Origin of the sequence: Sphingobium sp. WTD-1, assembly GCF_030128825.1 — a bacterium.
Taxonomy (GTDB): Bacteria; Pseudomonadota; Alphaproteobacteria; order Sphingomonadales; family Sphingomonadaceae; genus Sphingobium.
Map to the genome: position 1 here is coordinate 3,814,533 of NZ_CP119127.1, position 110,890 is coordinate 3,925,422.

At 62.9% G+C, this 110,890-nt stretch carries 117 protein-coding genes and 5 pseudogenes (2 of these 122 only partly in view); 50 read left to right on the top strand and 72 right to left on the bottom strand.

Annotated elements, in window-relative coordinates; translation table 11 throughout:
- The 3 genes from N6H05_RS18835 to N6H05_RS18845 all read left to right on the top strand — a co-directional run.
- A protein-coding gene (locus N6H05_RS18835; protein ID WP_284111117.1) for a carbohydrate binding domain-containing protein crosses the window boundary here: on the top strand, nt 1-2,775 show its 3' portion. It extends 963 nt beyond the left edge of the window; 2,775 of the gene's 3,738 nt are visible here — the last part of the coding sequence; its start codon lies off the left edge, out of view; it ends in the stop codon at nt 2,773-2,775.
- Nucleotides 2,776-2,806: 31 nt separating this feature from the next.
- Nucleotides 2,807-3,058, top strand: coding sequence for a hypothetical protein (locus tag N6H05_RS18840; RefSeq protein WP_284111118.1), 252 nt, complete (start codon nt 2,807-2,809; stop codon nt 3,056-3,058).
- 93 nt (nt 3,059-3,151) lie between these two features.
- Nucleotides 3,152-3,331, top strand: coding sequence for a hypothetical protein (locus N6H05_RS18845; RefSeq protein ID WP_284111119.1), 180 nt, complete (start codon nt 3,152-3,154; stop codon nt 3,329-3,331).
- Between the two features lie 246 nt (nt 3,332-3,577).
- Here N6H05_RS18845 and N6H05_RS18850 read toward each other — a convergent pair whose 3' ends face one another.
- The 6 genes from N6H05_RS18850 to N6H05_RS18875 form a co-directional block, all read right to left on the bottom strand.
- Complete coding sequence (locus N6H05_RS18850) at nt 3,578-3,925, bottom strand: hypothetical protein (RefSeq protein WP_284111120.1); 348 nt, start codon at nt 3,923-3,925, stop codon at nt 3,578-3,580.
- Nucleotides 3,926-3,991: 66 nt separating this feature from the next.
- The gene (locus N6H05_RS18855; protein WP_284111121.1) at nt 3,992-4,582 is read right to left on the bottom strand and encodes a hypothetical protein; all 591 of its coding nucleotides are present in this window, start codon (nt 4,580-4,582) and stop codon (nt 3,992-3,994) included.
- Entirely contained in the window at nt 4,579-4,881 is a 303-nt protein-coding gene (locus N6H05_RS18860) for a hypothetical protein (RefSeq protein ID WP_284111122.1), read from the bottom strand. Before N6H05_RS18860 ends, N6H05_RS18855 begins: the two co-directional genes overlap by 4 nt.
- Nucleotides 4,882-5,629: 748 nt before the next feature.
- Nucleotides 5,630-5,776 (bottom strand): hypothetical protein, encoded by a 147-nt coding sequence (locus N6H05_RS18865; protein ID WP_284111123.1) that lies wholly within the window; start codon nt 5,774-5,776, stop codon nt 5,630-5,632.
- Complete coding sequence (locus N6H05_RS18870) at nt 5,773-6,564, bottom strand: hypothetical protein (RefSeq protein WP_284111124.1); 792 nt, start codon at nt 6,562-6,564, stop codon at nt 5,773-5,775. Before N6H05_RS18870 ends, N6H05_RS18865 begins: the two co-directional genes overlap by 4 nt.
- A 47-nt stretch (nt 6,565-6,611) precedes the next feature.
- Entirely contained in the window at nt 6,612-7,550 is a 939-nt protein-coding gene (locus tag N6H05_RS18875) for a hypothetical protein (RefSeq protein ID WP_284111125.1), read from the bottom strand.
- A 100-nt stretch (nt 7,551-7,650) separates the two neighbouring features.
- On the opposite strand from N6H05_RS18875, the gene N6H05_RS18880 reads away from it, so the two are divergent.
- Nucleotides 7,651-8,523, top strand: a complete 873-nt coding sequence (locus N6H05_RS18880; protein WP_284111126.1) for a hypothetical protein — start codon at nt 7,651-7,653, stop codon at nt 8,521-8,523.
- 45 nt (nt 8,524-8,568) lie between these two features.
- Here the strand turns inward: N6H05_RS18880 and N6H05_RS28310 are convergent.
- Nucleotides 8,569-9,359, bottom strand: a pseudogene (locus N6H05_RS28310) (IS5 family transposase).
- Nucleotides 9,360-9,603: 244 nt separating this feature from the next.
- On the opposite strand from N6H05_RS28310, the gene N6H05_RS18895 reads away from it, so the two are divergent.
- Nucleotides 9,604-10,953: an IS1380 family transposase gene (locus N6H05_RS18895; protein WP_502958942.1), complete on the top strand. Its 1,350-nt coding sequence runs from the start codon at nt 9,604-9,606 to the stop codon at nt 10,951-10,953.
- Nucleotides 10,954-11,106: 153 nt separating this feature from the next.
- Here the strand turns inward: N6H05_RS18895 and N6H05_RS18900 are convergent, their stop codons facing one another.
- Nucleotides 11,107-11,457, bottom strand: a complete 351-nt coding sequence (locus N6H05_RS18900; protein ID WP_284111129.1) for a hypothetical protein — start codon at nt 11,455-11,457, stop codon at nt 11,107-11,109.
- Nucleotides 11,457-11,816: a lysozyme gene (locus N6H05_RS18905; protein WP_284111131.1), complete on the bottom strand. Its 360-nt coding sequence runs from the start codon at nt 11,814-11,816 to the stop codon at nt 11,457-11,459. The genes N6H05_RS18900 and N6H05_RS18905 overlap by 1 nt, the downstream gene beginning before the upstream one ends.
- Before the next feature lie 113 nt (nt 11,817-11,929).
- On the opposite strand from N6H05_RS18905, the pseudogene N6H05_RS18910 reads away from it, so the two are divergent.
- From N6H05_RS18910 to N6H05_RS18925, 4 genes and pseudogenes are all read left to right on the top strand, one after another.
- Nucleotides 11,930-12,720, top strand: a pseudogene (locus tag N6H05_RS18910) (IS5 family transposase).
- A 150-nt stretch (nt 12,721-12,870) separates the two neighbouring features.
- The gene (locus N6H05_RS18915; RefSeq protein WP_284111133.1) at nt 12,871-13,542 is read left to right on the top strand and encodes a hypothetical protein; all 672 of its coding nucleotides are present in this window, start codon (nt 12,871-12,873) and stop codon (nt 13,540-13,542) included.
- Nucleotides 13,543-13,553: 11 nt separating this feature from the next.
- Nucleotides 13,554-13,721 carry a hypothetical protein gene (locus N6H05_RS18920; RefSeq protein WP_159366032.1) on the top strand — a complete coding sequence of 56 codons (168 nt, stop codon included), beginning with the start codon at nt 13,554-13,556 and terminating at the stop codon, nt 13,719-13,721.
- 21 nt (nt 13,722-13,742) lie between these two features.
- The gene (locus N6H05_RS18925; protein ID WP_284111135.1) at nt 13,743-14,087 is read left to right on the top strand and encodes a hypothetical protein; all 345 of its coding nucleotides are present in this window, start codon (nt 13,743-13,745) and stop codon (nt 14,085-14,087) included.
- Here N6H05_RS18925 and N6H05_RS18930 read toward each other — a convergent pair.
- The 3 genes and pseudogenes from N6H05_RS18930 to N6H05_RS18945 all read right to left on the bottom strand — a co-directional run bounded on the left by N6H05_RS18930 (nt 14,074) and on the right by N6H05_RS18945 (nt 15,768).
- A pseudogene (locus N6H05_RS18930) lies at nt 14,074-14,855 on the bottom strand (IS5 family transposase). The gene N6H05_RS18925 and the pseudogene N6H05_RS18930 overlap by 14 nt on opposite strands.
- A 205-nt stretch (nt 14,856-15,060) precedes the next feature.
- Nucleotides 15,061-15,507, bottom strand: a complete 447-nt coding sequence (locus N6H05_RS18940; RefSeq protein ID WP_284111137.1) for a hypothetical protein — start codon at nt 15,505-15,507, stop codon at nt 15,061-15,063.
- 75 nt (nt 15,508-15,582) lie between these two features.
- Nucleotides 15,583-15,768: a hypothetical protein gene (locus N6H05_RS18945; RefSeq protein WP_284111139.1), complete on the bottom strand. Its 186-nt coding sequence runs from the start codon at nt 15,766-15,768 to the stop codon at nt 15,583-15,585.
- 140 nt (nt 15,769-15,908) lie between these two features.
- Here N6H05_RS18945 and N6H05_RS18950 point away from each other — a divergent pair, with 140 nt between their 5' ends.
- From N6H05_RS18950 to N6H05_RS18960, 3 genes and pseudogenes are all read left to right on the top strand, one after another.
- A complete protein-coding gene (locus N6H05_RS18950; protein WP_284111141.1) occupies nt 15,909-16,247 on the top strand; it encodes a hypothetical protein in 339 nt (112 codons plus the stop codon).
- A 9-nt stretch (nt 16,248-16,256) separates the two neighbouring features.
- Nucleotides 16,257-16,526: a hypothetical protein gene (locus tag N6H05_RS18955; RefSeq protein ID WP_284111143.1), complete on the top strand. Its 270-nt coding sequence runs from the start codon at nt 16,257-16,259 to the stop codon at nt 16,524-16,526.
- Nucleotides 16,527-16,556: 30 nt separating this feature from the next.
- A pseudogene (locus N6H05_RS18960) lies at nt 16,557-16,781 on the top strand (low affinity iron permease family protein); the annotation flags it as partial.
- Between the two features lie 24 nt (nt 16,782-16,805).
- Here the strand turns inward: N6H05_RS18960 and N6H05_RS18965 are convergent.
- Nucleotides 16,806-16,988 carry a hypothetical protein gene (locus N6H05_RS18965; RefSeq protein ID WP_284111144.1) on the bottom strand — a complete coding sequence of 61 codons (183 nt, stop codon included), beginning with the start codon at nt 16,986-16,988 and terminating at the stop codon, nt 16,806-16,808.
- A 113-nt stretch (nt 16,989-17,101) separates the two neighbouring features.
- Nucleotides 17,102-18,316, bottom strand: coding sequence for a Na+/H+ antiporter NhaA (gene nhaA / locus N6H05_RS18970; RefSeq protein WP_284111146.1), 1,215 nt, complete (start codon nt 18,314-18,316; stop codon nt 17,102-17,104).
- Nucleotides 18,317-18,511: 195 nt separating this feature from the next.
- Between nhaA and N6H05_RS18975 the strand changes: the two genes are divergently transcribed.
- The 9 genes from N6H05_RS18975 (at nt 18,512) to N6H05_RS19015 (ending at nt 28,677) form a co-directional block, all read left to right on the top strand.
- Nucleotides 18,512-19,897 (top strand): glycosyl transferase family protein, encoded by a 1,386-nt coding sequence (locus N6H05_RS18975; protein WP_284114272.1) that lies wholly within the window; start codon nt 18,512-18,514, stop codon nt 19,895-19,897.
- The gene (locus N6H05_RS18980; protein ID WP_284111147.1) at nt 19,894-20,934 is read left to right on the top strand and encodes a hypothetical protein; all 1,041 of its coding nucleotides are present in this window, start codon (nt 19,894-19,896) and stop codon (nt 20,932-20,934) included. The genes N6H05_RS18975 and N6H05_RS18980 overlap by 4 nt, the downstream gene beginning before the upstream one ends.
- A 57-nt stretch (nt 20,935-20,991) precedes the next feature.
- Nucleotides 20,992-21,906, top strand: coding sequence for a sulfite exporter TauE/SafE family protein (locus N6H05_RS18985; RefSeq protein ID WP_004207740.1), 915 nt, complete (start codon nt 20,992-20,994; stop codon nt 21,904-21,906).
- Entirely contained in the window at nt 21,903-22,661 is a 759-nt protein-coding gene (locus N6H05_RS18990) for a TIGR02186 family protein (RefSeq protein ID WP_284111150.1), read from the top strand. The genes N6H05_RS18985 and N6H05_RS18990 overlap by 4 nt, the downstream gene beginning before the upstream one ends.
- A gap of 224 nt (nt 22,662-22,885) precedes the next feature.
- Nucleotides 22,886-23,623, top strand: coding sequence for an AcvB/VirJ family lysyl-phosphatidylglycerol hydrolase (locus tag N6H05_RS18995; RefSeq protein ID WP_284111151.1), 738 nt, complete (start codon nt 22,886-22,888; stop codon nt 23,621-23,623).
- Nucleotides 23,624-23,626: 3 nt separating this feature from the next.
- Nucleotides 23,627-24,037: a DUF2147 domain-containing protein gene (locus N6H05_RS19000; RefSeq protein ID WP_284111153.1), complete on the top strand. Its 411-nt coding sequence runs from the start codon at nt 23,627-23,629 to the stop codon at nt 24,035-24,037.
- 6 nt (nt 24,038-24,043) lie between these two features.
- Nucleotides 24,044-26,587 (top strand): bifunctional lysylphosphatidylglycerol flippase/synthetase MprF, encoded by a 2,544-nt coding sequence (mprF, locus tag N6H05_RS19005; protein ID WP_284111155.1) that lies wholly within the window; start codon nt 24,044-24,046, stop codon nt 26,585-26,587.
- A gap of 39 nt (nt 26,588-26,626) precedes the next feature.
- Nucleotides 26,627-27,019 (top strand): VOC family protein, encoded by a 393-nt coding sequence (locus tag N6H05_RS19010; protein ID WP_284111157.1) that lies wholly within the window; start codon nt 26,627-26,629, stop codon nt 27,017-27,019.
- A 53-nt stretch (nt 27,020-27,072) separates the two neighbouring features.
- Nucleotides 27,073-28,677: a family 43 glycosylhydrolase gene (locus tag N6H05_RS19015; protein WP_284111159.1), complete on the top strand. Its 1,605-nt coding sequence runs from the start codon at nt 27,073-27,075 to the stop codon at nt 28,675-28,677.
- Nucleotides 28,678-29,053: 376 nt separating this feature from the next.
- On the opposite strand, the gene N6H05_RS19020 is transcribed toward N6H05_RS19015, so the two are convergent.
- The 4 genes from N6H05_RS19020 to N6H05_RS19035 all read right to left on the bottom strand — a co-directional run bounded on the left by N6H05_RS19020 (nt 29,054) and on the right by N6H05_RS19035 (nt 36,473).
- Nucleotides 29,054-30,547, bottom strand: coding sequence for a PepSY-associated TM helix domain-containing protein (locus N6H05_RS19020; protein WP_284111160.1), 1,494 nt, complete (start codon nt 30,545-30,547; stop codon nt 29,054-29,056).
- On the bottom strand, nt 30,544-31,110 hold the full coding sequence (locus N6H05_RS19025; protein WP_349666199.1) for a hypothetical protein: 567 nt from the start codon (nt 31,108-31,110) through the stop codon (nt 30,544-30,546). The genes N6H05_RS19020 and N6H05_RS19025 overlap by 4 nt, the downstream gene beginning before the upstream one ends.
- Entirely contained in the window at nt 31,104-33,401 is a 2,298-nt protein-coding gene (locus N6H05_RS19030; RefSeq protein ID WP_284111162.1) for a TonB-dependent receptor, read from the bottom strand. Before N6H05_RS19030 ends, N6H05_RS19025 begins: the two co-directional genes overlap by 7 nt.
- Before the next feature lie 189 nt (nt 33,402-33,590).
- A complete protein-coding gene (locus N6H05_RS19035; protein ID WP_284111163.1) occupies nt 33,591-36,473 on the bottom strand; it encodes a TonB-dependent receptor in 2,883 nt (960 codons plus the stop codon).
- 368 nt (nt 36,474-36,841) lie between these two features.
- Here N6H05_RS19035 and N6H05_RS19040 point away from each other — a divergent pair, with 368 nt between their 5' ends.
- Both N6H05_RS19040 and N6H05_RS19045 read left to right on the top strand, forming a co-directional pair.
- Nucleotides 36,842-38,242 carry a pectate lyase family protein gene (locus tag N6H05_RS19040; RefSeq protein ID WP_284111165.1) on the top strand — a complete coding sequence of 467 codons (1,401 nt, stop codon included), beginning with the start codon at nt 36,842-36,844 and terminating at the stop codon, nt 38,240-38,242.
- Nucleotides 38,242-38,628, top strand: a complete 387-nt coding sequence (locus tag N6H05_RS19045; protein ID WP_284114274.1) for a cupin domain-containing protein — start codon at nt 38,242-38,244, stop codon at nt 38,626-38,628. Before N6H05_RS19040 ends, N6H05_RS19045 begins: the two co-directional genes overlap by 1 nt.
- Nucleotides 38,629-38,637: 9 nt before the next feature.
- On the opposite strand, the gene N6H05_RS19050 is transcribed toward N6H05_RS19045, so the two are convergent.
- The 5 genes from N6H05_RS19050 to N6H05_RS19070 all read right to left on the bottom strand — a co-directional run bounded on the left by N6H05_RS19050 (nt 38,638) and on the right by N6H05_RS19070 (nt 43,315).
- Complete coding sequence (locus tag N6H05_RS19050; RefSeq protein WP_164488846.1) at nt 38,638-38,814, bottom strand: hypothetical protein; 177 nt, start codon at nt 38,812-38,814, stop codon at nt 38,638-38,640.
- Nucleotides 38,815-38,888: 74 nt separating this feature from the next.
- Nucleotides 38,889-40,457, bottom strand: a complete 1,569-nt coding sequence (locus tag N6H05_RS19055; protein ID WP_284111168.1) for a carboxylesterase/lipase family protein — start codon at nt 40,455-40,457, stop codon at nt 38,889-38,891.
- Nucleotides 40,458-40,547: 90 nt separating this feature from the next.
- Entirely contained in the window at nt 40,548-41,303 is a 756-nt protein-coding gene (gene kduD / locus N6H05_RS19060) for a 2-dehydro-3-deoxy-D-gluconate 5-dehydrogenase KduD (protein ID WP_284111170.1), read from the bottom strand.
- Between the two features lie 49 nt (nt 41,304-41,352).
- The gene (gene kduI / locus N6H05_RS19065; protein ID WP_017500956.1) at nt 41,353-42,192 is read right to left on the bottom strand and encodes a 5-dehydro-4-deoxy-D-glucuronate isomerase; all 840 of its coding nucleotides are present in this window, start codon (nt 42,190-42,192) and stop codon (nt 41,353-41,355) included.
- A 73-nt stretch (nt 42,193-42,265) separates the two neighbouring features.
- Entirely contained in the window at nt 42,266-43,315 is a 1,050-nt protein-coding gene (locus N6H05_RS19070) for a LacI family DNA-binding transcriptional regulator (protein WP_284111172.1), read from the bottom strand.
- A 120-nt stretch (nt 43,316-43,435) separates the two neighbouring features.
- Between N6H05_RS19070 and N6H05_RS19075 the strand changes: the two genes are divergently transcribed.
- Together N6H05_RS19075 and N6H05_RS19080 are read left to right on the top strand one after the other, a co-directional pair.
- Nucleotides 43,436-44,233 carry a 2-keto-4-pentenoate hydratase gene (locus N6H05_RS19075; protein ID WP_284111174.1) on the top strand — a complete coding sequence of 266 codons (798 nt, stop codon included), beginning with the start codon at nt 43,436-43,438 and terminating at the stop codon, nt 44,231-44,233.
- Between the two features lie 31 nt (nt 44,234-44,264).
- On the top strand, nt 44,265-45,542 hold the full coding sequence (locus N6H05_RS19080; protein WP_004207760.1) for an MFS transporter: 1,278 nt from the start codon (nt 44,265-44,267) through the stop codon (nt 45,540-45,542).
- A 66-nt stretch (nt 45,543-45,608) separates the two neighbouring features.
- Here N6H05_RS19080 and N6H05_RS19085 read toward each other — a convergent pair whose 3' ends face one another.
- Complete coding sequence (locus tag N6H05_RS19085) at nt 45,609-46,475, bottom strand: SDR family NAD(P)-dependent oxidoreductase (protein WP_284111176.1); 867 nt, start codon at nt 46,473-46,475, stop codon at nt 45,609-45,611.
- Nucleotides 46,476-46,757: 282 nt separating this feature from the next.
- Here N6H05_RS19085 and N6H05_RS19090 point away from each other — a divergent pair, with 282 nt between their 5' ends.
- Complete coding sequence (locus tag N6H05_RS19090) at nt 46,758-47,534, top strand: sulfite exporter TauE/SafE family protein (protein WP_161733853.1); 777 nt, start codon at nt 46,758-46,760, stop codon at nt 47,532-47,534.
- Nucleotides 47,535-47,544: 10 nt separating this feature from the next.
- Here the strand turns inward: N6H05_RS19090 and N6H05_RS19095 are convergent, their stop codons facing one another.
- From N6H05_RS19095 to N6H05_RS19120, 6 genes are all read right to left on the bottom strand, one after another.
- Nucleotides 47,545-48,351 carry a LytTR family DNA-binding domain-containing protein gene (locus tag N6H05_RS19095; protein WP_284111178.1) on the bottom strand — a complete coding sequence of 269 codons (807 nt, stop codon included), beginning with the start codon at nt 48,349-48,351 and terminating at the stop codon, nt 47,545-47,547.
- 319 nt (nt 48,352-48,670) lie between these two features.
- Entirely contained in the window at nt 48,671-50,248 is a 1,578-nt protein-coding gene (locus tag N6H05_RS19100; protein ID WP_284111179.1) for a glycosyl hydrolase family 79 N-terminal domain-containing protein, read from the bottom strand.
- 465 nt (nt 50,249-50,713) lie between these two features.
- Entirely contained in the window at nt 50,714-51,409 is a 696-nt protein-coding gene (locus N6H05_RS19105) for a carboxymuconolactone decarboxylase family protein (RefSeq protein ID WP_284111181.1), read from the bottom strand.
- 83 nt (nt 51,410-51,492) lie between these two features.
- Nucleotides 51,493-51,594 (bottom strand): cytochrome bd-I oxidase subunit CydX, encoded by a 102-nt coding sequence (gene cydX, locus N6H05_RS19110; protein WP_188084327.1) that lies wholly within the window; start codon nt 51,592-51,594, stop codon nt 51,493-51,495.
- Between the two features lie 11 nt (nt 51,595-51,605).
- Nucleotides 51,606-52,751 carry a cytochrome d ubiquinol oxidase subunit II gene (gene cydB / locus N6H05_RS19115; protein WP_284111182.1) on the bottom strand — a complete coding sequence of 382 codons (1,146 nt, stop codon included), beginning with the start codon at nt 52,749-52,751 and terminating at the stop codon, nt 51,606-51,608.
- 24 nt (nt 52,752-52,775) lie between these two features.
- Nucleotides 52,776-54,356 carry a cytochrome ubiquinol oxidase subunit I gene (locus tag N6H05_RS19120; RefSeq protein WP_037512324.1) on the bottom strand — a complete coding sequence of 527 codons (1,581 nt, stop codon included), beginning with the start codon at nt 54,354-54,356 and terminating at the stop codon, nt 52,776-52,778.
- 143 nt (nt 54,357-54,499) lie between these two features.
- On the opposite strand from N6H05_RS19120, the gene N6H05_RS19125 reads away from it, so the two are divergent.
- The 3 genes from N6H05_RS19125 to N6H05_RS19135 are packed head-to-tail and all read left to right on the top strand — an operon-like array spanning nt 54,500 to nt 58,512.
- On the top strand, nt 54,500-56,014 hold the full coding sequence (locus N6H05_RS19125) for an ATP-binding cassette domain-containing protein (RefSeq protein WP_284111184.1): 1,515 nt from the start codon (nt 54,500-54,502) through the stop codon (nt 56,012-56,014).
- Entirely contained in the window at nt 56,011-57,636 is a 1,626-nt protein-coding gene (locus N6H05_RS19130; RefSeq protein ID WP_284111185.1) for an ATP-binding cassette domain-containing protein, read from the top strand. Before N6H05_RS19125 ends, N6H05_RS19130 begins: the two co-directional genes overlap by 4 nt.
- 54 nt (nt 57,637-57,690) lie before the next feature.
- The gene (locus N6H05_RS19135) at nt 57,691-58,512 is read left to right on the top strand and encodes a universal stress protein (protein ID WP_284111187.1); all 822 of its coding nucleotides are present in this window, start codon (nt 57,691-57,693) and stop codon (nt 58,510-58,512) included.
- On the opposite strand, the gene N6H05_RS19140 is transcribed toward N6H05_RS19135, so the two are convergent.
- The 4 genes from N6H05_RS19140 to N6H05_RS19155 all read right to left on the bottom strand — a co-directional run bounded on the left by N6H05_RS19140 (nt 58,509) and on the right by N6H05_RS19155 (nt 62,200).
- Nucleotides 58,509-60,245, bottom strand: coding sequence for an acyl-CoA dehydrogenase C-terminal domain-containing protein (locus tag N6H05_RS19140; protein WP_284111188.1), 1,737 nt, complete (start codon nt 60,243-60,245; stop codon nt 58,509-58,511). The two genes, N6H05_RS19135 and N6H05_RS19140, sit on opposite strands and share 4 nt — an antisense overlap.
- Before the next feature lie 103 nt (nt 60,246-60,348).
- Entirely contained in the window at nt 60,349-60,942 is a 594-nt protein-coding gene (locus N6H05_RS19145) for a TetR/AcrR family transcriptional regulator (RefSeq protein ID WP_284111189.1), read from the bottom strand.
- Nucleotides 60,943-61,004: 62 nt separating this feature from the next.
- Nucleotides 61,005-61,277 carry a hypothetical protein gene (locus tag N6H05_RS19150; protein ID WP_284111190.1) on the bottom strand — a complete coding sequence of 91 codons (273 nt, stop codon included), beginning with the start codon at nt 61,275-61,277 and terminating at the stop codon, nt 61,005-61,007.
- Nucleotides 61,274-62,200, bottom strand: coding sequence for a sugar kinase (locus N6H05_RS19155; RefSeq protein WP_284111192.1), 927 nt, complete (start codon nt 62,198-62,200; stop codon nt 61,274-61,276). The genes N6H05_RS19150 and N6H05_RS19155 overlap by 4 nt, the downstream gene beginning before the upstream one ends.
- A gap of 147 nt (nt 62,201-62,347) precedes the next feature.
- On the opposite strand from N6H05_RS19155, the gene N6H05_RS19160 reads away from it, so the two are divergent.
- Both N6H05_RS19160 and N6H05_RS19165 read left to right on the top strand, forming a co-directional pair.
- Complete coding sequence (locus N6H05_RS19160; RefSeq protein WP_284111193.1) at nt 62,348-64,309, top strand: hybrid sensor histidine kinase/response regulator; 1,962 nt, start codon at nt 62,348-62,350, stop codon at nt 64,307-64,309.
- Nucleotides 64,310-64,429: 120 nt separating this feature from the next.
- Nucleotides 64,430-65,314: an alpha/beta fold hydrolase gene (locus tag N6H05_RS19165; protein WP_284111195.1), complete on the top strand. Its 885-nt coding sequence runs from the start codon at nt 64,430-64,432 to the stop codon at nt 65,312-65,314.
- A 165-nt stretch (nt 65,315-65,479) separates the two neighbouring features.
- Here the strand turns inward: N6H05_RS19165 and N6H05_RS19170 are convergent, their stop codons facing one another.
- Complete coding sequence (locus N6H05_RS19170) at nt 65,480-66,409, bottom strand: NAD(P)H-dependent flavin oxidoreductase (protein ID WP_284111196.1); 930 nt, start codon at nt 66,407-66,409, stop codon at nt 65,480-65,482.
- A 138-nt stretch (nt 66,410-66,547) separates the two neighbouring features.
- On the opposite strand from N6H05_RS19170, the gene N6H05_RS19175 reads away from it, so the two are divergent.
- Nucleotides 66,548-67,603 carry a hypothetical protein gene (locus N6H05_RS19175; RefSeq protein ID WP_284111198.1) on the top strand — a complete coding sequence of 352 codons (1,056 nt, stop codon included), beginning with the start codon at nt 66,548-66,550 and terminating at the stop codon, nt 67,601-67,603.
- A 183-nt stretch (nt 67,604-67,786) separates the two neighbouring features.
- Here N6H05_RS19175 and N6H05_RS19180 read toward each other — a convergent pair whose 3' ends face one another.
- Entirely contained in the window at nt 67,787-69,010 is a 1,224-nt protein-coding gene (locus N6H05_RS19180) for a polyhydroxyalkanoate depolymerase (RefSeq protein ID WP_038292992.1), read from the bottom strand.
- Between the two features lie 183 nt (nt 69,011-69,193).
- On the opposite strand from N6H05_RS19180, the gene N6H05_RS19185 reads away from it, so the two are divergent.
- Complete coding sequence (locus tag N6H05_RS19185) at nt 69,194-69,850, top strand: glutathione S-transferase (RefSeq protein ID WP_004207782.1); 657 nt, start codon at nt 69,194-69,196, stop codon at nt 69,848-69,850.
- Between the two features lie 43 nt (nt 69,851-69,893).
- Nucleotides 69,894-71,561: a M28 family metallopeptidase gene (locus N6H05_RS19190; protein WP_284111201.1), complete on the top strand. Its 1,668-nt coding sequence runs from the start codon at nt 69,894-69,896 to the stop codon at nt 71,559-71,561.
- A 116-nt stretch (nt 71,562-71,677) separates the two neighbouring features.
- Here the strand turns inward: N6H05_RS19190 and N6H05_RS19195 are convergent, their stop codons facing one another.
- Nucleotides 71,678-73,036, bottom strand: a complete 1,359-nt coding sequence (locus tag N6H05_RS19195; RefSeq protein ID WP_284111202.1) for a glycoside hydrolase family 27 protein — start codon at nt 73,034-73,036, stop codon at nt 71,678-71,680.
- A gap of 877 nt (nt 73,037-73,913) precedes the next feature.
- A complete protein-coding gene (locus tag N6H05_RS19200; RefSeq protein ID WP_284111203.1) occupies nt 73,914-74,939 on the bottom strand; it encodes an OmpA family protein in 1,026 nt (341 codons plus the stop codon).
- Nucleotides 74,940-75,191: 252 nt separating this feature from the next.
- Between N6H05_RS19200 and N6H05_RS19205 the strand changes: the two genes are divergently transcribed.
- The gene (locus tag N6H05_RS19205) at nt 75,192-76,541 is read left to right on the top strand and encodes an IS1380 family transposase (protein ID WP_502958942.1); all 1,350 of its coding nucleotides are present in this window, start codon (nt 75,192-75,194) and stop codon (nt 76,539-76,541) included.
- Between the two features lie 231 nt (nt 76,542-76,772).
- Here the strand turns inward: N6H05_RS19205 and N6H05_RS19210 are convergent, their stop codons facing one another.
- Genes N6H05_RS19210 through N6H05_RS19250 form a run of 9 tightly spaced genes read right to left on the bottom strand, consistent with a single transcriptional unit; the run spans nt 76,773 to nt 84,533 of the window.
- Nucleotides 76,773-77,276 carry a DUF2793 domain-containing protein gene (locus tag N6H05_RS19210; RefSeq protein ID WP_284111204.1) on the bottom strand — a complete coding sequence of 168 codons (504 nt, stop codon included), beginning with the start codon at nt 77,274-77,276 and terminating at the stop codon, nt 76,773-76,775.
- Nucleotides 77,277-77,286: 10 nt separating this feature from the next.
- Nucleotides 77,287-79,479: a phage tail protein gene (locus N6H05_RS19215; protein ID WP_284111205.1), complete on the bottom strand. Its 2,193-nt coding sequence runs from the start codon at nt 79,477-79,479 to the stop codon at nt 77,287-77,289.
- 15 nt (nt 79,480-79,494) lie between these two features.
- Nucleotides 79,495-79,896, bottom strand: a complete 402-nt coding sequence (locus N6H05_RS19220; RefSeq protein ID WP_284111207.1) for an NlpC/P60 family protein — start codon at nt 79,894-79,896, stop codon at nt 79,495-79,497.
- Nucleotides 79,893-80,705 carry a phage/gene transfer agent baseplate hub protein gene (locus tag N6H05_RS19225; RefSeq protein ID WP_284111208.1) on the bottom strand — a complete coding sequence of 271 codons (813 nt, stop codon included), beginning with the start codon at nt 80,703-80,705 and terminating at the stop codon, nt 79,893-79,895. Before N6H05_RS19225 ends, N6H05_RS19220 begins: the two co-directional genes overlap by 4 nt.
- Entirely contained in the window at nt 80,702-83,044 is a 2,343-nt protein-coding gene (locus N6H05_RS19230; protein ID WP_284111209.1) for a DUF2460 domain-containing protein, read from the bottom strand. The genes N6H05_RS19225 and N6H05_RS19230 overlap by 4 nt, the downstream gene beginning before the upstream one ends.
- Nucleotides 83,041-83,595 (bottom strand): tail tape measure protein, encoded by a 555-nt coding sequence (locus tag N6H05_RS19235; protein WP_284111210.1) that lies wholly within the window; start codon nt 83,593-83,595, stop codon nt 83,041-83,043. Before N6H05_RS19235 ends, N6H05_RS19230 begins: the two co-directional genes overlap by 4 nt.
- 25 nt (nt 83,596-83,620) lie before the next feature.
- A complete protein-coding gene (locus tag N6H05_RS19240; protein ID WP_284111211.1) occupies nt 83,621-83,818 on the bottom strand; it encodes a phage tail assembly chaperone in 198 nt (65 codons plus the stop codon).
- The gene (locus tag N6H05_RS19245; RefSeq protein ID WP_284111212.1) at nt 83,815-84,129 is read right to left on the bottom strand and encodes a GTA-gp10 family protein; all 315 of its coding nucleotides are present in this window, start codon (nt 84,127-84,129) and stop codon (nt 83,815-83,817) included. The genes N6H05_RS19240 and N6H05_RS19245 overlap by 4 nt, the downstream gene beginning before the upstream one ends.
- Nucleotides 84,126-84,533 carry a phage tail tube protein gene (locus N6H05_RS19250; RefSeq protein ID WP_284111213.1) on the bottom strand — a complete coding sequence of 136 codons (408 nt, stop codon included), beginning with the start codon at nt 84,531-84,533 and terminating at the stop codon, nt 84,126-84,128. Before N6H05_RS19250 ends, N6H05_RS19245 begins: the two co-directional genes overlap by 4 nt.
- Nucleotides 84,534-84,589: 56 nt before the next feature.
- Here N6H05_RS19250 and N6H05_RS19255 point away from each other — a divergent pair, with 56 nt between their 5' ends.
- On the top strand, nt 84,590-84,916 hold the full coding sequence (locus N6H05_RS19255; RefSeq protein WP_284111214.1) for a hypothetical protein: 327 nt from the start codon (nt 84,590-84,592) through the stop codon (nt 84,914-84,916).
- On the opposite strand, the gene gp17 is transcribed toward N6H05_RS19255, so the two are convergent.
- The 7 genes from gp17 to N6H05_RS19290 all read right to left on the bottom strand — a co-directional run bounded on the left by gp17 (nt 84,917) and on the right by N6H05_RS19290 (nt 89,888).
- Nucleotides 84,917-85,312 carry a tail completion protein gp17 gene (gene gp17, locus N6H05_RS19260; protein ID WP_284111215.1) on the bottom strand — a complete coding sequence of 132 codons (396 nt, stop codon included), beginning with the start codon at nt 85,310-85,312 and terminating at the stop codon, nt 84,917-84,919.
- Nucleotides 85,309-85,515 carry a hypothetical protein gene (locus tag N6H05_RS19265; protein ID WP_284111216.1) on the bottom strand — a complete coding sequence of 69 codons (207 nt, stop codon included), beginning with the start codon at nt 85,513-85,515 and terminating at the stop codon, nt 85,309-85,311. Before N6H05_RS19265 ends, gp17 begins: the two co-directional genes overlap by 4 nt.
- Nucleotides 85,512-86,045, bottom strand: a complete 534-nt coding sequence (locus tag N6H05_RS19270; RefSeq protein WP_284111218.1) for a head-tail connector protein — start codon at nt 86,043-86,045, stop codon at nt 85,512-85,514. Before N6H05_RS19270 ends, N6H05_RS19265 begins: the two co-directional genes overlap by 4 nt.
- Nucleotides 86,045-86,323: a phage fiber-tail adaptor protein gene (locus N6H05_RS19275; RefSeq protein WP_188084430.1), complete on the bottom strand. Its 279-nt coding sequence runs from the start codon at nt 86,321-86,323 to the stop codon at nt 86,045-86,047. The genes N6H05_RS19270 and N6H05_RS19275 overlap by 1 nt, the downstream gene beginning before the upstream one ends.
- The gene (locus N6H05_RS19280) at nt 86,320-86,493 is read right to left on the bottom strand and encodes a hypothetical protein (RefSeq protein ID WP_284111219.1); all 174 of its coding nucleotides are present in this window, start codon (nt 86,491-86,493) and stop codon (nt 86,320-86,322) included. Before N6H05_RS19280 ends, N6H05_RS19275 begins: the two co-directional genes overlap by 4 nt.
- Nucleotides 86,480-88,645, bottom strand: coding sequence for a tail fiber domain-containing protein (locus tag N6H05_RS19285; RefSeq protein WP_284111220.1), 2,166 nt, complete (start codon nt 88,643-88,645; stop codon nt 86,480-86,482). The genes N6H05_RS19280 and N6H05_RS19285 overlap by 14 nt, the downstream gene beginning before the upstream one ends.
- A 124-nt stretch (nt 88,646-88,769) precedes the next feature.
- The gene (locus N6H05_RS19290; RefSeq protein WP_284114276.1) at nt 88,770-89,888 is read right to left on the bottom strand and encodes a phage major capsid protein; all 1,119 of its coding nucleotides are present in this window, start codon (nt 89,886-89,888) and stop codon (nt 88,770-88,772) included.
- 196 nt (nt 89,889-90,084) lie between these two features.
- Between N6H05_RS19290 and N6H05_RS19295 the strand changes: the two genes are divergently transcribed.
- Together N6H05_RS19295 and N6H05_RS19300 are read left to right on the top strand one after the other, a co-directional pair.
- Complete coding sequence (locus N6H05_RS19295; RefSeq protein ID WP_284111222.1) at nt 90,085-90,558, top strand: DUF805 domain-containing protein; 474 nt, start codon at nt 90,085-90,087, stop codon at nt 90,556-90,558.
- Nucleotides 90,559-90,575: 17 nt separating this feature from the next.
- Complete coding sequence (locus N6H05_RS19300; protein ID WP_284111223.1) at nt 90,576-91,244, top strand: phytanoyl-CoA dioxygenase family protein; 669 nt, start codon at nt 90,576-90,578, stop codon at nt 91,242-91,244.
- Here the strand turns inward: N6H05_RS19300 and N6H05_RS19305 are convergent.
- Both N6H05_RS19305 and N6H05_RS19310 read right to left on the bottom strand, forming a co-directional pair.
- Complete coding sequence (locus tag N6H05_RS19305; RefSeq protein WP_284111224.1) at nt 91,241-91,660, bottom strand: HK97 family phage prohead protease; 420 nt, start codon at nt 91,658-91,660, stop codon at nt 91,241-91,243. The two genes, N6H05_RS19300 and N6H05_RS19305, sit on opposite strands and share 4 nt — an antisense overlap.
- Complete coding sequence (locus tag N6H05_RS19310; RefSeq protein WP_284111225.1) at nt 91,657-91,977, bottom strand: DUF6127 family protein; 321 nt, start codon at nt 91,975-91,977, stop codon at nt 91,657-91,659. The genes N6H05_RS19305 and N6H05_RS19310 overlap by 4 nt, the downstream gene beginning before the upstream one ends.
- Nucleotides 91,978-92,022: 45 nt before the next feature.
- Here N6H05_RS19310 and N6H05_RS19315 point away from each other — a divergent pair, with 45 nt between their 5' ends.
- On the top strand, nt 92,023-92,190 hold the full coding sequence (locus N6H05_RS19315; protein ID WP_007715198.1) for a hypothetical protein: 168 nt from the start codon (nt 92,023-92,025) through the stop codon (nt 92,188-92,190).
- Nucleotides 92,191-92,331: 141 nt separating this feature from the next.
- Here N6H05_RS19315 and N6H05_RS19320 read toward each other — a convergent pair.
- A pseudogene (locus N6H05_RS19320) lies at nt 92,332-92,886 on the bottom strand (phage portal protein); the annotation flags it as partial.
- Nucleotides 92,887-92,941: 55 nt separating this feature from the next.
- On the opposite strand from N6H05_RS19320, the gene N6H05_RS19325 reads away from it, so the two are divergent.
- Entirely contained in the window at nt 92,942-94,651 is a 1,710-nt protein-coding gene (locus N6H05_RS19325) for a recombinase family protein (RefSeq protein ID WP_284111226.1), read from the top strand.
- A 64-nt stretch (nt 94,652-94,715) separates the two neighbouring features.
- Here the strand turns inward: N6H05_RS19325 and tnpC (N6H05_RS19330) are convergent, their stop codons facing one another.
- The 4 genes from tnpC (N6H05_RS19330) to N6H05_RS19345 all read right to left on the bottom strand — a co-directional run bounded on the left by tnpC (N6H05_RS19330) (nt 94,716) and on the right by N6H05_RS19345 (nt 98,219).
- Nucleotides 94,716-96,296: an IS66 family transposase gene (tnpC, locus tag N6H05_RS19330; RefSeq protein WP_284114259.1), complete on the bottom strand. Its 1,581-nt coding sequence runs from the start codon at nt 96,294-96,296 to the stop codon at nt 94,716-94,718.
- Nucleotides 96,297-96,515: 219 nt separating this feature from the next.
- Nucleotides 96,516-96,863 (bottom strand): IS66 family insertion sequence element accessory protein TnpB, encoded by a 348-nt coding sequence (tnpB, locus tag N6H05_RS19335; RefSeq protein WP_284110880.1) that lies wholly within the window; start codon nt 96,861-96,863, stop codon nt 96,516-96,518.
- Nucleotides 96,860-97,225: an IS66-like element accessory protein TnpA gene (gene tnpA / locus N6H05_RS19340; protein WP_284110879.1), complete on the bottom strand. Its 366-nt coding sequence runs from the start codon at nt 97,223-97,225 to the stop codon at nt 96,860-96,862. Before tnpA (N6H05_RS19340) ends, tnpB (N6H05_RS19335) begins: the two co-directional genes overlap by 4 nt.
- Nucleotides 97,226-97,361: 136 nt before the next feature.
- Entirely contained in the window at nt 97,362-98,219 is an 858-nt protein-coding gene (locus N6H05_RS19345) for a hypothetical protein (RefSeq protein WP_284111227.1), read from the bottom strand.
- Between the two features lie 110 nt (nt 98,220-98,329).
- Between N6H05_RS19345 and N6H05_RS19350 the strand changes: the two genes are divergently transcribed.
- From N6H05_RS19350 to N6H05_RS19360, 3 genes are all read left to right on the top strand, one after another.
- Nucleotides 98,330-98,752 carry a hypothetical protein gene (locus N6H05_RS19350; protein ID WP_284111228.1) on the top strand — a complete coding sequence of 141 codons (423 nt, stop codon included), beginning with the start codon at nt 98,330-98,332 and terminating at the stop codon, nt 98,750-98,752.
- Nucleotides 98,753-98,845: 93 nt separating this feature from the next.
- Entirely contained in the window at nt 98,846-99,139 is a 294-nt protein-coding gene (locus N6H05_RS19355; protein WP_284111229.1) for a hypothetical protein, read from the top strand.
- A gap of 154 nt (nt 99,140-99,293) precedes the next feature.
- Nucleotides 99,294-100,940 (top strand): IS1634 family transposase, encoded by a 1,647-nt coding sequence (locus tag N6H05_RS19360; RefSeq protein ID WP_099234654.1) that lies wholly within the window; start codon nt 99,294-99,296, stop codon nt 100,938-100,940.
- 409 nt (nt 100,941-101,349) lie between these two features.
- On the opposite strand, the gene N6H05_RS19365 is transcribed toward N6H05_RS19360, so the two are convergent.
- On the bottom strand, nt 101,350-101,748 hold the full coding sequence (locus N6H05_RS19365) for a hypothetical protein (RefSeq protein ID WP_284111230.1): 399 nt from the start codon (nt 101,746-101,748) through the stop codon (nt 101,350-101,352).
- A gap of 159 nt (nt 101,749-101,907) precedes the next feature.
- Between N6H05_RS19365 and N6H05_RS19370 the strand changes: the two genes are divergently transcribed.
- The gene (locus tag N6H05_RS19370; RefSeq protein ID WP_284111231.1) at nt 101,908-102,492 is read left to right on the top strand and encodes an NUMOD3 domain-containing DNA-binding protein; all 585 of its coding nucleotides are present in this window, start codon (nt 101,908-101,910) and stop codon (nt 102,490-102,492) included.
- Here N6H05_RS19370 and N6H05_RS19375 read toward each other — a convergent pair.
- Nucleotides 102,489-103,028: a tyrosine-type recombinase/integrase gene (locus tag N6H05_RS19375; RefSeq protein WP_284111232.1), complete on the bottom strand. Its 540-nt coding sequence runs from the start codon at nt 103,026-103,028 to the stop codon at nt 102,489-102,491. The two genes, N6H05_RS19370 and N6H05_RS19375, sit on opposite strands and share 4 nt — an antisense overlap.
- Before the next feature lie 128 nt (nt 103,029-103,156).
- Between N6H05_RS19375 and N6H05_RS19380 the strand changes: the two genes are divergently transcribed.
- The 4 genes from N6H05_RS19380 to N6H05_RS19395 all read left to right on the top strand — a co-directional run bounded on the left by N6H05_RS19380 (nt 103,157) and on the right by N6H05_RS19395 (nt 104,475).
- Nucleotides 103,157-103,408: a hypothetical protein gene (locus N6H05_RS19380; RefSeq protein ID WP_284111233.1), complete on the top strand. Its 252-nt coding sequence runs from the start codon at nt 103,157-103,159 to the stop codon at nt 103,406-103,408.
- Nucleotides 103,405-103,578: a hypothetical protein gene (locus N6H05_RS19385; RefSeq protein ID WP_284111234.1), complete on the top strand. Its 174-nt coding sequence runs from the start codon at nt 103,405-103,407 to the stop codon at nt 103,576-103,578. The genes N6H05_RS19380 and N6H05_RS19385 overlap by 4 nt, the downstream gene beginning before the upstream one ends.
- Complete coding sequence (locus N6H05_RS19390) at nt 103,575-103,994, top strand: helix-turn-helix domain-containing protein (protein ID WP_284111235.1); 420 nt, start codon at nt 103,575-103,577, stop codon at nt 103,992-103,994. The genes N6H05_RS19385 and N6H05_RS19390 overlap by 4 nt, the downstream gene beginning before the upstream one ends.
- Nucleotides 103,995-104,187: 193 nt before the next feature.
- Nucleotides 104,188-104,475, top strand: a complete 288-nt coding sequence (locus tag N6H05_RS19395) for a hypothetical protein (RefSeq protein WP_284111236.1) — start codon at nt 104,188-104,190, stop codon at nt 104,473-104,475.
- Here N6H05_RS19395 and tnpC (N6H05_RS19400) read toward each other — a convergent pair.
- From tnpC (N6H05_RS19400) to tnpA (N6H05_RS19410), 3 genes are read right to left on the bottom strand one after another with little or no spacing between them, the layout of a single operon-like run.
- The gene (gene tnpC, locus N6H05_RS19400; protein WP_004209593.1) at nt 104,450-105,973 is read right to left on the bottom strand and encodes an IS66 family transposase; all 1,524 of its coding nucleotides are present in this window, start codon (nt 105,971-105,973) and stop codon (nt 104,450-104,452) included. The genes N6H05_RS19395 and tnpC (N6H05_RS19400) overlap by 26 nt on opposite strands.
- Nucleotides 105,974-106,005: 32 nt before the next feature.
- Nucleotides 106,006-106,332 carry an IS66 family insertion sequence element accessory protein TnpB gene (gene tnpB, locus N6H05_RS19405; protein ID WP_206434212.1) on the bottom strand — a complete coding sequence of 109 codons (327 nt, stop codon included), beginning with the start codon at nt 106,330-106,332 and terminating at the stop codon, nt 106,006-106,008.
- A 26-nt stretch (nt 106,333-106,358) separates the two neighbouring features.
- A complete protein-coding gene (gene tnpA / locus N6H05_RS19410; RefSeq protein WP_284110925.1) occupies nt 106,359-106,808 on the bottom strand; it encodes an IS66-like element accessory protein TnpA in 450 nt (149 codons plus the stop codon).
- 96 nt (nt 106,809-106,904) lie between these two features.
- Between tnpA (N6H05_RS19410) and N6H05_RS19415 the strand changes: the two genes are divergently transcribed.
- Nucleotides 106,905-107,099, top strand: a complete 195-nt coding sequence (locus N6H05_RS19415; protein WP_284111237.1) for a hypothetical protein — start codon at nt 106,905-106,907, stop codon at nt 107,097-107,099.
- 5 nt (nt 107,100-107,104) lie between these two features.
- Here N6H05_RS19415 and N6H05_RS19420 read toward each other — a convergent pair whose 3' ends face one another.
- The 4 genes from N6H05_RS19420 to N6H05_RS19435 all read right to left on the bottom strand — a co-directional run bounded on the left by N6H05_RS19420 (nt 107,105) and on the right by N6H05_RS19435 (nt 109,088).
- A complete protein-coding gene (locus tag N6H05_RS19420) occupies nt 107,105-107,569 on the bottom strand; it encodes a hypothetical protein (protein WP_284111238.1) in 465 nt (154 codons plus the stop codon).
- Between the two features lie 153 nt (nt 107,570-107,722).
- Nucleotides 107,723-108,421, bottom strand: coding sequence for a hypothetical protein (locus tag N6H05_RS19425; protein ID WP_284111239.1), 699 nt, complete (start codon nt 108,419-108,421; stop codon nt 107,723-107,725).
- On the bottom strand, nt 108,418-108,798 hold the full coding sequence (locus N6H05_RS19430; RefSeq protein ID WP_284111240.1) for a hypothetical protein: 381 nt from the start codon (nt 108,796-108,798) through the stop codon (nt 108,418-108,420). Before N6H05_RS19430 ends, N6H05_RS19425 begins: the two co-directional genes overlap by 4 nt.
- A gap of 5 nt (nt 108,799-108,803) precedes the next feature.
- Nucleotides 108,804-109,088, bottom strand: coding sequence for a hypothetical protein (locus tag N6H05_RS19435; RefSeq protein WP_284111241.1), 285 nt, complete (start codon nt 109,086-109,088; stop codon nt 108,804-108,806).
- A 284-nt stretch (nt 109,089-109,372) separates the two neighbouring features.
- Between N6H05_RS19435 and N6H05_RS19440 the strand changes: the two genes are divergently transcribed.
- Nucleotides 109,373-109,672, top strand: coding sequence for a hypothetical protein (locus N6H05_RS19440; protein WP_284111243.1), 300 nt, complete (start codon nt 109,373-109,375; stop codon nt 109,670-109,672).
- Between the two features lie 532 nt (nt 109,673-110,204).
- Here the strand turns inward: N6H05_RS19440 and N6H05_RS19445 are convergent.
- On the bottom strand, nt 110,205-110,732 hold the full coding sequence (locus N6H05_RS19445) for a hypothetical protein (protein WP_284111244.1): 528 nt from the start codon (nt 110,730-110,732) through the stop codon (nt 110,205-110,207).
- Nucleotides 110,733-110,735: 3 nt separating this feature from the next.
- On the bottom strand, nt 110,736-110,890 hold the end of the coding sequence (locus N6H05_RS19450; protein ID WP_284111245.1) for a hypothetical protein. Its footprint extends 595 nt past the window's final position; only the last 155 of its 750 coding nucleotides appear in the window; its start codon lies off the right edge, out of view; it ends in the stop codon at nt 110,736-110,738.

Sequence of the window (110,890 nt, forward strand, 5' to 3'; positions counted from 1 at the left end):
CTTCAGCTTTACCGCATTGGCGTGAATACGACCGGCAGCACGATGGGCAATGGCACAGTTCAGTCGACTTATACTTTTACCGCGCTGAACCAGTGGGTCGAACTGACCGGCACTGTTCCGGCATCCACGACCAACGCAATGATTGCGGCTGGCGCGTCCAGCATTCGCTGCTTGCTGCGCCTCTTGGCTGCGTCATCCACGGTCACGGTCGATTATGCATTCATCCGTATTGAGGATATCACCGAAAGCACGGGTGCGGCCGGATCAGCAAGCGCAGCAGCCAATAGCGCTTCTCAGGCATCCGCAAGTCAGTCCGCTGCTGGATCGTCCGCTTCATCGGCCCAGACCAGCGCAACCAACGCGGCGACATCAGCGGGTCAGGCATCGACCAGTGCAAACAATGCGTCGACATCGGCCAACAATGCCGCTGGCAGCGCCAACACTGCATCGACACAGGCGACGAACGCCAGCAACTCCGCAAATGCCGCATCTGGCAGCGCGACGAGCGCCAGCAACAGCGCATCAGCGGCTAGCACGTCGGCATCGAACGCGGGCAACAGCGCATCGACCTCAGCGGCGCAGGCTCTTTATGCTGGCAGCTATGCGACCGGCAATTTCGTCGCAAAGCCGACATTTGAAGACGGTAGCACGGGCATGTGGAATGGCTCGGTGTCCGTCACCAGTTATTCCAACGGCTCGATAGGCACGACCAAGGAACTGCGTAGTCAGGCGCGTGACGCCACCGAAGGTGCAGAGTTCATTCCGCTACCCCAGACCAATGATCGCGTTTTTCGCATTTCGGGTTATGCGCGCTGCGGCTCATCATCTGCATATCCGGTTAACGTCGGCATTCAGGGACAATTGGCCAACGGATCATATTCGTTCCCATATAGCCGTGCGGCTAATGCCGGTGTCACGACCTGGAGCTATTTCGAGTTTAATCTCGGCATTCCGGCAAACATCCTTCGCTTCAAGCCTTTCGTCCAATCTCAGAACGACGCCGGTCAAGCCGGGTCCGTGCATGATGCGCGTGTCGTCGGACTTCGCATTGAGGACATTACCGAAAGCAACAGCGCAGCCGGATCAGCGAGCGCAGCGGCGACCAGTGCGTCTAACGCCCAGACCAGCGCCACAAATGCAGGCAATTCAGCCTCGTCGGCTAGTGGCTCGGCCAACACGGCAGCGACACAAGCGAATAATGCCTCAAATAGCGCCAGCGCGGCTGCTGGTAGCGCATCGAGTGCCGCGACCCATTCGTCTAACGCTGGATCATCCGCAACATCGGCAAGCAATTCCGCAAACACGGCATCGACCAAAGCCAATGAAGCATCATCCAGTGCAAGCGCGGCATCTGGTTCGGCCGCGACGGCATCCAGCGCAGCATCGACGGCTACCACCCAAGCAAATCTGACCGCTCAGTATAGCACTGGCGGCGGCAATCTCCTGACCAACACGGAATTTGCGGTGGACACTTCCGGCTGGTGGACCGGCATCAACAGTCAGTCGAATGTCGTGTTTCCCATCAACGGCGGTGGCAACGACTGGCATCCGCAATATGTGAACGCGATAAGCATTTATCAGCAGAACAGCAGCAGTTCGGGAAGTTCCGACTGGATGCAGGACATCACGATCCAGCCAAGCAAATGGTACGATGTTTCGGTCCAAGTCGCAGCGCATCGCTGTCAGGTGCAAGTCTATCTTCAGTTCCAGAATGCGTCTGGCGGTGCAGTTTCAACTCCATCGTCTGGCGCCCTAACTCCGCTTAGCGGCGGCATTAGCATGGGCAACTGGACGCAGGTCGGCTTCAAGGGGCAAGCCCCTTCCGATGCTGTGAAGGCCCGTTTGTATCTTCGCAAATTCGGAACGCTCAGCAATCAATCTGATAGCTGGGCATGGTTCATGCGCCCGCAAGTGCGCGAGACATTCGCAAATGCTCCGACGCCTTGCAGCTACTCGCCCGGCAACGGCAGCGCAGTGGCGACCACTCAGCAGGCATCCATCAATAGCGCACAGACTGCAATCGCCACCGCAAACTCGTCCATCGCGAGCCTGAACAATAGCGTCTCGACGCTGAATTCCTCCGTGAGCGTCCAGCAGACCGCAATCAACAATCTGAACGGCAAAACCGCTGCCTATTGGCAGGTCAATGCCGTGTCGGGTGGTCGCGCACAGTTGACGGTCTTCGCTGATAGCAACGGCGGTGGAGGCGTCGATATTGTGGGCGATCTTCGCATTTCCGGTAACGCGATGATCGGTGGCACGATCAACCCGGAAGCGCTGGCTCTACAGCGTTTCGTGAAGCGTATTGGCCCTGTGACAGTGGCGGGCAATCCTGGTGCTACGATGTATTCCGGCAGCCTTGGTCAAACCACTGGCTACGGCAGCTACCTGCTGGAAGGCAATCTCTCGTTCACTTATCTGACCGGCAGACAGACGAGCACGCAGAGCGGAAAGCCATATTACATCGACTATCTCCAAGACGGCGGCCTGACTATCTACATCAAGAAGAATGGCGTTCTTCTCGCAAGTGCTTCGTGGACCGGCGCGGCTCAGAGCACCTACGCTTCGCGTTCGTTCTCTGCTGCGCTCACAACGAACTTCGACGGCCCTGACCCGGACACGTTCACCGGTGACGTGACTATCGAAGTTGTCCCGTTCAAGGGCAACACCGATACCGGAATGGTCAATCAGGGCGACTACTACACGCGTCAGATCAGCGGCAATTACTTGAACTTCTCGATCAACAATCTGCGGCTGAAATGGACGTTCATCTAATCCGATAATTACAAGAAAGAGAGGAATATCTATGAACCAATACGCAAATCCAAACCTAACACAGCGCCAGCAGGTTGAAGCCAGCCTTGAAGCAATCGAACTAAGGATGACCGCTGTCGATGAAATGATGGAAGACGCTACTGCGGCTACCGACACGGCACTCGACTATGTGACTGCTCAAGTAATTGCTCAGCATGTGAGCATTCTCAACGGCAGCAAAATCCAGCTTGAACAAGAGCGCCAGCGCCTAGCTAACATCATTGCAGTCTGGGACGCAGCCTAACTAAGTTGCCGGGGGTTCATTCTCCCGGCACTACCATGAGTATCTGACGACCATTCCTCTAAATACGGAATACCATTTGGAGGTCGCCAGACTATGAAGATCAAACTCACTTCCGTTATCGACAAGGTAGCTACCGTTGTCGCCAAGAACAAGGTAGTCGCTGCTGCCGCCGTATCCCTCTTCGCCATCATGGGCGTTGTATCTCAAGAAGACGCCAGCACATGGACTAACGTCGTAACAGCGATTGCTACCGTAGTCAGTCAGGTGCTGTAATGATCCATCATCTGGAAGATGCCCGTAACATCGGAGACATTCTGTCTGGGCTACTGGCCGTTGGCACTCTAGCCCAACTCCTGCCTCAGATCGCTGCCGTCCTATCAATCGGCTGGACACTCATTCGCATCGCTGAATGGATCAGGTCGAAGATCAGGAAGCGACGTATCGATCCCCTCGATCTCTAATGGAAAAGCCCCGGAATTTCTTCCGGGGCTTCTTTGAATCAACATGCCGAAAGTGCGTTCAGTGACCGCCGTGGGCGAGCTTGAACAGCATTGCGTCTGACTTTTTGCGAAACATAATCCGATAATTGTATTGAGAAACATCTGGATTAAGTAGACTGCTTCTGCATGACCTAGTGACACCATATTCGAAGTAGTCTTCCGAAGCTGCATCCAAATCAGATACAAACTCGCTCAGAAATATCGTCTGCAATGTCATTTCACTCACATATTGAGCGTTTGGGACAACCCCAATGACCTTGAGCGCCGCTACAGCTTCACGATATGCTGCACGCTCCTTTTCATAACTGACTAAAGCGCGAGCGTTGAACTCGATGAAATGATGACCATCTTTCTCTTCATATATCATTGCATTCTCTCCCCTTATGTTTTTCTTATTATTGATTATAATCAATAGAATAGGTATATAAGGGCTTTAGCTGTCCGACTGGTCGCCACCGCTCTTCATGGCCTCCAATTGCGCCCATGCCGCATCTTCGGCAGATTTTCTTACAACATCAGCAGCAGCCTTCTTATCCGCGATCAGCTTGCGGCGTTCAGCTTTGCGTTCTTCGGACCAACCGGCTTTCTTGCTACCCTGCTGGGCCTTGCTCATGTTCGCACGATGCTCTTCGGTTTTTGCAACGCCAGTCAGCTTCTTCGCGATAGCTTCCTTGTGATCCTCACGAAGAGTGTCGCCTTTCTGGGGCAGATTGATTTGCCTGCTCTTCATGCGCGAACAGATGGTCGCGGTGGTCTTATCCATCACGTTGAGCGACTTCGCCGCATAGGACTTCCACGAAAGAACCAGTGCGTATGGGTTTTTAACGTCCATGAGATAGCGTATGCGATTAGCCGCGATGGCTTCTTCCAGAGTTTTCAACTGACGGGCTGTGAATAGATCGAAAAAGTCCTGAAATGGGAGATTGACCACCGATCCAGCTGCACGCTGCTTAGTGGTCGAAGTCTCATGCCACGATACTAGATACGCATATAGCCTTGGACTGACATTCAGCTTGGAGTTCATGCCACACCTCCGAAGGTCAGCTTGAACAGCATGGCTTCTGACTTGCTATGAAACTCTAGATTTGCACTCAGCGGAGTAGTGTCGAACGCACAATAAGTGACTGTCATCCAACTACCACGCATTTCCTCCCAACCATCTGCGGTGTTGTCATCGAACCACTGTCCCAGTTTATGGGTAAGGTAGTTCTCTGCGATAAATGATGACGTCATCGTCAGCTTGAGTGGGGTAAGGATCGCGATTTGCGCCAGTTCCCAAGCAGCAAGGTCGGCTGGGTCGATGTGATATGTGATTTGCGTCATGTTGTAGAACTCCTTAAAACGAAAGACCCGCTTGTGCGGGTCCAATGCACAAGCGGGTCAAGTCTTTCGCTAAGGATAAAAACAGGATACCGCTGTCATAGACGACAGCATTTGGACCCTGCGTCTACATATGTATTTATCTGAGTAGCGTCAAAACCGGCTTCAAACAGGTTTCAGCGAACTGCTCTTCATGTCCTGACTATACTGACCCTGACTCCGTGCTGTCATTATTCATTTGAATAGAATAGGTATCTATATATAAAATAGGTTGTCGGAAGCGCAGCTAGAGAACAAGGCAATAGAATAGGTATATTACTCTCGTAGAGTAACATCCCCTAATCCCATTCCCTCATTCCCTAACTACACATCCAACAAGTAGCGATTGGCACTTCGCGCCAATTCCGTTCCTCGCGGAACACTTCGCTTATCCGCTCCGGTACTCATTGGCCTCAGAAGCCATCGCGATTTGAGATCAATTGGTTTCCTGGATCCGTTTCACGGAGTTATTGTCTGCGACGCTCAGGGGTCTGCGACGCTCCAGAAGTCCTGCGGACAGCCAACGCTTCGCTTGTGGGGTCACAGGAACTCGCCGTTCGGGCGCAGATAAAATGGGTGACTGAGGGAGACGGGCAGACGCGACCAGCCTTCGACCGCACCGCGTCATTGCGCCCCATCCTGATATGTCCATGCGCTGGGGGCAACATGGACACACCGGAAAGATAATGGCGCTTAGAGCGCTTCCTAGCAGTTAAGTTAGATCTTTCTCCTCCTCTTCTGCGACAGTTGATAGTGCGCTATGAATCATGTCGATAAGATAATCCGCTTCGGAACTACATGCCCCATGGAGTCGGAAGTATTTTTCGGCCAGTTCACCGATTTGTTGTTCAATGGTCATTGTTCGCTACGCCCCTCATTATGATCTTTCATCGCATTTTGCGATGAACCTGACCCCTTCCGCATTTTTGCCGCTTCTCTCTCGGCTCTTTTTTGGGCCTTCTTGAAATCGGCTGCGACTTTTTTGACTCTACTGGCCACAGTAGCGGCTTCGCGCTCCTGTCTTTTGATAACTTCAAGCTGCTTCAGTCCTTCGTTTGCCCTGAAAAGCCGGAACATCTCGAGCGTAGCAGCGGCCTGCTTCGCCCTCTCTTCCTGCGTAGGTTCAGGCTGGGCGATTGCTGCCAACACTATTCCCTGAGCATAATTGCGGACATTGGGAACGATGTATGAATTGCAGAAATCATCCCTTAGAAGCGGAGGATCAAAATCCAGATAGGACCATCGGGGGTCATATGTTTCCGCTGCCCGCTGGGCATCATAGGTCTTGAACTTGTACCTCTCCGCTCCCGAAACCAGTTCATCAAAGCGCTCGACTTGCCGTTCGCATTCTTTGAAAAGAATGCGTTCAGCCTCACGATCACTCTTAGCCTGTACCGCCTTTCCGCGCTCAATGAGCGTTAGCACCTCAGACCAGTATGTCGCAGCTTCTGGAGTGAGATCAGGACCATCGTGGCTTTGTGCAATGGCGTTTGCTTCCTTCACAGCCGCGACTTCTTCCTCGATGTGCTTCACAACATCGGCCCCAAAAGTCCTTTTCAGGGATGCCTTGTCGTGCGTGAAATTGCTGTCGGAATTGAGTGCGCGCAGAGCCACCCGTGCAGCAGCGCGTTGCAACAAATTAGTCATTTTATTAAACTCCTATGAACGGCGGGCCGAAGCCCGCCGTGAATGCATCAGCCTTCGTACTCGCCAGTCTTGGCTTTAGCCTCGACACTTGCTTGAAAGTCAGCGAGTGCCTTAGGCGTGACGCGCAAAGGAGACGGGCTTTTCACAGCCTTCTTCTGCTCTTTGAGTGCCTTCGCGATGCCTTCATTGATTGCTGCTTGCTTCTCGCGCTCGGCCTTCAAAGCAGGATATGCTTCCTTCGCCAGCTTTTGCAGAACGCTGTCGGCTTTTGTGCTGGCCACCCCCCGGAAGAATGTGTTTCCAAGCTCATCACGTTCGAGCAGCACGGTGAAGTAGCCATTGGTGTCTTTCGGGAGAGCCAGCGCAGCGGGTTCAATGTCGATGCGCACAGCAGGGCCATCCTGGAGATACATTTCCCGCTCGACCTTTTCGGTGGGTTCGCGATCCTTCTTGGCTTCCTCCGCCTTGGCGGACTTCCGCTTGTTGGCGACGACCGATGCGCCTCCGTTGGCAACGAAATAGGCCACCACCTCATCTACAGAGCTCTTATGAGAATAACCGGCGTCGGCCGCTGCTTCGCAAGCGTGGAAATAAAATGCCATGCTCTTTTCAGCATTCCATTTGGAGTAAAGCTGCCCGTCGATTGCCTTGACCTTATCAGCCAAAGGGTCTTCTTCGCCCCACGCGGTCATGAGCCAAGGGGTGAAACGAGAAGTCCCGGCCCGACCAAAGTCCATCTGGTGCTGCGAAAGCACGATGGCTTGGACTTCCTCATCGACGTTATTGAGGATGAAATCTGCGGTGACGAACGCCTGAGCGACCATTCGCGCCAACGCGGCCTTGCCACGAGCCGCCTTCCAAGCCGCCTGCTGTCCCCCGATATCCGATCGGACAGAGGCCAGCTCCTTGTCGATACGAGCCTGTTCAGCAGCATCGCGACCCTCACGGCTTTCGATGTTGGCGACGTTAGTAACTTCTTCAACCATACCTATCTAACTCCTTATTTTCCAACGACACTCACTGCGTCTTGGTGAGGAATTGATAGGCTGGGACGGGCTAGATGATCGATTATCTAGATGCGTCCAGATGGAACTTGATAACCCGATGCTGATGAAATTGCGCCAATATCTCCGTAAGGGCGACCGATGGGTCAAACCGAACGAAGCCATCTTTTGCAGCCTCTGGACGCAGTTCCTGACCTACAGCCCAAGCTACGAATTAGCTCGCAGGGATCGTGCGGGTGAATTGACAGATGCAGACCGGGCGCGCCTTCCAGCGGACTTCGATACCGTTCTGGCGGTCTATGATGATTTTGGAGATATGCGTCGGCTCGATTACGATGCGTGGTGGCTAGAGACTGGCCTGCGCCTGTTCGGACACCACGGCGAACAGCCTCGTATCGGACTGGTAGACGTCCTGACTGAACATGGCTCGACGCCGTTAGAAACGCTGATGGAGCGGGGCCATGACTACATTACCGGACGATGGGAGCGGCAAGGGAAGCAACCATCTGCGATACTGGCTATTCCGCTTGGCCTGAGCAAAACAGAGCTGGTCAAGCAGTTTGAATATGTTTTGACGATGTATGAAGATGACCTGAAATACATCAATCCAGTGCCGAAAAAATATAGCCTTTATGGAACAAAATACAGCGACTCCAGCCTGATTAGTCAAATCAAGTGCATGACGATTAAAGCCCACATACCAGAGATGCCGCTTTTTCAGATAGGCGCAGTGGCAGAATTAAGTTCGACGTACAGTTCCCGCGTCCTCGACGATAATTACAACTCAGATGATCGCGAGGCACTAAAAATCCTGACAAGTCGCGCACTTTCATATGGAATGGCGACTGCCGAGAATGCTGCACGGGGTATTTTCCCCTCAAACGATAAATGCGAACATGCCGTCGCACCCATCTGGGAAGAGATACGAGAAACGTCCGACCGTTGCGATGAGTAGCTTCGACAAAGAAAACCCCAGCCGAAGTTCCGACTGGGGTCTAATTTAGGTTTCGTGGACAAAGGGTATCCATTGCAGGGCTGAGACGAGATTGACGAAGCCGAGGTAGGACTCTTTGGTTTTGTCGTATCGAGTTGCGATACGCCGCCAGTTCTTGAGTTTGTTGAAGAGGCGTTCGACAAGATTGCGCCAACGGTATTTTTCGCGATCGTGTGGGATTGGATCGCGCCGATTGCTTTTGGCGGGAATGACAGCCTCAACGTCAGCATTGGCCAATTCCTCGCGGATGGCATCTGCATCGTAGCCCTTGTCCGCCAACAATGCCTCGATCTTATGAGCAATCAAACGGAACAGCGGGCCAAAGCCTTGGATATCGTGGCTCTGGCCCGGCGTCAGGACAAAGCCGAGCGGTCGGCCTTTGGCATCGCAGCGGGCGTGGAGCTTTGTGCTGAATCCGCCTCGCGATCGGCCAAGCGCCTCGGTTTCCTGAGTCCCTTTTTTATGCCGACGGCACAATGATGTGCTCGGACCACGGTGCTGTCGATCATGTCCGCAGTGGCATCACGAGCCACCATTTCGCCCAGTGTCTCGAGCATCGCCTCGAACACCCCGGTCGTAACCCAGCGCCGGTAGCGGCGGAAAACGCTGTTCCACTTGCCATATTCATCCGGCAAGTGGCGCCATTGCGAACCTGTGCGGGCGATCCACATCATGCCTTCGAAATACAGCCGGTTGTCCTGTGCTGGACGACAGCCACGACCACGCTCAGATGGCAGTAATGTGCCGATGATCCCCCACTCGTCCTCCGTCAGCCCAATACGCTCGCCCAACGCCACCTCCAAAAGGCAGCCTTGAATCAACGCCCGATCCTGCTGTCAACCTTTGTCCACGAAACCTAATATCTCGTCGGATTGAGCAGTCCGGTTGAGTGTCATGTTGACCGACTATTTAACCCGTCTTATTCACCGACGGGGGCCTGAAGGGTTGGCGGGAGTGGCATAAGCCTCTGATCTGAATTAGGAACTGGGTGTCTACGCCGGCCCTGCTGCAGGGCAGAAAATGCCACAGGCCACACCCGCCATGAAAGACGATATCGCAACTTCATTCCGATTCCCAGCGGTCGGCGGGAAGAAGATCACAGCCGCGTTTGACGGTGGCCGACTGACCTCGGACGGCGGCGTTCTGCTGCTTGCGCAGGCCGAGCGCGCGATGGGGCTCTGCCGGCGGCTTGCGGGTTGCATTGCCGATCCGCGTGACCCGACGCGGGTGATCCATCGCCTCGATGACATCCTACGTGCCCGGGTGTTCGCGATCGCGTGCGGCTATGAAGATGCCGATGATCTCGACGCCCTGCGCGACGATCCGGGCTTCCGCCTGGCGCTGGGCAAGTTGCCGGGATCGGGCGCGGGGCTTGCCAGCCAACCGACGATGAGCCGCTGGGAGAATGCTCCGACCACGCGTGAGCTGGCCAGGATGATGGCCGAGATGATCGGCGTCTACTGCGCCAGCTATCCGGCTCCACCAGTGGCGGTGACGCTGGACATCGATGACACCTGCGATGTCGTGCACGGCTATCAGCAGTTGTCCTTCTGGAACGGGCATCACGGTGAGCGCTGCTTCCTGCCGATCCATGTGTACGACACCGCGACCGGTCGTCCGGTCGCGATGCTGCTGCGCACCGGTAAGACGCCGTCAGGCGCCGAAGCTGCCGGCCACATCCGGCGCCTGGTGCGTCATATCCGCCGGTACTGGCCAGAAACGCACATCACCTTCCGCGGCGACGGGCATTATGGCCGCCCCGAAGTCATGGCCTTCTGCGAGGCCCACCGCGTCGATTACGTGTTCGGCTTGCCGACCAATGCCGCGCTACGTGCTGATCCGGTCATCGTTGCCATCGCAGACGCCTGCGCGGTCAAGCGGGCCACGGCCCAGTATCCGGTCCTGCGCAACTATGCCGAGACGCACTACGGCGCAAAGAGCTGGAACTGCCAGCGCCGCGTCGTCGCCCGGATCGAGGCCAGCACGCTGGGCATGGATATCCGCTACGTCGTCACCTCGCTGACCGAAGGCTCGGCCGAGCATATCTACGACACGCTTTACTGCGCGCGCGGCCAAGCCGAAAACCTGATCAAGCGCCACAAGGCTCAACTCGCCAGCGATCGCACCTCGTGCCGCTCAGCCAATGCCAATCAAATGCGCCTCATCCTACACACCGCCGCCTACTGGCTGTTGTGGCGCGTCCAGCAGGCGATCCCCAAGACCACCGCGCTGGCCACGGCCGAGTTCGCAACGCTACGCTTGCGGCTGCTCAAGGTGGCTGCCCGCGTCATCGAAACCTCCTCGCGTATCCGTCTCGCCTTCGCGTCAGCCTGCCCGGAGGCCGACGTGTTCAAAGCAATCGCCACCAGTCTCCGGCCAGCACCGACATAGCCAGTGCGGCAGTGCCGCCGAAAGCCCGAGCCCTCGTCCATCAACCTCGAAAAGCCCTTTGCTCCTGCTGCGGTGAAAAACGCCGGCGCTGGCGCTCGCCCAGATCACGCGGCAACCGACCCACCAAACCCGAAATACCCCAGTGCAGCGGGCTCATGAATAAGCCGGGTTAATCAGCCTCATGAAGTCATCCAACGACAGCACGACCAGCGGCTCTTTCCTATCCGCCTTCACAACGGCGATCGGTGTGAGATCGTTCTGGCCCTTGGCTTGCGTTAAAGCGTCGTAGATCAGAGCAATGGCTTTGCGGGCTTTGCATTCGACTGAAAAGGGAAACGCTCGCTTTGCGGCGGTTGAAAGCTGAATATCTTCACCGTTGCAGCCCATAGGCGTCGAGCGAACATCATCTGGGGTCAGGTCGGGATATTTGGCTAGGATCGCGTCACGCACCTTCTGCTGTAACGCACGGCCCTTCGCTTTCGCGGCAGCGGTCGAGATAGCCATTAGGATTTCACGAACAGCATGGCTTCGGCTGCACGACGCTTTGTCAGCCCCGCCAGGACGCGACCACCGGCCTTGTCCCACCTGGCAAACTGTTGAGCAGCACCAGCATAATTGCCCGCGTTGAGCATCCTCAACAGCGTGGACGAGCGCAGCGCACCGACGCCGACATTGAACGCGAAGCTGACCAACGCACCTAGCTGATTAGCACTGACCGGCACTTTTACGAGCGCACGAACCTGTGCCTCATATGCATCATATTCCTTGATGAGAGCCGCGTCGGCTTCTGCCTGCGTGATCTTCTGACCAAGCTGGACCTTCTTGCCGTTCCATGTGGTGAAGCCCCAGCCGATAGTCGGCACTTTTGCGGGGCAGAGATAAGCCGAGAGCCTACAACCCTCGAACTGTCGGATTAGGTTTCGTGGACAAAGGTTGACAGCAGGATCGGGCGTTGATTCAAGGCTGCCTTTTGGAGGTGGCGTTGGGCGAGCGTATTGGGCTGACGGAGGACGAGTGGGGGATCATCGGCACATTACTGCCATCTGAGCGTGGTCGTGGCTGTCGTCCAGCACAGGACAACCGGCTGTATTTCGAAGGCATGATGTGGATCGCCCGCACAGGTTCGCAATGGCGCCACTTGCCGGATGAATATGGCAAGTGGAACAGCGTTTTCCGCCGCTACCGGCGCTGGGTTACGACCGGGGTGTTCGAGGCGATGCTCGAGACACTGGGCGAAATGGTGGCTCGTGATGCCACTGCGGACATGATCGACAGCACCGTGGTCCGAGCACATCATTGTGCCGTCGGCATAAAAAAGGGACTCAGGAAACCGAGGCGCTTGGCCGATCGCGAGGCGGATTCAGCACAAAGCTCCACGCCCGCTGCGATGCCAAAGGCCGACCGCTCGGCTTTGTCCTGACGCCGGGCCAGAGCCACGATATCCAAGGCTTTGGCCCGCTGTTCCGTTTGATTGCTCATAAGATCGAGGCATTGTTGGCGGACAAGGGCTACGATGCAGATGCCATCCGCGAGGAATTGGCCAATGCTGACGTTGAGGCTGTCATTCCCGCCAAAAGCAATCGGCGCGATCCAATCCCACACGATCGCGAAAAATACCGTTGGCGCAATCTTGTCGAACGCCTCTTCAACAAACTCAAGAACTGGCGGCGTATCGCAACTCGATACGACAAAACCAAAGAGTCCTACCTCGGCTTCGTCAATCTCGTCTCAGCCCTGCAATGGATACCCTTTGTCCACGAAACCTAGGCCAAGGCCGTTACGGGATGAGTTTTCCATCCCATAGTTATCAGAACACCAAAATGAGCAGTTTTCGGCCTATAAGAAGCCGGTTTTTGCACTCTCAAGCTAAGTATTATTGACAGCAAATGCTTTGCTGCAATCGCTTAGGAGAGAACGATGATCGACCCAACAATCACAATCAGTCTATTCAAACTGCGCACTCAAAGAGCGCTGGTCAAATTCAGCTATACCGCAAGCATCTACGGCACTGGTGGCTTTGAGAACATGGGCCACAACCTCGCGGAACTGGTCAAACATAGCCGCGAACAGAAGGACGAATACTACTGGTCCTTTGCCCGCTATAAGCGCAATCACCTCAAAGCCGATATTCAGGAAATGACCGCGATCATGCTTGAATATCCCTACTCCTGTCGCAACAAACTGGATGCTGCTCTAGCTGAGCTTCCATATGTCCACTACGTCATTCATTCACAGGACGAGATCAACACGAAGCGACCGGAAGAACGCCTGCTGGTCGCAATCCCGCTGGTCGAACCAATTACCGACCCATCGCGCTACACTCGCGTTGCTTCTATCCTAAGTGAGAAGATCGGCGTTGGAAGCCACAGCAAGGGTGACTTCTCCAGCACATTCCTATTTGCGCCATTCACTCAGGTATGCAGCCAGCCGAAAGTCGTTCTGCACGATAACAACCGCACATTCCTGAATGCGGATCAGTTCTACGATGAGAACAAGGGAGTATGGGTCAATGCCCGACTTCTACAAGAAGGTGCAGCGCCTCAACCAAAGGCATTGAAGCTAGATCAATCTGGCCTGTTTCTGGTTTAAGGAGAGCGCAAATGACTAAAGTGGAAAGCACTCCGATTGCACCGGAAGACGCTCAGGAAATGATGCGGGACGATATTACGGCTCTGCTAAGTAGGGATATAGATTGCCCACTCGCAAAGGCGATCGAAGAAGCACTGGCCAGTTTGGAGCGCGCGATTGAAGCGCACAAACCGGACTAATCGATTAAAGGGAGAACGAGAATGGCAGACAATGCTATCGAGAAATTGATTGAGGAAATGCGCGCTGCAAGGGAAGCGATCTTTGCCGCCGAATGTGGGATAGCTGATGCAAAGGCCGCTGTTCAGGCCGCAGAGGAAAAGCACCGCGCAGCATTGAAGCGAAACATCATCCTATCGCGCACTATGGAAAAGCATATCTACGAGGACATGCCCATCGTACAGGCGAAGATGCAGGCTCATGAGGAAATCGAAAACCAAGTCGGGATTACGACGACAAGTGCCGTATGGGCAACCCAAGCCCGCACGTCCGCGACGATTGCGGGATCAAGCGCCGTGAATGCCGTGACGATTGCTAGGCGGTGTTGACAAAAGCTTTCAGCCATAGTCGCGCGGCAGCGAGGTTGATGAAGCTCTCGAACGACAGGACGGTCTTGTCGTAGCGGGTGGCGATGCGGCGCTGCTGCTTGAGTTTGGCGAACATGCGCTCGACACGATTGCGATCCTTGTAGCGCCGGTAGTCGGGATGGGCCGGCACCTTGCGGTTGGAGCGCGGCGGGATGACGGGCAGGATGCCTCGCATGAGCAGGTTCTCCCGGAACCTGTCGCCATCATAGCCTTTGTCGGCGAGCAGCGCCCTGGGCTTGGGCAGCGGCAGGTTCATCAGATCGTCGGCCGCCGTATAGTCCGATGCCTCGCCGCCGGTAAGGATGAAGCCGACAGGGAGGCCCTGATTGTCACAGCGGGCGTGGATCTTGCTCGTAAAGCCGCCGCGTGATCGACCAAAAGCCTGCGCACAAGCCCCCCTTTTCCGCCCGCTGCCGAGACGTGGCCGCGAACCGTGGTGCTGTCGATCATGTGCTGCCAGTCGTCGGTGAGGCCCAGATCGACCAACGTTTGCAGCATGGCGTCCCAGACGCCTTGCTCCGCCCAGCGCCGGAACCGGACATAGACCGAGTTCCACTTGCCATAGCGCTCGTGCATGTCGCGCCACGGGCAACCGACCCGCAGCACATGCAGCATGCCATTGAGAAAGCGCCGGTTATCGCCGGCCGGTCGGGCATGCCTCCCACGCTCGGACGGGAGTAGCGGCCCGATCAACTCCCACTCCGCGTCCGACAAATCCCCTCGATCCATGACCGCTCCCCAAAGAGCAGCCTTGAATCAGAACACGCACCGATTGGGAATCCCTTTTGTCAACGCCGCCTAGCAACTCCGCGCTACTGGCTCAGACAGCCCACTCGCTCGCGAGCAAAGCATCGACCGCTTCTGGGGCATAACTGCGCTTAGACATGGTAAGAAAGCCCGTCAGGAAACTGGCGGGCTTTTCCATGCCTGAACATCAACGGCCCTCGTAAGCGCGCTCCAATGCCTGCCGATCTCCTGGCGGTAGACCACCCAAAATGTCCTCCCCACGACGCTGAGCTTCCATCGCGGCATCCTTGCGCGCCCAGTCACACAGCTTCGCGAGAGCATTTTGTTTCGTTTTCAGGATATTCGTCGCCTGCTCGTATGGGCTGCGAAGCCCATAACCCCAGTCACAGCCGCTCGGCTTATCCCGCTCATAATGGTGCATCGCGGCGCTATCTTCGAGCAAGCGATCCAAGCGCTGACAGCCATCGGCACGAGTTTCCGGATTGGAAATTCGCTCCATGATCGGCGCAAGTTCATTCACCGCAGCGATCCGAGCAATGCCACCGGAGCAAGCGCCGGGTTGCTCTATCACCTTGTCGTCACATGCTCCTAGCATCGCGACCATAACACAGGCGATTAGTGGATTTTTCAGCAAGACCGATCCCCGACAAATTCTGTCGGCAACATGCCGCGACATCACGGCCGCAGTCTATCCCCTTTGCGCGATTGGTCAGAGGCCAGCCTGACGCTCGGGATTCAGAACCTCCGCGACAAAATCATAGCTGTCCATCAATTCGAGCGTTCGGCCATCGGAAAACACCACGAGAGTGCCATCGTCGCTCGGCTGAAAATAATCGACCTGATCCATGTTGATCGAAACCAGATTGCCGTCGAGCAAATTAAACTCCGCTATCATTTCTGCCTCCATCATCATTGAACCTACGCAACGATCAACTTGCGCATTGGATCAACGTCGCCAACCATCCACAAGCCTCTTGCCTTTATGTTCCTATTTTGTTCTCATTCCGTATGACATCGACTCGAAGGGAACGAAACATGGACAAGCTGGAAGAGGCGTTCGTTGCGCTGAACGCTCATATCGACCTTCATGGCAAGAAAGGACCGCGCAATGGCTTCGTTGAGGTCGCAAAAGACCTTGGCATGTCGTTCAGCGACCTTTCCGACGCTAACGACATTCACCAGTTCCTTACGATGGCCGAAGGCGACGCGAAGCTGACCCTGATCTATCTCATGGTCCCGGTCGCGGAAGAGAACCCGCTTGAAGAAAACTACTGGCTGGAATTGTCGGGTCGTGGCCCTGCGAGCCATGCGAAGGTCTGGCATTTTAAGGGCGGTCAGTTGGTCGACAATGAGCCGCTTCGCCGCGCCGCGTAAAGCGCTCGTATGGGTGCGGCATTAAAGTGGGATACGCTGGAGCATTTTACGTCGCGTCAGGCGAATATCTACGTGCATTGTTTCCTGTGCAATCGGACGGCGACCTTCGACAGCGGCGAACTGGCTGCGCATTTCCGTGAGCGCGGCTGGGGCATGGGGATGGTGATCGTCTATCAGAAGCTGAAATGCAGCCGCTGCAAAACACCAGCGGGCAAGGTCGGACCTACACGACGATTGGCGGACACGCATCCACCGAAAAAGCGCAGTTTCCTGCGATAATCCGGGCTAGGGCTTTGTTGCTACAACCCTCTGATTTGCTTCCTGATCCAGAATGCCCAGAACCGCGACGGCGCCGCAATCCAGGCCAAGCTCGACGAACTGATCCGCTCGATCGAGAGCGCGCGCAACGATTTCATCGGCATCGAACATCTGACGGAAGCCGAGTTGGAGAAGATCAAGACGATATTGGAGCGCGAATGCGGTGCCGATGGCCCGCATCAGGAAGTGATCGATCGACTGATCTCTCGTCGATAGCGCGATGGCGCAACGATCGGAGGATCAGTGCGCCGGAATGATCAGTTTTTCCTGCTGCTCATTGCGCCTGCGATAGGCTTCGACCTGATCGATATAACCGCGTGCCAGCCCTTCATAAGCAGCGCGCCCATCGGGCGATGCTGCCGCCTGCGCGTTTATCAGCGATATCTGCTGGCGATGCAGCAGATAGTTGACGTCCGTCTCCATCGGTTCGCCCTCCTCCCGTATTTTTCGAAAGTGCGGTCGGCGCGCTGACGCGAAGCGAGTCGCGGCAACGGCAGCGCAATAGTAGCATGAAGGTTAATGCTACGCGATTCCCCTCACCCTACGCCCCGCTCAACCGAACGCGGCGTTGGCGCGAAACGCAACACCGAATAACCGCACAGCGCGGACAGCAAGGATCCGCCAAGGATGCCGATCTTGGCCTCCTCGACCAGCAATGGTTGCCCCGGAAAGGCGAGCGCGCCGATAAACAGGCTCATGGTGAAGCCAATGCCGCACAACAGCGCCATGCCGTAAATCTGCACCCAGGTTGCCCCCGAAGGCCGCGCCGCGATACCCAGCTTCTGCGCCAGCCAGATACTGCCGAATACGCCCAGCTGCTTGCCGACCAACAACCCCAGCGCCACGCCGATCGGCAAGGGGCTGAGCAAAGCGCCGATCGCGTCGCCGTTGAGGGTGATGCCGGCATTGGCAAAACCGAAGAGCGGCACGATCAGATAAGCGCTCCAGGGATGGATCAGATGCTCCAGGCGATGGAGCGGACTGTCCACCGCATCGGGCGCCCCCGGCGTACGATTAACCGGGATGGTGATGGCGGCGAGCACGCCCGCGATCGTGGCATGCACGCCCGACAGCAGCATCAGATACCAAAGCAGCAGGAAGCCGATGAGATAAGGTGCCAAGGCCCGCACGCCGACACGGTTCATGCCGAACATGACCAGCAGGACGACAAAGGCGCCGGCCAAAGCCATGATATCCAGCCCCTGGCTATAGGCCAGCGCAATGATCGCCACCGCGCCCATGTCGTCGACGATCGCGACAGCCGTCAGGAACAGCTTGATCGATGCGGGAGCCCGCGATCCCAGCAACGCCAGAACTCCGATCGCAAAGGCAATATCGGTGGCCGCCGGGATCGCCCAGCCGCGCGCCAGGGCCGGTTCCCCAGCCGTAACGGCCAGATAGACCAGCGCCGGCGCGATCATGCCCGCCCCCGCCGCGATGAAAGGCAGGCGCCGCCTCTCCCAGGTGGACAGGCCACCATCGACGAACTCACGCTTGATCTCCAACCCGACGAGCAGGAAGAAGATCGCCATCAATCCGTCATTGACCCACAAATGGATCGTCATGGGACCGAGTGCGGGAGCAAGCACCGGCCCCGTCACCATATGGAAGATGTCATGATAGACATGGCCGGCAGCACCCGGAAGATTCGCCATGATCATTGCGATCGCGGCCGAAATCATCAGCAAGACGCCACTGCCTGCTTCTCCCTTCAGGAAATTCCTGAGGGCGGACACGGGCCGTTCGGTCACGTCTCTTCTCCATAAGTGCTTGCCGATGTTACCATTCCTTCCCCTTAGGGAAATTTCCGCTCAGGTCCAACCCAGATCCGCCGGCCAATGTTGAAAGATTTTCTCCAAAATACTTGGAAGACCGCTGTTCTCATGACATAAATTCGCCCTGCCGCATGGCGATCGGGACAGGGGAAATCCGGGATCGTGGGGGACATGCTCTTTGGCGCGCTACAGGCGCTGCATTATGAGATATTGTTGTTCGCGGCCATCGGCTTTGCGTTGGGCGGGCTGGATGATCTGGCGATCGACCTGCTATTCCTGATCCGCCGCGCCTGGCGGGCGGTTCGGCATCCTCGCCGCCTCCGCATGACGATGGCAACATTGCCGCCGTCATCGACGCCAGGCCGTATCGCCATCTTCATTCCCGCCTGGCAGGAAGCGGACGTCGTCGGCGCCATGCTGCGCCATGCCGTGCATTGCTGGGGCGATGCCGATTATCGCATATTCGTCGGCGCCTATCCCAATGATCCGGCGACGATCGACGCAATCGCATCGGCCGCCATCGATCAACCGCATATCATATTGTGCCTGAATGATCGCCCCGGCCCGACCACGAAGGCCGATTGCCTGAATATCAACTGGCGTAGCATGCTGGCGGAGGAAGGCCGAAGCGGCGTCCGATTCAAGGCTATCGTCATGCACGATGCGGAAGACGTCGTACATGCCGATGAAATTCGCCTGTTCGATCACATGATCGACCGGTTCGCACTGGTGCAGTTGCCGGTCCTGCCTTTGCCCGGTCGCGGCACCTGGTTTTCCCGCGCGATCGCCAATCATTATTGCGATGAGTTCGCGGAAGCTCATGGAAAGTCCCTGACTGTTAGAGAGTTTCTTGGCGCATCCATTCCATCCGCCGGTGTCGCCTGCGCGTTCGAACGAGACATATTGGCCGCGCTAGCCTCCCATCCCGACGCAGGGCCGTTCGATCCGGGATCACTGACGGAAGATTATGAAGCCGGCCTGCGCATCGCCGACATGGGCGGCCGGGGCATCTTCCTGCGCATTCGTGATGCACAGGGGCAACTGGTCGCAACCCGCGAATATTTTCCCGATAGCGTTCCGGCTGCCATCCGCCAGAAAGCCCGATGGATCATCGGCATTTCGCTCGCCGGATGGGACCGCATGGGCTGGCAGGGCGGCCCGGCCGAATGGTGGATGCGGATCAGGGACCGGCGCGCCACGCTGGCCGCATTGATCATTGTCGCTGCCTACGCCACGCTGCTGCTCTGGAGCATATTGGAACTGGCGCGGCCTTTCCTGACTCAGCAGCAGCGACCGTCCGCGCCCCTGATCGACGCCCTGCTGACGCTCAATCTGTGGCTGATGGCATGGCGCATCATGATGCGCGCGGTCTTTGCCGGCCACGCTTATGGCTGGCGACATGGCCTGGCAGCGGTTCCGCGCATGTTCGTCGGCAACGCGATCGCCGTCCTTGCCGCCCGGCGCGCCGTGATCCTCTATGTCCAGTCGCTGCTGGGCAAGCCGCTGGTATGGGACAAGACGCAACATCGCTTCCCCGACATGGAGGAACAGGCATGACCGGATCATCGGCTGATGGACGGCCGGTGCGCTTCTTTTTCATGCTGTGCATCGGCTGGACCGGCATGCGCCTGTTCGGCACGATTGCCTCCAGCCCACCCCCACCTGTAATAGCGCCAGCACCTTCCAAGGCTGCATGGGTCAGCGCGCCGACGAAAAAGGTCGTCAAAGGGCGCGTGATCATGATTGCCGCCGAAGCAAACACGCCAACCAACCAATTACTGCCGAGCCATATAATCCGTTCGTTCAGGCCATCCCCGACATCCTATCGCGTTGCACCGCTATCGATCGCATGGTCCATGCGCCCAGCGCCCCATAACCAAAGCAATCACCCCGCCCGTACGAAGCGCATAGACCCTCTCGCCATTTCCGTATCAACAGCACCAGCTATGGATCAGAAGCGATGGCAAGGCAGTGCCTGGCTGCTCTGGCGCTCCGGCGGCGGTTCATCGGCCGATCTCGCCACTGTCGGGCGCCTGGGTGGATCGCAGAGCGGCGCGCGGCTCGACTTCGACCTGACACCCCGATCCTCAGGGCGACTTGCGGGCTATGGCCGGGTTACGACGGCACTCCAGTCCCCCGAAGCGCCCGAGACTGCGATCGGCTTATCCTACCAGCCGATCCGCCACCTGGCCGTCAGCTTGGCTGCAGAACGACGAATAGCGCTTGATGCCGAGGCCCGTAACGCGTTCGCCCTGCTCCTTGTGGGTGGCTTTGGCCCTGCGCCAGTCGCAGGTCCGATTGAGGCAAGTCTCTACGCGCAGACCGGCATGGTGGGACTGCATAAGCGCGACCTTTTCATCGACGGAAAATTCTCGCTGCTCGCGCCGGTCAAGGACAGTCCTCTGCGCGTTGGCCTCAGCCTGTCTGGCGGTGCGCAACCCGATGTCGAACGACTGGATATCGGCCCCGAAATCCAGTTTCGCCTGCCCCTTCCAGCGATCGCCGCACGCATCGGGATCGAATGGCGTGAACGTGTCGCCGGTCAAGCCAAACCGGCTTCCGGCCTGGCGGTCACGCTCGCCGCCGATTTTTAGCCTGCCAGCCATCTCCCGGCTTTCGCTCGGAGTCTTTTGTCTCTAACCCGATGGGGCATGGATCTATACCTGCCCATCGCCAATCTGTCGGTGAACGCCCTGGTCATCATCGGACTGGGTGGCGTCGTCGGCCTGTTGTCGGGCATGTTCGGCGTGGGTGGCGGCTTCCTCACCACGCCGCTGCTGATCTTCTATGGCATCCCGCCCACGGTCGCAGCGGCCTCTGCCGCCAGCCAGGTAACCGGCGCCAGCGTGTCCGGCGTCGTCACCCACATGTCGCGCGGCACCGTCGATTTCCGCATGGGCGGCGTGCTGATCGCCGGCGGCGTAGTCGGCGCGGGCCTTGGCGTCCTCATCTTCCGCCTGCTCCAGTCGCTGGGGCAGATCGATACGGTGATCGGCATTCTCTATGTGCTGATGCTGGGCGGCATCGGATCACTGATGGCGAAGGAGTCGATCCAGGCGCTTATCGCGCTCAAGACCGGCAAGCGCATGCAGGCGCGCAAGCGCCGCCACCATCCGCTGGTCGCCGCACTGCCGATGCGCTGGCGCTTCTATCGCTCGGGCCTTTACATCTCGCCGCTGGCGCCGCTGCTGCTGGGCATGGCGACCGGCATCCTAACCATGTTGCTGGGCGTGGGTGGCGGCTTCATCCTGGTGCCGGCGATGCTCTACCTGCTCGGCATGAACACCCAGTCTGTGGTCGGCACATCGCTGTTCCAGATCCTGTTCGTCACCATGGCGACGACCATGATGCATGCGATGACGACCAAGGCGGTCGATCTGGTGCTGGCCATGCTGCTGCTGATCGGCAGCGTCACCGGCGCGCAGGTCGGTACCCGGCTGTCGATGACGATCCGCCCGGAATATCTACGCATCCTGCTCGCCGCGATCGTGCTGCTGGTCGCCGCGCGCATGGCGCTGGGGCTGGGTTGGCGGCCCGATGAAATCTTCACGATCGACGTCAAATGATGATGCCCCGCCTCATCCTGCCGGCCCTGGCCCTGCTGCTGAGCGCTGCGGACGAGCCGCAACTGGTGCCCGATGTGTCGCAGCGCGAGGTTGAAATCCAGTACAGCTTCACCGGCGCGGACCTGCTGCTGTTCGGCGCAATCGTCTATCCCGACGGTCGGCGGCCGGACAAGCCGGCGGACATCGTCGTCGTGCTGAAGGGCCCCGAACAGTCGATCACCATGCGCGAAAAGCAGAAGGTGGCCGGCATCTGGGTCAATGCCGACCGCGCCCGCTTTCGCTCTGCGCCCAGCTTCTATGCCATGGCCTCTTCCCGGCCGATCGACCAGATCGTCGACGAGCGCACGGCGGCGATCTACGAACTGGGCTTAGACAAGCTGCAACTGTCGCCTTCCTCGCTCAACGACAGCGCGGAACTGGACCGATTCCAGGCTGGCCTGGTCGACCTGCGCCAGCGCAACGGCCTGTTCGTCGAACGCCCCAGCACGGTGGAGATCAGTGACGGCGTGCTCTATCGCGCCCGCCTGCCGCTGTCGGCCCGCGTGATCGTGGGCGACTATACCGCCGAAACCTTCCTGGTGCAGGACGGTCGCGTTGTCGCGGCGGCGGTGCGCGACATCCATGTCCGCAAATCGGGCTTCGAACAGTTCATGGCCGTCGCGGCCGAACGCTGGTCTTTCCTCTATGGCCTGACCGCGATTGCCCTGGCCGTGGGCATGGGCTGGGCCGCCGGCGCAGTTGCCCGCCGCATCTGATCGGCCGCCTCTCCAAAAGTTCATCTTCCAGCCACGCTGTCGCAGGCCGTCATGGACCATATCGGTCCTGCCACCTCCCCTCCCCCTTGGGTGGCACGAAACAGGCCAGCTTGGACCAGCTGGCCGAACGGCCGGAACGCGTGGGTCTTGTTCCGGCCGCCCACAGCCCGGCACGTCGGTCTCCTCCCGACGTGCCGGGCGCTCGGGTCTATCGAGGAGACGGCATGATGGCGCGCGGTGGCAAGAGCATCCGGTATATCCTGCCCATCCTGATCCTCGCTCTGCTCGCGGCGGCCTTCCAATGGCTCGGCTATCTCGGCGGCGATCCCTTTTCCCTCTCCCGCCCACAGGGCTATCGGCCGGGCCATGGCACGCCGATCGCCATCATCCTGTCGGGCGACATGGGCATGAAGGTCGGCATGGGGCCGGGCATCATGGCACGCCTGACGCGAGACGGCCTGCCGACCGTTGGCGTCAATTCGCTGACCTATTTTCGCAAGACCCGCAGCCCTGCCGAAACCACTACCCTGATCAGCCAGGCCCTCGCCCAGGCCCGCAACATTGATCCCGCCGCGCCGGTCATCCTGATCGGCCAGTCCTTCGGCGCCGACATGGCGCATGTCGGCCTTGCCGCGCTGCCCCCCGCGCAACGCCATGCCATCGCCATGGTCGCACTGGTCGTGCCAGGCGCCACGGTCGAATATCGCGCTTCGCCCGGTGAGATATTCACCTTTGCGATGGCAGAGGCGGACGCCCTGCCGACCGCGCGCAAGCTCGACTGGGCACCTTTGCTCTGCGTTCATGGGCAAGAGGAAGCGGCCAGCCTGTGCCCATTGCTGCACCAGCCCAATGTGCAGACCCTCGCGCTGCCGGGCGGACATCCATTGCACCATGATGTCGATGCGCTCTACCATATCCTGCACACGGCCTTCGCCCGGCAGGGATTGATCCGGAAGACCTGACCCATGTTTCACGCCTTGCGCCTGTTCCTTGTCGGCTTCAGCCTGATCGCCGCCGTTCCGGCGATGGCGGCCGATCCGGTGCTGGGTTCCTGGATCAATCCGCGTGGCAGCGTCACGGTCACGACCGGCGCCTGTCAGGACCGATTGTGCGGCTGGGTCAGCCACGCCAATGCCGAGGCGCTGGCCGATGCCAGCGATGCCGGCATCCCGCATCTGGTCGGCACCATCCTTCTGCAGGATTATCGGCCCAAGGGACCCGGCCATTGGGCCGGCCGCGTCTATGTGCCCGACATGGGCCGCACCTTCTATTCCACCATCGACCAGCAGGGGCCGGACCAGTTGAAGATTTCCGGCTGCATCCTGGGTGGGCTTTTCTGCCGCAGCCAGCTCTGGCACCGGGTCAGGACGGGATAACGGCAGATGGGGGCCATCACATATTTGCGCCGTTACCAGACGCCCTTGTCGGTCGGGCTGGTCGTGCTGCTCGCCGCGCTCGGCTTCGTCGCGCTCTACCATCTGCTGCATGATGTGCATGTACGCGACATCCGCGCGGCCTTTCATGCACTTGGCCCGGCAGCCCTGATCCCCGCCCTGCTGCTGACCGTGATCAGCTATATCACGCTTACCTTCTACGATGTACTGGCGCTGCGCTCGATCGGCCGCCCCTTGCCCTATGGCACGGCGGCGCTCGCCTCCTTCACCAGCTATACGCTCAGCCATAATCTGGGCCTGTCGTTGCTGACCGGCGGATCGGCACGCTACCGCATCTATAGCGCGGCGGGGCTGGGCGTTGCCGATGTCGCGCGGGTGGTCGCGATCGCCGGCGCTACCTTCTGGGGCGGGGTTTTGACGCTGGCGGCGGTTATGCTGGTCTGGCGGCCGGAGACGCTGTCGATGGGCGATGTCCGCCTGTCCGCGCCGGCATTGCGTGTGGCCGGAAGCCTGACCCTCGCGGCCATCATCGGCCTGATCCTCTATGCCGGCCGGCAGGGACGGATGCTGCATTTTGGCCGCATGTCCTTGCCGCTGCCGCCCGCCTCGCGCATATTCTGCCAGATCGGCATCGGCGTCATCGATCTCGCTGCCGCCAGCGCTGCGCTGTTCGTCCTGGTGCCCGGCGTCGGCCTCCATGCCTGGCCCGCCTTCTTCCTGGGCTATGCGCTCGCCATCGTCGCCGTGCTGCTGACCCATGTGCCCGGCGGCGTCGGCGTGTTCGAACTGGTGATGCTTGCCGCACTGCCCGGCGTGGACCGGCCGCAACTGGTGGCCGCGCTGCTCGCCTATCGGCTGGTCTATTATATCCTGCCGCTGCTGATCGCGGTCGGCATCATCGTTGCGCAGGAGGGCTGGCGCTGGCGGCAGCCGTTGCGCCGCACCCTGCGAGGGCTGCAGGCCGTCACGACCGGCCTCGCACCGATCATGACGGCGGCGCTCGTCTTCCTGGGCGGCGCTATCCTGCTGGTATCGGGCTCGCTTCCGGCCATCCCGCACCGGGTCGCGACCCTCAACAGCGTCGTGCCCCTGCCTTTCCTCGAAGCCTCCCACATGGCCGGCAGCCTGGTCGGCGCGGCGCTGCTGATCCTGTCGGCCGGCCTCTATCGGCGGCTGGACGGCGCCTTCTGGCTGACCCGCATCCTGCTGCTGGCCGGCGCGATCTTCTCGCTGCTCAAGGGGCTGGATTATGAGGAGGCGGCGGCGATGCTGCTGATCGCCGCGCTGCTGCAATGGGCGCGCCCGGCCTTCTATCGCCGGACCCAGCTGATTGCCGACGCCTTCACCCCCGGTTGGCTGGCGACTGTGGCGGTGGTTCTGGGCCTCTGCGTCTGGATCGGCTTCTTCGCCTACAAGCATGTCGAATATCAGAATGACCTCTGGTGGCATTTTGCCGCCCGCGCCGATGCCTCGCGCTTCCTGCGCGCCAGCCTGGCCGTTGCCGTCCTGCTGATCGGTGTTGCGCTCTGGCGCCTGCTGCGCCCGGCCGCGACCATTCCCGCCTTCGCCAGCAATGCCGCCGTCCCGCCGAAGGCCGCGCTGGCGCTGGCCGAACGCACCGACGCCAATCTCGCCTATATCGGCGACAAGCGCTTCCTGGTGTCGGATGGCGGCACCTGCTGCCTTATGTACCAGATCAGGGGGCATAGCTGGATCGTCATGGGGGATCCGATCGGCGCCCGAAGCGAATGGGCGGACCTGCTCTGGCGCCTGCGCGAACAGGCCGATGCCGCGCAGGGCCGTCTGCTGCTCTACCAGATCAGTCAGGATATGCTGCCGCTGGCGATCGAGCTGGGGTTGCAGATCGTCAAATATGGCGAGGAGGCGCATGTCGACCTGGCCGGCTTCACGCTGGACGGCCCGGATGCCAAGCCGCTGCGCTATGCCGAGCGGCGCGCGGCGCGTGAGGGCGCCAGTTTCGAGATCATCCCCGCCGCCATGCTGGACCAGGAAATGGACCGGCTGGCCGAGATTTCCGCCCATTGGCTCCAGGCCAAGGGGCACAAGGAAAAATGCTTCAGCGTCGGCCGCTTCGATCGCGCCTATATGGCGCGGTTCGACTGCGCCGTGGTGCGGCAGGAGGGCAGGATCGTCGCCTTCGCCAATATCTGGGCCGCGGCCGACCAGTCCGAACTGTCGGTCGACCTGATGCGCCATGACGACGGCGCGCCCTATGGCACGATGGACTTTCTGTTCATCCACCTGATGCTGTGGGGCAAGCCACAGGGTTATCGCTGGTTCAACCTCGGCCTTGCACCGCTTTCCGGGCTGGAGGCGCGCCGCCTCGCCCCGCTCTGGTCGAAGCTGGGCGCGCTGCTCTACCAGCATGGCAATGCGCTCTACGGCTTTGAAGGACTGCGCGCCTACAAGGACAAGTTCGGGCCGGAGTGGGAACCCCGCTTCGTCGCGGGGCCGCAGGGCCTGTCCTTCGGCCGGGCGCTGCTCGATCTTCAGGCACTGATCGCCGGATAGCCATTGCGCGACGGACGCATCCCGCGATAGCGCTGGGCGATGCACGCCATCCATCATATCGCCATCATCGGGTCGGACTATGCCCGGTCCCGCCATTTCTATGTCGACATTCTCGGCTTTCCCGTGCTGAACGAGGTCTATCGCGCCGAACGCGACAGCTGGAAATGCGATCTGGCGGTCGGCGACGCGCAGATCGAGCTTTTCTCCTTCCCCAATCCGCCGCCGCGCCCCTCGCGCCCGGAAGCGTGCGGCCTACGCCACCTTGCCTTTGCCGTCAGCGACCTGGATGCGGAGGTCGCCCGGCTCGAAAGCCATGGCGTGGCGTGCGAGCCGATCCGGGTGGACGAATATACCGACCGGCGCTTCACCTTCTTCGCCGACCCTGACGGACTGCCGCTGGAGCTTTACGAGGATCAGGTCCGCGCCATTTGACAGCATCAGGTCATGGCCCTTAGGTAACCGGTATCAATAATCGGGAGAGGGTCATGGCAGTCAGCCGACGGGACGCATTGCTGGCGACGGCTTCGGCGGCGCTGGCGGGTGGTTTGAGCGAGGCGCGGGCGGCGCCCCCTGCTCCACCGGCCACGCCTGCCCCCGCGCCCGACTGGCGGCGCGGCTTCGACAATCAGCGCATCGCCGATCTGGGCGATGGCCGCTTCCTCAATCCGCTGATCGCGGGCGACCATCCCGATCCCACCATCCTGAAGGATGGCGCAGATTATTACATGACCTTCTCGACCTTCGATTCCTATCCCGGCCTCATCATCTGGCATTCGCGCGATCTGGTGAACTGGCGGCCGATCGGCCCGGCGCTTCACCGGAATATCGGATCGGTCTGGGCGCCTGAACTGTGCAAGCACAAGGGCCGCTATTATCTCTACATCCCGGTCAAGGCATCGCCCAACACCAGCTATGTGATCTGGGCGGACCGGATCGAGGGGCCGTGGAGCGATCCGATCGACCTCAATCTGCCCAATCATATCGACCCCGGCCATGCGGTGGGCGAGGATGGATCCCGCTGGCTGTTCCTGTCGGGCGGCGACCGGGTGCGCCTGACCGACGATGGCCTGGCGACCGTCGGCCAGCCCGAACATGTCTATGATCCCTGGCACTATCCCGACGACTGGGATGTAGAGGGTTTCTCGCCCGAAGGCCCCAAGATTTTGCGCCATAAGGAATGGTTCTATCTGGTGACCGCCGTGGGCGGCACGGCGGGTCCGCCGACCGGCCATATGGTGATCGCCGCCCGATCGCGGTCGATCCATGGCCCCTGGGAAAATTGCCCGGCCAACCCGATCGTGCGCACCGTCGACCGCGCCGAAAAATGGTGGTCGCGCGGCCATGCCACCCTGGTCGAGGGGCCGGACGGCAGCTGGTGGTCGGTCTATCATGGCTATGAAAATGGTTATTGGACATTGGGGCGGCAGACCTTGCTCGACCCGATCGAATGGACGGCGGACGGCTGGTTCCGCATGACCGGCGGCGACCTGTCGCAACCAATCGCCAAGCCGAGGGGCGGTCAGGCCGGGCCGCATGGGCAACCACTGTCGGACGATTTCAGCGCATTGCACATCGGATCGCGCTGGAACTTCTTCAAGCCGGCGCCGCAGGAGGCGCAGCGCGCGCGGGTCGAAGGCGGGTCGCTGATCCTGAAGGCCAGCGGCACCGCGCCGTCCAGTTCGTCGCCACTGCTGCTGGTCGCGGGCGACCAGGCCTATCAGTTTGAATGCACGGTCGAGATTGCGCCGGGTGGCGTCGCCGGCCTGCTGCTCTTCTATGACGAGCAGCTTTATTGCGGGCTTGGCTTCGATCAGGAACGCTTCGTCACGCATCAATATGGGATAGAGCGCGGCCGCCCCGCCAACCCCCATGGCCGCCGGATGCGGATGCGCGTTACCAACGACCGGCACATCATCCGCTTTCACATCAGCGGGGATGACGGCAAGAGCTGGAAGCGCTTCGACCGGGGCATGGAAGTGTCGGGCTATCACCATAATGTGCGCGGCGGCTTCCTGATGCTGCGCCCCGGCCTCTATTCTGCCGGTGCGGGGGAAGCGCGCTTCACCGATTTTCGTTTTCGCGCGCTCTAGGCCGATTGGGGCCAACACGGGACGCGACAGTCGAAGTTCACAGTGTCGTGCAGGCTATTTCGGACCAATGCGCCGGTAAAGCGCCTGCGACGCGCCGGTGACGCGCCTATAACGCGACAGCGGCGAGAGAAACGGGTCACGCCCGCGCGCCTTCGACGCGACGCTGACGCGACAGTGAAGCGACAGCCGCGCGACAGGCGGAGAGTCTGGTAAGGAGATGGGACGGCGTTTGCATGCCCAACGGTAGATCAGAGATGGGCCGAGTAGGAAAGCCGGGGCAGCGTCGCGAAAGCCCACCCCGCTGCGACTAGCGCGCTGCGTGCGCAAGTCTCGCTGCCCCTCCCCGTTTATGGAAGGGGCATGGCAAGCCCCAGCCCTAGACCTTGGCTGGCGCGCGACTGCGGCGCAGGGCGAGCAACAGGCCGAGGCCGCCGGCAAGCAGCAACAGATCGACCAGTAGCCCCTGCCCGCCCGCCAGCAGCGGGGCGCCGTGAAGCAGCGCCACCGCCAGAAGCCCCGCGACCAGCGCCCATTGCAGGCCGCGCGACAGGCGCGGACCGGGCAGCGCCTTCGCCATGCCGGCGGCCAGCACCGACAGGATGGTGAGGCCGAGCCAGGCCAGCGGCAGCGGTGCTTGCGGCAGGGCGAAGGCCAGAACAGCGGTGAGGACGAGGATGACCGGCTGCCCCCAGCAGATCGCGGCCCAGATCCGTTCCCATTGCGGCGCCGGCCGGCCGCGATCGCGGCGGCGGGCCAGCCAGATGGTCACGCCGCTGGAGGTGACGATGCAGAGTGCAATGCCGAGCAGGCCATAGGCGATCCGCACGGGCAGCCCGCCGAACCAGCCGAAATGCAGCTGGCCGATGCCGCTCAGCATCCGGGTGCCGGCGACCAGATCCTGCGGCCGTTCCTGATGGAGCAGTTGCCCCCGCGCATCATATTGCACCTCGTCCTGCTGGGTCAGCAAGTGCGGCCGGCCGCTATGGATCGAGATGCGCATATCGGCGCGGCCGGGCCGTTCGACCATGATATTGTCCGCGACGGCCGCCGGCGCGCGGGCGCGGGCATCGGCGATCAACCGGGCGATATCGGGAATGGGCACGGCACGCGCGTCAACCTTGGGCGGCGGATCGAGGAAGAGTTCATAGACCTTCCCCATGTCGCCGCGATAGAGCAGCATCGCCAGCATCGCGACGATGATGGTGCTGAGGCCCAGCAGCGCGCCGGTCAGCGCCAGGGTGAAGTGAAAGGGCAAGGCCCAGATGCCGAGGCGATTGTGCAAATCCGCCTCCTGCAGGCGGCGCGAACCGCCCAGGCGCAGGTGGAAGGCATCGCGCAGGACGCGCGGATGCGCCAATATGCCCGACACCAGGGAGGAGAGCAGCGCCACCCCGGTCAGGCCGACGATGAACTGCCCCCAACTGCGCGGCAGATGCAGGTTGATATGGAGGTGGATCAGGAATTCGGTCCAGACCGCTTCGAGATCGGACAGCGCACCATCGGCCGCCAAGGCCCATTTATGTTCATAGGTCGCGCTGAAGGCCGTGAGGCTGGCGCCATCCTGTTTCGCGGTGGGCATCGACAGATAGAGGGCGGTGTCGGGCGGCGCGCGTCTGGCCGCTTCGGCGATGGCGCGGGCGGCCGAGGCATCCGACAGGCTGGTCACCACCGGCGTCGCCGGCACTTCCCACCGCTCCAGATCGGGCGCGAACACGGCGACCGTGCCGGTCAGGCAGACGATATAGATGATCGCGGCAAAGGCGAGGCCCAGCACCGAATGGCTGCTGAGCACCGATCGCACCGTTTCGGGCGACAAGGGCCAGCGCCATTTCTTTGGCCGGCTGTTGGTCTGGACGCTCTGGTCGTTCATGCGGCCCCTCCCAAGGCGGCAAGGCCGAAGCCGATGATGCTGGCGCCGACCAGCACGGCAGTGGCGCGCAGGAGGCGACGGTCCGCCAGGGTCCAGGTCATGGCCAGCCCCCACAGGATCGGCAGCAACAGGCCGCCAAGCACGATCCGGGTGCGCGGATCACCGGGCAAATAGACGGTGACGCAAAAGGCGACACCCATCGCCGCCGTCATGCCGAGCGGCCCGGCGAGCAAGGCGCGGAGCATCCCGCGCCAGAAGCGGCCGGGTTCCTCCAGCGGCTCGGGCGCGACATCGCCGTCGCGCACCCGCGCCGCCTTGCGCCGGACCCGGCCGAACCAGATGATGGCGAGCGCACCGATCCCCTCCATCGCCAGTCCCAAGGCCAGCCCCTTGACCGGCCCGATCAGCAGGAAAGCGGCGACCAGCAGGCCGATCAATATGGCCCATCCCGCCAGCAGCAGGCCGGGCATAGAGCGATCCCGCCGCACCCAGGAGCGGCGCAGCAGGGCAGCACCCAGGGCGCCGCCCGCGATGAGCAGCAGGCTGGCGAGCGCGATCACCAATGGACGCTCGCGCCGACGCCGACGGTCTGGGGTTCGCCCAGGATCGCCTGATGAATCGCGGCATATTGGTACTGCATATAATCTTCGTTGAGGATGTTGCGGGCGAAGACGAACAGCGACCAATGATCGGTTTCATAACCGATCTTGCCATTCACGACCGTGCGGCCGCCGACCTTGTACTGGCCCTGATCCTGACCGACCCCGGTGAAGACCGACGACCGGTAATTGGCGTTGAGATTGGCTACGAAGCCCGGCCCGAACTGCGCATTGATGCCGCCTGACAGGGTCCAGCGCGGTGCATAGGGGAATTGGGTGTCGGTGAGGTCAACCGTGCTGGTCGCCCCTGCGGGCAGGACGAAATCGGTGAATTTGGTGCGGACATGGCCGACCGAGCCATAGAGATCGATGCCGCGCGCGATAGTGGCATTCGCTTCCACCTCAAACCCGTAAAGATGCGATCCGGCCGCGTTCACCGTGTTGTAATCATAGGCATTCTGGCCGAAATAGGCGGTGACCTGCTGGTCCTTCCACGTCATATAGAAGGCATTGGCATTGAGCGTCAGGCGCCCGTCCAGCCATTTCGAGCGCAGCGAGCCTTCATAGTTCCAGCTATATTCCGGATCATAGGCGACCAGCAGGGCGCGGGCCGGGTTCTGGCTGGAGCCGCCCGAGCGATAGGCGCGCTGGACGGTGAAAGCGGTGGTGAGGTCCGGCGTCCAGTCCATGCTGATCCCGGCCTTGGGCAGGAAGGCGTTGAAGCTGCGGCTGTTGGACGCCAGCGGCGAGGAAGCGTCGGCGACCAGCCCCAGAACGCCCTGGTTGATCAGCGAAATGATCGGGGCATAGGCCGCGCCGAGGAAATTGGCATCGGGCAGCGTGCCGTTGAAGGTCGCCACCGTTTGCGCGGCATAGCGGTTGCGCTCATGATCGTAGCGGAAGCCGCCGATCAGGGTCAGCCGGTCGGTCAGCTTGAAACGGGCGTCGCCGAACAGCGCCATCGTCTCCACCTTTTCGGGCTGGTCGGCCGAATAGGCGACCGGGATGACCGGCAGTTGTGCTGCATAGGCATTACTGAGGAAAGTCGCCTGCGCCGCGGTCGCGCCATTGGCGCGCAGCAGGGCGGCGATGGTGGCGGTCGGCGTATCGATGTTCACCCGGCTATTCTGGTCGATGCTGCCGGTGCGGCGATAATACCAGGCGCCCAGCAGGCCGCTCAGCCGTTCGCCATCATAGTTGAGGCGCATTTCCTGGGTCAGGGTGCGGTAATTATAGCGATTGTCGATCGCCTGGATATCCTGCGGCGTGCCGTCGGTATCGATCACCGAATGGACGCGCGAGCGGTTCCAGGAGGTGACGCTCGACAGTTTCAGCCCCTGGGCCAGCGGATAGCTGATGGTGAAGACGGCAAGGTCGCTGTCGATCTTGCCCCGGCTGGGCTGGTCGCCGGTGGCGACGCGATGGTTGAAATAATTGGGCACGTCGGTCCGCGCATATTCGTAGAGATAGCCGCCGTCGCGCCGCACACGATTATAGCTGGCGACCGCCTCCAGCCCCGGAATGGCCTGGGGCGTCCATTTGATCTTGCCGCGCAGATTGAGTGATTCCAGCGCGTCGCTATATTCGTCGCGGGTGACATTGTAGATGAGGCCGCGATCGTTGCGGCGCTCGGCCGACAGGCGGATGCCCAACTCATCCTTGATGATCGGTCCGCCGATCGCGGCGGAGAAGGTGCGATCATCATATTCGCTCCACAGCACGCGCGCGTCACCGCCCCAACGGGTCAGCGAGGGATCCTTGCTGGTGATGACGATGCCGCCGGCCAGCGCGTTGAGACCCTGGATGGTCGATTGCGGGCCACGCAGCACTTCCACCTGCTGCACATCCCAAAGGTCAGTCGGGCCGCCATAGAGCGCCCATTTGGGCACCGGCGCGCCATCGACATAGACGCTGGCGGCGTCTGCCTGCCCGCCCGCGCCGACGCCGCTGTTGCTGATGCCGCGGATGGTGAAGCCGGACGAACCATAGGTTTCGGACAGGTTGGCGGTGCGGTTATAGACATCCTGGATGGTGATCAGCGCCTCGCGCTCGATCGTCTCGGGCGTGACGACGGCGATGCTGGTCGGGGTCTGCTGCAGGGTGCGGGCGCTCTTTTCACCAGTGACGATGATGTCGGCGCGGGCCTGGTCCATATCGGCATCCGGCACCTGCCCCGCCAGTGCTGGGCTGGCCAGAGCAGCACCGGCCAGTGCGACGATCGCCGCCCCGGAAAAGAAGAAAGACGACCGCACCATATGAACCCCCAAATATTCTTGGCGGCGCCATATTTGAAAACGCTAACGCGAGTCAATGTCATTATATGAATGGACTATTGCCGCTGCCTGCCCGGCGTCGCCCCTGCCGCACCGCCGGGCCCAAGAAAAAGGGCCAGCCACCTCGTGCAGAAGGCGGCTGGCCCGTGACGGCGCGACCCGAAGGGAGGATTACATTTTCACGCGCGCGCCGAACTGGAAGGTGCGGCCGAAATGATTATACTCATAGTTGCGATTGGCATCGAGGTCGGTGTAGCGGCCGCGATATTCGTCGGTCAGATTGATGCCGTCGAGGGTGAATTCCAGCCAGTCAGTCGCCTTGTAACGGACCGAGGCGTCGACATTGACGGTCGAATTATAGCCTTCGAAGACATTGCCGGTACCGCTGTTCTGGTCGCTATAAGGCCCGCGATAGCTGGCAGAGACGCGCGCGCTGAAGCGGTTGTCGTCATAATAGAGGGTGCCGTTATAGGCCCGCTTCGACACGCCGAACAACGTGTTCTCCCGCGCGACATTGACCAGGCCGCCACCCGGCACGACCGCCGGCCCCGACACATTATAGGTCGCGTTTGAATCGATGAAGGTCGCGTTCGCCAGGATGCCGAAATGCTTGAAGATGCCCGGCAGGAAGGTGAAGGGCAGTTGTAGCGCGATTTCCGCGCCCTTGAGCGAGGCGCCGGTGCCGTTGACCGTGGTCGCGATGGTCCAGATCGGTTCGGCCTGCAGCGCGGGATTGAGCGCGGCGGGCGAGGAACTGACCAGCACCGAGGCCGGCAGGCCGGTTTCCGCGAAGGTCGCGTTGGAAATGGTAGCGGCGACCGGGAAGCTCTGCACATCCTTCTTGAACAGGGCGACCGAGAAGAGCGACTGGGGCGCGAAATACCATTCGACAGCGAGGTCATAGGCGGTCGCACGATAGGGATTGAGATAGGGATTGCCGTAGCTGACACGATATTGGAAGCCGTCGGCCGAACCACCCGGCGTCAGGCTGCCCAACGTCGGGCGGGTCATCACGTCGGCCACCGCCGCGCGAATGACCAGCTTGTCGGTCGGGAACAGGGCCAGGTTGGCGGCCGGCAGCCAATCCTCATAGCTGCGCTTGATCGTCACCGGGATGCCGCCATTGAGGCCGGTCGAGCGCTGGTCGGTCTTGGCATAGCGCATGCCCGCGTTCAGCGCATATTCGAGGCCGAACAGGTCGCCCTTGGCATCGAACTGGAAATAGCCGCCGGTCACTTCCTCGCGCACCGACCGGTTGTTGCCGACGTCGAGCGCCAGTGCGCGATCATAGAGCTTGGTGTAGGCGGTCGCCGTGTCGAGGTTCGGGATCAGCCACTGGGTGGTCGTGCCCGACGGCTGGCCCGCCTTGCCCAGGGTGAAGAGTTCACTCAATTCCGGCGTGGCCTGGAAGCCATAGACGGCGCTCGGGCCGAACAGGCTGGTCGGCGAGCAGGTGATGGTGCCCAGCACCAGATCCTTGCCGCCATTGCCGCAGACCGCGGTATCGCGCTGATAGCCGACGGTCTTGAAGTCGAACCGGCGCCACATCGAACCGACCTTCACGGTCAGCCCCTCCGCCGCGTCCCATTCGGTGCGCAACTGCGCGGTCTTGAACCGGTTGGTGGTGTTGGACGGACGGTCGCGGATTTCGGCAAGCTGGAAATTGGCCGGATCGGTCACGCTGGTGCCGAAGGTCAGCTTGGGATGCTTCATGTCGCTATAGTCATAGCTATAGCCCTGGGCATCGCGATCGTCGAAGACCACCGTGGTTTCGACCGGAATATCGGCGTTGGATTTGGACAGGCCGCCCAGCAGGGTGAAGCGGAACTTGTCCGTCACATCCTGATCCCAGGTGCCACCGATCTGATAGAATTCGGTGCTCGACTTGCGCAGATAATGTTCGGTGCGGACCCAGGCGTCGTTGAGCGTCGCCGAGATCATGTTGCCATTATCGTCATAGACCGGATTGACGACATTGATCGACCGCTCGTTGGAGCGCAGCAATACCTCGCCCCATTTCTCCTCGCGGGTTTCCTTGAAGCGCGAATAGAGGCCGTCGATCGAGATCTTGGTCGCGTCGGTCGGCGCGAACTGCACCGATCCGGTCAGGCCCAGCCGCTCACGATCATGGCGCACCTCGCCATAGCGCGGGATGCGGGGGTGGAAGGACAGCGCGGCCTGATCGCAGGCTGCGCTGGCACGATAGGTGCCGCCCGAATTGGGCTGGGTGAAACAGGCCGTGCCATCGACATTGTCGAAGCGGGCCTGGGCCCAGCGCACGCTGTTATTGCCCAGTTCCTTGGTGTCGAGCGTCGAATAGGCCGCCGAAAGGGCGACGCCGAAGCGCCCGTCCGCCGATTTCCAGGACGCGATGCCGGCCAGGCGCGGCCCCCAATTCTTGGCCAGATCATTATAGGAGGCGGTCGCCGACCCGACGAGGGTCAACCCTTCCTTGCCGCCGAGCGGATTGCCGGTGTTAAGATCGACCACGGCGCCGAGCGAGCCTTCATCCAGCGAGGCTTCGGCCGTCTTGTGGACGACCAGCGAGCTGAACAGTTCGGACGCGAAGACGTTGAAATCGAAGGAGCGATCGCGGTTCGAGCTGGCACCATCGGTCGAGGTGGCGACCGTTTCCAGCCCGTTGACGCGCACACGGGTGAACTGCGCACCAAGGCCGCGCACGGTGATCGCGCGCCCTTCGCCACCATCACGCTGGATCGAGATGCCGGGGATACGCTGAAGGGATTCCGCAAGATTTTGGTCGGGGAACTTGGCGATATCCTCCGCCACGATCGCATCGACCGAACTGACCGACTGGCGCTTGAGGTTGATCGCCGCGCCCAGCGACTGGCGGAAACCGGTGACGATGATGTCGGATTCCTGGGCTGCGGCATCCGCCTGCCGCTGATCCGGCGCAACCGCAGCATCGCCCTGCACGGACTGAGCCTGGGCATTTTGGGCCTGAGCGGCGGAAACGCAGGCAATGGCGCATGCCAGGGTCGAGGCTGCGGACAGCCATTTCCGGGCGGACGAAGCCTGTACGAACGCAATCATAGAAACATCCCTCCATATTTCCGCCACGCCTCTTTGGGGGTGCGGCCCGATGTTGTCCCCTTTAAGACACCGGTGTCAGCAATGTTTGATACGAGCACAGGACAATGTCAATGTCATCGAAGGAAAATATGCGGCGCACCCTTACCCCAGCCCTGCCCGGCAGGATTTCGGAAAAAATGGGTTCGACGGATATAAAGAGCCTGACAATCGCGGCGGGAACGCACTGATGTTCGTGTCGGGATAGCCCAAAACGCGCTGTCGCAACCAATCCGCATCCTCATCAAAAGGCAAGAAAGACACCGGTATCAACGAGGCTTGCTTTCGTGCCGCTCCGATGCAAACCTAGAGGTGAGAGGAGTTTACGAACAATGAATGCCATGCGCCTGCTCGCCCTGCCGCTCGCCGGTCTTATCCTATCCCCCCTCAGCGCCGCACAGTCGGCCGCCCCGACAGCCCAGTCATCGACAACGGCCAAAGCAGCCTTTCCCGGCGCTGTCGGCTGGGGCGCGGCTACACCCGGCGGGCGTGGCGGACGAATCATCCGGGTCACGACCCTGGCAGCAGACGGCCCAGGCAGCTTCAAGGCAGCACTGGAAGCCAAGGGACCACGCATTATCGTATTCGAAGTGGCCGGCATCATCGACCTGGGGCGCCAGACCTTCACCATTCGCGAACCCTTTGTAACGATCGCCGGACAAACCGCTCCGTCTCCGGGCATCACCTTGATTCGCGCAGGCATCGACATCGCCACCCATGACGTCATCATGCGCCATATCCGTGTACGCACCGGGGTGGACGACCAGCCCTCGACAAGCGGCTGGGAAGCCGACGCCATGTCAGTGGTGGGTGGCCATGACATCATCATCGACCATTGCACCTTCAGCTGGGCGATCGACGAAAATATGTCCGCTTCCGGTCCGCGCTTCGCCGGCAACACCCCGGACGAATGGCGTGCCAACACCGCGCACAACATCACCCTTTCCTATAATCTGGCGGCCGAAGGCCTGGCCCATGCCAGCCACCCCAAGGGGGAGCATAGCAAGGGATCGCTGATCCATGATAATGCGACCAACATTCTGATTTATCGGAACATCTACGCCCATAACATGGAGCGCAACCCGCTGCTGAAGGGGGGCGTCCGCGCTGCGGTTGTCAACAATCTGATCTATGATCCGGGCAAACGTGCGGTCCATTACAATCTGGTGGCCATGGAATGGGGCAAGCACCCCTATCAGATGGGCCAGTTGTCCGCCGTCGGCAATGTGCTACGCGGTGGCCCTTCGACCGTTCCGGACCTGCCCTTCCTGACGCTGGGCGGCGCGGGTGACCTGGAATATTATGCCAAGGACAATATTGCGGTCGATCAGTTCGGCAAGCCGCTGCCAATGGTAGGCCGCTATGGCGAGACCCAGGCAAAGCTGATCGAGGAAGCGGCTCCGCCGATCTGGCCTGACAGGCTGGACGTCATGCCGGTACGCGACGTAGAGACGAATTTGCTGTGGGAGTCCGGCGCCCGGCCATGGGATCGCGATGCCGACGACCTGCGCGTCCTGGCCTTCATCGCCGAGGGACGCGGCGAAATCATCGACAGCGAGAAGCAGGTCGGCGGCTACCCCAGCTTCACACCCACCAGCGCGCCCTTCATCGACAAGGACTGGAATCTGGACACGATGGAACCGAAATCGGGTCGCTATCCCGGACAGAGGGAGGAAACCACCGAGCATCTGTCCGATCGGGACAAGCTGATGCGACAGGCACCAAGACAATGATGGCATTGTCCCTTTTGCTGGCGGCGGCCGCAGCGCCGCCGATGGTGGTCATCGACGAGCGGGCGGTGATGCGGGACGAGCCCCCGCCCCATGGCGAGATCGGCATGTCGACCGCCTATCGCATCAGCGACGCCGTGCCGCAGCCGCGCAGCATGGAGTTCCGCAAGCGCGTGCTGCATGTCGGCGCGGCGATCGGCGTCCATCCGATCGTCCATGACGAGGTCTATTATGTCCTGTCGGGCGAAGGCGTGGTGACATCCGACGGCGTGGAAAAGCCGCTGACGCCGGGCATGGCTGCTTATCTGTACAAGGATGCCAAGGTTGGCATCCGGCAGGTCGGCAAGGAACCGCTGGCGCTGATCATCAGCTATCCGGTGGTTCACTGACCCGACAAGTCACCAGGCGCGCGGCACATTGCCGATGCGCTTGGCGACATCGGCCTCGATCGCGTTGAGTTCGGCCTGGCTGAGCACGCCCGACAGCATCAGCCGGCGCATCAGCTCATCGACCAGGGCAGCGAGAAAATGCAGCTCGCCGCGTTCCGAGACATAATCGACATCCTGGGTATCCATGCGGTTCCTCCAACTGCATGGACGGACTCAACGCGCCCATCCCCTTTTGGTTGCGGCCCAGCAACGAACCGCGTTCAGCTACCCGGCTGGATATAGGGCACGCGGGCGAAGAGTTCCCGCTCCCAGCCGCGCGGATCGCTTTCCACATGGCTGTCGACATCGACGATCATCGTCTGCCGCCGGTCCAGCCGATATTGCGGCCAGGGCGCCATTCCGCTGTCATTGGGATCACCGCGCCGGGCGAAGGCGAGGAAACGCTGCATCAGCGCGCGCGAGGCGGCCTGGGCACCTGCGCCCGTGCCGGTGAAGCTGCCCGGCGCATCGAGCGTGCCGAAGGCGAGCGCGATGTCCATGGTGTGCGGCGCACCGCGTTCGGGCTGGGTCGGCGAGGCGAAATCGACCTGATAGACCCAGGTCGGCGCATCGGCGCGGGCCCGCGCCTCCGCCTCCAGCACCTGCCCCGGCCAGCTGCGCCCGGCCGTGGTCGCGGCATAGAAGATGCGCTCCGCCGACCAGTCGGGATAGCGGGCACGATATTGGGCGACGATCCATTCGGGCGAAAGGTCCATGCGCAGTTCCGGCGCCATCCGGACGGCCAGGTTGGACCAGTCCAGCCCCTGGAGCTTGGGGCCGTGCGGATCGATGAAGGCACGGGTCTCGTCATGGGTGTTGCCCAGCATCATCGGGATCGCCTGTGACTGGAGCGGCGCATCGGGCCAGAAAGGATGGCGCGCAAGATGCGTCATGTCGAGCACGGGCCCCATGTAGAGGCCGCCACCCAGTATCGGGTCTTGCGCTGCCAGCCCCTCCACCAGTTGCGCGGTTGAAAGTGACAGCAAAGATGACAGGTCATCGGCCTTCACGCCCAACCCGGCGAGATAGGCCTGCGCCCGCTTCGTCGCGTTGAGCGGACCCGAGGCCGTCACCTGCTGGCCGCTCATGGTGATGGCGCGATGGAACAGGCCGGCGGCGGCGGGCATCGCCATCATCGTCGCGATCTTGGCGCCGCCGCCAGACTGGCCGAAGACCAGGATATTGCCGGGATCGCCGCCAAAGGCCGCGATATTGTCGCGCACCCATTGCAGCGCGAGGATGAGGTCGAGCTGGCCTGCATTGCCGCTGTCGACGAAGCGCGGATCGAGCCGGGCGAGATAGAGATAGCCGAAGATGTTGAGCCGATGGTTGACCGTCACCACCACGACATCGCCCTGCGCCGCGAGCCGGTCGCCATAGGTCAGCGGATCGACCACGGAGCCGTTGGAATAGGCGCCACCATGGATGTAGAGCATCACCGGCCGCCTGGCGCGCGGGTCCGGGCCGGGGGTCCAGATATTGAGGAACAGGCAATCCTCGCTCTCCGACTCCTGCCGCCCCTGTTGCGGGCAGGAGGGCGCGAAGGCGCTGGCATCGGCAGTGCCGGTCCAGCCATCGGGCGCAAGCGGTGCCTGAAAGCGGCGGGACGCGGTATCCTGGCCATAGCGCAGGCCGCGAAAGACATGGAGGCCGCCCTCGCGGGTGCCGGCAACCCGGCCCTTGCGGGTGGCCACGATGCTGGCGGTGGCGGCATGCGCCGGGCGAGCGAGACTGGCGCCTAACAGGGCCGCAGCGCCGGTCAACGCGCTCCGCCGGTCGATATCGGGCATCCGTCCTCCTGTGCTGGGTCGGGAGGCTTCGCCCTCCTCTTTAGTCAAGGTTGTCCTGCGCCCACCCGGTGGCAGGCGCAGGACGGGATATCAGCGGGCCAGCCAGCCGCCATCGACGGCGAGGATGTGGCCATGGATATAGTTGGCCGCCGGCGACGACAGGAACACGGCCGCGCCGCCAATGTCGCTCGGGTCGCCCCAGCGGCCGGCCGGGATACGTTCCTGGATCTGGCGGTTGCGGGTTTCGTCGGCCTGCAGCGCGGCGGTGTTGTTGGTCGCGATATAGCCCGGCGCGATCGCGTTGACGTTGACGCCTTTGGCCGCCCACTCGTTCGCCAGCAGCTTGGTGAGGCCAGCGACGCCGCTCTTCGACGCGGTATAGCTCGGCACCCGGATGCCGCCCTGGAACGACAGGAGCGAGGCGATGTTGACGATCTTGCCGCTACCCTGTGCCAGCATGTGCCGCCCGGCCGCCTGGGCCAGGAAGAAGGTCGACTTCAAATTGGTGTCGATCACCGCGTCCCAGTCTTCCTCGGTGAAGTCGACGCTGTCGGCGCGGCGGATGATGCCGGCATTGTTGATCGATATGTCGAGCCCGCCCAGCTTTGCGATCGTCTCGTCGACGACGCGCTGCACCGGTTCGATGCTCGACAGGTCGGCCGAGACGATCTCGGCCTTGCGCCCCAGCGCCCGGACCTTCTCGACGGTCTCTTCCGCCGGGGTGCGGCCGACCGCCGCAATGTCGGCGCCGGCCGCCGCGAGCGACAGCGCGATCGCCTGGCCAATGCCGGTATTGGCGCCGGTGACGATGGCGACCTTGCCACCAAGATCGAAGATAGTGCTCATGTCAGGACTCCCTGGCCCCTCCCGCTCGCGCGGAAGAGGCAAAAAACCGTCAGGCCAGCTGGCAAATGTCCAGCACGTTCATGTCGGTATAGTCCTGGTTCTCGCCGGCCATTGCCCAGATGAAGGCATAGGCCTTGGTGCCCGATCCCATATGGATCGACCAGGGCGGCGAGATCACCGCTTCCTCGTTCGCCATGACGATGTGACGCATCGCGTCGCCCTCGCCCATATAGTGGAAGACGCGGTCGGCATCGCCATCCAGCTCGAAATAGAAATAAATCTCGCTGCGGCGCTCATGGATGTGCGGGGGCATGGTGTTCCACACCGAACCGGGCTTCAGGACCGTGAGGCCCATGACCAGCTGCGCGCTGTCGCAGATGCCGGGGATGACGAGCTGGAAGATGGTGCGCTCGTTCGATTCCTCCAGGCTGCCGCGCTCCAGTGCATTGGCGTCGGCGATGCCGAGCTTGCGGGTGGTGAACGCCTTGTGCGCCGGGCAGGAGGCGAGATAGAAACGCGCGCCGGCGCCGGCGAACTCCACATCCTTGGCGCCCATCGTCACATAGAGGCAATCCTTGTTGCCCAGCGTGAAGACTTCGCCGTCGACGGTCACGGTGCCTTCGACGCCCGAGACATTGACGATCGCCAGCTCGCGCCGCTCCAGGAAGGGATGGCCCGCCGCCGAGGCCGGCTCGGTCTGCGCCGGCAGCTTCACCGGCGCATCGGCCACTGCCACGCCGCCGATCACGAAGCGCTCGGCATGGGTATAGTTCAGCACGCATTCGCCGTCGCGGAACAGGCCGCCGATCAGATAGCGATCCCGCAGCTCCTCGTTCGACACGCACTCCATCATGTCGGGGTGGGTCGCATAATAGGTCTTGTCGAACATGATATCCTCGCCGGTTATTCGAAATTGCCCCTTGGGAAGCAAATTCGGAAACCGGTGTCAACCTTGACATCGATCAGCCCGATGCAGGCGCCACCGAACTGCGCCGGATCAGGGTCGAACTGAACAGCGACGGCTCGCTGACCTCCGCCTCCTCGCCGATGGCAGTGCCGATCAGCTTGAGTGCGGCGGCGCGGCCCATGGCCGCGATCGGCCAGCGCACCGTGGTCAACGGCGGCCAGACGCGGGTGGTGAGCGGCGTATCGTCGAAGCCGATGATCGACAATTGCTCCGGCACTTCGATCCCGCGCAGCCGCGCCGCATAGAGGACACCTGCCGCCATCTCGTCATTACTGGCAAAGATCGCGGTCGGCGGGGAGGTGAGGTCAAACAGGTTTTCGGACGCCGAAACCCCTGATTCAAAAGTATATTGTCCGTCTGCGACCAGGCTGCGCGGCAGGCTGATGCCGGCTTCCGCCAGCGCCATTTCAAAGCCCTCGCGCCGTTCCTTGGCGGAACGGAAGCCATGCGGCCCGGCGATCAGGCCGATCCGCCGATGCCCCTGCGCGATCAGATAGCGCACCGCATCGGCCACCGCGTCGCGGTCATTGGAGGCGACCATATGCTCCGGATCGTCGAGCAAAGCCGAACCCATGCGCACATAGCGACAGCCAGCATCATCGAACAGCTTGGAAAGACTGTCATTTTCGGAGAGCGGCGGCAGCACGACAACGCCAAACAGGCGCTGGCGCGTCACGAAGTTATGGATGTCCTCCATCACCATCGCCGCCCCCCTGTCCACCGGGCGCACCACCAGCTCGAACTCGGTGCCGTGCAGCGCCTCCAATATCCCCTTCTGCATGCTGAGCACCATCTGGGCATTGGGATTGTCGTAGATCAGGCCGATCAGGAAATTGCGCCCCAGCGCCAGCGCGCGTGCCTGCGGATTGGGGACATAGCCGGTCTGGCGGATGATTTCCTCCACCTTGCCGCGGGTTTCCTGGTTCAGCAGCGGCGATCGGTTGATGACGCGGCTGACCGTCTTCTTCGACACGCCGGCCATGCGGGCAATGTCGTTGATCGTCAGCTTGGCGATGGCGCCCTCGTCCCTGGGTGTCTTTGTCATGGCCCTTTTATAGCGCGCTTATGGCCCGCAACCAGCGCAATATGCGTCGCTCGGCAAATCTATTGACACCGGTTACTCTTGCAGGCATCCCGAGAAGAAGAACCAGCAGAGAGGATCATCGTGACCGCCGCTTCCCCTGCCGCCATTGCGCGCGCCTTCGTCACCGCCCGACAGCAGGCGACGGGCTTTTCCGACTATCCCGGCCCGATCCCGCCCAGCCTGGCCGACGGCTATGCAATCCAGGCGGAGGCACTGGCGCTGGTCGATGCGCCGGTCGGCGGCTGGAAGGTCGGCCGCGTGCCCGCCCCGCTGGTCGAGCGTTTCGGCGCCGATCGGCTGGCCGGGCCGATCTTCACCCCGACCATCCATGCCCTGACCCCCGATGCCACCGGGCTGGTCTTTGCCCAGGGCTTTGGCGCGGCGGAGGCGGAATTCCTGCTGCGCATCGGCCAGACCCCCGACCCGGCCCAGACCAGCTTCACCCTGGAGGAAGCCGCCGCGCTGGTCGACGCCGTGCATATCGGGCTGGAAATCGCCAGTTCCCCCTTCACCGGCATCAACGAGCATGGCCCGGCCGTCACCGTTTCCGACTTCGGCAATAATAACGGCCTGCTGATCGGCGCGGCCGTGCCGGACTGGCAGAGCCTGGCCTTCGCCGAGATCGACATCAGCCTGAGCATCGACGGCGTCGTCGCCGGCACCGGCCGCGCCGTCAGCTTCCCCGACGGGCCGATCGGCTCCGTGCGTTTCCTGCTCGAAAATCTCGCCGCGCGCGGCATAAGGCTGCAACCGGGCGCATGGATATCGACAGGCGCCGTCACCGGCGTGCATGAAGTGCGCGTCGGGCAGACGGTGGTTGCGGACTTCGGACCGCTCGGCACCGCACACTGCGTCATCCGCCCCCAAGCGGCCGTCTGACAAGGCTGCAGGGCAAGAGGAGAGGAAGAGAATGAACGAGGCCGTCGCCGGAGCAACCCAGAGGGTCGGGCGCTATCGCTGGGTGATCGTCGGGCTGCTGTTCGCCGCCACCGCGATCAACTATGTCGACCGGCAGATGATCGGCGTGCTCAAGCCGACGCTGGCGGCCGAGATGCACTGGTCGGAAACCGACTATGCCAATATCGTCTTCTGGTTCCAGGCGGCCTATGCGATCGGCTATCTGGGCTTTGGCCGGCTGGTCGACGCGATCGGCGCGCGGCTGGGCTATACCGTCGCGATCATCATCTGGACGATCGCCCATGTGGCCCATGGCGGCGTGCATAGCGTGACCCAGTTCGCCTTCGCCCGCTTTGGCCTGGGCGTCGGCGAATCCGGCAATTTCCCCGCCGGCATCAAGGCGGTGGCCGAATGGTTCCCGCAGAAGGAGCGCGCCTTCGCGATCGGCCTGTTCAACGCCGGTGCCAATGTCGGCGCGATCATCACGCCGCTGCTGGTGCCATGGCTGACCATCCAATATGGCTGGCGCTTCGCCTTCATCGCGACCGGCATATTCGGCGTCGTGTGGCTCGCCGCCTGGCTGATCTTCTATCGCCGGCCGCAGGAGCATCCGCGCGTCGGCGCCGCCGAACTTGCCTATATCCAGCAGGATCCGGCCGACCCGGTCACGCCGATCGGCTGGCGCCGGCTGATTGCCGTGCGAGAATGCTGGGCCTTTGCCATCGGCAAATTCTGCATCGACCCGATCTGGTGGTTCTTCCTCTTCTGGCTGCCGGGCTATCTGGGCGAGCGCTATGGCCTCGACCTCATCAGCTTCGGCCCGCCGCTGGTCGCCATCTATCTGTTGTCGGACCTTGGCAGCGTGGCCGGCGGCTGGCTGTCGGGACGGCTGATGAAGGCCGGACACAGCGTCAACGCCGCGCGCAAGCTGACTATGCTGGTCTGCGCCGCTGCGGTCACGCCGGTCTTCTTTGCCCAGTCGATCGACAATCTGTGGGTCGCCGTCCTCGTGATCGGCATCGCCACCGCCGCGCATCAGGCCTTTTCCGCCAATCTCTATACCCTGCCGTCGGACATGTTCCCGCGTGCGGCGGTCGGATCGGTGGTCGGCATCGGCGGCACGGCCGGCGCGATCGGCGGCATGCTGATGGCCAAATATGCCGGCTATATCCTCGACAGCATCGGCAGCTATGCGCCGCTCTTCGCCGTCGCAGGCAGCGCCTATTTCATCGCCCTGCTGGCGATCCACCTGCTTTCACCGCGCCTGGCGCAGGTGAAGGTGCCGGAATAAGTTCCCTGGGGGAGGGACTGCCCCGGACCGGCGATGGGGATTGCCGGTCCGGGGCGCCTTGCGTTCTCAGCGGCCATGCGCCGCAATCAGCTTTTCGCTTTCCTGCCAGAAGCGATCGACGATCGCTGCATCCTCGACCAGCTTATTGGGCGTGCGCGGCGCACGGCGATACCAATAGCCGCCATTGCTGGCCGCCCCTTCCGGTGCGGTCGCCAGCCAGACCAGCGTGTCCGCTCCGTCCGCCTCGCTCGCCTTGTCCAGCCCGCGCGAGCGCTCCTGCGTGTCAGCCGGCGCATGGGAAAAGAAGTTCGAGTCGACCGCGCCGGGATGAACGGCATGGGCGATGATCCCTGCCCCCGCCAGCCGATCCGCCAGCGCGCGGGCGAACAGCACATTGGCGAGCTTGCCGGTGCAATAGGCCATGCCGGGGCTGAACCGTTCCAGATTCTGCATGTCGTCCAGGTTGATCGCCGGGATCATCTCGCTGGCGTCGGAGGCGGTGTTGAGGATGCGCACGGCGCCCGCCGGCTGGTCAGCCGCCGCCTTGCGCAACAGCGGCAACAGGCGCTGCGTTAGCAGGAACGGCCCCAGATGATTGCCGGCGAAATTCGCCTCCAGCCCCTCGTCCGTCATCACCAGCTTATCGGTCATGCCGCCGGCATTGTTGAACAGCAGGTCGACCCGGTCGGTCAGCGCGGCGATATCCTGCGCCAGTTGGGCGGCTCCGCCCAGCAGCGACAGGTCGGCGCGCAGCATGGTGACCGGCGCGCCGGCCGACTCCGCCGCTATCTCGGCCTCCGCAGCCGCCAGCCGTTCGGGATCGCGACCGGTGCCGATCACCCGCCAGCCCTGCCGCGCCATGGCCTTGGCGATCGCCTTGCCGATGCCCGAACTCGCGCCCGTCACCACCGCCACCCGTGCCCGTTCCACCATATCCTGCTCCTGTCGCTTATCCCGGCACGCTAGGCGCTCGAACGCAGGCCAGACAGCCGCGGGAGCGATATGTGGCGCGCGCCGTCCATAGCAAAGCTATCACCCCCCTCAAGCAAGGGGCGGGTTTCACCCCGCCATGGCGTCCGCTATGTCCCACCGCGAAACATAAGGGGGACGCAGGGATATGGATCGAGTGCAAGGACTTGCATGGGCAGCGCAAACGCCCTTAGGTGACGCCATGATGGGTCGCACCGCCTGTCGTCATGCACCGCAGGAGCGGCCGTGACGATCAATCCGCTCTATTCCCTGACGGGCTTCATCGTCGGCACGCTGGTCGGGCTGACCGGCGTTGGCGGCGGATCGCTGATGACGCCGATCCTAGTGCTGCTGTTCAATTTCCACCCGGCTGCAGCCGTCGGCACCGACCTTCTCTATGCCTGCGTCACCAAGAGCGTGGGCAGCCTGGTCCATGGCTGGAAGCGATCGGTCGACTGGGCGATCGTCGGCTGGCTGGCGCTGGGATCGATGCCGGCCGCGATCGGCGCGCTGATGGCGCTCAAGGCAATGGGGCCGCCGTCGGCCGCCGTGGTCGATCCGATCAAGGTCACGCTGGGGGTGATGCTGTTCCTCACCGGCCTGGTGCTGCTGTTCCGCGATCGGATCACGGCCTGGTCGCGCACCCATGGCCAGGATCGCAGCCCCGCCGCCACCCGCAACCTCACCATATTGCTGGGCGTGGTCGTCGGCGTGGCGGTGACCATCACTTCGGTTGGCGCCGGCGCGATCGGCGCGACCGCGCTGCTGATCCTCTATCCGCGCACGCCGCTCGCCCGGATCGTCGGCAGCGACGTCGCCCATGCCGTGCCGCTGACGCTGGTGGCCGGCATCGGCCATTGGTGGCTGGGCACGGTCGACATGTCGCTGCTGGCATCGCTGCTGATCGGGTCGATCCCCGGCATCATCGTCGGCAGCCTGCTCGCCTCGCATGTGCGCGAAGCGGTGCTGCGCACGATCCTGGCGACGATCCTGATCATCGTCGCGCTGAACCTGATCCTCTGATCCTGCCGCGTCAGTCCGGCAGGAAACCGGACTGACGCAGGCGATCAAGGGAGTCGCGCGCGATCGGCGCCGACAGACCGTTGGTCAGTCGAATTTCCCGCCCCTTGCCCACGCTTGCGCCATCGGCCAGCGCCGCCTTGGCCACCCACCAGCTGCGATGGGTCTGCGCGCCGGGCACATCGTCCATCTCCGCAATGGCGTCGCGCAGCCGCATCAGGATCAGTTCGCTGCCATGCGGCCCATGGATGCGGACATAATGATCCTCGCTCTCCAGCGCGACTATGGGGCCTGTAAAGGCCGGGCTGAGACGCTGATGAAGGCGAACCTGCTTTCCCGCCATCGGCGTGAGCGGCGGCGCACCATCGGTCGATGGCGACACGAAGGGTGAGGCCGGTCCCAGATGATCGTCATAATAGCGCAGCAGATGCGCGTCCGCCCGCTCCGCCCACCAGGCGATTGTCATGACGAGCAGGCAGCAAAGCAAGGTGAAGGGCAACAGGCCGGCATAGCCGCCCAGCAGTCGCACCTCGTCCCGCCCGACCAGCCGCCAGATCAGCGCCATCGGAAAGCTGGAGGCGACCATGCCCCAGAAGACCAGAGACCCGCGCGGCAACCGCGTCGCCCGCGCAATCGCCCGCCAGGCGATCAGCGTCGGCCGCGCTAGGATATAGGCGCCCATCAGCATGATCCACCATCGCCCGGCGCGCAGCAGGAAGTCGCCCGACAAATAGGTGCCAAAGGGGCCAAGAAAGCCGACCACCGCCGCGACCGGCAGCATCGCCCAGAGTTCGAGCAGCACACGGCGGAGACGTTTCACGCAATCCCCCTCTCCATTCGCGAAACGCGAACCGCGAAGGGCCCGGTTTTCCGCGCTTTTTCTCCTGTTCTCCCTGCGTGACGAAAAGCCGCTTGCCCGTCAATCGTGGGCTGCCATCGCTTCTCCTCATACCGGCGGGCCGATGAATGGATCATCCGCCCCGACCGGCCAAGGAGACCGACCATGACCGATTTTCTGAGCACCAAGGGCGCGATCGCCATCATGTGCTGCGCCATCATCGCCCATATGGGCGCCTTTGCCCTGGCCCTGGCCTGATGCGCCGAACAGCCCCTTCCCGGCCTGCCCGACCCATCAGAGGTCAGCGGCAGGCCGGGTTGCGGGCATCGGGATAGGCGAGATAGCTGATGCTGGCCGCCGGCAACGATTGCATGCCGTGCGCGGCGACGCCCTTGAGATCGGGAAGGACACCATCCTGCCCCACCGCCAGCGTCCGGCCGTTGAGCTTCACGCTGCCCGCGTCCAGATTGTCGGCGGTCAGGGTGTAGCGGGTCGCCTTGCCGGCCAGCGACAGGCTGACGGGATTGGCGCTGTCGAGATTGATCGCGACCAGCGCGACGCCGCCGGGCTTCCCGCGCAGGCACTGGCTGTAGAGATGCAGTTTGCCTTCATTCCGGCCCGCATCCAGCACGACATTGCCCATCAGCCGCGCCCATAGGACCGCCGCCCAATAGCTCGGCCGGGGCATCATCGTCGCCTCGTCGATCAGCGCATAGTCGCTGGCCGCCAGCGTGTTGTGGAAGACCACCGACACGCCCTGCTTCGCCTGCCGCCCCAACTGGTCGACATAGCGGAAACTGTCGCGCCAGGTCGCTGCCCAGGCGTCGCCGCCGCAAGCCGCCTGCGCCGTTTCCGTGATCCAGATGTCTTTGCCGGGCGCGAAACGCTGCTGCCGTTCCTTATAATAGGTCGCATTGAGATCCGCCCGCGCCAGCCAGTCCTCGTCCAGCGCCCGGTCCGGGCTGATCCCGGCGCTCTTGTCCATCGCGGCGCAGCGTTTCGAGACGGTGCCGTAGAAGTGATAGGAGAAGATATCGACCCTGGGCCGCGGCTCTGCGCTCATCAGCGCGTCGGTCGGCACCACGCCGATATTGCGCGGCATGATGACGAATCCGGCCTCGCCCGTGCTGCCCGGCCCGACGATCTTCATCTGCGGCGCATCGGCATCGCGGAACGCGCGGAAGACGGCCATGTCGCGGGCGAAGGCGACCGCGTCATAGCCCTTGGGCAAGCCGACCATAGCCCCCGCATTGGGTTCGTTGATGAGTTCGGCGGCATAGATATGGCCGCCCAACTTCTCGGTATAGGCGTTGAGCCGGCGCGCCTGATCGGGATCCCACACGCCCGACGCGTCGCGCGCGCCTTCGCTTACCGGGAAGGACACGACCAGTTTGCCGCCGACCGCCTTCACGAAATCGACGACGCCGGCCCATTGCGCGCGTGTCAGGACGCTCTGATAGCCCTTGGGCGGGGTCGCGGGCGGCGGCGTATCACTGTCATGGAAATAGACGGCATTGGCCCAGCCGCCACTCACGCGCACATAAGTCGGCCCGAGCGAGCGGGCGAGATTGCGCAGCCGCGTGTCACCGGTCAGGTCGATCGGCTCACGCTTGCGGAACATGACGGCGGCGATATCGACGCCGCCGCTGCCACCAGCCGCTGGCTGGGGCGGCGCATCGCCCGGCTTGGGATAGGGCGCCCAGAAGCGGCCGCCGACCACCTCCACCATCTCGACATTATAGGCCTGATACTGGTCATCGACCTTTGCGACCTGAGCAAAGCGGCCGGGGTCTGCTGGCGCTGTCGCCGCGCCCGGCGTCGTCCCCGTCATCGCCAGCAGGGACAGGCTTCCCAGCATCAACATGCGGCCCTTTGTCACGGCATCCTCCCTCGATTTTGCGAAAGGCTAGGCCGAAGCCACATCATCGGCAAGTTGGCATGACCAATTTGGACAAACCAATCACGCGAGCGATGCGTGCCAGCCCCGTCGATTTTGCGATTTTGGACCGGAACAAAAGGGGCACCCACGCATTTCCGCTTCAAGGCGCCAATATTATCCAATCCAATACAATATCCCCAAAAATGCACGATCCCCGTAAAATTCCCGAGGTTCGCTCGGCGTGATTTTGGATAGAATGACAAAGATCAGGGAGTATCCAGCCATGAAGCCAATTCGCAGCGCTAGCAGCCCCCAAGCCCGCGTCGCCTTCACGCCTACCAGCAAGAAGGCCGGCCAATGGGTCCAGACGCCACACGGCTTCGTCAGGGTGGATAGTCCCGCCCCGAAACATGCTGATTGAACGGATCGCTGAACCGGCCAACTGAACCGATCTGACGGCCGGGCCTATCGGGCGGACAGCCCCTTGTTGCCGCCGTGCAGGCGGAGCTTGAGGCTGTTCTGATAATAGGCCACGGCCTGATATTGACCGATCAGGACCGTCAGCTCGATCAGTTGCGCCTCATCCAGCCGCGCCGCCAGCATAGACCAGGTGCCATCGCCGATCATCGCATCGCCATGCAGTTCCTCGGCAGCGCGCAGGATCGCCCGGTCATGGTTGTTCCAGCCCAGATCACCCGAACCCGCCACGATCCGTTCCACCTCTTCCCGACCGATGCCGGCGTGGCGCGCGATCATGACATGCTCGCCCCATTCATAGGGTGCCTGACAGAGCCAGGCGATACGCAGGATCGCCAGTTCCCGGTCGCGCGCAGACAGCTTGCCCTGGGTCAGCAGCGTAACCCCGACATCAGTCTGGCGGGCAAACAGCGCAGGATGGCGCATCATGGTGCGGATGATTTCGGGCAGGCGCGCCAGCACGGCGGACATGTCGCCCTGCCCCTGTGCTTGCGCATCGGTCACGTCGGTCAACAGGTCCGCCTCGCGCGCGTCGATGCTCTGGTTGATGGCGATCATCTGCCGGATCAGCGGGTCGAGATCGGCGCTATATTCGTCGATGCTGAGCGCTTCGATGCGAGGGACATCGCCCAATATCTGGGCATGGCGGCGCGCGATGCGGGCGGTTTCGGCCTCTTCGTTCATGCCCTTCCCCTGCATATCCATGGCCGCAACGGGGTGGCGTGACGCCCCGGCCGTGTCAAACCGCCGGGGCGCTATCTGTCAGCTCAATAGTCGCCGGGTTCCGAATGGAACTCGTGCCAGACGCCGTTGAGGATGCCGAAGCCGACAGCCAGGCCGACGCCCAATATCCAGGCAAAATACCACATAGGTCGGATCCTTAGTAAAAGTCGGGGTTGAGGCGGATTTCCCGGTCGGTCACCCGGCCGAACATCACCTTGTAGGCCCAGGCCGTGTAGGCCAGCACGATCGGCAGGAAGATGACGGTGCAGATCAGCATGGTGAACAAGGTGCCGTGGCTGGACGAGGCATTCCAGGCGGTCAGGCTGGACCCCGGATCGATCGAGCTGGGCAGGATGAAGGGGAACATCGACAGGCCGACGGTGCTGATGATGCCGACATTGGCGATCGACGAGCCGGCAAAGACCAGCGTGTCGCGCTGGCCACGAATGCCCAGCAATGCCAGCACTGGCCCCACAAAGCCCAGGATCGGCGCCAGCAGCATCCAGGGATGCGCCGCATAATTGTCGAGCCAGGCGCCCGCCGCCGCGACCGCGCCGCCCAGATGTGGGTTGGACGGGCCATTGGGATCGATCACGCCATCGACGCGATAGCCCATGCCGCTCCAGGCGACGAACAGCCCGCCGATGGCGAACAGGATGATCGACAGGATCGCCGCGCCCTGACCATAAAGGCGCACGCGCTGCAGCACCGGCCCCTGCGTCTTGAGGCTGAGCCAGCCGGCGCCATGCAGCACCAGCATCGCGACCGACAGCAGGCCGGTCAGCAGGGTGAAGGGCGTGAACAGGCCCAGCAGCGATCCTTCATAGAACATGCGCAGGTCGCCATCGAGGCGGAAGGGCGCGCCGACCAGCACATTGCCGACCGCGACGCCAAAGACGAGGGCGGGCACTAGGCCGCCGACGAACAGCGCCCAGTCCCAGCCGGCCCGCCAGCGGGCGTCCGGCCTCTTCGAGCGATATTTGAAGCCGACGGGCCGCAGGATCAGCGCCGACAGCACCAGGAACATGGCGAGATAGAAGCCGGAAAAGCTGACGGCATAGACGAAGGGCCAGGCGGCAAAGATGGCGCCGCCGCCCAGGATGAACCAGACCTGGTTCCCTTCCCAGGTGGCGCCGACGCTGTTGATGATCATGCGCCGTTCCTCGTCGGTCCGGCCGGCAAAGGGCAGCAAGGCCGCCGATCCCAGGTCGAAGCCGTCGGTAAGGGCGAAGCCGATCAGCAGCACGCCCAGCAGCAGCCACCAGATGACGCGCAGCGTTTCATAATCGAGCGGAATGGTCATTGTCCTAACTCCGGTTGGCGGGCGTCATTCGGCGGGCACGGCGCGGAAATCGGGCGCCGGCTCGGCGGGGCTGTCAGGCCGCCAGGGGACATAGCGTTCCGGCCCCTTGGCGATGGTGGCGAGCATCAGCTTCACCTCGATCACCGCCAGGATACCGTAAAGCAGGGTGAAGCCGATGATGGTGGTCCACAATTGTGGCACCGTCAGGCTGGAGGCGGCGAGGAAGGTCGGCAGCACGCCGTCCACCGCCCAGGGCTGGCGCCCGATTTCCGCCACGGCCCAACCGACCTCGATCGCGATCCAGGGCATCGGCATCATGAACAGAGCCAGTTTCAGGAACCAGCGCGCATCGAACCGCCGCATCGACGAGAAGGCAAAGGCGGTCGCGAAGAAGGCGATGAAGGCAAAGCCCAGCCCCGCCATGATGCGGAACATCCAGAAGATCGCCGGCACATTGGGCACGGTGCTCCAGGCCGCCTTCTCGATCGTCGCGGCATCGGCCTGACGCGGATCGGCGATGAAGCGCTTCAGCAGCAGGGCATAGCCCAGATCCGCCTTGTTGCGCTCGAACGCCTCGCGCGCGACCAGATCATTGCGATCGACCTTCAGCGTCTCGACCGCATCATAGGCGATGATGCCGGCGGCGATCCGCACCTTGGCGGTGTCGACCAGCTGGTTGATGCCGGTGACTTCGCCGGTCAGGCTGCGGGTGGAGATGAGGCCCAGCACATAAGGCACCTTGATCTCATGCGTGGTTTCGCGCCCGCTGTTGGACGGCAGGCCGAACAGGGTCAGGCCGGCCGGTGCAGGCTCGGTCTGCCACATGCCCTCGATCGCGGCGAGCTTCATCTTCTGGTTCTCGGTCAGCGCATAACCGCTCTCGTCACCCAGCACGACGACCGACAGCGACGCGGCAAGGCCGAAGGCGGCGGCGACGGTGAAGGAGCGCTTGGCGATGGCGATATGCTTGCCCTTGAGCAGATAATAAGCCGACACGCCCAGCACGAAGACGCTGGCGCAGACATAACCGGCGCTGACGGTGTGGACGAACTTCGCCTGGGCGACCGGATTGAAGATCACCGCCATGAAGTCGGTCACTTCCATCCGCATCGTCTGCGGGTTGAAGGTCGCGCCGGTGGGATGCTGCATCCAGCCATTGGCGACCAGAATCCACAGCGCCGACAGGTTCGACCCCAGCGCCACCATGAAGGTGGTGAGCAGATGGCCGCGCTTCGACAGGCGATCCCAGCCGAAGAACATGAGGCCGACGAAGGTCGCCTCCAGGAAGAAGGCCATCAGGCCCTCGATCGCCAGCGGCGCGCCGAATATGTCGCCGACATAGTGCGAATAATAGGCCCAGTTGGTGCCAAATTCGAACTCCATGGTGAGGCCGGTGGCCACGCCAAGGACGAAGTTGATCCCGAACAGCTTGCCCCAGAAGCGGGTGATATCCCGCCAGATCGGGCGGTCCGTCATGACATAGACGCTTTCCATGATGACGAGCATGAAGGAAAGGCCCAGCGTCAGGGGCACGAACAGGAAATGGTATAAAGCTGTGAGTGCGAATTGCAGCCTGGATAATTCAACGACGGCCATGCTTATCATCGCGACCTCCTTTCTTCCCTGAACCAAGTTGGCTGGCGAAATATGGGCGTGACGGCGCTACATCATTGAGACAGATCAAATTATATTCTGCCGCCAAACCTAAATGAATGGGACACAAGGTCTAGCTAGGGAAAACCGCAGGCATGGGTTGGGTCATCGACATCATCGGCGCCGCTCTTTTCGCGGCGGGACTGGCGCAGGGCGTCAGTGCGCTGGCCGATGGTGCCGCGATCGGCTGGCTGTCGCCGCTGCTGCTCTTGGCCGGCGGGCTGGTGCGTGCGGCCGGGCTGATGCTGGCCCATGTCCAGGCGATCCGGTCAGCCCAGCGCATCGTCGCCGCGCGGCGATCGAAACTGCTGCCCCGGCTGCTCGGCGGACGGCTGGCCCAACCGTTGCTGGCGGGCGAGAATGCGACGCTGGCGATCGACCATCTCGCCGCGATCGAGGCGCATGGCGCCCGCTTCCTGCCGATCCGCAAGGCGGCGGTGCTGGGACCGCTGCTGGTCGCTGCGATCGTCGCGACCGCAAGCTGGGTTTGCGCCGCGATCATGCTGGCGACCCTGATCCCCTTCGCTTTCGGCATGGTGCTGGCGGGCACGGCGGCGCGCGCGGCGGCGGAGCGGCAACTGGCGGCGCTGGCCGAATTGTCGGGCCTGTTCGTCGACCGGCTGCGCGCGCTGCCGCTGATCCGTCACCATGGCGCGCAGGCACGGATCAGCCGGCAGGTGGCGGGCGCCGCGCAGGAGGTGGCGACCCGCACCGGCGCGGTGCTGCGCGTCGCCTTCCTGTCGGGCGCGGTGCTGGAATTTTTCGCGGCGCTCTCGGTGGCGCTGGTCGCGGTCTATTGCGGTTTTGCGCTGCTTGGCCTGCTACCCTTCCCCGCGCCCGAAGCGCTCGACCTGCGCGCCGCGCTGTTCGCGCTGGCGCTGGCGCCGGAATTCTACCTGCCGATGCGCCGCTTGGCCGCGGCCTATCATGACAAACAGATGGGCGAAGCGGCGGACAAGGCAATCGCTGCCGCCCTGCCGGACGTGGAGGCCGCGCTCCATCCGGCCAGCCCTCCGTTCGATGGCCTCCATATCAAGGATTTACGGATCGGCATCGGCTCAGGGATCGGCCCGGTCAGCCTGACGCTCAAGCCGCATGACCTGATCGCCCTCACTGGTCCCACCGGCAGCGGCAAGACCAGCATGCTCGCCGCGATCGCCGGACAGATTGACCCGGCCTCGGGCGAACTGACTCCGATCGATCCCGCGCGCATCGCCTGGGCGGCCCAGCGGCCGCTGCTGCTGCCCGGCAGCCTGGCCGACAATATCGCCCTCGCCCGCCCCGATGCAGACCGAGCGGAGATCGCACAGGTCGCCGCGCGTGTCGGCTTGACGCCCATGCTGGCCGCGCGGCCCGAAGGGCTGGACCTTGCCATCGATCATCAGGGGGCGGGCCTGTCGGGCGGCGAACGGCGGCGTATCGGCCTTGCCCGTGCGATCCTGTCGGAGCGGCCGGTCCTGCTGTGCGACGAACCCACCGCCGATCTGGATGCGGAGAGCGCCGCCGACATCATCGCCCTGCTGGTCGCCTTGTCGGCCGAGCGGGCGATCCTGGTCGCCACCCACGATCATCGCCTGACCGCCGCCGCGCGGATGGAGGTGATGCTGTGAACCCGATCCGGATCGCGCTCGACAAGGCGGCGGACTCCGCCATGCTGCTGCGCCGGGCGACGCTTTGCGCCGTCATCGCGGCGCTCGCCGGCATCGCCCTGCTGGCGCTGGCCGGCTGGTTCCTGACCGCCGCCGCCATGGCCGGTGCGGCCGGCACGGTCGCCGTGCAGGCGTTCAATTATCTGGTGCCCAGCGCCGCGATCCGGTTGCTCGCCATATTGCGGACCGTCTCGCGCTATGGCGAGCGGCTCTGGTCGCACCGCGCCGCGCTCGAAGCCATGGGCGGCCTGCGCGCCAGCCTGTTCGCGCGCCTTGCCGCGCAGGACAGCCGCACCGCCCTGCCCTTGTCCAGCGGCGACGCCGCCGCGCGCCTGACCGGCGACATCGACGCGCTGGAAGATCTGGTCGTGCGCCGTCCCAGCCGGATCGCCGGATTGATGGCGGCGCTGGCCGGCGTAATGCTGGCGGCAAGCGGCGGCTGGCTGTCAGCCCTGCTGCTGGCGGTCATGCTCGCCGCCTTGCCGCCCCTGCTGCGCGTCCTTGCCCGGCGCCTGACCGAAGTCCCCGCGCAGCAGGCCGCCGACGCGCTCGGCGCGCTGCGCGCCCGCTATGTCGAACTGGCGAGCGCCCGCGCGGAAATCGCGGCCTATGGGTTGGGAGATCGCGTGATGGCCGAATTGGCACCGCTTACGCGCCAGCTCGATCAGGCCCGCGCCCGCCTGTTCATCGGCGAAGGCGTGCAGGCCGCCCTGCTCGCGGCCTATAGCGCGCTGGCGGTCATGCTGGTGCTGCTCGGCGCCAATGCCCCCGCGCCGCAGGTCGCGCTCGCCTTGCTGGCCAGCGCCGGCGCGGTAGAGGCGATGGCCGGGCTGTCACGCACCGCCTTCCGCCAGGCCAGCGTCGATGCCGGCCTTGCCCGGCTGGCCGCGCTTGATGCACTGCCGCTGGACGATGCGCCTGCGCCATCCGCCGCGACGCCCCAAGCCATCCGATTGGGCGGCGTCGAATTGCGCCCCGGTGCGCGGGTCGCCGTCACCGGCCGCTCCGGTTCGGGCAAGAGCCTGCTTGCGGAGGGGCTGGCCGGGCTGCGTCCGGTCACGGCCGATGTCGCGCTTGGCGGCCATCCGCTGGCAGCCTGCTGCGGGGCGGAGCTACGCGACCAGTTCGCCCTCTCGCCCCAGGATGCGCCGATGCTGGCCGGCAGCATCGCCGACAATCTACGCCTCGCCCGGCCCGGCATCGATGAGGCCGATATGCCGGATGCGCTGCATGTCGCCTGCCTCGACCAGCGCATCGCCAGCCTGCCCGGCGGCATCGACTATCGACTGGGCGAAGCCGGCGGTACGTTGTCGGGCGGCGAGCGCAAGCGGCTGTCGCTGGCACGCGCGCTGCTGACCGGCCGTCCCTGGCTGTTGCTGGATGAGCCGACCGAGGGGCTGGACGCCGCGACCGAGGCGCTTCTGGTCAGCCGGCTGCGCATCTGGCTCGACCGGACCGGCACCGGCCTGATCCTGATTTCGCACCGCCCGGCGCCACTCACGCTGACCGACCGACAGGTGCCGGTGTCGGCCATCGCCCCCCTGCCGGGCCAGGGTCTACCCGGAGTGGCAAGCGCGGCGTGAGGATGATAGGCTTTGTCTTGCAAGCGCTTAGCTACCGCCCGACCAGACAGGGAGATGTTCGTGCCGCCAACCATCCTCATCGCCACCGATCTGACCGCCCGCAGCGACCGGGCCTTTGACCGGGCCGTCGAACTGGCGATCGACCTGGGCGGCACGCTACTCGTCGCCCATGCACTGGACAAGGGCGATGCCGCCCAGGTCGCTCGCGCCTCCGATCGTGCCAAACGGGTCATCGCGAAGCTGACCGAGGGCGTCGCCGCGCCGGTCGAACCGGTGCTGATCCAGGGTCGTGCGCCCGAAACCATCGCGGAACTGGGCAAGGAGCGGGGCAGCGCGGTGATCGTCGTCGGCCCGGCCCGCCACAATCATGTCAGCGACTTCATCCTGGGCACGGCGGTCGACTATCTGGTCCGGCGTTCGCCCGTGCCGGTGCTGGTGGTCAAGGAACGCCCACGCCATCCCTATCGGCGCATCCTGATCGCGACCGACTTTTCCGACTGTTCGCTCCACGCCGTGCAGATGACGGCCATGCTGTTTCCCAAGGCGCGGCTCGATCTGGTCCATGTCTATGATGGCGGCTTCCCGTCCCGCCTCGATCCCGACCAGACCTTGGCCTTCGCCCGGTCTGAAGCGGAACGGGAAAGCGCCGAATTTGCTGCGCGTCCGGAACTGGCCGGCCAAGCCCGCCCGTTCCAGGTCGAACTGACCGAGGGTCGCGCCGGCGAGGTGCTGCCGCCCCTGATCGCGCAGCGCGATGTCGACCTGCTGGTGCTGGGCGCCCATGGTCGCAGCGGCTTTGTCCATGCGCTGATCGGCAGCCGCGCCTCCGAATTGCTCGAAGGCGCGCCCTGCGATGTGTTGATGGTTCGGAGTTAGAAAGCGTCGATCTCCAACGCCATGATCGACGCTTCACCGGCGGCGATCGTGGCGGCCAGGCCCTGCGCCTGCGGCAGGACACGCAGCGCGAAATAGTCGGCCAGCTTCAGCTTCGCCTGATGCAGCGGGCTATCGCCCTGCACGGCGGCCTGCGCCATCCGGGTCCACATCCAGCCCATCGACACCAGCGCGAACAGGCGCAGATAATCGACCGCCGCCGCCCCGGCTGCATCCGTGTCCGCGCCCTGCAGGGCCGCCGTCGCCGTGCGCAGCGCCTCAAGCGCCGTGCAGGTGCTGCGTGCGATCACGCTGCCGCCGGCCGCTTCCACATCGGCTGCGATCAGGGCAAAATAGCCCTCGACCACTACGCCGCCCGCCATCGGCAGCTTGCGCCCGACCAGGTCTGCCGCCTGCACGCCATTGGTGCCTTCATAGATCTGGGCGATGCGCGCATCGCGCACATATTGTTCCATGCCCCATTCGCGGATGTAGCCATGGCCGCCGAAGACCTGCTGCGCCTGCACCGCGCTTTCGAAGCCGAAATCGGTGAAGGACGCCTTCACCACCGGGGTCAGCAGCGCCACCAGCGCGTCGGCCCTGGCGCGTTCTCCGGCATCGGCATGATGCTGCGACCGGTCATGCTGCAACGCGGTCCAGCCCGCCAGAGCGCGCCCGGCCTCCACGAAGCTGCGGATATTGAGCAGCATACGGCGAACATCGGCATGTTCGATGATCGCCACCGGCGCGCGCTGATTATCCGCGCTGCGACCCTGCAACCGTTCCTTGGCATAGCCCGCTGCCTGCTGATAGGCGGCGCCGGCGATGCCCAGCCCCTGGATGCCGACCATCAGCCGCTCGGCATTCATCATCGTGAACATGGCGGCCAGGCCGCGATGCGCCTCGCCCACCAGCCAGCCGGTCGCACCGTCATAATTCATGACGCAGGTGGGCTGGGCATGGATGCCCATCTTCTTTTCCAGCGCGCCGACCGACATGTTGTTGCGCTGGTCGAAGGCACCGTCCGCGCCCGGCAGGAATTTGGGCACCAGGAACAGGCTGATCCCCTTCACCCCGGCCGGTGCATCGGGCAGGCGCGCCAGCACCAGATGGACGATATTGCCGCCAAAATCATGGTCGCCCGAGGAGATGAAGATCTTCGTGCCGGTCACCGCATAGCGGCCATCGCCCTGCGGCTCGGCCTTGGTCTTCAACAGGGCAAGGTCGGTGCCGGCACTGCTTTCGGTCAGCGCCATCGCGCCGGTCCATTCGCCGCTCACCATGCGCGACAAATAGGTCGCCTTGAGCTCTTCGCTGGCATGGGCGGCGATCGCCTCGCACGCGCCACGGGTCAGGCCGGGGAACAGGCCGAAGGACAGGTTGGCGGCGGACAGCATCTCGTCCAGCCACAGTTGCAGGATGAAGGGCAGCCCCTGCCCGCCATGGTCGGGATCGGCCGACAGCGCCGCCCAGCCGGCATCGGCAAAGTCGCGATAGGCCTGGGCAAAGCCGGGCGGCGTCCGCACCGCGCCGTCGATCAACTGGCTGCCATGCTCGTCGCCTTCGCGGTTGAGCGGCGCCAGGCGCTCGGCGCACATGCGCCCGGCCTCGTCCAGCACGGTCACGGCCAGGTCGGCGTCGACATCCTTGTTCAGCTCCGCCATCGCCTGGTCGAAGCCCAGCACCTCGCGCAGCAGGAAGCGATAATCATCGATCGGCGGAACATAGCTGTACATCGAACCTCTCCAAATTTGCTGCGGATCAGCTATACCAAACATCTGTTACAGTCAAACGCGCGCGGCATCCTCGCCACTGCGACGCACCCCATTGACGCCCTGACTATACCCGATCGTGGCGAAAAATGGCGACGATCTGCGCGGCGATCTGCGCCCGCGTCAGCCGGCCATCGCGATACCAGTCGGCTGCCGAATTGAGCTGGCTGAGCAGCAACGTGCGATAGAGCGAACGGTCAATGTCGGCTGGCAGCGGCAGCGCCGCCACCAGATCCCGGAACAATTGCTCGAACCGGTCGCGGCGCGCGACAAGCTGATCGCGCACGCCATCCGGCACGGCGCGGAAATCATTCATCATCGGCATGGTCAGCGAATCCGCCGCCAACTGGATATCCAGCAGGCTGGCGCAGGCCGCCTCCAACCGCGCCCAGGGATCGGCCTGTTTCGCGACCGCCGCTGCGATCCGCGCCTCGGCCGCATCCAACGCGCCATTATGCAGTTCGACGAACAGCGCGTCCTTCGACTTGATATGATGGTAGAGCGATCCGCCCAGCACCCCGGCCTGTTCGCCAATGTCGCGCATCGACGTGCCGCGATAGCCCTTGCGCGCAAACAACTGCGCGGCGATTTCCAATATCTGGCGGCGGCGACCCGACCCTTCGTCGCGCCCGCCCGCCGGTGCGGCATCCCCGATCGTCATGTCAGCGCGCTAGCACAGGGCAGGACGACAGGCCACCGCCCCCCGCATCCTGCACCCATGCGTCAGCCAATATCCTTGACCATCGAGTCGAGCATGTAGCGCCATATGTCAGCCGCATCCTGGCGATAGCCCTGCTCCCCCTCGCCCGCACCAACATGGCGAAGCAACTCGGCGCCCGCCTCGGCCATCCATTCACTCGGTTCGTGCAACGCTTCCAGCACCGCGCGAACCTGGGGCAGATAGTCTTCCCAGGGCATGTCCGCCTCCGATACGCCATCGCGCGGATGACCGTCCAACCGGCAAAGGGCTCTGGCCGCGCGCTCGATGGGTTTCATGCCGGCACTTTCTCGCCATAGGGTGCATCAGCGTCGCGCGCCGGAATCGCGCCCCGATGCCCGATATTCCAGCCGGCTAGCCTGTGCCCGGCCAGCGCCGCCTCAGCCGGCTCCGCCCCGGCCAGCCGCGCATGCAGATAGCCGCCGTTGAAGGCATCGCCCGCCCCGCTCGAATCCACGACGTCAACCCGCGCCGGCGGCGGCACCAGCGCACCACCGACCAGACAGCCTTCGGCGCCCAGCTTGACCACGATCTCACGGCCATCTGCTGCGCCCCAACGCGCTGCGGCGTCGGCGGCATCATCCGCCTCGCCCATTTCGACTTCATCCGCCAGGGTCGGCAGGCCGATGTCGCACAGCGCGATCGCCCGGTCACGCCAGGCCCGCGCGGTCGCGGCATCGCTCCACAGGCGCGGCCGGTAATTGCCGTCAAAGGCGATCCGGCCACCCCGCGCCTTCACCCGTTCGCACAGCGCCAGCAGCGCCTCGCGCCCGGCGTCCGGCAGGATGGCCAGGGTGATAAGCGAAAAATAGAGCAGGTCCGACTGGGCGGCGGCATCAATCATGGCGCCGCTTTCGGGCAGGTCGAACATCGCCCGCGCCGCCGCTTCGCCGCGCCAATAATGGAAGCTGCGCTCGCCGGTCTCATCCGTCTCGATCGCATAAAGGCCGGTGGTCCGGCCTGGAGCGCCGATCAGCAGGCCGGTATCGACGCCCTCGGCTTCCCACGCCTTGCGCAGATCCTCGCTCATCGGATCGGCGCCGATCGCGCTGGCAAAGCGCACCTTATCACCCGCACGAGCCAGGTGGATCGCGGTGTTGATGACATCGCCACCATAGCGCAGGTTCCAGCCATCGCCGCTGCCCCGGCTCAGTTCCAGCATTGCCTCGCCGATGACGGTGATAGTCGCGTCGCTTGCCATGTGATCCTCTCTGATTGAAGGAGCGTCGTGCGGGGCCTGCCCCATGAAGTCAAGCCGTTGCGATCCCGTCCCATATGGCGGAACGGATTGCATTGTGCCGCGTTTGCCATAGGCAAAGATACAGGATCGAAAATGTCAGGGGCGGAAATGGGGACGACAGAGACAGGCCAGCCGGTCAACCGGTTCGAATTGCTGGTCCAGAGCGTCACCGACTATGCGATCTTCATGCTCGATCCGGCCGGCTTCGTCGTCAGCTGGAATAGCGGGGCGCAGCGCATCAAGGGTTACAGCGCCGCCGAGATTGTCGGCCAGCACTTTTCCGCTTTCTATACGGAGAAGGACCGCGCCGCCCATGTGCCCGCCGCCGTGCTGCGCACTGCCGAGGTCGAAGGGCGGTTCGAAGCGGAAGGCTGGCGCCTGCGCAAGGATGGCACCCGCTTCTGGGCCAATGTGGTGATCGATCCGATACGCGATCCCGCCGGCCACCTGCTCGGCTTTGCCAAGGTTACCCGCGACCTTACCGAACGCCGCGCCGCGCAGGAGGAACTGCGCCGCAGCGAGGAACGCTTCCGCCTGCTGGTGCAAAGCGTGACCGACTATGCCATCTACATGATCGACCCGGTCGGCACGATCACCAGTTGGAACAGCGGCGCCGAACGGTTCAAGGGCTATAGCGCCGAAGAGATTATGGGCCAGAATTTCGCCCGCTTCTATTCGGAGGAAGACCGGATGGCCGGTCTCCCCTCCCGCGCCCTCGACACCGCCCAGCGCGAAGGCCGGTTCGAGGCGGAGGGCTGGCGCATCCGCAAGGACGGGACCCGCTTCTGGGCCAGCGTCGTGATCGACCCGATCCGCGATCCGGCCGGCGAATTGCTGGGCTTTGCCAAGATCACCCGCGATCTCACCGAACGGCGTCAGGCAGCCCAGGCTCTGGAACAGGCGCGCGAGGCGATCTTCCAGAGCCAGAAAATGGACGCCATCGGCAAGCTGACCGGCGGCGTCGCCCATGATTTCAACAATCTTCTGGCCGTGATCGTCGGCAGCCTCGATCTCGCGCGACAGCGTCTTGCGGCCGGTGCTGATATCAGCCGCTATCTCGACAATGCCATGACCGCCGCCGATCGCGGTGCCACCCTGACCCAGCGGATGCTCGCCTTTGCCCGCAAGCAGGAACTCAAGCTGCAACAGGTCGATTGCATCGGCCTGATCCATGGCATGGCTGATCTGCTCAAGACTACGATCGGCAGCAGCGTCGCGATCGAGACGCGCTTCCCGCTGTCGCTGCGCCCGGCCCATGCCGACCCGGCCCAACTGGAGCTGGCGCTGATCAATCTGGCGGTCAATGCCCGCGACGCCATGCCTGCCGGAGGCCGGTTGCTGATCGAGGGCAGCGAGATCACCCTGGCGCTGGGCGACCAGCCCGACCTCGCCGCCGGCAGCTTCATCCGCCTGACCGTGACGGACGAAGGTGAAGGCATGGACGAGGCGACGCTGGCCCGCGCCCGCGAACCCTTCTTCACCACCAAGGGGGTGGGCAAGGGAACCGGCCTTGGCCTGTCGATGATCCACGGCTTTACCCAGCAATGTGGTGGCGCGATGACCATCGCCAGCCAGCCCGGCAAGGGGACCAGCGTGTCCATCTGGCTACCCGTCGCCCTGACCGACGCCAGCAACGAGCGGACGGCCATCCCGTGCGAACCGGACGAGCTGGAAACCGAACCGCTGGTCATCCTGGCCGTCGATGATGACGATCTTGTGCTGACCAATACCGCCGGTATGCTCGAAACGATGGGCCATACCGTGTTCCAGGCCGGATCGGGTCGGGAAGCGCTGCACATGCTGGAGCAGGGGCGCATCGACCTGGTCGTCACCGATCACGCCATGCCCGGCATGACCGGCGCGCAACTGGCCGATGCGATCGAGCAGGCCTATCCCGACCTGCCCGTGCTCATCATCACCGGCTATGCCGAACTGCCCGCCGATGCCAGCCGTCGCCTGCGCCTCGACAAGCCTTTCCGCCAGGCGGAACTGGCGATGATGGTCCACCGCATCCGTCACGACAGCGCTCTCCGCCGACTGGTTCCGATCGACACCGATAGCCATCACTGAAGTCATCCCCGACAATATGTGACAGAATTTCACATATTTTCTTGGCCTTATGTCTTGCCATCGTCATGCGCATGGCCGATGGCGATTATATCCTGACCGCCAACAACTCCACAGGATCGCATGAACAAAGCCACGCATCCGACGCCGACATCGCATTTCTTCACATCCCTGCGGACGCGGCTTCACTATCTCGACTGGGGCAATCCGTCGGCGCCGCCGCTGATCCTGGTCCATGGCGGTTTCGACCATGCACGCAGCTGGGACTGGACCGCCCGTGCGCTCGCCCGCGACTATCATGTCATCTGCCCCGACCTGCGCGGCCATGGCGACAGCGGCTGGTCGTCGGACGGCTCCTACATGATGGCCAATTATGTCTATGACCTGGCCCAGCTGGTTGAATTGCTCGATCGCCGGCCGGTCACCATCGTCGGCCATTCGCTCGGCGGATCGATCAGCCTGCGCTATACCGGCCTCTATCCCGAAAGCGTCGCACGCGTGGTCGCGATCGAGGGGCTGGGCCTATCGCCCGACCGCATCGCCGAACAGGCCAAACGCAGTACCGAAGAGACATGGAAGGGCTGGATCGACACCCGCCGCACCAATGCCCGCCGCTCGCCGCGCCATTATGCCACGATCGAGGCCGCGGTCGCCCGCATGCGCGAACGCAACGACCATCTGTCGGTCGAACAGGCGCTGCATCTCACCCTCCACGGCGTGAACCGGAACGAGGATGGCAGCTATAGCTGGAAGTTCGACCCCTATCTGCACGGCGCCGCGCCCCAGGCCGGCACCGACGAAAATCTGCCCGACTTCTGGCGCCGCATCACCTGCCCGACGCTGCTGTGCCTCGGCCTCGACAGCTGGGCGTCAAACCCGGTCAAGGATGGCCGTATCGCCCATTTCCAGCAGGCCCGGCTGGTGAAATTTCCCCATGCCGGCCACTGGCTGCATCACGACCAGTTCGAGATGTTCATCAAGGAACTGCGCGTCTTCCTGGCGGAATGAGGCGCGCCCTCAGGGCCTGCCTGGAAAATGCACGGAAGAGCGCATTTTCGATGCGGCACCAGCCCGCGCCCCCACCCGACCGCCCAGACATGGTACCCTGATGGGTGGTCGGGTGGGGGCGCGGGCTGGTGCGGATGCGCCAGAAGCGCATTCCCAGACAAGCCCTCAGGCAATGAAGCCCGAAACCGCCGCCTGATATTCCGCCTTCAACTGGGCAATGAAGGCGCCCGCCGGCTGCACCGCCTTGATCGCGCCGATACCCTGACCCGCGCCCCACACGTCGCGCCACGCCTTCTTGTCGCCGGCGAGGCTCGCAAAATCCATGTCGGCCGCCTTGGGCAGCTTGTCCGGGTCCAGTCCCGACGCGACGATGCTGGGGCGCAGATAATTGCCCAGCACGCCGGTGAAGACGTCGGAATAGACGATGTCGGCCGACGCGCTGTCGACGATCATGTCCTTGTAGGCCTCGAGCGCATTCGCCTCGGTCGTGGCGATGAAGGGCGACCCCATATAGCCCAGGTCCGCGCCCATCATCCGCGCCGCCGCGATCGACCGGCCGGTAGCGATCGCGCCCGACAGCGCCAGCGGCCCGTCGAACCATTCGCGGATTTCCTGGACCAGGGCAAAGGGCGACAGCGTGCCGGCATGACCGCCCGCGCCCGCCGCCACCGCGATCAGGCCATCGGCGCCCTTCTCGATCGCCTTCCTGGCAAAGACATTGTTGATGACGTCGTGCAGCACGATGCCGCCATAGCTATGGATAGCCTCATTCACCTTCTCCTGCGCGCCCAGCGAGGTGATGACGATCGGCACCTTATATTTGACGCACAGCGCCAGATCCTCTTCCAGCCGCGCATTGGTGCGGTGGACGATCAGATTGACGGCGAAGGGCGCGTCCTGATCGGTCAGTTCCGCACCCAGTTGCTGCAACCAGGCCTCGAACGTGCCGGACGGACGCGCATTGAGCGATGGAAAGGCGCCGACGATGCCGGCACGGCACTGGGCGATCACCAGTTCCGGCTGCGAGATGATGAACATCGGCGACCCGATCAGCGGCAGGGACAAACGGCCTTGAAGCGAAGCCGGCAGGGTCATGATCAGGGTCTCTCCTTTATCTGTCCGAACCGCGCTATCATCGCTCCGCGCCCGGAAAAAGGCCAAAATCAACCGTATTGCTCAAGCAATACAGTAGTGCTATGATCCCGATCCAGGCCCGACAAGGAGTGCCCCAGAATGTATAGCGAGAGCGATCTGCAAGATGCCGTAGCGGCCGGCGCGCTGACGCCCGCCAGCGCTCAGGCGCTGCGCGACCATGTCGCCCGGCTGCGCGCCAGTTCGGTGGACGAAGAACATTTTCGCCTGCTGACCGGCTTCAACGATATTTTCGTCGCCATCGCCTCGGTGATCCTGCTGGTCGCGGTCGCGGGACTCGGCAACGAGGTCCGCCTCGGCATCACCACGCCGCACCAGCCCTCCTTCGTCTCCGGCCTGTTCGTCGCCGGCACCGCCTGGGGCCTCGCTGAATATTTCACGCGCCGCCTGCGCATGGCGCTCCCCTCGATCCTGCTGCTGCTCGCCTTTGTCGGCGGCATCGCCTTCGCCGCCGCACTGCTGATCGGACCAATGATCCCGGACGCGCAGAATGACGGCGCAGGTCTGGTGGCTTCGCTCGCCGGCCTCAGCGCCGCGATCGCCGCCTGGTTCCACTGGCGCCGCTTCATGGTGCCGATCACCGTCGCCGCCGGCGCGGCCGGCGCGGCGGCGATAGTCGGCGGCCTTGTCCTATGGCTGATCCCGTTCAGCCACACCCTGCCCTTCATCCTGCTGCTGGTCGCGGGCCTCGCCATCTTCGCCCTCGCCATGCGCTGGGACATGAGCGATCCGGGCCGCACCAGCCGCCGCTCCGACGTTGCCTTCTGGCTGCACCTGACCGCGGCACCGATGATCGCCCATTCGCTGTTCCAGTTGCTGGGCATCAGCCATGGGCTGGTGGACGCGGGACAGGCCTTCCTGGTGATCCTGCTCTATCTCGCCTTCGGCCTGGTGGCGCTGGCGATCGACCGTCGCGCACTGCTGGTTTCCAGCCTCGCCTACGTCCTCTATGCGCTCTACAGCCTGTTCCAGAAGGTCGGCGCGGTCGAACTGTCCGCCGCGCTCACCGCGCTGGTGATCGGCGGCACGCTGCTGCTGCTCTCCGCCTTCTGGCACCGCGCCCGCGCCGCGATCGTCACCGGCCTGCCGCCGGCGCTCGCCAGCCGCCTGCCCTATCTCAATCGCGCAGCCGCCTAATTCCTCCCCGGCACGGGGAGGGGGACCACCGCCAACGGCGGTGGTGGAGGGGGCGTGCCATCTGGCGCGCCCTTTCCTAATTCGGCTTGCCAATTCGGCTTGCCAATTCGGCTTGATAGTCATGAGGGCTACCCCTCCACCACGCCCTCCGGGCGCGGTCCCCCTCCCCGCAAGCAGGGAGGATCAGTTCATCGCCAGGATCATGTTGCGCACCTGGGGATAGACCTGCTTTTCCCATTTGCTGCCGGAAAAGACGCCATAATGGCCAACGCCCGGCTGCAGATGATGGCGCTTCAGATGCGGCCGCAGACCGGTGCAAAGGCCATGGGCCGCCGACGTCTGGCCGACCGCGCAGACATCGTCCTTTTCGCCCTCAACCGTCAGCAATGCGGTCTTGCGGATCGCGCCGGGGTTCACCGCCCGGCCATGGACCGTCAATTCGCCCTTGGCCAGCAACATGCGCTGGAACACCATGTCGACCGTTTCCAGGTAGAATTCCTTGGTCATGTCGAGGACCGCGAAATATTCCTGGTAGAAGGTCTTGATCTTGTCGGCCTCGATCGTCTTGCCGTCGGCCAGCAGCTGATAGAGTTCGCGATGCTGCGACCCGTGCCGCTCCATGTTCATCGACATGAAGGCGGACAATTGCAGGAATCCGGGATAGACCTCGCGCCCGCGCCCGGCATAGCGGAACGGCACGGTGGAGATCAGATTCTCCTCGAACCATTCGATCGGCTTCTCGTTCGCCAGTTCGTTGACCACCGTCGGCGCCGCGCGCGGATCGATCGGCCCGCCCATCAGGGTCATCGACTTGGGCGTCGCCGCATCCTCATCCTCGGACATCAGCGCCACGGCGGCCAGCGCCGGCACGCAGGGCTGGCACACCGACACCAGATGGGCGCCGGGGCCGATATCCTGCAGGAACTGGATCACATAATCGACATATTCGTCGAAACCGAAGCGCCCCGCTTCCATCGGCACATCGCGGGCATTCTTCCAATCGGTGATATAGACGTCATGGTCCTGCAACAGCGTCGCCACCGTGCTGCGCAGCAGGGTTGCGAAATGCCCCGACATCGGCGCCACCACCAGCACCTTGGGCTGGGCGGTCTCGACATCATCCTTCACGAAATGCAGCAGGTCACCGAACGGCAGGTCGAGCACGATCTCCTCGCGCACCTCGACCTCGGCATTGCCGGTCTGGACGCGGTCAATGCCATAGGCCGGTCGCTTGTGGGTCATTCGCGCGCCCTGGAACACGTCCATCAGCGCGAACATGCGGCGCGGCATCGGCCAGTCGGCGACCGGACCCATATGGTCGCGCATCGCCAGCGCCATCTGCGCCCCGAAGCGGGCCGGGGCCAGCATGTCTTCCATGGCCTGGTAACCGTCGTAAAGCATTCGCATATTACCAAAACAACCTTGTTCAACCTGGGGGAGACGACTCGGTTCTTCCCTTAAACGCTATACATGCTTTTCATGTTGCACTGCATCATGAATGATGGAAAATAACATTCGGTATGTCTGCCAGGGAACCGCCCCTGCCATTTTGCGTTTGGGGGCCGGGAACCGTGTATCGGGAGAGCATGGATGGCCGTCGCGGAACTCACTCTATCCAGCAAGAACTATTCCTCCTGGTCGCTGCGCGGCTGGCTCTTGTGCCGGCTCGCCGGGCTGAAGGTGGAGGAAAGGATCATCGCCATCGATGATCCGGAAAATCGCGCCGAACTGTTGCTCTTGTCGCCATCGGTGCTGGTGCCGCGCCTCACCCATGAAGGGGCGAGCGTCTGGGACACGCTCGCAATCGCGGAATATCTGCACGAACTCTATCCCCAGGTCGGCATGTATCCCGCCGAACGCATCATCCGCGCCCATTGCCGGTCGGTCTCGGGCGAAATTCATTCGGGCTTCGCCAATCTGCGCTCTGCGCTGCCGATGAACCTCAAGGTGCGGCATGACCGCTTCCCGATCTTCTCGGGCGCCAAGCCCGATATCGAGCGGATCGAGACGATCTGGACCGAATGCCTCGACGCCTATGGCGGCCCCTGGCTGTTCGGCGAAAAGCCGACGGTGGCCGACGCCATGTTCGCGCCGGTGGCGCAGCGCTTCCTCACCTATGCCGTGCCACTCTCACCCAGGTCGGCGGCCTATTGCGACACCATCAACGGCTGGCCGCTGATGCGCGAATGGATCGACGCCGCCCGCGCCGAACCCGATGATATCGAGGAACTGGATATCGAGTTCTGAAACGGCCCTTTCCCCCGCCCTGTGCGGGGGTTAAGGCACGAGCATGAAACACGCCCTCCCCCTCCTGGCCCTTGGCCTTGCCACCCTGTCCTTCCCCGCCAATGCCCAGACCGACCCGGCGAAAACCGATCCGGCCAAGCTGGAACAGTCGGTCCGCACCATGGCGTCCGACCTGTTTGAGGGTCGCGCGCCCGGCACCGTGGGGGAAGAACGCACGATCGGCTATCTCGTCGCCCGCTTCGAGCAACTGGGGCTGGAGCCGGGCGGTCCGGACGGCCAGTGGGTGCAGACCGTGCCGCTGCTCCACACCCGCCTTGGCCAGTCGGAAAGCCTGTCGGTCGCGCAAAATGGCGCCGCCACCCCCTGGACCTTCGGCAAGCAGGTTTATCTCTCCACGCTTCAGCCCAAGGACAAGGTTGCCGTCGCCAATGCACCGATGGTCTTCGTCGGCTATGGCGTGTCCGCGCCCGAACGCGGCTGGGACGATTTCAAGGGCGTGGACCTGAAAGGCAAAATCGCCGTCTTCCTGATCAACGACCCGGACTTTGAAGCCGCCAAGGGCGAAGACCCGTTCGGCAAGTTCGGCGGCAAGACCATGACCTATTATGGCCGCTGGACCTACAAGTTCGAGGAAGCCGCCCGCCACGGCGCAATCGGCGCGCTGATCGTCCATGACACGCCGGGCGCCGGCTATGGCTGGAACGTCGTCGTCAGCCCCGGCGGCGAGAATTACGACCTTGTCCGCCCGGCCGACAAGCTCACCAGCCTGCAGGTGCAGGGCTGGGTCGAGGGTGAGGCCGCCAAGGCCCTCTTCGCCGGCGCCGGTCAGGATCTCGCCGCCCTGCGCAAGCAGGCCCGCTCGGCCAGGTTCAAGCCGGTCGAGTTGAAGGGCGCGACCTTCTCCGCCGCCTTCCCGGTGACCCAGGAAGTGGTGAAGAGCGCCAATGTCATCGCCCGCATCCCCGGCGCCAAGCGCCCGGACGAAACGGTCATGTATGGCGCCCACTGGGACGCCTATGGCAAGGGCGCGCCCGACGCGCAGGGCCGCATCTATCGCGCCGGCGCCAATGACGACGCGCTGGGCATGGCTGGCCTGTTCGAGATAGCCCGCATCTTCAAGGCCGGCCCCGCCCCCGATCGCTCGATCGTCTTCGCCGCCTGGACGGCGGAGGAGCGCGGCCTGCTGGGATCGGAATTTTACGCCCAGAACCCGGTCTATCCGCTCGACAAGACGGTCGCGAACCTCACTATCGACGTGCTCCAGACCGCCGGCAAAGCCAGGGACGTGATCCTGATCGGCAAGGGCCAGAACGTCCTCGAGGACGATCTCGCCAAGTTCGCCGCAAGCCAAGGCCGCGTCATCACCCAGGAAAGCTTGCCCGAACGCGGCCTCTTCTACCGCGCCGATCATTTCTCCATGGCCAAGCGCGGCGTGCCCGTGCTGCTGATGATGGGCCTCGCGGGCGCATCCGACATGGTCGCTGGCGGCCGCGCCGCCGGCCAGGCCTGGATCGATGCCTATACCGGCAAATGCTATCATCAGGCCTGCGACGCGGTCGACGACACATGGAAGCTGGACGGCGCCGCGCAGGATGTCGACCTGATGTATGACATCGGCCACGACCTCGCCTTCTCGGCTCGCTGGCCCGAATGGAAGGCCGGCTCCGAATTCAAGGCCATCCGCGACAAGAGCGCGGCGGTCCGGAAGTAATCCCCCTTACTCCCCTCCCTTTCAAGGGAGGGGCCGGGGGTGGGTGGCGAGCGTAGCGAGCCTCCTTCGGAGGCACCCACCCCTTGATCCCCTCCCTTGAAAGGGAGGGGAGATATTTATGTAGCGCTCAACCGATACAGTCCCGCCCCATGCGGCGGCAGCGTCACCGATATCCGGTCCGCCTGCTGCCCCAGCGCCTGCCCGGCCCACAGGTCGCGCACCGCCACCGCACCGTTCAGCCCCAGATCACGCAACCTGATCCAGACCTCGCGCGGCTTGTCGCTGACGTTGAACAAGGCGACATAACGGTCCGCGCTCCCTTCCGCCTTCGCTGACCAGATGCGCCCGCCATCCTCGATATAATGGGGCTGGTTGTCATGGCTCGCCTGATTGACGGCGATCACCTCCTTGTTGGTCAGCAGCGCCAGCGTCGCCGTATCCAGATGACGCAGATCGCCGCCCATGATCAGCGGCGACCGCGCGATCGCCCACAGGGTCATCAACGTCCGCTGCTCGTCCGGGGTGAAGCGCGTATCCCGCTCGCCCAGCGCCAGCCGCCCCAGCGGCAGCATGTCCGCATCCGGCCATGATCCCGGCCCACGATAGGGCGTCCAGTTTTCCAGCCGGGTGAATTGCGCCTCCAGCATCGCCCAGTCATCCCAGAAATCGTCGGAAATGCGCCACATCTGCGCATATTTGCGGACATGATCGCCGCGCATCACCGGCGTCTCGCCGGGCGAGAGGCTCAGAATGATCGGGCGCCCGGTGGTCACGATGGCCTTGTGCGCCGCCTCGATCTCCGCCGCATGGGCGTCATAGGGCCGGCTCATATCGTCCATCTTGACGAAATCGACGCCCCAGTCGGCATAGAGGCGGAAGATGCTGTCATAATAGGCCTGCGCGCCCGGCCGCGTCATGTCGACGCCATACATGTCCGGATTCCAGCTACAGATGCTCTTCCTGTCGGCAATGTCCGCCGCACGATATTTCGTCCCCAAGATCGGCAGATTCTGGTCCACCGCCGCACGCGGAATGCCGCGCATCACATGGATGCCGAATTTCATGCCCAGCGCATGCACGTCCTTGGCAAGCTGGGTGAAGCCCTTGCCGCCAGCGCTGGAGGGGAAGCGATTGGGCGCCGGGATCATCCGGCCATAACCGTCCATCGCCGGCCTGGGCTTGGCATTATAGGTATAGCTCGACGCCTCGGGCTCATACCACTGAATGTCGACGGTGAAGATGTCATAGCCAAAGGGCAGCAGCTTTTCCGCCATGATCCCGGCGGTCTCGCGCGCCTGCGCCTCGGTGATGGTGGTGGCAAAGCTGTTCCAGCTATTCCATCCCATCGGCGGACGCGGCGCCAGCACCGCTTTTCCCGCTTCCGCCGGAGCTGCACCCGCCCGCACTGCGCCAGCAGCCGCAAGCCCCGCCACACCACCTGCGAGCATATCGCGGCGGCTGGCCTTCCATGTCATCCTCATCATTTGTCGGAGTTAATAGGAAGGCGACAAAAATAGCAACAGCCGTTCGTTTCGAGCCTGTCGAGACATCCGGCCCCAAGCCGCCTGGACGAGTGCGCCACCCATCAAAAGATCAAGATGGGCGGCTAGCGGACAATTCCCTATTTCGTCATCCCAGCGAAGGCTGGCATCTCTCTGTTCTTCTCAGAACCCGGAAGACAGTGAGATCCCAGCCTTCGCTGGGATGCCGGAGTTGGGTGGTTTTCCGCCATTCCCCTCCCGCTGGCGGGAGGGGGGACATGTCTGGAATTGGTCGCTTCTTGCCCGGCGGCCTTCTGCCCCGGCGAACGGCGATCGAGGGTAGAAAGTAGGTGCGAAATACGTCTTGGAATTAGACGATCATTGCGTTCGCCAAACCGAAACTACCTTTGAATCACTTTTGCGTAGTTTCATCTCGATCCCACCACCAGCGTAACGGGGCGAAAAACTTTTCGGATCAAACGCAGGATGCAAGCTGACGCACCACAAGTTTCCACATTCGATTACGTTGATATTGTATCCTTTTCCATCTGGATCGAAAGATTTTGGACCAAAATGGTCTTCAGCATACCGAATTGCGGCGACCTCGGGCCGATCCGAGGGGCTTGAGCAAGCGGCCATCACAAGAGCGATAAACATAGTGGCGACAGTTCTCATGGTGACAGTTCAATCCAAAAGGCAAATGTCCGCAAATGGTCGCTTTGTGCCGATCTCAACTGGCAGATTCTCTCTTTGATGACGACCGTCCCTGCAGCACATTGCCGCAAACCGCCTCATCGTCGGACAGCACGAAAAAGGGGCCGGTCTTGCGACCGGCCCCTCTTCATGTTCCATCCCGAGGGACGGAAATTTCTTACTGACCCGAACCCGGACCGTAGGTGATTTCCACGCGACGGTTCTGGACCTCGCGAACGCCGTCCGCGGTGTCGACGCGCGGCTTCGATTCACCGAAGGCCTGAGTGGTCATCACGCCGTCAGGGATACCCTTCGAGGCGAGATAAGCCTTGGCGGCGTCAGCGCGACGCTGCGACAGACCAACGTTGTACGAGGCTGCACCCGAACGGTCAGCGTGACCGGCCAGCATGACCTGGGCGTTGCCGCAAGCGCTGTAGGCCGAAACCGCGTTGTCCAGAATGGTGGCGGCGTCAGGCGTGATGTCCGACTTGTCCCATTCGAAGAAGACAATGTACGGCCCAGGCGAGCATTCCGGCGCCGGCGGGGGCGGCGGAGCAGCCGGTTCACCGAAGTTGTAGGTGATGCCCAGCAGCAGGCTGTGGGTACGCAGCTTGGTATCGGCTTCCGAACCAGCCTGACCGTAGATGCTCTGGTAAGCCGGGATCAGCTTGATGTCGTCCTGGTTGAAGTAGCGATACTTCAGCGAGATATCGACATTGTTGGTGACCGGATAACGCACGCCGGCGATCGCCTGCCAGGCGAAACCGGTATCGCTGTCGTTCACGATGTCGCTGGCGAGCTTGCCACGCGACACGCCGACGCCGCCGCCGACGAAGCCCTGCAGGCCATCATCGGGACCGAAGTCGAGCAGGCCGTTCAGCATGAACGAGAGTGCCGAAGCGGCGCCACCGAAGCCACCACCGGTCTTGTCGAAGTCGATCTTCGCACGCTTGTAGGCGGCTTCGGCTTCGAGGCGGAAGCCACCGAAGTCGTAGCCGATATTGGCGTCGAAGTCATAACCCTTGTGGTAGTCGATCGAAGGAACGGTCGAACCACCCGGCGGGATGGAAGAGAAGGTCAGGTCCTGATCTTCGACCAGCAGCACGCCGGCGTCTACGCCAACATACCAGCTATTGTCGCGCGCCAAGGCCGGGGTGGCCAGGGCACTGGTCGCAAGCGCAGCCGCGAGGGCAAGCTTCCGCATTTGGATTCCCCTTTCAAAAGTGTCACGAAGGACTGCTGAAACCATGTATCGGCAAGAAGGTTTCATGGCAAGTCCACAATTCGTGAAACCGTTGCAAAAATAACGCAGTAGGGACATCCCCTAGCCCGTCTTATTCACCGACGGGGGCCTGAAGGGTTGGCGGGAGTGGCATAAGCCTCTGATCTGAATTAGGAACTGGGTGTCTACGCCGGCCCTGCTGCAGGGCAGAAAATGCCACAGGCCACACCCGCCATGAAAGACGATATCGCAACTTCATTCCGATTCCCAGCGGTCGGCGGGAAGAAGATCACAGCCGCGTTTGACGGTGGCCGACTGACCTCGGACGGCGGCGTTCTGCTGCTTGCGCAGGCCGAGCGCGCGATGGGGCTCTGCCGGCGGCTTGCGGGTTGCATTGCCGATCCGCGTGACCCGACGCGGGTGATCCATCGCCTCGATGACATCCTACGTGCCCGGGTGTTCGCGATCGCGTGCGGCTATGAAGATGCCGATGATCTCGACGCCCTGCGCGACGATCCGGGCTTCCGCCTGGCGCTGGGCAAGTTGCCGGGATCGGGCGCGGGGCTTGCCAGCCAACCGACGATGAGCCGCTGGGAGAATGCTCCGACCACGCGTGAGCTGGCCAGGATGATGGCCGAGATGATCGGCGTCTACTGCGCCAGCTATCCGGCTCCACCAGTGGCGGTGACGCTGGACATCGATGACACCTGCGATGTCGTGCACGGCTATCAGCAGTTGTCCTTCTGGAACGGGCATCACGGTGAGCGCTGCTTCCTGCCGATCCATGTGTACGACACCGCGACCGGTCGTCCGGTCGCGATGCTGCTGCGCACCGGTAAGACGCCGTCAGGCGCCGAAGCTGCCGGCCACATCCGGCGCCTGGTGCGTCATATCCGCCGGTACTGGCCAGAAACGCACATCACCTTCCGCGGCGACGGGCATTATGGCCGCCCCGAAGTCATGGCCTTCTGCGAGGCCCACCGCGTCGATTACGTGTTCGGCTTGCCGACCAATGCCGCGCTACGTGCTGATCCGGTCATCGTTGCCATCGCAGACGCCTGCGCGGTCAAGCGGGCCACGGCCCAGTATCCGGTCCTGCGCAACTATGCCGAGACGCACTACGGCGCAAAGAGCTGGAACTGCCAGCGCCGCGTCGTCGCCCGGATCGAGGCCAGCACGCTGGGCATGGATATCCGCTACGTCGTCACCTCGCTGACCGAAGGCTCGGCCGAGCATATCTACGACACGCTTTACTGCGCGCGCGGCCAAGCCGAAAACCTGATCAAGCGCCACAAGGCTCAACTCGCCAGCGATCGCACCTCGTGCCGCTCAGCCAATGCCAATCAAATGCGCCTCATCCTACACACCGCCGCCTACTGGCTGTTGTGGCGCGTCCAGCAGGCGATCCCCAAGACCACCGCGCTGGCCACGGCCGAGTTCGCAACGCTACGCTTGCGGCTGCTCAAGGTGGCTGCCCGCGTCATCGAAACCTCCTCGCGTATCCGTCTCGCCTTCGCGTCAGCCTGCCCGGAGGCCGACGTGTTCAAAGCAATCGCCACCAGTCTCCGGCCAGCACCGACATAGCCAGTGCGGCAGTGCCGCCGAAAGCCCGAGCCCTCGTCCATCAACCTCGAAAAGCCCTTTGCTCCTGCTGCGGTGAAAAACGCCGGCGCTGGCGCTCGCCCAGATCACGCGGCAACCGACCCACCAAACCCGAAATACCCCAGTGCAGCGGGCTCATGAATAAGCCGGGCTAGGGTATCCTCCAAGCTAATACCTCCCGCCCTCCATGAAAAGAACGCCAATACTCCAGAATTACATGGAGATCAGGCCATGGCCCTGCAAAGCCGCCAATATCGCGGCAATTGCGCCACGACTCTCGACATCGACGGTCGTGCCGCCGGCCGGTGCCGCGATTGCAGACCGGCGTGCGCCGACAATTTGCTGCCCATCGACAAAAAATCCGTCACCGCGCACCGCACTATCCCGCCATGCCGTACCGTCATGCACTATGGTATGACCGCGATCGGCCACCGCCAGGCGCAATCCGCCACGCGGCGCAACAAAGCGCCAGCCGCCATCCGTCCAGAACGCCACATGCCCCTCCTGCCCGGCCCAGCCACCACTCGCCCCGGCTGCCACGATCCAGCATTGCCCGGCAACCGGCGTGATCGGCGGCACCGAAAGGTCGGCGCTTTCCGCGATCCCGTGTAGCAGCATGTCGATCCGCGCCAGCGCTTCATTATGCATCATTTCCTTCTGCGCCTGCCCGGCATGCAACAGCGGTAGTGCCCAGCGATCACTCGTCTCGTTCGTCATCCTCGCCTCCCTACAGCAGCATCTCGATCATCCCCGGCCGCCCCAGCGCCCGCGTGCCGACCTGCCGCACGTCAATGGTCAGCGGCCCGCTCACCCCGTCCACCGCGATCATCGCTGCGTCATAGGTCCAGCCCGGCGCCACCACATCGGCGCGCCGCACCAGCCGCTCGCCATCCAGCACCCGCAGTTGATAGCGCTCGCTTTCCTCGGCCAGCGGCACGTCGCTGCCACTGGTCCATCGCCATCCCGCCCGGCTGCGCCGGGTCCAGCCGATCCGCCATCCGCCAGCCCCATCCGGAGCCGCGCGGAGATGCACGGGCGCCGGCGGCACCAGCGCCACGCCGCTGATCATGATTTCCGTCGTCGCCGGTTCCACGTCACCGATGCCGATCGCCAGCAGGTGCATCGCCGCGCCGATATCCCCCTCCATGCCCGCTACCGCCAGCGGATCGACCAGCCGGTCCGCCTCGATCAGCAGGAAGGGCGTGCCGGCCCCCTGCCCCACCATCGCCCATTCGGTGCCGCGCAGCCCGCGCCGCAGCGCCTCCAGCCGATAACTGGCCGGCCCGGTCCGCACTGCCCGACTGAACTGGATCAGTTCCTGCCCCACCAGGCACAGATTGCGCCCCTGCGCCAAGGCCGCGCCGTCCGCGCTCGCCAGTTCCATATCTGCGGCCAGCAATGTCACCGACAGGCTGTTCACCATGTCGAGCAGCAGCGTGCTGCCCGGCGGCAAAGCGGCGTCGATCTGCCCCATCACCGCGCGCGGCGCCGTCCGCCCGATCGGCTCGGCGGTCCCGCCCGCATCCAGCGCATAGAGCGCCGCGCTGCGCCAGCCCGGCCCGCCGCTCGCCGCCGCCGCCAGTTGCGGCCCGTTCGCCACCCCGTCGGTCAGGCGCGGCAGGTCCGCCAGCATCAGCCGGGTCGGCCCGTGCGGCGCATCCAGCTGCCGCACGATTTGGCCCGACGACACGCTGCCCAGCGCACGGCTGGCCGCTCCCGCCAGCCGCCGCAATGCCAGCCGCACCGCCATCGCTTCCCATTCCCGTTCCTCGATCCGCCACAGGCCCGGCGCATCGGCCAGCGTCACGATCATCCCCGGCTCCAGTTCCAGCGCCCGCCAGTCGCCGCGCACCATCATCCGGTCGCGCCCGGCCCAGATGCCGTCCAGCCGCTGTCGGGCCAGCGACCGCGCCGCCCCGCCACTCAGCACCGCGGGCAGTTCGATCCCGCGCTCGATCCGCCCCGGCCCCGGCCGCGTCACCCGTTGCACCCCGGCCTGATAGTCGCGCGCCGGATCATGATGCCGCAGCGACAGCGCCAGCGCGACGCTGTCCACGCCCGCGCCGGATCGCTCGACCGGATCGATCGCCCGGCCATTGATCCGGCTGCACCGCGTCGCCGGGTCCAGCAGCGCCACCGCCAGCCCGGCGTCCCCCACCAGTTGCGCCCCGTCGCCGCACAGCCCCAGCCCATAGGCCTCGACCAGCGGCGCAATCGCTTCGGACAGGTCCGCCCCGCTCGCGGCGAAGCCCTCGACCTCACTCTCCGCCGCGCACCCCATCTGCCCCTCGCTCAGCGCGCCGACGATCGCATCGATCGTCACCGCGCCCGCATCCGCCTCCACCTCGAAGGTCAGCGACGGAATGCGATTGCCATAATCGGACAACAACAGATCCTCGAACAGGACATAAGCGATGCCGCGATGCGCCGGCGTCATGCCCGGCCCCTGCGCCGACGCGATCAGCGGGTCGGGCGCCTGATCCTCGCTCCCATCATACAGGCGGAACGCCCCCACCTGCGTCTTGAAATCGCCCGTCGCCCCGCGCAGCAGATTGCCGTCGGCCCAGATCCGCCCGATCGATCGCACGCCCCGCGCCGACAGTGCCACCGCAAAACTTGCCGAATAGCTGTAGCTCGTGCTGCTCCCCTGCCCTTTGCCACCGCCGCTTTTCGTGCGGACCTCGCGCAGGTCGGTCGCCCAGATCACCGTGCCCGCCACCCGCATCCTGCCGAACAGCCGGGGCATCTGCGTGCCATAGCTCGACGTCTGCAATTGCAGATCGCTCAGCCGCGCGCCTTCCCGCCCCTTGGCCTTGAACAGCACTTCCCGGTCCAGCACATTGCCAATCAGCCCGCCGATCGCGCCGCCGATCGGCCCGCCCAGCGCCGTCCCCACCGCGGTCAGCACCATCGTCGCCATAGCTTTCCCTCCCCTTCACGCCCGCCAGATGCGCAGTATCGGCCAGGGCGGCGCGCCCGGCGTCTCCACCACCCGCCGCAACCCGGCATGGGCATGGACGAAGCCGCCCGGCACCAGGATCAGCAGATGGCGGTGCAGCGCGCCCGGCCGCACCAGCATCATGTCGCCCGCCGCCCCGGCCTTCACCGGCCGCAACCCCGCCGCCCGCGCCCACTCGTCCGCCCGCCGGTCATCGCCAAAGCGCAGCCCATAGTCGCCCGGCATCATGGGTGCGTATCCCGCCGCCCGCATCGCCGCGCCGACCAGCCCGACACAGTCCAGCCCCAGCACCGGATCGCGCCCCTGCAGCCGGAACGGCACGCCCACCAGCGCGCGCGCCGCCGCCGCGATCGCTGCTCCGCTTCTTGGCCCGCTCATCCGCCGGGATAACGGGTCAACAGGTCGGTACCCGGCAGATAGGGCTCGCCCCGGAAATTGACCGCATTACCAAAGCGCGCCGCGCAGCTGGCCAATTGCCGGTCGCACCCCTGCGTCAGCAGCGCCAGCGTCCCTGCTTCCACCACGAAAGGCGGCGGATCGGTCAGGCGCAGCGCGCCTACATCATTGTCGACCACCGCCTGGACGATCCCGGCATTGGCGCCGGTCAGCCAGCGGATCATGCCATAGGCATAGATGCCCGCCTCCCGCCCGGCCGCATCCACAACCATGTCCGCCACGCCCGTCACCGCCACGATCTGCCGCCGCCCGGCCATCGCGACCCGGCATTGCCGGTCGCCCAGCGAGGCGCGGCAGTCGGGCGATGTCGATGGCGCCACCGGATCGGCCAGCATCGCCGCCGCCGCGCCCACCAGTTCGGCGCTGAACGTGCCGCCCTTGCGCGCCACCGCGCCGATCGTCCCGCGCGCCAGCAGCCGCCACAGCGCCCCCGGCGCCTCCCACTGGGTCAGCCGCAATTCCAGCGCCGCCCCATCCCAGCGCCCGGCCATCAGGTCCGCCTCGTTGATCGCATCGGCCACCAGCGCGCCGGCGACATCGCTGTCGCTGCCTTCCAGCCCGATGCTGCTGCGGATCGCCGATGGCGTCATGCCCGGCGCCGCGCGATAGCGCAGCCCGTCAATCTCCAGGTCGCGGTCATGGCTCGTCAGGCCGATCGCCACCCCGTCGCGCCGTTCCAGCCGCCAGCAAAAGGCCAGCGTGCAAAGCGCCTCCTCCAGTCCCCCGCTCATTCGCGTATCTCCACCAGCGGCACCGACACTGCTTCCCCGGCAGCGAAGGTCGCCCGATTAATCTCCAGCCGATCCTCGGCAAAGCGCACCGGCACGTCGAAGCGATAGCCGGCGGTGATCAGCGCACCATCGCCCGGCGCCGCATCGAACGCGATCACCCCCAGCCCGACATGCTGCCAGCCATCAGCCTGCTCCACCCCGTCGATCGCCACCCGGATCGTGCCCGCCACCGGCCGGGTGATGCGCCGCGCCTGCGCATCCGCGCCGCCGCCATAATGGCGTGTCAGCACAAAATCGGTCGTCACCCCGTCACCGCTACCCAGCCGCTGGTCCAGCGGCCCCGGCGCCATGCCCGGCGGCCCGCTCCGGTCGTCATAGGGATCAGTGAAGCGAAAGCCGCGTGCCGCCCCGCGCCTGGCCCGGAAGAAGGCGATCAGGTCGGCAATGTCCGCGTCGGACCGCACCCCCGGCCCGGCGTCGAAGGACAGGCGCGCGTCGGCCCAGTCGCTGCTGCGCCGCTCATGGCCCGACGGGCTTTCCGCCACCTGCGTCGAGAAGGCCGGCGCCACGCTCGCCTCCCGCCCGATCGCGATCGGAAAGCGCACATCGTCAAAGGCCTGCATCGCATCCTCCCCATCCAGTCTGAAACAGGTAAAGCCGTCACGCGCGACCTGGGGCAGCGCCCAGATATAGGTCGCCGCCGTGCCGCGCCTGACCGAGGCCTGCGCCGCCGCCGCGATCGCGCGCCACTGGTCGGCCTGCTCAGGCAACAGCACGAAACCGGAAAAATAATGCTGCTCGGTGACCGGATAGCCCAGCCGCGCGCTCGCCATCTCGACGCCCCGCGCGGTCAGTCGCGGCCGCCGCTCCGTCACCCAGTCATAATCTTCCAGTTGCAGCACATCGAATGCCGGCGCGGCCCAGCCGACCGGCATGTTCGCCCGCTTGGCCTCGGGCGCGAGCGGGTCCAGCACGGTCGGCAGATAGGCCAAAAGATGCGTCACCGCATCCGGCGCCAGCGCTTTGACCGCCGCGCACAGCGCCGCCGTCGACGCCGCCAGCAGCGCCCCCGCCTCATCCAGCAGGTCGCATTGCGCCGCGCCGAGCGCACCGCGCACATCGGCGATCGACACCGGGCTCTCGCCCAGCGCCGCCCGCGCCGCATCATCATAGATGCAGATCCGCCCATCCGCCGGCATCACCCACCACCAGGGTTCGCCGACCTGAAACAGGATCGGAATCCCTGCGTCCAAGGCAATGGAAACAAAGGCGCCCGCTACCGCCTGCAAATAGCCCATCGCCCCGCCATGGGCCGGCGACAACAGGGTCGATGGCGGCGACCAGCCGGTCAGCGCCGGGTCGCCATTTTCCGCCCGCTGCTTCCAGTCATTCCAGCAATGGGCGTCGAACAATTCATAGGATAGCGACCAGATGATCCCCAGCCCCATCGCCTTGGCCCGCCGCGCAAAGTCCGCATGCCAGGCGGCACAGGGCGCGTTCAGCACCCCGCCAGCCAGGCTGACATAGAGGCCCGCGCCCAGCCGTTCGAGCCGGAAATAATGGCTCATCCCGACATAATGGTTGATCGCCCCGCGATAGCCCAGCGCATGGATCGCCGCGACCAGCCGCTCGGGCGTCTGGTTGAAACTATCGTCATAGCCGGTCGCCATGCTGAGCCCATGTTCCGGCAGCATGACGTCCCCCACCGTCAGCACCGATCCCGCCCCGTCGCAGGCGATGTCGCTCAGTTCCGCCCAGCCCTCGACCGGCACGGCAAAGCCGGTATCGCCCGCATCATAAGCGGGCGGCACCAGCGAAATGAACATCCGGTCGACATCGCCGGCCCAGACCGGATCGCTATCGTCGGGCAAGCGGAACCCGCCCTCCAGCGCGGCAAAATCCAGCACGATCTCGGCATCTTCCGGCCCGCCGCTGGCATAATTCCACAGCCGCACATACCAGGCGCGCGGAGCACCATCCGCATCGCGCCCCTCGATCGTCAGCGTCGGCCCATGCGTCTCGTCCAGCCGTCGCAGCCCGCCGCTGCGCCAGCGAAAGCGCAGCACGCACTGCCGGAAATCCCGCGCCGTCTCATAGGCCAGCAGGGGATGGCTCCACTGGTCTTCCGCGTCCCAGATCAGCCCCGCCAGATCGCCAGAGCCGTAGAACACGGCATCGGCGCGCATGGCGTCTGCCCCGGTCGTCACCACGCTCGCCATCATCGGCCGGGGAAAATTCACCGTCCACCACATCGGATCGAACCGCTTGATGAAGCGGCTTTCCTGCCCCCGCCCATGTGCCGAGCCTCCGTCGGCCAACCAATAATCGATCCCGCTCATTGCAGCGCCCCCCGCACCGCCCGCGCCACCTGCCGCGCGCTCCGCGCCAGCAGCCGCGCCTCGCTCTCGTTCCCGCGCCCCTGCACCGCGATGTTCACCCGCACGTCGCGCCCGCCGCCACTGCCCGGCACCACCTGCCCGCTCGCCGTCGGCACGAAGAGTTCCGGCCCGCGCTCGCCCACCATATAGGCGCGTCCCGGCGCCACCGGCCCGCCGGTCGCCCGCCCCGGCAGGCCCAGCGCGCTGGTCAGCAGCGACGCGCCCAGTTGCACCAGCCCGCCCCCGCTGCCACCGCCGCCGCCCACGGCCGACCGCAGCGAACTTGCCGCAATCTCGTCCAGCACCGACAGGGCGATCCGCCGCAGATCCTCGAAGCCGAACTTGCCGGTGCGCACCGCCCGCAACAGCCCCTGCTCGATCCGCCGCCCGGCCCGGTCGGCGCCATCGCCCAGCGGCCCTTCCAGCCCTGCCCGCATCGCCTCGACATCGCGGGCCAGCCCCTGCGTATCGGCCCGCACCCGCACCACCAATGTCTCGATGTCCTCGTCCATGGCGCTCCCCATTTTCTGATCTTGGTCAGTCCGGCATCGCCTGCATCAGCCGCGCCAGCGCGCCCGCATCCACCCCGTCGACCGGCGCTTCCTCGCCGCGCATCGCCGCCAGCACGGCGCGCAGTTCCGCCGGGGTGGCGCGCCAGAACTCGTCCGGCCGCCACCCCAGCAGCCAGCCGGTGATCCCCGCCAGCTGCCCCGCCCCTTCCGCAAAGCGCGTCATCGTCCCGCCAATATCTGTTGCAATATCGCCTTCAGCACCGGCGTCGCCCGCGCGAGGCCCGCCGCCAGCAGCGCCTCGCCCAGCGCCTCCCGGCTCAGCCCCTCGCGCTCGACCAGGCAATACCAGAACAGCCCGACCAGTTCGGCCAGCGTCAGCTTCCCATCCGCCGCCCGCTCGACCAGCGCAAACAGCGGCCCCAGCTCTTCCTCCGCCGCCACCAAAGCGGCAAAGCTCGGCCGCAGCGCCAGCGTCTCGCCGCCCAGGTCCAGCGCCGCCTCCCCCCGCACGGGGTTCACCGCCCCGCCGCTCATTCGCTCACCACCGCGCCGCTGCTTTCCAGGCTCAGCGCATAGTTGCGCTCGCCATTATAGTCGCCGGCATAGTCGAGCCGCGTCACCAGGAAGCGGCCGCGCATCCGCTCGCCACTCTCGAAACTCAGCTCATAATCTTCGATCGTGCCCGCCAGCGCATGGTTGCGCACCCGGATTTCGGCTGCCGATCCGGTGAAGATGCCGGCCGCCGACACGCTGACCGACCGCACCCCCGCGCCCGACAGCAGCTCGCGCCAGCCACCCGAATCCTTGCTGGTGATGTTGACCGCCTCACCGTTCACCGACAGCTGGGTGGTGCGCATCCCGGCCACCGTCTCATATATTGCCGGGACGTTGCCATTTCCCACCTTCAACAGAAACGCACTTCCTTTTTCGACGCCCATGGCGCATTCTCCCGTCAGACAAAGCGTTCTAAAACGCGGATTAAAGGAGAGGTCTGATGCTCGTGGTTGCCCCCCTTCTGATGATGCTCGCGGCCGCGCCGTCGGCCGACGCCATCGGCGCCGCCCGCAAGGCTTTTGCCGGCTGCCTCTCGGCCCAGGTCCAGCCCTCGCTCGACAAGAAGGTGCCGCTCGGCGAATTTCAGGGTCAGCTCAAAAAGACCTGCGCCGACAAGGAAGCGGCCTTCCGCGCCGCGATCCTCGCGCAGGACAAGGCCGACGGCATGTCGGACAAGGATGCGCAGGCCGATGCCGACGATCAGGTGTCCGAATATGTCGACAAGATCATCGGCGAATATGAGGACTATAATAAGCCCGGCGGCTGATCAGGCGCCCTCGCGCACCACCCGGATGCGATAGTCGACCACCGCCAGCCAGCCGCGCTCGCCCGCACGGGCAATCCGCGACCGCAACAGGCTGGCGGTGACGATCCGCCAGCCGCTCGCCTGCGCCAGGCTGATGACCGGGTCGATCCGCGCCAGCAACTCGCCCAGCCGCCCGGCCGTCTCCGCCATGTCATGCAGGCTGATCGACAGGCGCAGCTCGCGCCCCTCGACATCCTTGGCGCCCCAGTAGCTGCCCAAACACTCGCCCACCACGCCATAGGGCGCGCTTGCCCGCGCCGGCGCGCCGTCGAACAGGCCGTTCAGCCGATCCATCAAACCGGCATCGGCCTTCAGCGCCGCGATCACCGCGCTGCGTATCGCCACCTCCGCGCTCATGTCCTGCTCCTTCCCGCCTCGCGCAGGCTGAGGTCCGCCATCCAGCGCGCCTTCAGCCCCGGCGCCGACGCCCGTACCGCCTCGCCCTCGATCGCCGCCGCCACGCCCTGCGCGTCCAGCGCATCGACAATCGCCGCCCGCCGTCGCGCCGCCCGTTCCTCCATCCGCCGCGTCAGCGTCACCCGCATGACATCTCGCGTCACGAGAGGCGCATACTGCGCCAGGGCCGCCACAGCGCACTCACCACCGCCGGCGGCGCCGCGCCCTCGTCACCGCGCGCGACGAAATGCTCGGCCGCCAGCCGCATGATCCCCTGGCGCAGCGGTTCGGCCACGCCGTTCAGGTCCATCGCCATCCCGGCCTGATAGTCCACCGCCAGCCGGTTCCCCGGCCGCACCGCCCGTACCCAGCCATCGCCCGACGCATCGATGTCGATCGCATAGGCCTCGACCGGCAACGGCGTGACCGCCCCCGCATCGTCCACCGCCGCGACCGCACCGATTGCCACCACCGGCCGCGCCGCCAGCCGGTGCCAGCGTCCATCCGCCGGCACCGTATCGCGCGCGCCCCGCCGGATCAGCCACTGACCGACAAATTGCTCGCACAGCGCGCCCGCGCTCCGTAGCAGCCCCGCCAGCACCGCATCCTCGCTATCGCTCTCGATCCGCAGATAGGCTTTCAGCTCCGCCATCGACGCCGCCAGCCCCGCCCCATTGTCCGCTTCCGCCAGCATCAGCGCTCCTCCACCCGAAAGCCGATAGACCGCTCATCCACCTGCCCGTCGGACAGGGTGACGCGGTTGGTCAGCCGATAGACATGGCCGGCAATCCCGCCGCTCACTCGGACGCTGCTGCGCTGCGGCTCGAAGCCATGCTGGTCGATCGCCATGCCGCCCGGTTCAAGCGGCACCACCGTCCACACGCTCCCGGTCAGGCTCTGCCCGGCCAGATAGGCGGACCAGTCGATGCCATGGTCGATCCGCGCCTGCGGATCCTTGATGTTCAGCCTCATGCCCTGTCGCTCCCCCTGTTCGCCTCCGGCCGCTCGGTCCGGGCCGGCGCCCGCACCCGCGCGCTTTGTCCCGGCCGCATCCCCGCCGCCCATGCCCCGCTCCAGCGCGGGACCGTCGCGTCGCGCACATCGCCCAGCACCGCCGCGCCCAATGCCTCACCCGCCAGCATTGCCGCCTCCCGACACCAGCGCCTCGATCCGGTCGATCCGCCGCCGCTGCCACGCCGCCTCCAGCGCCAGGCACTCCTCGTAGCGCAGCCCCCAGCGCTCACCCGCTTCCCGCGCGGGTCGGATCAGCACATCCTCCCCATCCCGCTCCTCCGCCTCCGCCGGCCAGGCGTCATGGCACAGCAGCCCCAGCCGCACCGCCGCCCCCTCGCCCAGCCGCGCGTCGATCGCATCGCGCACCGCCTGTGCCACCAGCCCGACATGCCAGCGCGCATCCTCGCCCTTGGCCACCACCGCATCGACGAAGCGGAACTGGCGCCATTGCACGTCGCCCCAGGCGTCCAGCAGCGCCTCGGGCACCGCGCCGACATCGCATTTGGCCTGCGCATCCGACGTATTGATCGTCCCGCTCGCGGCATAGATGACCGACCAGCGATAGCCGGCCGCGCCCAGCGCCACGCCATTGTCCACCGCCGGCCGCAGCCCGGCCTCGATCACGGTCACGCCATCGGCCCGGCCGATCCGCAACGGGCTCGACAGATAGACGCCGCTATCGTTGAAGCGACGGATCTCGAAATCCGATCCGGCATTGCTGCCGCTCTCCGCGCTGCCGTTGCGGCTGAGCGACCAGCGCGCACTGGTGCCGGTCTGCAACTGCACAGCATTGATATAGCCCGCATCCGCACCGATCCGCAGCGCCTGGCTGGCCGCCGTCCGGCTCACCTCCAGGTCGCTCAGCACGGCGCTCCCGCCACTGATCGCCACCGCCGTCGCCGACTGCGTCGCCATCGCGCCCAATCCCAAGGTGGTTCTTGCCGCCGCCGCGTCGGCATCATCGACCAGCGATCGGGCAAAGCTGGTGAAGGATACGACGCCCGCCGTCCCGGCGCCGGTAAAATAGGCCAGCCGGTTGGCGGCGCTGGCCACGCTTGCCAGCGCCGTCAGATTGGCATTGACCGCCTGATAGGCCCCCGGTCCGGCATATTGGCTCCAGCCAACCGCGCTGCTTTCCAGCGTGCCGTCGGCGTTCGCGGTACAGACCCATGCCCGGTCGGCATTGGCGCTGCCTGCTTCCACCCAGATGCTGGCATTGGCGACCTTGGCCCAACTGTCCATATCGATGGCCCGCACCCAGACGCCATCGCTCGCGACATATACGCCGTTTTCCGCCGGGTTGGCCTGATCCTTCACCAGGATACGGTCGCCACTCGCCGTCATGATGCCGTCAACCGACTGCAACCCGGCCAGGCTGATCGTGGCGGTCGTGGCCAGCTTCGCGCTATTCTTGGCATCGATCGCCTGCATCTGCGCATCGACATAGGCCTTGGTCGCGGCATGGAGATCGGCGCCCGGCATCCCGCTCAGGATCAGCGGCCCGCCCATCACATCGCCCGCCTTCTGCAATGCGCCGACAATGCGCATATCGTCTCCGGCGGCGACCGTCGCCGCACCGGTCCCGACGGCACGCACGGCACTGTCGCCCAGCCCCAGCGCAGCCCGTGCGCCAGCGACACTGGTCGCGCCGGTGCCGCCATGGCCGATCGCCAGCGTCCCGCCCAGGGTCAGCGCCCCGCTATCGATCACCGGCCCGCCACCGAAGGCCAATCCGGTCGTGCCGCCCGACACGTCCACCGCCCGCACGGATCCGGCCCCGATATGCCCTCTCAGGGCCGCCGCATCGCCTTGCGCCAGCAGGCTGCGGCCAAAGGCCGTCGTCGCGATGTCCGCCAGCGCGTCCAGCCCCGCGCTCGCCTCCTGCTTGCCGGCCAGCGCCTCGCCAAGGCCATCGATTGCCGCTAGCCCATGGCCATGGCCCTCGACCGCCGCGATCCAGCCGCTGTGCAGCACCAGCCCGCCCCGCTTCTCGCCCGGCGCGAAACTGACCGCCCCGCCCCCGGCCGACGACGCCATCGGCTCGCGCACCAGCCGCCCGTCCGCGTCCAGCCCCCCGCTGCCCGCCTCCCACGCCGCCGGATCATCGACCCCGACGATCATATAGGGAAAGCGCGCGCCCGTCCCCAGCGCATCGGCAAAGGCCCGGTAGCCCGCCAGCGCCCCGCCCAGCAGCAATGGCCCGTCGCCGACATCGAAACAGACCTCGCGCACCAGGTCCGCCATCACCCATTCGCTGATCGCCCCCTCACTGATCACCACGCCCCGCTCCCCCACAAAGCCAAAAAAGCCCCTCCCCTTCAGGGGAGGGGTTGGGGTGGGGGCTGTCCCCCACCCCCGACACCGTTACGAAGCAGCAAACTTCACCAGCTTGCCGCCGGCTCGTTTACGAAGCGGCGAACTTCATCAGCTTGATCGCCTCGCTGTTCGCCACCGCGCCGCCGATCCGCTTGACCGCGTAGAAATGGACGAACGGCTTGTTGCTGAACGGATCGCGCAGGATGCTGGTGTCGCTGCGTTCGGCGATGACATAGCCGGCCTGGAAATTGCCGAAGGCGATCGACAGGCTGTTCGCGGCGATATCAGGCATGTCCTCCGCCTCGACCACCGGATAGCCCAGCAGGGTCGCCGGCTGCCCGGCCGCCAGCCCCGGCTGCCAGATGAAGGCGCCATCGCTGGTCTTCATCTTGCGGATCGCCGCCAGCGTCGCCGAGTTCATCACGAAGCTCGCCCCCTGGCGATAGGGCGCGCGCAGGCTCTGGACCAGGTCGATCAGCCTGTCCTGCGGGTTGCTGCCCGCAAAGGCCCCCGCCGCCCCCGACGCAACATATTGCAGCGACCCGAACGCGCGCACGCTGTCCACCTCGCTGGTGGTGGTATAGGTCAGGAAGCCCTTGGGCTTGTTCGTCCCATTGCCGTTGACGAAGGCCGCCCCCTCGGCCACCGCGAACTCGCGGGCAATCTCGCCCGCCAGCCAGCCCTCGACATCGAACTGCGCGTCGTCCAGCATCGCCTGGCTCGCCGCCGGATTGGCGTAAAGCTCGCCCGATGGCGGCGCGATCTCATTGAAGCTCGGCGTGCCCGTCTCGGCCCGCGCCCCGGTCTCGCTCGCCCAGCCCGACACGATCCCGCCGGCCGTCACCAGCTTGCGATAGCCCGCCGTCCCGGTCCGCACGACATTGGCGATGCCGCGGATCGGCGAAATCGCCTTCAGCGTAGACCCGATCAGCTGGTCGATCTCGCGCGGCACCGCATAGCCGCCCGCCGCTCCGCTGGCCCCGGAAAAGCTCTTCAGCTCGACGCCCGCTTCCAGCCCCTGCCGCAGATAGCGCTCGACAAAGGCGCCGCGCGCCGGATCGACCTCGCCGCCCTTCACCCCATCGAGCGCCGGCCGCCCCATCTGCACCCGCATCGCCCCCAGCTGCGCCTCCAGCGCCGCGATCCGCTCGCCCTGCGCCACCGTCTCGAAAGCGCCCTCCAGCCCGTCCGTCACCACTTCCGTCATAACCATCTCCCGCTTGCCAAAACGAAAAAGGGCGGCCCCGATTGGGACCGCCCACAAAAAGAAAATCCTCGCCCCATCGGGAAGAGGATACGGAGCCTTGGCGGCAAAGCCGCCTAGGCGCAATTGGAGAGGGGAGTGCTTCCCCCTGTTGCCTTTTCCACGCCTTCCGCCCATCCATCAAACGGGGGACGATCAAATGAGTTATCCAGCCGGCTCAAGGGCCGAGTTCAGCCTGATATTGCACAGCATCCAACGCACGTTGGATTTCAACGGCCGCGCCCGCAGATCGGAATTGCTTTATTATCAGATCGCCGTTGCCCTGCTCGGAATCGTCATCGGCTTTGGAAGCATGACCATAATGTCGCTACAGCAAAGGGTTCTTCTGTTAAGCCTGATGCAGATCGTGACCGCAATCCCCCTGTTCGCTCTCTTTGCACGCCGCCTGCACGATCAAGATCGATCAGGATGGTGGGCATTGCCCCTCCCGGTGATCATTGCGTTCAACATGACGGATAATTACCATAGATGGGCGGACGACGGCCAAATCCTGTCACTGCCGCTGCCTTTGACCATCATTCGAAGTCTGGCCATCATTGCCATGCTGGTCTTCACCTTCTGGCCCGGCACGCAAGGCCCCAATCGTTTCGGTAAAGACCCCCGTCCGGCCTGAACTGCGACGAGAAGACCATGCCCCTCACCCTCGCCACCCACGGCGCCCAGCATCTTCCCGCAGCGCTGTCCCCTGCCGATCTCGCCACGATCGAAGCCGCCCTCGCTGATCTGCCGCCCGACCAGCCGGGCCTGCGCCTCGCCAGCCTGCCCGCGCTTGGTCCGTTGCTCGGCCCGACCGGCGCGATCGGCCGCCAGGCCGCCGCGCATCAGGGCGCAGCCAGCCGCCCGGTCCGCGCCATTCTGTTCGACAAGAGCGCCGCCACCAACTGGGCGCTGGGCTGGCATCAGGATCGCACCATCGCCGTGCGCCGGCGCATCGACGCGCCCGGCTTTGGCCCCTGGACGATGAAGTCCGGCATCCAGCATGTCGCCCCGCCCCAGTCGCTGCTCGACGCGATGGTGACGCTGCGCCTCCATCTCGATCCGGTCGATGCCGACAATGCCCCGCTGCTGATCGCACCCGGCTCCCACCATCATGGCCGCGTCGCCGAAGCCGATGTCGCCGCCCTCGTCGCAAGCTGCGGCATCCAGCCCTGCCTCGCGGCGCGCGGCGACATCTGGCTCTACGCCACGCCGATCCTCCACGCCTCCGACGCCGCCACCAACCCGCGCCACCGCCGCGTGCTGCAACTCGACTATAGCGCCGACCCGCTACCCGACGGCCTAGAATGGCTGGGGGTCTAGTCCCCCTCCACCGCCACCACCCGCGCCAGCGGCTGCATCGGGTGCGTTACCAAACTCACCTCCACCAGTTCCAGCGCCAGCAATTCGCGCGGCCCCCTGCCCCGCGCCGCCTTCACCCGGTAACCAAAACTCAGCCCATCGACCGCGCCGGCCGCCAGCATCGCCGCCGCCTCGCGCCCGGCCGCGCTCGCCCGCGACACAAGGCCAATCACCCGCAGCCCGCGCCTGTCCTCGCGCGCCATCTCGATCCGGCCGATCGGCGCGCCGGGCCGATGCTGCCACAGCAGCGGCACATGCGCCGCCGTCACCGCACCGAACGCGCCCGGCCGCACCACATCGCCGCCCCGGTCCACCCGGTCGAAGATCGCGGCATAGCCGGCAAAGCGCAACGCGCCCGCATCCCCCCGCCCGTTCATCCCTTAACCAGCCCGATGAGGCCCATCTTCACCGCCATCCCCAGCAGCACCAGCGCCATCATGATCCGCACCGCCCAGCCGATCGCCGCCCCGCGCGCCGCCTTCTTCGCGTCGCGCCAGGCGCGCAGCAGCTCGCGCAATTCCCGCATGTCGGCCTCGGCCCGCCGGTCCTCCAGCCCCAGCCGCGCCAGCGCCCGCCCGGCGCCCAATTCGCTCGCCTCCTCGATCAGCGCCCGGATCATCACCATGTCCCCCCGCCCCGGCAGCCCGGCGCCCTCGGCCTGCGCCACCAGCCGCGCCAGCATCTCCTCTTTCATGGCCCCACCTTCCCTTGGGCGCCGCGCGCCCCTATCTGGGCGCACATGAAGCGCACCCCTCGCAAATTGCTGATCGCCCTCGTCATCCTCGCGCTCGGCCTCATCGCCTGGCATTTCGGCCTGTTCCGCGCCGGCGACTGCCTGTTGCAGGGCGGCAGCTGGAACATGGACAACGGCTTTTGCCGTCTCGACAGCCTCGCCCGGCCACTGTGAAGCGGGTGTGAAGCGGGCGCTGCTCGGCGGGCTGCTAGTCCTGATCGCCGCCGCCCTCTGCCTCTGGCAAAGCGACTGGCTCGCCCAAGATCGCTGCCTAGACAGCGGCGGCCGCTGGGCCGCACAGGGCCATTGCCAGCGCTAGGCGATGCCCAGCATCGCCTTCTTCTCTTCCGCAGAGAGGAAGTCCGCCCCCGCCACCCGCTCCCACAGCGCCGCGCGCTCGTCCGACAGCGCCGGCACCGCGTCCAGATCCGGCGCCAGGCTCAGCCCCGGCCACCAGCCCTGCAGTCCCTGCGCCAGCCCCGCGCCGATCTTGCCCGCCAGCGGCAAGATTGTCTGCCGCCACAGCGCCTTGTTCGCCTCGCGATAATTGGCGTAGCTATTGTCGCCCGGCAGCCCCATCAGCATCGGCGGCACGCCAAAGGCCAGCGCGATCTCCCGCGCCGCCGCGGCCTTCAATCCGACAAAGTCCATCTCGGCCGGCGACAGGCTCATCGCCCGCCAGTCAAGCCCGCCCTCCAGCAGCATCGGCCGCCCGGCATTGGCCGCGCCGCTGAACGCCGCCTCCATCTCGCGCCGCACCCGCTCAAACTGCTCCGGGCTCAGCACCGATCCGTCGCCCGGCGCATAGACCATCGCGCCCGAAGGCCGCGCCGCATTGTCGAGCAGCGCCTTGTTCCACACCGTCGCCAATGCGGTGACGGTTATACACACATTTCTAACGCTAACTGGTTAGGAACGCACCACTATGGCCCAGCACGATCACGATTTCCCTAACGCCCAAAAATCCAAGCCCGCCTATTTGTATGCGCGGTTCAGTTCGCTCGCTCAGCGCGAAGGAATCAGCATAGAGCGCCAGCTTGGCTATGGTGCATCCTTTGCCAAAGATCGTGGCTGGAATGTCGTAGAGCAGCTTCGCGATGACGGTAAAAGCGCGTTCAAGGGCGCGAATCGCGAGGAGGGCGCAGCACTTTACGAATTCGAGCTGAAAGCACGGAACGGCGTATTCCGTGACGGCGCTGTGCTGGTCTGCGAGAACGTGGACCGCTTATCGCGCCAAGGTGCGAAAGCTGCCGCTCAGCTTATTTGGTCCCTCAACGAAGCTGGCGTTGACGTTGCCACCTACCATGACGGCCATATCTATAAGGCTGGCGACGATGGCGACCTGATGGACCTGCTCTCCGTCATCATCAAAGGTGCGCTGGGCAAAGAAGAGAGTTTTAAAAAGTCAGAGCGGTCCAAAGCCAATTGGACGAATATCCACGAACGCATAGCCAATGGGGAAAAGGCTGCATTCTCCAGCCAATGCCCACAATGGCTGGAAATTAAAGATGGCACATATGTCCTGAACGAGCATCGCGCAGGCATCCTTCGCCAGATTTATAGCTGGTATTGCGACGGGCTTGGAAGCCTCACGATCCTCAATAAGCTGAACGAATTGGGGGAAGATAGCTGGTCAGTTTCCAAGCGGTTCAAGGAGCGGAATGTCTGGACCATCCGCTATATCCACAAGCTGCTGATGACCCCTGCTGTGATGGGCGAATATGTCACGCTCAAGGGCGTCACCCTGTCGCGGGATTATTATCCAACCGTCATCAGCCCAGAGATATTTTATAAGGCTCAAGCCATCCGTGAGAAACGCCGCGTCATTGGCGGTGCTGAGCGGCGGCGCACCGTCAATCTGTTCCTGGGGCTTTCAAAGTGCGGCGTCTGTGGCGGCGCAGCCGTCTATCTCAAGCGGACGCGGACTTATAAACTCACCACGCAGAGCGGCACTTTCACCCGCGAGCGGAAAACCCACGCATATCTGAAATGCAATTCGGCTCGCTATAAACATGAAGTCTGCACCAACCCGTCCCATATCCCATATGAGGTGATCGAGCGTATCGTGCTGGACAAGGTGTTGCCGCTCATTGCCAAGCACAAGGACGAGAAAAAAGTCATTGGGGCGTTCGACACGAAGATGGCGGACATTCAGCGCGACATAGCGGTGAAACAGACTCAGTTGGACAACATCGTTGAGGCGCTGGCGGAAAACCCGACCTTAAAGGCGTTCATCAAGAAGGCTGCGGATTTGGAAGCTGAAATTGAATCGCTGACGGATCAGTTGGCGGCTGTGAAATTGCAGCGGGACATTGAGGCGGCAAAGCCAGCCAAAACCAAAGACGTTGAATTGGTCGACCAGCTTCGCAACGAATTGGACAATGAGGACGAGGGCGAGCGGTTTGAGGCCCGCGCAAAAATGACTGCGCTGCTCAACCGCCTGCTCAACACGGTCAACATCAACGATGACAGGACGTTCACGGTCAAAGTCGATGATGGTTTCTCAGCCACCTACGATGCGGACGGCGAAGCGATTGGCTTCACGCTCAGCGGTGATAGGATCGTTGATGAAATGACCGAAGCCCTACAAACGGAGTACGCATCCGATAGCGGCCGCCTTGCGATGGGGGAGTAGTCGCGCGAGTTAGCGGCAGTGCAAGCACCGTGGTTTGCACTGTGGCTAGCGACGAGACGGTTTGTCAGGCGGCCATTTCGGCCGGCTTGCTGTTCTGGAGGGTTTTCCAGTGCCAGGGCAAGAGTTCGTGCAGCCGGTTCTGGGGGATATCGGCGATGCGAGCGAGGACATCGGTGAGCCATGCGAGCGGATCGACGTCGTTGAGCCGACAGGTGCCGATCAGGCTGAACAGCATTGCGGCGCGTTCTCCACCCCGGTCCGATCCCACGAACCCCCAGCTCTTCCTTCCGCGAGCTACGCTGCGCAACGGCCGCTCCGCGGCATTGTTCGTGAGACAGATGCGACCATCTTCCAGGAAGGTGGTGAAGCTTTCCCAGTCATTGAGGAAGTAGGCGATGGCCTCGGCCACGGGATCTTTCCGGGAAAGGGTCTTTCGGTGGGTATCAAACCAGGCCTTGAGCTGATCGACTAACGGGGCGACCTTTTCCTTGCGAACGGCCAGGCGTTCCTCGGGAGTCTTGCCGTTGACATCCCGCTCGACGGCAAAGATCTGGTCGATCATCTCCAGTCCCTCCCGCGCGAGTGGGGAGATGAGCGGCACTTTCCCCTTCTTCTTGCCCTTCAGCTGACTGGCCACATCGACCAGTACGAACAGCTTTCGCCTACCGTGTTGCCAGCAGTTTGCGCGGGTCATGGCCTTATCGGCCCACCCTTCCTTGAACATCTCGTTGAAGCCGGCATAGCGGTCGACCTGGAGGATTCCGGTATAGCCAGCCAGATGCGCGCGGGGATGTTCGCCCTTTCGATTTCGGGAGTAACGGCACATCAGCGCCGGCGGCGCCGCCCCACCAAAGGGGGTGTCATCGCGCACATAGTCCCAGATGCGAGCGACCTCGGTCTTGTATTTGGCGAGGAGAGGAACAGTGGTGTCGTCGGCGTGGAGGCGCTCGGCGGCCAGCACATGGGCATCGTTCAGCAGGGAGATCGGTTTGAGGGCGGCGCAGACGGCGCCGACCTGATCGGCAAGCGTCGAGATGCTCAGGGGGATGCCCTCCACCTCCAGGCGGTCGCGCTGGCTGTTAAGCGGCTGATGCAGTCCATATTTCTGGAAGACGAGATCGGCCAGGAAGTGCGGGCCGAACATGCCCCGGGGCGTCACGTGGAAGGGCGCCGGGGCCTGGCGGATCTTTTCACAATGCCGGCAGGAGACTTTCTCGCGCACCGTTTCGATAACCTTGTGGCGTGCGGGCACCTTCTCCAGGGTTTTGGTGATGTCGGGCGGCAAATGGCTTAGCGCATCCGAGCCGCAGCAGGGGCATTGCTCGGGTGCGGGGATCACTCGCTTCTCGCGCTCCACATGAGCCGGGAAGTCGCGGCGGGGTCCCCGCTGACGGGTGAAGAGAGCAACGGTGGTAGTTTTGGCCGCGGCTTGCGCGGCGATGCTCTCGGCTTCGCTGGCATCGGCCTCGAGCTCTTCGAAGCCCAGCTCGAACTGGTCAATAAGCCGGCTCGCGCGTTCCGATTTCGCGCCATATTTGTCGCGGCGCATGAGCGCGTTAATCAGTTCAAGATGCGCATTGCGGGCAAGAAGGTCGGCGTTGATCGCCTCAACGCGGGCGGCTTTTGCCTCCGCTTCGAGCGCCATGGTCTGAGCTTCGAGTGCCTTGGCTTGAGCTTCCTGGACCAGTTGATGCGCTGCATCGAGATTGGCGCGCAGCTTCAAAAATTCAGGACTGTCGTCGCTCGAGGGCATGCCCGTCTATAGCGAGAAAAGCTCACAAAACCTAAGGTTTTCTAGGATTTTGAGCGGTTTTTATCTCACCCGACGCCCCGGTTTTTGAGCAGGCGCCGCATGCCTGCGCCGTCAACCAACCTGACTGGGTCGCCAACTTCTCTGCGGATTGCGCCAATCTATCCCCTCGAGCAGACAGGCCAGCGCCGAGGGGGTAAGCGCGATCGCTCCGTCCTTGGCCGAGGGCCAGATAAAATGTCCACGTGCGAGACGCTTTGAATACAACGATACGCCCAGCGCATCGCTCCACAGAATCTTCACCAGATCGCCGCGACGTCCGCGAAAGACAAATAAATCCCCATCATGGAAGCGTCGCCCCAGATGCTGTTCCACCTGGCGGGCTAAAGTAGCCATGCCGCGACGCATGTCGGTATGACCGGCCGCTATCCAAATCTTTACATCCGCAGAAACGGGGATCATCGCAAGCTCCCCAGGATCGCACGGACAAGTTCGGGCCCCGCCTCATCGCCGAACCGGATTACCGCTCCCCGCGTCTCGATCTCCGCTGCAACGCGCAGGCCCTGCCTCTCGCTCGGCACGTCAGCGGAGGCATCAGCCTTCATCACCACCGGCACAAAGCTCGCCCCGGTGCTCGACGGACCTATCCTCTGTGTCAGCTCCCGCCGCCAGCGATGGATCAGGCTCGGATGTATGTCCGCCGCCCGCGCAATATCCGCTACAACCGCTCCGGGCGCACAGGCCGCCAATACCAGCGCTTCCTTCTGCTCGGCCGTCCACGCCCGGCGCCGCTCCGGCCCCGAAATCACCGTTATCCGATCCATCGCACTCTCGCTAAATCCAGTGCAAACCACCACGCTTGCACTCGCGCTAAATCCGACGACGGTCACATCAGAACAAGGCGGCCCCTAGCGGATGCGTACCAAACGGACGATAGGGCAACAGTCATTGACGAGGCGTTCAAACGGGTTCGCGTCTAGCCTGTCTCGCTGCCATTGCCTCCAACCGCAACAGCTCAATGTGTAGGTAGTCCATTGGCAGTGCATGTTCGCATTTGGCGTAGCTTGGGAATATCCCCCTCGCGGCATTCTCAGCGATCATCCGTCCACGGTTGAGCGCGCGGCTCGTTAATTCCTTTAGGTTCTTGCGATCCTCAAACGTGCCATCCTTTGACGACCTGATGCCACGATATTGGCGGCTGAGCCGCGCCATTGCGCCAACTTGCCATAGGGTCGCCTTGGGATGACGCGCTCTAACGCCTAGAACGTCTCTATATCTCTTTACACTGTCACGGTGCAGCTTAGCGCCGAAGAGCGCGTATTTCGCGTTTGCGTCGTGCTGACGGGAATTTCCAGCCTTAGGCAGTTCGTCCAGCAACGCAGATAGCTGTCGCATAATCTGCGCTTTCGCCAATCCTGCTGGGATCGCCGCGATAATGGTCGCTGGCTGCCCCTGCTCAGACCAGTCGCCGTTGATATAGTCTGCCGCAGCCTTTCCTAGATCAGTAGCATCCCTGTCGCTGATGACGCCCAAGCGCGTGATGGACGGCAACTTGTCACCCGCAAAGCCGAAGTTGCGGTAGCGATTCCTCGTCCACCAATCGCTGAACTGGCTGAATTTTGCCTCTCCAAGATCGTCATAGACCGCCAACACATCGTCGAAATCTGACGGCAGGCTCTCAGAGCCATCTAAATCGCCTGCGCGAAATCGGCGGGCAAGTTCATAGCTGGGGCTGAAAACAAGGAACTGCTGCCAAAGCGTCATCCATTTCACCATTTCAATGCGCGCAAGCTGCTTTTGGCGATCTAGCTGTCTCAAGGTTGGCTCGTTATCTTGGAAACTATCAAGTCAATCACGTATCAGGCCAACCCTGCCGTATCAATGCCTCACGACGCCGCACGGTGCCGCGTCAAAGAGGAGATACGAAAATGGAAGTTATCGAAAACCAGCAGGCCGCAACCACTGAGGAAGCGACCAACTACAAGCCCCGTTGGGATCGTGCAGAACGCCGCATTGGGTTCAGCACCGCTAAGCTGGCAAAGAAGCCTAAGCTGTCTGACCTGAGCAACCTTGAGCGCCTGCTCGCCCGCCTTGGCAAGGAAGCAAACAGCCTCAACGGCATCAAGGTCGCTATCGCCGCTCGCTGGTGCAGCACGGTCTACACTAACCTCACGATGCAGCAGATTGAGAGCATCGTCACTGACTGCCGCAGCGGTGAGAACCCCAGCAAACTGCTCGCTGATCCCGTCACCTATTTCGACAATCTGACTGGCTACAAGCACGAAAAGCCTGAGGGCAAGACCGTCGAAGTAATCGACACTGGCATCTTCGCCAACATCAACGCGGCCTAACAGCAGCAATCACCAACAACTCAGCACCGACCCACACGCAGACATGGATTTGCGTGATGGGGAAGTGCGTCAAAAATAGGAATTCATCAAATTATGATTGAATACAAAAAGACATTATCAGTAAAATACGACTGGCGTTCGTTCAACGCGAACCATATCGCACAAGATATCATTATGAACAAACCAAACTATATGCTGCGCCATGCCTTTGGTGAGAAAATGCTGGAAGAATGTCAGTGTGACTATGAGGTTCCAGTTGGATTGTTTTGGTCGCCTACAGTGCAGCGGCAAACAGAGCATGTTCCCTACGAAGAGGTTGATGCGTGGATCAACGCGCAACAACCTAAGCGATGGAAAACAAATTATAGGCTGTCAGACCCAAGTTGAACAGTGCCGGCGGAACACGCAGGGAACGCGAGCTGGTAAGTATTTGATTTTGCTAGGCGTGGGTTTGGGGGCAAAACCGGATGTGCTAACAACATTTTGCCTGTAACTGGCCGTTTGGTTTATCTTTACGAGTACAGGCAGTAACAACCTGGCCATGTATGTCGTCGAACGAGTCGCGCGCGGCCACCGCTATCTTTACCTGGTCGAGAGCGTGCGCGAGGGCAAAACTGTCCGCCAGCGCACGATCAAGGCTCTGGGCCGCAAGGATGCGCTGGCCGCAAGTGGCGAACTCGACAGACTGGCCGCCTCGATCGCACGTCACGCAGAGCGCAGCATCATTCTGTCCGATATCGATGCAGGCCGGATCGTAGCCCGCAGGATCGGAGGCCCGTTGCTGTTCGGGCGCCTGTGGCAGCGGCTTGGCATCGATGCTGTATTGGAAGAGGTGCTGGAAGGGCGCCAGTTCGGCTTTGCCGTGGAGCGCGCCGTATTTGTCGCTACACTGCACCGCCTGTTCGTCTCAGGCTCGGACCGAGCCTGCCTGGACTGGATGGAGAGCTACGCCATCGACGGCAGCGAGGATCTTGCCCTCCATCACTTCTATCGCGCCATGGCCTGGCTCGGCGAGGAGATCGAGGAGAAGGCAGAAGGCGCATTGGCACCTCGCTGTGTGAAGGACGTGATCGAGGAGAAGCTGTTCGATCGCCGGCGGGACCTGTTCACTGATCTCAGCCTGGTGTTCATGGATACGACGTCGCTCTCGTTCTACGGTGCAGGCGGCGACACGCTGGGTCGGCGTGGTCATTCCAAGGACCACCGGCCCGAGCTTGCCCAGATGATCCTGGCCGTGGTGATCGACGCCGAGGGGCGTCCGATCTGCACCGAGATGGTCCCGGGCAACACGGCCGACGTGAAGGTGCTCATGCCCATCGTCACGCGCCTGCGTACCCGCTTTGGGATAACCCGCTCGTGCGTCGTGGCCGACCGCGGCATGATCAGTGCCGGTACGATCGCCGCCCTTGAAGAGCTGGGGATGGAATACATCCTGGGTGCGCGAGAGCGCACCAGCAACGTCATCCGCGATGTCGTGCTTGCCGACACTGCTCCGATGGTACCCCTGGTCCTCGAGCGACAGGCAGGAGACACCCAGCTGTGGGTCAAGGAAGTGCGCGTTGGCAAAGGCGCAGATGCCCAGCGCTACGTCGTCACGCTCAACGAAGCTGAGGCAAGGAAGGACAAGGCCGACCGGCAAGCGATCATCGATGGCCTCCAGACCCAGTTGAAGAAGGGCGACAAGGCCCTGGTCGGCAACTCGGCCTATCGCCGCTATCTCAAGGCCAGCGGCAAGACCTTCGAGATCGACATGGGCAAGCTTGCCGACGAGGCGCGCTACGACGGCATCAGCGTGCTGCGCACCAATGCCAGGATCACTCCGCTACAGGCCGTCATCCGCTACCGTGATTTGCTTCAGGTCGAGGCCCTGTTCCGCGTCGCCAAGGCGAGCTTCGATACCCGTCCCATCTTCCATCAGTCCGATGCCGCTATCCGCGGCCATGTGTTTGTCTCGTTCCTCGCTCTGACGCTGGCCAAGGAACTGACCCGCTTGTGTCAGGAAAAGGGCCTGCAGCCCGAATGGCAGCCGCTCCTCAACGATCTCGATCGCCTTCAGGAAGCCACCATCGAAAAGGACGGCAAGGTCATTACCACCCGCACCCACGTTTCGGGCCAGGTGGGGAATGTCTTCAAGGCAACCGGCATCGCGCTGCCGGCCAATATCAGCGAACTGCCGCCGCGAACCTAAGCCTCTGCAAGCTCAACCAAACCCAAAAATGTAGTGGTAACACTCGCGCCGGTGCGTGCATGTCATTGAACAAAAATGCCTTTTCCAAAAGCACTGTTCAAGTTGGGTCAGATTTTCTGCTAACGGGAGAGCTTAAATGGGCTAGTCATATACAACGTCGTATGGTTTATGGATACACCACTGACCCTGACGGCGTTATCAACGAAATGCTCGATCCAACTCGAAAATGGACTCAGATTGATCTATATTATCTGGGCTTCAAGCCTGAAGACTGGTTGGCTTATCAAATCTGCAAGTGAGACGGTCAACGTCACACAGCAGCCAAGTCAGCAAGCTGGATGAAATTTAAAGCAAAAACCCGCCGCTGACGACAGCGACGGGCTTTTTGCGTGTCTGAGGCTCTGACAGCTTACTTTTTAGCAGCTTTCGCGGCGACCATCTTCGCGCCACGGTCCTTGCTCTTGGTTTCCATGGGCGCAAGCTGGCTATCAAACTCACCAGCAACGATAGCGGCCTTGATCGCGCCGTAGATTTCCTCAAACTTGTCGGCGGGAACGACGAACTCACCGTCCTTGCCGTCCAGCTTGAGCGCCTGATTGGCGTAGCGGACGCTGAACTTCACCTCGTCGCCCTTCTTGATGATCGTGGGGCGCTTTACGTCCTTGTTGCCAGCCTTGAACGCGACAAGGGCTTTATCCATGCCCTGCGCAGTGCGGGCGCTTGCGGACATGCCACCAGCATTGCCAGGCTTAAATTCCTTGCTCTGCGAAACTGGCTTAATCAAGGTCTTCCACGATACGTTAGCCATTGGATTTTCCTTCTCTTCTACGTTGCTGCTGCCGTCTGCCTATATAATCAATAATGTCCGTCAATCATATTCAGAACCAAAAAGTGATAAATAGCTGACAAAAATACCCCTCACAGCGGGCCAGCGCTCAGGGGTTCTAACAGAGGATACCTGTCAGCTATGCATATTTATACCCAACCTTACACCTATATCATTGGATGGAGTGAGCAGAAAAAATACTACATCGGGCAACGTCATGCCAAAGGATGCAATCCCGCAGAACTGTGGGTAAGCTATTTCACATCTGGTAAGCTAATTCCTGATTTTCGGGACAAGCACGGGGAGCCAGATATCGTAGTCACATACTTAAGGCATGATAAAGAAGACGCTCTATGGGTGGAAGAGATGATGATGTTCTACTCAGGGGCTGTATCATCAGACAGATTTCTCAATCTGCAATCAGCAGGACGCCACTTTTCCACGAAATTGGGATCAAAGAAGCCGCCACGATCCACGGCCCATTGCAATGCCCTCGCTGCCGCCAACAAGGGACGAAAACACTCTGAAGAGACGCGCCGCAAAATCAGCGAAGCAGGCAAACGAAGAAGGCACTCGGCTCAAACAATCGAAAAGCTAAAGCTACCCAAAACCGATGCTCACAAGGAAGCTATTCGTAAGGCTCGCCTTGGCACAGTGTTTTCCGAAGAAAGTCGGCGAAAAATGAGCGAGAGTGCCAAGCGTCGATGGAAGAAAAGCGCTGATTAAGCTGCTTTCTGCATCCACTTGCTTACCATGCTGTCTGTTACACCGATATAATGCATGGTTGAAGTGAGGTTCTTATGCCCAAGGATACGCTGCACAACGGGAAGCGGTGCGCCCTCATCAACGAGGCGCGTAGCCAACGAGCGACGACCGCTATACGTGCTGCCTTTGATCCCTGCGCTGCTATACAGTTTCTTAAAGCGCTCACTCAACGAATGAGGCGTATAGGGTTTGCCCTGACGCCCAAGCACAAGATGCCCTGACGTGCGTTTGTCTGCGAGAATGTGGATTGCATTAAGCGCAGATGCAGAAAGCGGAATCTCACGCGCCTCGTTGGTTTTGGAAACTGCTGCGCGGACAACCAGCTTGGGATTATCTGAGTAGACAATATCCGTAACAAGCAAGCCTGCAATCTCTGCGCAACGCAAGCCAGTCGCCCACGATAGCTGCAACAGCGCTTTTGCCTTTTCAGGGTTATGGCCACTGATACGATCAAGGATAAGCGCACGTTCTTCTTCGCTATGGATAATTGCCTTCATCTAAACCTCCTGCGTTACAAAACATTCGATAAGGCCTGATTTTCCTTAAGCGATACCAATCCAGACATATCGCCGCTTTTTCGTCCTGAAATCATAAATACAAATGGATGCTAAAAGAGGAACTAAGCATGGGAATGGATAGATTAGAAAACGCAGTAACGGATTTAGAGCAGCGCATGGCGCTCTTGGAAGAATGCATAGCGTTGGTGGTTTACCGCGAGGAAGAGGCCAAGAGCGCGGCAGAGGAAGCGGTTCGCAGGCTTCAAGAGGCGGATGCTAGACTGAATGCGGTAACGGATGCGGCAGTGCGGGTGTTCACCCTCAAACTCAACACAAAGGATCAAATCACTGGCTTTAGTCTGAAGGAGGGCGACCAATGATGGATTGCCTCATCATGATTGGCGGCGGCATCATCGCCTTAGCCATCATTATCGCCTGCATTCTAGGAATGGTCTACCTTGATGTCCAACGAACTGCGGCGAACTACGAGTTCGCGCAAACGATAGGCCTCCTTCCATCTAACGACGAGATTTGCGGGGGAACGAAATGACCGAAACCCCAGAATACCGCAAAGCGACGGCGGAAGAGAAACAGCGCATTGAGCAGCTTGCCGCAGAGGGAAAGCCCCTGACGGCTATCGCCAAGGAAGTAGGCTTCTCACAGACCTACGTGGGCAAGATCGTCCGTCAGAGCAAACAGCGCCTTTGGATCGAACATAGGCGCGCAATCGACAGCCACGAACGATCCTTGGCGAACCTTGCCGAGAAGATCGAGCGCAACACCAGAGCCATCGAGCGTCAGACCAGATATCTCAAGCTGGTCATGGGCCGGGTCTCAATGGCGATCAACGGCGTCACCAAGACACGCGAAGTCCTGAAAAACATACAGGCCCGCATCACGAAGCTGATCCAGAACGAGGAGAAACAGCAGACCCTCAGGCAGAGCATATGGGGGAAGAAGCAGTGAGGGAACTGACCCTATGCACTCTTTCGCGCGGTGATCGTGCCGGTGAAACCAGATGGCTTTCTTGTATCCTCGATATTGAACGCCAAGGGATCGCGTTTGGATGCAGATACTCAATCAGCGATGATGGAGGGCAATTCAGCATCATATTATCGTTTGCCACCGAGGCGGGCCTCACAGCAGCGAGGTTACTCCTATGACCCAACCCAAATTGAAAAAGAGCGGCGATTTTGAAGAACGCCTTCGCGACTATCCATTTGAAGCATCGTTCACATTGGATGGCATCGTAATAGGATTAAATTACTATTCCAGAATGCTCGCTGAGCATGAAATCGACCACATGATGGTGTCATTCGAAGCAGTCGCCCATTCATACGGCGGCGCAGAATCAAAGGCCGTCATCGCATTCAGGAGTGAAATAGACCTCACAGCGGCTAGGTTGCTCGTAAGCGGTGTTCTCAGCCCACGGTGGTCCAAGGCATGAGTTCGGCGACGCCGTTCGCAGGATGACCGTTGGCCAGGCTGTTCAGCGTATCGGTCAGCCAGATGTGCGGGTTGATGCCGGAGAGCTTGCAGTTTTCGATGAGCGTGGCGATCACCGCCCAGTTGTCGCCGCCTTCGTCGGAACCGGCGAACAGGGCATTCTTGCGGTTCAGCGCGAGGGGCCGGATAGAGCGTTCGACGGTGTTGCTGTCGAGGTCGATGCGGCCATCCTCGAGGAAGCGTGACAGCCCATCCCAGCGGGTGAGCGCGTAGCGGATCGCTTCGCCGAGCTTGCTCTTGGCGCTGACCTGGCGGATGCGGGCCTCGAGATACTGGCGAAGATCATCGACGATGATGCGGCTGCGGTCATGGCGAACAGCCCGGCGTTGCTCCGCCGATAATCCTCGCGCCTCATCTTCGATGGCATAGAGCAAGGCGACGCGACGCAGCACTTCCGTTGCCACCGGCGAGTTGTCGGCCAGCTCGTAGAACTTGCGCCGGACGTGTGCCCAGCAAAAAGCGAGGCTGATCTGCTGGCGGCGCCTGGCGAGCGCGGCATAGCCGCCATAGCCATCGACCTGCAGGATACCTGCAAAATCACCGAGATGCGCTTCTGCCCGTTCGCCCTTGCGATCGGCTGCATAGACATAGGCGACCATCGGCGGATCATCGCCGCCCCAAGGTCGGTCATCGCGGGCATAGGCCCATAGCTGGCCGGTCTTGGTTCGCCCACGCCCCGGATCGAGCACCGGCGCCGTAGTCTCGTCCGCAAATAGTCGTTCTGATCGTCGCAATCGCTCAAGGATGTGATCGCGCAAGGGGCGCAGATACCAAGCTGCCCGTCCGACCCAGTCTGCCAGGGTGGATCGATCAAGCTGGATGCCTTGCCGGGCGTAGATCTGCGCCTGGCGGTACAGCGGTAGATGATCGGCGTACTTGGCGACCAGCACCTGGGCGATCAGCGCTTCGGTGGGAATGCCGCCCTCGACGATCCGCGCCGGTGCCGGGGCCTGCACAATGGCGCTCTCGCACGAGCGGCAACCGTAGCGCGGGCGGCGGGTGACGAGGACACGGAAGGTCGTGGGCACGACGTCGAGGCGTTCGGCTACATCCTCGCCGATCTGGTGGAGCGCGCCGCCGCAGCACGGACAGGCCTTGTCCTCGACATCGACGACCTGCTCGATCCGTTCGAGATGGGCAGGGAGCGAACCGCGGTTGCTCTTGCGGGGGCGCTCGGCGGGAGTCCGGCTTGCCTTGTCCCTGGCATGCTCGGCTTCAGCCAACGCCGTCTCGACTTCTTCCAGCGCAAGCTCGAACTGATCAGGATCGAACTGCTCTGACCGGCGTCCAAAACGGTGGCGCTGCAGAGCCTCGATGATCGCCTTCAGGCGTTCCACATCAGCCTGGAAAACCTTGAGCGTGTCGAGCTCGCGGGCCTGTTCGAGGACGAGCGCACGCAGCGCTTCAACGTCGTCGGGGAGGTCCGCTTCCATGAGCATGGCAGGCAGTGAATCAGTAGGCGAAGGCCCCGTCAACCGGCAATCTGCGGGACAATGGGACGGCGTCCACCGTGCACTCTGCGCCAGTCCAGACCCTCCAGAAGGGCACCGAGTTGCGCCGAGGTCAGGCGCATCACGCCGTCCTGGATGCCCGGCCACTTGAAGCCACCGGTCTCGAGCTTCTTGGCCATCAGACACAGGCCCGTGCCGTCCCACCAGACCAGCTTGATCCGGTCCGAACGCTTCGCCCGGAACACGTAGATCACGCCCGAATAGGGATCGCCGCCGTACTCGGCTCCGACCAGCGCGGCCAGGGCGTCAGGTCCCTTGCGAAAATCCACCGGGCGCGTCGCGACCATCACGCGCGCGCCAGCCCCAGGTCCTATCATCGCGTCGCCTTGAGCGCTTCGATCACCGCGGCAATCACACCGACGTCGGCACTGCGGCCGATCTTCACTGCCACACCGTCGATCTCCAGCTCGACAGCTGCAGCTGCTGCGCAACGTCGACGGCGGGGACGCGTGGGAGCAGGACCGGACACCGCGCTGGGCTCGATTACGGCAGGCACGAACGCGACCGCTTCCGGCTCTTCCGAAGGCAGGATCCCCCCCTTGGCCTCGAGCTGCTTGCGCAAATCCCGCCGCCACGCGTAAACCTGAGAGGGATCGAGCCCATGCCGGCGAGCCACGGCACTGACCCCGTCCCGGCCCGAATAGCACTCTGCAACAATCGAGGCCTTCACTTCGGGCGGCCACTCTCGCCGCTTGCCCGCGCCCGTAAACACCTCGAACCGCTGCGCGCCCTTGCTCACAGGATCATCACCCGAGATTATCATAGTAGCAGCGCACTCCAGCCCAATCAGGGCGCGGAAACTCGGCGCTACGCTTCAAACGCGCAAGGTGGGGGCAGAACAGCGCTTACGGTTGCTCCTATGACCGACGCATATATCGACATTCATGGCCCTGTTGCATTCAGGGCGTTTCAAAATCTCTGCGATCATCACGGCATAATGTTCGCCACAGTTGAGATTTTACCGCACCAAGATGGTGTCACAGGCATAGGCTTAGTCCGCCGCATTCGTTTCGATACGGAAGCAGACCTATTTGCCGCCAGATTGATCCTTTGAGACGATCATCCTTTAGGAATGAATTTCAACGCCCGCCCTTTGGTGACGATCATGAGGGCGCCGCCCGCTATAACAACACAGCCCACGACGGCATATTCGCCCAGCTTTCGCCATGTGGAGTTATTGCTTTCGTTGACCCTTTCAGCCCCTTTGCCTGCCTCTGCCATCTGCTCAGCCAATTTGAGCTTTTCCGCAGGAGACATTCCTTCGTGCAGCTTGCCCATTTCCTCAACCGTAGCGTTGATTGAGTCGATTGCCGCCTTCTGGCTCTCAGACGCATTGCCACTGATCTTGTTCATAATCTTGGCAAATGCCTTGGCCGCCATGCCTTGCGGGGTGCCTTCAACCTCATCCAACATTCCATCAATTGGATGCAGGACTTCCGCCTTAGGTTTGCTCACCGTCGTTTTGGGAGTGCGTTTCCTACCACCTGTCGCTGACGTGGCCGACTTCTTAACCTCACCGCTCATATTGCCCCCAATACGTTGAAATAACGGCTTAGCAGAAAACTACTGCCAAGGCCCATGTCCTATAGCTGACAACGAAAAACCCCGATTTCGTGCCCTGAAAAGCCGCAGAAAACGGGGGTTTCGTAAGCCCTGAAACAGCAAAATCGCTGAAATTCAGTTTTCTTTCAGGGCTACACCGTTGAGCAGTCCATCATCAATCACGCGCAATTGACGCACCAGCACGGCGCGCTGATCGGCATATGCAGCTTTGAGGTCATGAAAGGCAACAGACACTGCCGCCACGGTTGCCTCTATCTCTGTCTCAGCCACTTTAGCCTTGGCGTAGGCAGCAGCCTCTTGCTCGTCTGTCCATTCGTATTCCGTGACGTGGATAGTCGCATAGATAGGCTGGCAAATATCCGACATGGCATCGGCTAGTTTCTCGGCCGCCCCTAACAGAGCGTCCTTGCTGCTCTCGACGGCTTCAACATCCTGCGATTGGGCAAATAGCGCTCTTAGCTCACGGTAGAGGCCATTGGCTTTGCTATGTGTAGCAGAATACCATTGTTCTATACCTGACGGTGGGCCAACCTGTTCGTGATACTCAAGGTCGTTGCTAATGTCAGATATCGGCTTGGTAGCAATTTCCCTCATTCGGTCGCATTGGGCATCTAACGTCACAACCATATGCCCTATGGTTTCGCGGACCATGACGTTGTTCTGCGCCCGCATAAGGGCAAGCTGCTTCCTGACAGGCTGTAGGGCGACGAACGCAGCGCCAAGGGCCATGAAGCCGGTGATAAGCGTCTGCCAGTTGAAGAACCAAGTGCCGATTGCATTCCAGTTCACCCACGAAAAGTCGATGCACGTCATTTAAAAGCCTGCCCCTTATGCTTTTCCAGCAAACCCCATAGCTCGTTCCCGCCTTCGCCTGAGAACTTCACCGCCCCTGAGCGAATGAGATACTGGCGCAATTTGTCATCCTCAAAGCCGGGCAGATGATGCTTGATCTTATCAAAGGATCGCATGGCATAATCTTCACTCGATAAGAGCGCCTGAATGGCTGCTTCAATGGCAAACTCCAACTGGAACTCACGACGCAATCTCTCGCGCTGAGCCTCGATAGTCCTGTTGGTGGTTTTCCACGAAACGAACCCAGCAATGATAGCTGGCCATACAGCCCATTTGAAAATGGCTCCACCAACGGCCCAGCCATCAATGTCCGTCAGGAAGGTAGGAAGTTGCCCCATTTAGATCACCTCAAGCCGTAAAACTCATCCTTCTGGACATTGCATTCCCTGATAATCAGAAACTGCGCGTCATCGCTTAGGTCTTCCATGGCGACCTGCGAGCCATATCGTGCTTCAGTCTCTCGCCACCAGCATTTGTGAACGTCGAACTTTGGCCGCTTGGAATATGGGGTGATGTGGACCTCAGGGGCAGGAGGCAAAACCCCTACAGCGCGCAGAGCGCCCATCACAATCGCCACGATGATAAGCAGAGTGCCAGGTGTAATCAGTATGATGAACACCTTGGCCAATCCGCTCCTGCGATGCCACCACGCTTTCATTCAAAGCCCCTAAATCACCTTGGGATCAACCAACGCAGAAGTCACACTGGCGGAAACCTGACCGCACGGAGTTAAGCCAGAAGCGATTGAGGAAATACTAAGCTGAACCATGGTGGTCAGATAGGAGAATGGGCAGGTTTGGGCCTTTTTTTCCTCCACCCTGTCAACCAGAAAAGGCCATTAAATCACAAGTTTATTGAAAAATAACGCACTCTTCCTACCTGTGTCAAAGTCAACTGCGAAAGGGGAATGCCTTGAACTGGACCGTCCTATGTTTCCATGCTGCGCTAGGCAAAGGCGCGCGCCTCTACATTCTGCCCAGTATGTGGGATGGCCAAGAGCAGCCGCCTTACCGCTTCAACGTAGGCGACAGACTTGCGCTCGAATTTTCCGATGGGCGGGTATCAGGTGGATTGGTAAAGGCCATCCTGCCTAATGGTATGGAAATCGTCTTTGGCGATGATGTGACTTATACTGTGCAGCCAACCCCGCCGAATGCCCCAGCGCCACCATTGAAGTCCAAGATACCATATGATGATTGGACTGTGGTTTAATCATCAGGGCCGTGTTGGAGTTAAATTCAGCACGGCATTTTTGTATCGACTCTAGCAGACCATCTGTTAGGTTCACTATGTCTGGATCATGGCCATCATCGAGCCGATCATTCAGGTCAGACCTTCATTCTTCTGTCTAACAAGGTGATGTGTCAAATCGACCAGAAATAGGCAGATTTATATTTTTTATGTCTGATTGTTCGATTGACACGATTCAGTGGCTTGGTTCCATCCACCATCGGCTTAATCGCAGATAGTCAGAACTCCATATCTTCTGACTATATCCATCAGCGTCAAAGTCGAGCCATATGTCTAAAATATCTGGTATTGACTTCTAATTATCCACTGTATGGTTAGCTATGATGGATGAATGATAAGCCTGATTGCTATGGTAAAGTCAGGCTTATTCTGTTTTTGGTTGACTTATATGGTCATTGGTATGGCTGTTGGATTGGGAAGACATAGGTTCATTGGTTGGCTCGACGCCAAGGCACTACCTGTCTGACACACGCCAAGGTTCAGCCTTTTGGGGTCAGCTTGACGAGATTTCGCGCCGTCCGATTTCCTTGAACAGTGCGAGATACTTAGTCATCACTTGGTCAAAGTTCATATAAGATTGATACTCTTCGATCTCATCAATGTCGCCTTTCCAAAGCTCACGCTTCCACTCTTCATGAAGGTTGGTGAAATCGTCTGAGAGTATCAGGGCGTGTGTCTTCATCAGCACATGCACGTTCTGGAATGCGTCGTGAAAGTCCTTTTCATGCTGCTTATGCAGATCGCTTGCCATGTATCGTTCTGGCGGGTCTGTATCGTTCCCAAACAGGTAGTAAGTCATTAGCGATGCAGCACCGTGCATGATGCTTATCTGCGCGAAAATCCTTTCATATGCGCTCTTCCGCTCTTCCCAAAGTCGCTGCTGGGCGAACTTATGATGGTCAAGATCGGCTAGTTGCCGTGCGGTATCCAACGCACTCCTGCGATTGAGGAAGGAACCATACCAGATACCGCCAAGCGCGCCGCCGACGCTGATCGCGGCTACTGCAATCTCAGTCCACATGGCTCACCTCAGTTTGGCAAATCGCTTCGCAAGTTCGCTTCCTAAATCGCTGCGGCCCTCATTGTTGTTGAGGTATGGCAGGAAACGGTGATGCCTGAGATCGAAAGGCACATCATCCGCGCTCTGCGTGATAGGTATGACGTGCTTTCCAAGCGTAT

Coding starts and splice junctions, on each gene's coding strand:
- N6H05_RS19250 (WP_284111213.1), bottom strand. CDS start 84,533: ATGGGCGTCGAAAAAGGAAGTGCGTTTCTGTTGAAGGTGGGAAATGGC.
- N6H05_RS19395 (WP_284111236.1), top strand. CDS start 104,188: ATGACCCAACCCAAATTGAAAAAGAGCGGCGATTTTGAAGAACGCCTT.
- N6H05_RS19150 (WP_284111190.1), bottom strand. CDS start 61,277: ATGAAACCCATCGAGCGCGCGGCCAGAGCCCTTTGCCGGTTGGACGGT.
- N6H05_RS19280 (WP_284111219.1), bottom strand. CDS start 86,493: ATGCTGGCGGGTGAGGCATTGGGCGCGGCGGTGCTGGGCGATGTGCGC.
- N6H05_RS19180 (WP_038292992.1), bottom strand. CDS start 69,010: ATGCGAATGCTTTACGACGGTTACCAGGCCATGGAAGACATGCTGGCC.
- N6H05_RS19155 (WP_284111192.1), bottom strand. CDS start 62,200: ATGGCAAGCGACGCGACTATCACCGTCATCGGCGAGGCAATGCTGGAA.
- N6H05_RS19045 (WP_284114274.1), top strand. CDS start 38,242: ATGGCATTGTCCCTTTTGCTGGCGGCGGCCGCAGCGCCGCCGATGGTG.
- N6H05_RS19245 (WP_284111212.1), bottom strand. CDS start 84,129: ATGAGCGGCGGGGCGGTGAACCCCGTGCGGGGGGAGGCGGCGCTGGAC.
- N6H05_RS18950 (WP_284111141.1), top strand. CDS start 15,909: ATGGACAAGCTGGAAGAGGCGTTCGTTGCGCTGAACGCTCATATCGAC.
- tnpA (WP_284110925.1), bottom strand. CDS start 106,808: ATGATAATCTCGGGTGATGATCCTGTGAGCAAGGGCGCGCAGCGGTTC.
- N6H05_RS19200 (WP_284111203.1), bottom strand. CDS start 74,939: ATGCGGAAGCTTGCCCTCGCGGCTGCGCTTGCGACCAGTGCCCTGGCC.
- N6H05_RS19310 (WP_284111225.1), bottom strand. CDS start 91,977: ATGAAAGAGGAGATGCTGGCGCGGCTGGTGGCGCAGGCCGAGGGCGCC.
- N6H05_RS18880 (WP_284111126.1), top strand. CDS start 7,651: ATGGAACTTGATAACCCGATGCTGATGAAATTGCGCCAATATCTCCGT.
- N6H05_RS18985 (WP_004207740.1), top strand. CDS start 20,992: ATGGATCTATACCTGCCCATCGCCAATCTGTCGGTGAACGCCCTGGTC.
- N6H05_RS18995 (WP_284111151.1), top strand. CDS start 22,886: ATGATGGCGCGCGGTGGCAAGAGCATCCGGTATATCCTGCCCATCCTG.
- N6H05_RS19420 (WP_284111238.1), bottom strand. CDS start 107,569: ATGAGCGGTGAGGTTAAGAAGTCGGCCACGTCAGCGACAGGTGGTAGG.
- N6H05_RS19355 (WP_284111229.1), top strand. CDS start 98,846: ATGATTGAATACAAAAAGACATTATCAGTAAAATACGACTGGCGTTCG.
- cydB (WP_284111182.1), bottom strand. CDS start 52,751: ATGACCATTCCGCTCGATTATGAAACGCTGCGCGTCATCTGGTGGCTG.
- N6H05_RS18915 (WP_284111133.1), top strand. CDS start 12,871: ATGATCGACCCAACAATCACAATCAGTCTATTCAAACTGCGCACTCAA.
- tnpC (WP_004209593.1), bottom strand. CDS start 105,973: ATGCTCATGGAAGCGGACCTCCCCGACGACGTTGAAGCGCTGCGTGCG.
- N6H05_RS19370 (WP_284111231.1), top strand. CDS start 101,908: ATGCATATTTATACCCAACCTTACACCTATATCATTGGATGGAGTGAG.
- N6H05_RS19425 (WP_284111239.1), bottom strand. CDS start 108,421: ATGACGTGCATCGACTTTTCGTGGGTGAACTGGAATGCAATCGGCACT.
- N6H05_RS19175 (WP_284111198.1), top strand. CDS start 66,548: ATGTATAGCGAGAGCGATCTGCAAGATGCCGTAGCGGCCGGCGCGCTG.
- N6H05_RS19015 (WP_284111159.1), top strand. CDS start 27,073: ATGGCAGTCAGCCGACGGGACGCATTGCTGGCGACGGCTTCGGCGGCG.
- N6H05_RS18945 (WP_284111139.1), bottom strand. CDS start 15,768: ATGATAGCGGAGTTTAATTTGCTCGACGGCAATCTGGTTTCGATCAAC.
- N6H05_RS18895 (WP_502958942.1), top strand. CDS start 9,604: ATGAAAGACGATATCGCAACTTCATTCCGATTCCCAGCGGTCGGCGGG.
- tnpC (WP_284114259.1), bottom strand. CDS start 96,296: ATGGCGCTCGAAGCGGAGGCAAAAGCCGCCCGCGTTGAGGCGATCAAC.
- N6H05_RS18860 (WP_284111122.1), bottom strand. CDS start 4,881: ATGACGCAAATCACATATCACATCGACCCAGCCGACCTTGCTGCTTGG.
- N6H05_RS19430 (WP_284111240.1), bottom strand. CDS start 108,798: ATGGGGCAACTTCCTACCTTCCTGACGGACATTGATGGCTGGGCCGTT.
- N6H05_RS19010 (WP_284111157.1), top strand. CDS start 26,627: ATGCACGCCATCCATCATATCGCCATCATCGGGTCGGACTATGCCCGG.
- N6H05_RS19240 (WP_284111211.1), bottom strand. CDS start 83,818: ATGACGCGCTTTGCGGAAGGGGCGGGGCAGCTGGCGGGGATCACCGGC.
- cydX (WP_188084327.1), bottom strand. CDS start 51,594: ATGTGGTATTTTGCCTGGATATTGGGCGTCGGCCTGGCTGTCGGCTTC.
- N6H05_RS19205 (WP_502958942.1), top strand. CDS start 75,192: ATGAAAGACGATATCGCAACTTCATTCCGATTCCCAGCGGTCGGCGGG.
- kduD (WP_284111170.1), bottom strand. CDS start 41,303: ATGAGCACTATCTTCGATCTTGGTGGCAAGGTCGCCATCGTCACCGGC.
- N6H05_RS19165 (WP_284111195.1), top strand. CDS start 64,430: ATGAACAAAGCCACGCATCCGACGCCGACATCGCATTTCTTCACATCC.
- N6H05_RS19170 (WP_284111196.1), bottom strand. CDS start 66,409: ATGACCCTGCCGGCTTCGCTTCAAGGCCGTTTGTCCCTGCCGCTGATC.
- N6H05_RS19055 (WP_284111168.1), bottom strand. CDS start 40,457: ATGCCCGATATCGACCGGCGGAGCGCGTTGACCGGCGCTGCGGCCCTG.
- kduI (WP_017500956.1), bottom strand. CDS start 42,192: ATGTTCGACAAGACCTATTATGCGACCCACCCCGACATGATGGAGTGC.
- N6H05_RS19235 (WP_284111210.1), bottom strand. CDS start 83,595: ATGGACGAGGACATCGAGACATTGGTGGTGCGGGTGCGGGCCGATACG.
- N6H05_RS19030 (WP_284111162.1), bottom strand. CDS start 33,401: ATGGTGCGGTCGTCTTTCTTCTTTTCCGGGGCGGCGATCGTCGCACTG.
- N6H05_RS19080 (WP_004207760.1), top strand. CDS start 44,265: ATGAACGAGGCCGTCGCCGGAGCAACCCAGAGGGTCGGGCGCTATCGC.
- N6H05_RS19365 (WP_284111230.1), bottom strand. CDS start 101,748: ATGGCTAACGTATCGTGGAAGACCTTGATTAAGCCAGTTTCGCAGAGC.
- N6H05_RS18845 (WP_284111119.1), top strand. CDS start 3,152: ATGAAGATCAAACTCACTTCCGTTATCGACAAGGTAGCTACCGTTGTC.
- N6H05_RS18900 (WP_284111129.1), bottom strand. CDS start 11,457: ATGGCTATCTCGACCGCTGCCGCGAAAGCGAAGGGCCGTGCGTTACAG.
- N6H05_RS19140 (WP_284111188.1), bottom strand. CDS start 60,245: ATGTACAGCTATGTTCCGCCGATCGATGATTATCGCTTCCTGCTGCGC.
- N6H05_RS19160 (WP_284111193.1), top strand. CDS start 62,348: ATGGGGACGACAGAGACAGGCCAGCCGGTCAACCGGTTCGAATTGCTG.
- N6H05_RS19295 (WP_284111222.1), top strand. CDS start 90,085: ATGAGTTATCCAGCCGGCTCAAGGGCCGAGTTCAGCCTGATATTGCAC.
- N6H05_RS18990 (WP_284111150.1), top strand. CDS start 21,903: ATGATGATGCCCCGCCTCATCCTGCCGGCCCTGGCCCTGCTGCTGAGC.
- N6H05_RS19135 (WP_284111187.1), top strand. CDS start 57,691: ATGTTCGTGCCGCCAACCATCCTCATCGCCACCGATCTGACCGCCCGC.
- N6H05_RS19230 (WP_284111209.1), bottom strand. CDS start 83,044: ATGAGCGGGATCGATTATTGGTTGGCCGACGGAGGCTCGGCACATGGG.
- N6H05_RS19360 (WP_099234654.1), top strand. CDS start 99,294: ATGTATGTCGTCGAACGAGTCGCGCGCGGCCACCGCTATCTTTACCTG.
- N6H05_RS19190 (WP_284111201.1), top strand. CDS start 69,894: ATGAAACACGCCCTCCCCCTCCTGGCCCTTGGCCTTGCCACCCTGTCC.
- N6H05_RS19120 (WP_037512324.1), bottom strand. CDS start 54,356: ATGATAAGCATGGCCGTCGTTGAATTATCCAGGCTGCAATTCGCACTC.
- N6H05_RS19050 (WP_164488846.1), bottom strand. CDS start 38,814: ATGGATACCCAGGATGTCGATTATGTCTCGGAACGCGGCGAGCTGCAT.
- N6H05_RS19035 (WP_284111163.1), bottom strand. CDS start 36,473: ATGATTGCGTTCGTACAGGCTTCGTCCGCCCGGAAATGGCTGTCCGCA.
- N6H05_RS18955 (WP_284111143.1), top strand. CDS start 16,257: ATGGGTGCGGCATTAAAGTGGGATACGCTGGAGCATTTTACGTCGCGT.
- N6H05_RS19070 (WP_284111172.1), bottom strand. CDS start 43,315: ATGACAAAGACACCCAGGGACGAGGGCGCCATCGCCAAGCTGACGATC.
- N6H05_RS18840 (WP_284111118.1), top strand. CDS start 2,807: ATGAACCAATACGCAAATCCAAACCTAACACAGCGCCAGCAGGTTGAA.
- tnpB (WP_206434212.1), bottom strand. CDS start 106,332: ATGGTCGCGACGCGCCCGGTGGATTTTCGCAAGGGACCTGACGCCCTG.
- N6H05_RS19315 (WP_007715198.1), top strand. CDS start 92,023: ATGAAGCGCACCCCTCGCAAATTGCTGATCGCCCTCGTCATCCTCGCG.
- N6H05_RS19105 (WP_284111181.1), bottom strand. CDS start 51,409: ATGAACGAAGAGGCCGAAACCGCCCGCATCGCGCGCCGCCATGCCCAG.
- N6H05_RS19255 (WP_284111214.1), top strand. CDS start 84,590: ATGCTCGTGGTTGCCCCCCTTCTGATGATGCTCGCGGCCGCGCCGTCG.
- N6H05_RS18865 (WP_284111123.1), bottom strand. CDS start 5,776: ATGACCATTGAACAACAAATCGGTGAACTGGCCGAAAAATACTTCCGA.
- N6H05_RS19085 (WP_284111176.1), bottom strand. CDS start 46,475: ATGGTGGAACGGGCACGGGTGGCGGTGGTGACGGGCGCGAGTTCGGGC.
- N6H05_RS19415 (WP_284111237.1), top strand. CDS start 106,905: ATGACCGACGCATATATCGACATTCATGGCCCTGTTGCATTCAGGGCG.
- tnpB (WP_284110880.1), bottom strand. CDS start 96,863: ATGATCCCCGTTTCTGCGGATGTAAAGATTTGGATAGCGGCCGGTCAT.
- N6H05_RS19445 (WP_284111244.1), bottom strand. CDS start 110,732: ATGTGGACTGAGATTGCAGTAGCCGCGATCAGCGTCGGCGGCGCGCTT.
- gp17 (WP_284111215.1), bottom strand. CDS start 85,312: ATGAGCGCGGAGGTGGCGATACGCAGCGCGGTGATCGCGGCGCTGAAG.
- N6H05_RS19195 (WP_284111202.1), bottom strand. CDS start 73,036: ATGACATGGAAGGCCAGCCGCCGCGATATGCTCGCAGGTGGTGTGGCG.
- N6H05_RS19275 (WP_188084430.1), bottom strand. CDS start 86,323: ATGAGGCTGAACATCAAGGATCCGCAGGCGCGGATCGACCATGGCATC.
- N6H05_RS18855 (WP_284111121.1), bottom strand. CDS start 4,582: ATGAACTCCAAGCTGAATGTCAGTCCAAGGCTATATGCGTATCTAGTA.
- N6H05_RS19290 (WP_284114276.1), bottom strand. CDS start 89,888: ATGACGGAAGTGGTGACGGACGGGCTGGAGGGCGCTTTCGAGACGGTG.
- N6H05_RS19350 (WP_284111228.1), top strand. CDS start 98,330: ATGGAAGTTATCGAAAACCAGCAGGCCGCAACCACTGAGGAAGCGACC.
- N6H05_RS19300 (WP_284111223.1), top strand. CDS start 90,576: ATGCCCCTCACCCTCGCCACCCACGGCGCCCAGCATCTTCCCGCAGCG.
- N6H05_RS19145 (WP_284111189.1), bottom strand. CDS start 60,942: ATGACGATCGGGGATGCCGCACCGGCGGGCGGGCGCGACGAAGGGTCG.
- tnpA (WP_284110879.1), bottom strand. CDS start 97,225: ATGGATCGGATAACGGTGATTTCGGGGCCGGAGCGGCGCCGGGCGTGG.
- N6H05_RS19225 (WP_284111208.1), bottom strand. CDS start 80,705: ATGAGCGGGGGACTGGAGGAGGCGCTTTGCACGCTGGCCTTTTGCTGG.
- N6H05_RS18875 (WP_284111125.1), bottom strand. CDS start 7,550: ATGGTTGAAGAAGTTACTAACGTCGCCAACATCGAAAGCCGTGAGGGT.
- N6H05_RS18925 (WP_284111135.1), top strand. CDS start 13,743: ATGGCAGACAATGCTATCGAGAAATTGATTGAGGAAATGCGCGCTGCA.
- N6H05_RS19020 (WP_284111160.1), bottom strand. CDS start 30,547: ATGAACGACCAGAGCGTCCAGACCAACAGCCGGCCAAAGAAATGGCGC.
- N6H05_RS18850 (WP_284111120.1), bottom strand. CDS start 3,925: ATGATATATGAAGAGAAAGATGGTCATCATTTCATCGAGTTCAACGCT.
- N6H05_RS18870 (WP_284111124.1), bottom strand. CDS start 6,564: ATGACTAATTTGTTGCAACGCGCTGCTGCACGGGTGGCTCTGCGCGCA.
- N6H05_RS18920 (WP_159366032.1), top strand. CDS start 13,554: ATGACTAAAGTGGAAAGCACTCCGATTGCACCGGAAGACGCTCAGGAA.
- N6H05_RS18965 (WP_284111144.1), bottom strand. CDS start 16,988: ATGGAGACGGACGTCAACTATCTGCTGCATCGCCAGCAGATATCGCTG.
- N6H05_RS19000 (WP_284111153.1), top strand. CDS start 23,627: ATGTTTCACGCCTTGCGCCTGTTCCTTGTCGGCTTCAGCCTGATCGCC.
- N6H05_RS19040 (WP_284111165.1), top strand. CDS start 36,842: ATGAATGCCATGCGCCTGCTCGCCCTGCCGCTCGCCGGTCTTATCCTA.
- N6H05_RS19125 (WP_284111184.1), top strand. CDS start 54,500: ATGGGTTGGGTCATCGACATCATCGGCGCCGCTCTTTTCGCGGCGGGA.
- N6H05_RS19215 (WP_284111205.1), bottom strand. CDS start 79,479: ATGGCGACGATGGTGCTGACCGCGGTGGGGACGGCGCTGGGCGGGCCG.
- N6H05_RS19220 (WP_284111207.1), bottom strand. CDS start 79,896: ATGAGCGGGCCAAGAAGCGGAGCAGCGATCGCGGCGGCGGCGCGCGCG.
- N6H05_RS19375 (WP_284111232.1), bottom strand. CDS start 103,028: ATGAAGGCAATTATCCATAGCGAAGAAGAACGTGCGCTTATCCTTGAT.
- N6H05_RS19210 (WP_284111204.1), bottom strand. CDS start 77,276: ATGACGAACGAGACGAGTGATCGCTGGGCACTACCGCTGTTGCATGCC.
- N6H05_RS19270 (WP_284111218.1), bottom strand. CDS start 86,045: ATGCTGGCGGAAGCGGACAATGGGGCGGGGCTGGCGGCGTCGATGGCG.
- N6H05_RS19305 (WP_284111224.1), bottom strand. CDS start 91,660: ATGAACGGGCGGGGGGATGCGGGCGCGTTGCGCTTTGCCGGCTATGCC.
- N6H05_RS19185 (WP_004207782.1), top strand. CDS start 69,194: ATGGCCGTCGCGGAACTCACTCTATCCAGCAAGAACTATTCCTCCTGG.
- N6H05_RS19325 (WP_284111226.1), top strand. CDS start 92,942: ATGGCCCAGCACGATCACGATTTCCCTAACGCCCAAAAATCCAAGCCC.
- N6H05_RS19385 (WP_284111234.1), top strand. CDS start 103,405: ATGATGGATTGCCTCATCATGATTGGCGGCGGCATCATCGCCTTAGCC.
- N6H05_RS18980 (WP_284111147.1), top strand. CDS start 19,894: ATGACCGGATCATCGGCTGATGGACGGCCGGTGCGCTTCTTTTTCATG.
- mprF (WP_284111155.1), top strand. CDS start 24,044: ATGGGGGCCATCACATATTTGCGCCGTTACCAGACGCCCTTGTCGGTC.
- N6H05_RS18975 (WP_284114272.1), top strand. CDS start 18,512: ATGCTCTTTGGCGCGCTACAGGCGCTGCATTATGAGATATTGTTGTTC.
- N6H05_RS19390 (WP_284111235.1), top strand. CDS start 103,575: ATGACCGAAACCCCAGAATACCGCAAAGCGACGGCGGAAGAGAAACAG.
- N6H05_RS19380 (WP_284111233.1), top strand. CDS start 103,157: ATGGGAATGGATAGATTAGAAAACGCAGTAACGGATTTAGAGCAGCGC.